Origin of the sequence: Pseudalkalibacillus sp. R45, from assembly GCF_052246725.1 — a bacterium.
Classification (GTDB): domain Bacteria; phylum Bacillota; class Bacilli; order Bacillales; family Fictibacillaceae; genus Pseudalkalibacillus.
In genome coordinates, this window is the sequence record NZ_JBQQCL010000005.1 from 1 (window position 1) to 115,343 (window position 115,343).

Consider the following 115,343-nt stretch of genomic DNA (forward strand, 5'->3'; position numbering starts at 1 on the left):
CTTTAGTAAGCTATGAGGAATTAGAAAGCCGAGTTGAAGAATATATCCACTGGTACAATCATGAACGTTCAAAAGAAAAATTGGATGGACTGAGTCCAGTCGAATACCGAACTCAATCCATCCAATCAGCTGCATAATAAAAACTCTAACTTTTAGGGGTAACCACCTTCCGAGACTGGAATCACTTGCGGTTTTGATTTTACGGCTAGCTTTTTTGAAGTTGAATGGAATCAGCTGTTTTTTTCAGATAAGAAAGGCAGATGGAAAGTTATCATCGTCCCTTCCCCAAGTTTACTGTCAATATGGAAGGTCCCGCCGTGATCTTCGATGATCTTTTTACACAAAGGGATCCCTATTCCATTTCCTTTTTCTTTTGTCGTAAAGAACGGTTTTCCGAGTTGTTCCAACACAGCTTGCTCCATGCCGGGTCCTTGATCTTTGAATGTGATTTCATAATGATTATTTCTTCCTTTTCCATAGAGCTGGATCAGTCGATTGTTTTGTTGGTTGGTATAAGCTTCGATCGAATTTCGAAGCAGGTTTAAAACAACCTGCTTGATCATTGATTCATTAACCATTATATATCCATCAACCTCTTCCACATCCCATTCAAAAACAAGATTATGTAATAAGCATTCTGATTGGATGATGTGGATCAAAGATTTGATTATTAGATCTGGTCTTTGCTTTTGCTTCTGCATCTTACGTCTTGAGACAGACAGAAAATCCTCGATAATTTCGTTCATTCGGGATAGTTCCGACAATACTGTATCATAGTATTTGGTGAAATCCTTTGTCACAGCCGATAATTGTATGAATCCTTGTATAACAGACAATGGATTGCGCAATTCATGAGCCACGCCTGCTGCCAGGTGGGATACAGATTCCATCTGTTTTTTGTACATCAGAAGATTTTCAAACCGCTGTTGATGTGAACGATCATATAGAACGAACCGGATGCTCTCATCGGAATCAAAATACATCCCTTTTACTTGATAAAGACAATCGTCTTCATAATAGAAGCGTTCATTGACGATCTTTGTACTCCTTATTTCCCTGGTCATCTGGAGCATTTGAGATAAAAGAGGATGCTTTTGATCCAGTTGGAACAGATTTTTTCCGATCAGCTGATTGACTGAATCTAAATCAACGAATAATTTCATCCGTTCGTTACAGCAATCAATTTCATTTGTAGCAGTGATGGTCAAAATTCCAATTTCGAGCTCGCGGAACATGAATTTACGGAACTCGTGTTCTTTTTCGTACATTTCTTTGTAATCCATTTCATGGTGCTTTTCCGTTGTGCCAGGATTATCAAGAAACCTGCCGAGAAGTACAATTTCATCATCGACCATTTTTCCAAGATACTTGATTTTCATCTTCTCCTCATCTAAATAATGATCAAAAACCCCTTCAGAGGCATTCTTGGAGGTGAGCTTTTCAATAAACTTGAAAACAGCAGGCTGATCTTCTTTCAGGAACAGGTCATAGAAATTTGTATGTGTATCGCTCAGAATAGACTCTTGAGCAATGCTGTTCGATTCAATAATCGAACCATTGGGCTTGATTAGTAAGTATATATCGTCCGTAAGATCATTCATAATATGTTGAAAGGCTGCAAAAGTGTTGTCAGAATGACAATATTGCATAGCACGCCCCCGATTATAATTGACATAGTATATTTATTATACTAAAGATACCTTCCAATACCTAGTGCAACAACCAATAAATCCCTAGACATATATCGGCAAAAATCAACATTTTCACATTGAATATTCACCCCTACATACAAGCACACAACTTCTGCCCACCTCATACATTATGCAAAGAGGAGGGGAACGGGGGATGAATCCTTTTCTACAACAAATGATCAACCATAAACTGAACAATCTGTCTGCTGAGGAATTGACTGCATTAGCATCACAATACAACATCCAATTGACTGACACACAAGCAGTCCAGATCATCCGTATTCTGAGAAAAGAGAAGATTGATGTGGCAGATCTTCAGCAAAGGGATCGAATCATCAGACAAATAGAGGCTGTCGTTGGTCCACATACTGCTCAGACCGTAAAGGTTATGTTTCAATCGATCGTCCGATGAAAATGCAAGAAAAAGCTGACTCCTTTGTCTCTGACAAATTCCGACCTTATATAGGTTAGGTTTAACAGATACACTCTTCAGAGTCAGCTTTTATTTTATTTCTCTATTTTAATTCAATGACTTTGTAATACTTTATTGTTGATTTTCACAGGTCGTTGAGCTGGACATCACTTCTATGTCTTGACCTACTTTTGCAAGCCTCCTCACTTGTACAGGATGTACTGACTTCGACGTTCACCATAGGACGTGGTGGTATTTAGTCGAAGTTCATTATTATACTCGCAGATCCTTAATTCGCTGTGGGGTTTCGCTTGGCTCGCTTTTCCTGCAGGAGTGTCGTAAATTTCGCTTCAATCAAACCTAGTCAGAAATCAACAGTATTATTTAACAAAGTCAATTCAGTAAAAGAAATTCACCTTTATGCTTGGACGATTTTTTCAAGTAATTGTGTATCATACTTTTTCCCGCGCAGCATCTCGATTTCGAACTTATATGGAGGTTTCTTGTTTTTCTTGTCTCCATTGACAGGTACATAAGGTGTTTCAAGGATCTTCGGAATTTCCTCAAGCTGAGGATGGTGTATAACGTAATTCAATGTATCGAATCCGATCTTTCCAAAGCCTATATTTTCATGACGGTCTTTACCTGCCCCGCACTCGTTTTTACTATCATTGATGTGAAGGACTTTGATTCGATCAAGTCCGATAATTTTATCAAACTCATTCAATACACCATCAAAATCATTTATGAGATCGTACCCTGCATCATGGGTATGGCATGTATCAAAACACACTGAGAGCTTGTCGTTGTGAGTTACGCCATCAATGATCGCTGCCAATTCTTCAAACGTTCTCCCACATTCAGAGCCCTTTCCTGCCATCGTTTCTAATGCGATCTGGACATTCTGTTCAGGAGATATGACTTCGTTCAACCCTTCGATGATTTTTTGAATACCTGCTTCCGTGCCTGCACCGACATGCGCCCCAGGGTGCAATACAATCTGTTTAGCACCAATCGCTTCTGTCCGTTCAATTTCGGATCGCAAGAAATCTACTCCCAGCTGAAAGGTTTGTGGTTTCGTCGTATTCCCGATATTGATGATATAAGGGGCGTGTACGACGATTTCCTCTATTCCGTTTTCCTTCATATGTGCAACGCCATTCTCGATATTCAGTTCTTCAATTGCTTTACGACGTGTGTTTTGAGGTGCTCCAGTATAAATCATGAATGTGTTCCCACCATAGGAGATAGCCTCTTCACTTGCACCCAACAACATTTTCTTCCCGCTCATTGAAACATGTGATCCTAATTTAAGCATGCATTGCTCCCCCTCTATTTCTTTCTTTTTCGGTTGAATTGCTTCTTTTTTTCTTGAAATTTCTTTTTATAACCTGGTTTGACCTTCTTAGGCTTGGGCATTAAGAATTCGTTTGGATCTTTAGATTTCTTTTTTGGCCGGGAACGCTGTACGTTCACTGTTACCCAATCCTCGTCCTTAAGATCCTTGTGTTCGAAGGTAATACCTTTTTTCTCGAGCTTCTCGAGTTTTTCGATTTCATCTCGTTCATATAAAACAGCAGCTATACCGCTCATACCTGCACGACCCGTACGTCCAGATCGATGGATGTAATAGTCGAGATCGGTCGGGATTTGATGATGGATAATATGGCTAACTCCCTTTACATCGATTCCTCTAGCCGCTAAATCAGTTGCGACCAAATACTGACACTCCGCATTCGCAACGCGTTTCATAACATGCTTACGTGTCCGTGGAGGAAGGTCTCCGTGTAGCCTATCTACATTCAAACCTTCTTGTATCATTGCATCTGCCACTTCATCAGCATCTTTTTTCGTATTCGCAAACACGATCGCTAAATAAGGATTGAATTTTTTCGCAATCTCAATTGTCAGTTGAATACGATCACGATGTCTTACAGGGACTGCAATATGTTCAATTTCTGCCGGAGACGTTTCCTCGGGCTTTACATGAACATGCTTCGGGTTGTTCATATATTTACGTAATAATGGATTCAGATTTTCAGGGATTGTTGCTGAAAATACCATCATCTGCAACTCATGCGCCATACGTGAAGCAATCTGATCGACGTCTTCAATGAATCCCATATCAAGCATTTGATCAGCTTCATCTACGACGAGCATATCCGCATTGAAAATGGATATCCCTTCTTCGACAACGAGATCTTTTATACGTCCAGGTGTACCTACAATCACATGTGGTTCATTTTTCAATTGATCAACCATACGCTTCCGGTCTGTTCCACCCACCACAGTTTTTACAACAATGGATGAATCTTCAACTAGTGTCACTGCTTCATTATATACTTGTCTCGCTAGTTCTCTTGTTGGGGCTGTAATCACGGCTTGGACCTTTTGAACCTCAGGATTGATTTTTTCCAAGATAGGCAGCAAAAAGGCAAGTGTCTTTCCAGAGCCAGTCTGTGACTGACCGATTACATCATTCCCTTTGATAATGCTTGGAATAAGCCGTTCCTGTATCTCAGTCGGACGTTCGAAGTTCTGTTTACTAAGTGCCTCAAATAAAAACGGTTTTAATTTGAATCGTTGTTCAAACACATTATTTTTCATATCGTTTATCACCTTCAGATGTATTTCCCACTTTAAGTATTATAGAGGATACAGAGAAAAATCTCCATGTTTTTGGGGATATACCCATTCTTTTGTTGGATGGACACCAATCATTCATTTTTCGCATATCTTGTTTATCAGAATAACCACTTTTCTGTAAAGTTATCGAGAGTAGGAGAAAGGAGCATCTTAATGTACCGTATGCCTCCCGGATTTGGACCCTATGGGATTGGGCCAATGTCGCCATTCGGACAAATGATGCCATTCAGAGGGGGATTTCCCGCTGCACGATCAGCCGGGTTTTTGACTCGGTTTCTTTCACCCAATCCAGGCGGTGGACTCAATCTCGTAAGTATGGTTGAAAACGCACAAAAAGTAATGAAAATGGCTGATACTGTCAGACCATTCATACAGCAGTATGGTCCAATGGTGAAGAACATACCATCTATGCTGGAGCTATTGAAAGAATACCAAAGTTATTCTTCCAATTCTGACTCAACAGAAGAAGAGAAAGAAGATAAAAAAGATAAAATGAAAAATGCCGATGACAAAAATAAAAAATCGTCCGCTAGTAAGAAAAAAACATCTACCACTACTGGTAAAAAGAAAGCTGCAAGCACGGGTAAAAAGAAAACGTCAACAAGCAGTGGAAAAAAGAAAACGTCAGAAAGTAGTGGAAAGAAAGCTCCGACGAAGCCACTGAAGAAAAAATCCATTCCGAATGTGAAGCATGTTAAGCCAGCGCCTCAAGCACTTAAACGCGATTCGGTTCCAAAACTGTATATTTAGACGATATATATTTGTCAACGGTATCGGTCCTCCTTTATAATAAAGCGAGAAGTGCTTGTTATTAAAGGAGGACCTTTTTATATGAAGGTAATCAAAGTCTCACCTCGCGGATATTGTTATGGAGTTGTCGATGCAATGGTCATCGCCAGACAAGCTGCAAGTGACCCTGAAATACCTAGACCAATCTATATCCTGGGTATGATTGTTCATAATAAACATGTCACCGATGCTTTTGAAGAAGAAGGCATCATTACTTTGGATGGTCCAAACCGTCTTGAAATACTGAAACAAGTAAATGAAGGGACTGTTATTTTCACAGCTCATGGTGTCTCACCTGAGGTCCGAAGGATTGCGCGTGAAAAAGGTCTTCATACAATAGATGCGACTTGCCCGGATGTGACAGTCACTCACGATCTGATTAAAGAAAAGAAAGAAGAAGGCTATCATGTCGCTTATATCGGGAAAAAAGGGCATCCTGAACCCGAAGGAGCTATGGGAATCGCACCTGATATCGTCCATTTGATCGAAAATGAAGACGATGTTGTAAATCTCGATACCAAAGCAGATAAAATATTAATTACGAATCAGACCACCATGAGTCAATGGGATGTCCAACATCTTATTGAACAGATCCAGAAAAAATATCCACAAGCCGAAGTGCATGAAGAAATTTGCAAGGCGACCCAGGTGCGTCAAGAAGCCGTTGCTGTTCAAGCAGTTGAGGCTGATCTGTTACTTGTCGTTGGAGACCCGCGCAGTAACAACTCAAATCGCCTCGCCCAGGTTTCATGGGAAATTGCAGGCACTCCTTCACACAGGATTGCAGATGTCACAGAAATTAAGCTCGAGTGGTTGGAAAACGTCGAAACGGTTGCTGTTACAGCAGGAGCTTCTACACCGACGCCTATCACGAAAGAAGTCATCATGTTTCTTGATCAATATGACCCTGAGGATGAGTCTACCTGGAATAGAGAACGGAAAGTAAAATCCAGCAAAATCCTGCCGAAGGTGAAAGCAGCAAAAAAATAACACATCAGGGCTGTCCCACGAATGTTTTGGGACAGCCCCTACTTTTGTATGCTTTTAGTCTTTGTTGAGAGGTTTTTAGACTTATATCGGAGTTTTTAGACTTACACCTGAAATTCTAGACTTATTACCAATTCTTTAGACATACATTAAGATTTTTAGACATACATGGGCTCAAAAACAACGGTTCAATGACTATTCTATGGATTAGTCTTTAACCTGGGATTTTTCGGGAGGTTTTGCCGCTCCAAAACGGTAAAAAAATCTTAATTTTTGCGCTTAATTAGCTAATTATTTCTACAATTTGGTTTCAACGCAACAAAATTATCTGCTCAAGAAAATTACGCTGGCGCTAGATAAACTTGAATGGATCGGTATGTTCTTTGCTTCGATAGACTTCGGTTCCAAGATTCTTTTCGGCCAGCCAGCGGTCCAAAATGTCGGCCACCCCGTCAATCATCACTTTTTCGATATTGTGTCCGGGGTCGATGATCGCCATGCCCTCCATCCATGCATCGTGTGCATAATGATACTTGATGTCCCCGGTGATGAATACATCAGCACCTTTAAACATCGCATTGCTTATAAAGTCATTGCCTTCTCCACCGGATACAGCAATTTTGTTCACTTGCTTTTGAAGATCCCCGACTACACGTACACCGTCCAAATTGAATATTTCTTTAAGCTTTTCGGCAAGTTCTCCAACTGTCAGGGAATCTTTCGGCTTTCCAATTCGTCCAATCCCGAGTGATTCACCCTGGTTCTCAAGTGGAAGAAGGTCATATGCCACTTCTTCATATGGATGGGATTTTCGTAATGCTGCCAATACTTCCTTTTCAATACTTGCTGGGTAGAGTGTCTCGATTTTTACCTCATCTACGAATTCCATTTTGCCTTGTTCACCGATATGTGGATTGGTTCCCTCTTGCGGTAAAAAGGTCCCCTTCCCTGGTGTATTAAATGTACAGTGGCTGTAGTTTCCGATAAAACCTGCTCCTGCCTTACCTAATGCGTCTCTCACGTTATCTAAATTCGTTTCTGGTACAAATACGACTAGCTTTTTCAGCTTATCTTCCAGCGTCTCCACTAGTACCTCAGTATCTGTCATACCAATTGCATCCGCAAGCAAATCATTGACACCACCCTTTGCCACATCAAGATTGGTATGAGCGGCATAAACAGTTATGTCATGCTTCATCAGCTTTTGAATCGTGCGCCCGTATGAAGTATCAGGATCGATCCTCTTTAATGGCTTGAAGATGAGCGGATGATGAGCAATAATCAAATCAACATTTTCACGGATTGCTTCATCGATAACAGGTTCAATGACATCCAGCGTAACCATGATTTTTTTCACGCGTTTTTGCAAGGAACCGACATGAAGGCCGATCGGATCACCTTCCATTGCCATCCATTTAGGTGCAAGTTTGTCAATCCTTTGTATGATTTCTTGGGCGTGTGCATGTTCTTTACTCACTTTATCGCCTCCGTTACTGCATTGATTTTCTGTTTTAAAAGCTCTTTGCGTTCACGGATTTCTTCGGTAGGTAGAGCTTTTTCCAGTTGAATAAGTATTCTCTCCCAGTTCTCCTTTTCCCGTTTCCACTTCTTTTCGAACGTACTATTGCATTCATTCATTAAAAATGGACCTAACAATCTTTCCGTATCATTAAAAGTAATCGGTACGTCGGTCGGTTCTGCTACGAGGATTTCATAAATCTTTTCATCCTCTTCAAGAATCGATTCTTCAACCAGCTTCCAATTATTTTTTTCGAACCAGTCACGTATGAAACGAGCCCCCATATTCGGTTGAAGAATAAGACGTTCAACACCCTGAAGCCGTTCTTTTCCTCGTTCTAAAATGTTGCTGATCAATTGGCCGCCCATACCAGCGATCACTACGGCTGAAACCTCATGAGGGTCAATCACTTCTAAGCCATCACCCAATCTTACCTCGATTTTTCCCTCTAAACCGAGTGCCTTCACTTGATTATAGGCTGAGCGGAATGGTCCTTCGTTCACTTCTCCTGCGATTGCTTTGCTGATAATACCTTTTTGCACTGCAAAACAAGGCAGGAAAGCATGATCAGAGCCGATATCAGCAAGTATAGATCCCCTTGGTATGTATGTTGTCACTTTTTCTAATCGGTTTGAAATGGTTATCATATATTTTCACCTATTCTATTGAAATACAGTCCTACTATAGCCTTTTTGTTCGTATCAATCAAATACGATTAATAAGGGCTCTTTTAGTAAAGCTGTTTTCGCAAACTTTCTTGCTCTTTAAAGTCGTTGATTTCCGCTTCAGGTGCTCGCTTTCCGCGGGCGATCCGCAAGCCTCCTCCCCGTAGGGTCTCACCTGTCCCGCTGATCCCGCTGGAGTCTCGTATATTTCCACTGCTTACAGGTTTGACCTCTATTTCAAATTATTAAATTCATAAGCAACAAACTATTAAAAACAACCTTAATAAAAAAGGCGACCCTTAATGTTTGTACGCCAAACATTCACATAGAGTCAACCTTTACAGATGATCTTACTATTCTTTTTTCTCTTCGCCTTTTCCGCCTTCTTTGCCGCCATTGACCAAGAACTCAGCGACTGCCTTGGCTTCTTCAGCACTCAGAGACTGAGCTGGCATTTGGCCTTTACCATTCTGGATGATATCAGCGATCTCTTCTGGTTTATACTTAGAACCGACATCTGTAAGAGCTGGTCCCATACCACCTTCAAGATTTTGACCATGGCAGGATGTACAGGTTTGTTGTACAATTTGTTCTGGTTTCACTTCTTCTCCGCCGCCAGCTGCCTTTTCTTTCGCTTCGTTGACGCCTACAGCAGATAAAACAATCATAATAGCAATGCCGAAAACAGCAGTAATGGCGAATGGAATCAATGGATTTCTTTTCATCTCTTATCCTCCTTTTGATGCAGGTTGATACTGTTGTTAGTGTTTCCTACCTATGTAATAGTAAACAAGCCATTTACTATTTTACTTTAAAATTCATAGGAAGGAAAGTCTTAACTGGAGAGACGAGACATTTGTCATGATTTGGACACGATTCACCCGCCTATAACTGCTGATCTTGATGAATATTAAACGGTTTTCACAGATTTATCTCTTAATTCCTCTGCCATTTTTCGCAGTTTATATTTTTGTATTTTCCCTGAAGCGGTCATCGGATATTCATCTACGAAAAAGATATATTCAGGAATCTTATAGTGTGCGATTTTCCCTTCACAATAAGAGCGGATCTCTTTTTCTGTTACGCCTTTTCCTTCTTTCACTTTCACACACGCCGTAACCTTTTCCCCATACTTTTCATCCGGAATCCCGATCACTTGGACATCGATGATCGCAGGATTAGTATACAAAAACTCCTCAATTTCACGTGGATAAATGTTTTCTCCGCCACGGATGATCATATCTTTCAATCTCCCTGTGATCTTCACATAACCATCCTCATCCATCGTAGCAAGGTCTCCTGTATGAAGCCATCCATCTGAATCAATGGCCTGTGCTGTCGCCTCAGGCATATTGTAATAACCTTTCATCACAAGATATCCTCTTGTACAGAGCTCCCCTTGATTACCAGTCGGAACTTGTTCTCCCGTAGCTGGATCAACAATCTTGACTTCTACAATCGGATGTTTCTTCCCGACTGTTTCGACCCGTCTTTCAATTGGATCATCTGTCCGTGTTTGCGTGATGACAGGGGAAGATTCTGTCTGACCATAAGCGATTGTGATTTCATCCATTCCCATCAGATTGATGACTTTCTTCATAACCTCTATTGGACATGGAGAGCCTGCCATGATTCCAGTTCTTAGCGTTGACAGATCATAGTCATCAAAACTATCAAAATTCAATTCTGCAATGAACATTGTTGGTACTCCGTGTAACCCTGTGCATTTTTCTTTTTCAACAGTCTGTAAAACAAGTTCGGGATCAAATTGTACGATAGGAACCATAGTGGCGCCAACGGATACACAGGCAAGGACACCGAGTACACAGCCGAAACAATGGAAAAACGGCACCGGGATACATAGTCTGTCCTTTTCTGATAGATTCATTGCGTTTGCTACCTGGTAGCCGTTATTGACAATGTTATGGTGTGTCAGCATGACGCCCTTCGGAAAACCTGTAGTACCGCTTGTATACTGCATGTTAATAACATCATGCGGGTCTAGTTCACTTTCGCGCTTCATCAATTCTTCATCCGAAGTAGAAGCAGCCATTTTCAAAAAGCTTTTCCAGGAAAGTAATCCGTCTGTTTCTTGCTCTTCCATGAAAACAAGTTGTTTTAACTTAGGGAGATCATTGGATTTAACCCTTCCGTTATTACCTGTCGTACCGACAATTGAGTGCACAATTTCAACATAAGATGTGTCTCGGAACATGTCCATCATGAATAGGGTCGTCGTATCTGATTGTTTCAACAAATATTCCAATTCACTCTTTTGGTAATTGGTATTGACTGTAACAAGTACAGCCCCCATCCGTGCTGAGCCGAATTGAAGCAATAACCACTCGAAACGGTTCGTCGACCATGCAGCAATATGATCCCCTTTATTGACCCCTAATGCCATCAAGGCTTTCGCAACTTGTCCAGTCAATTCATAGAATTCTTCATATGTATGTCGGATCCCCTCTTTACTGTAGACCACCGCATCATGCCCTGGTAACCGCTCTGCTTTTTCCTTCAATAATTGACCAATCGTCTGATTCAAATACATCCCAGCACCTCCATGTTTTTAAAGTGTGAATAATCATAATTATCTGACTTTTAAAAAGGAAGGCTGACCCTCTCATTCAAGATTCAGTCCCATGATTGGAAACACTTGATCTTAAAAGGGTCACCCTAAAATAATATAAGCAGGAATCAACAGCCTAATTCTCTGGCTATGACCATACGTTGAACCTCAGAAGTACCTTCTCCGATTTCAAGAAGTCTTCCATCGCGATAAAATCTTTCAACATGATAATCTTTCATGTATCCATAACCGCCGTGGATCTGGATTGCCTGTGTACATACTTCCATACAGATCTCAGATGCGTAAAGCTTTGCCATTGAAGCTTCTTTCGCGAACTTACGGCCTTGATCTTTCAACCATGCAGCTTTATAGACCATCGTCCTTGCCAATTCAATTTTCATCGCCATATCAGCAAGCTTGAATTGAGTAGCCTGGAATTTTGACAATGTCTTGCCGAATTGCTTTCTTTCTTGAGCATAAGCTAGTGCTTTTTCATATGCAGCTTGGGCTATTCCCACTCCCATAGCACCAATTCCAATTCTTCCGCCATCAAGTGTCATCAGGAATTGTCTGAATCCGTTTCCTCTCTGTCCTAGCATATTCTCTTCAGGTACACGGATATCTTCCATGATCAATTCTGTTGTATTTGAAGAATTCAGACCTAACTTTTCATAATTATCGATGACTTTGAAACCAGGTGATTCAGTGCTAGCGATGAAAGCGGTAATTTCCTTTTCCTCGTCCTTGCGATCAGTTATTGCTGTCAATGCTAAATTTTTCGCATAGCTTGCATTTGTAATGAAGCATTTGCTTCCGTTGATGACCCACTCGTCTCCTTCTTGAACCGCAGTCGTTTCAGTTCCGCCTGCATCTGAGCCGGCGTTCGGTTCAGTGAGACCAAAAGCACCAAGGGATTCTCCAGTACATATTGGGGTAAGGTATTTCTTTTTCTGTTCTTCAGTACCGAACATGTGTAATGGCGCGCCACCTAATGAAATATGGGCAGAATATGTAATCCCTGCCGAGCCGCATGCCCTGCTCAATTCTTCGACTACAATAGCGAAACTGACAGTATCAGCGCCACCACCGCCATATTCTTCAGGGAATGGAAGACCCATCATACCTAAGTCTCCTAGTTTTTTAAAGATCTCAACAGGGAATCTTTTCTCTTTATCACGCTGCTCTGCTCCAGGTGCCACTTCCTCCTCAGCAAATTCCCTGATCATTTTGTAAATCATTTTCTGTTCATCTGTTAAATTGAAGTTCATTTACTCCACTCCTGACTGTTTCGATTGTATTCTCTTTGTATACGCTTACATCAATTATACTTATAAATACAGTAATTTTTCAACAGTTAAAAAAAGTCCGAAAATAGTGTAAAATAGAAAACGTATATACCAAAAATTTCCGAACAAGGTTTGCAAATGGAGTTGAAAATAAGTAAAATAAAGGACAAAGAAGAGATAATTGTTTATTATAGCGAAATTCACTCCTTTTCCACAGACGAACTACAGGAGAGACAGGGAATATCGTTTAAAGATTCACTAAACAAAGAAATCAATAAAAAAACGAACCATCTCATTTGCGAGATGATCCGTTCATTATCGAAGTCTTATTCTAAAAAGTCTTTCAATCGTTTACTTCTGCTAGGATGACGAAGCTTACGCAATGCTTTCGCTTCTATTTGACGGATTCGTTCACGTGTAACACCAAATACTTTACCAACTTCTTCAAGTGTTCTCGTACGTCCATCATCTAAACCGAAGCGGAGGCGCAAGACGTTTTCTTCCCGGTCTGTCAAGGTATCTAAAACGTCTTCTAGCTGCTCTTTCAATAATTCGTATGCAGCTGCATCCGAAGGAGCAAGAGCATCCTGGTCTTCAATGAAATCACCAAGGTGTGAGTCATCTTCTTCACCGATTGGTGTCTCAAGTGATACTGGTTCTTGAGCAATTTTCAAGATTTCCCTGACTTTATCAGGGGTAAGCTCCATTTCTTTCCCGATTTCTTCTGGGGTAGGCTCACGTCCGATGTCCTGTAAGAGTTGTCGTTGTACCCGGATCAGCTTGTTGATCGTTTCGACCATATGGACAGGAATACGGATAGTACGCGCCTGGTCTGCAATAGCACGGGTAATCGCTTGACGAATCCACCAAGTAGCATATGTGCTGAATTTATAACCTTTACGATAGTCGAACTTTTCAACGGCTTTGATCAAGCCCATGTTCCCTTCTTGGATCAAGTCCAAGAACAACATTCCTCGTCCTACATATCGTTTTGCAATACTTACGACGAGTCGAAGGTTCGCTTCTGCTAATCGGCGCTTCGCTTCTTCATCACCTTGTTCGATCCGTTGCGCTAGACTGATTTCATCATCTGCAGATAATAGATCCACACGACCGATTTCTTTCAGATACATCCTGACCGGGTCGTTTATTTTCACTCCAGGAGGTACGCTTAAATCATTCAAGTCGAACTCGTCATCCCCGCTTTTCACTACCTCTTGAATATTTGGGTCATCGCCGTCCTCTTCATCCACTATCTCAATACCTTGATCACCCAAATACTCATAGAAAACATCCATTTGGTCTGAATCCTGCTCAAATGGGGCGAGTTTATTGGTTACTTCATTGTAAGTGAGGACGCCTCTTTTCTTACCGAGTTCAACTAATTGTTCCTTTACTTGATCGATGGTTAATTCACCCTCCGCTTCTTGGCGATTAGGTTTCTCAGCCATACGATCCCCTCCTTCCATACTTCTAACTTCTGTTATTGACTTTCAAAGCTCTTTTCAGCTCGACGATTTCCATCGCGATTTGTGCAGCTTCAACCATGTTCTGTTCACGTTCTGCACGTTTCTTGTCTTTTTCTTTCTCTTGTATCTGAATTAATTTAGGATATTTTTTAATTTGATTAACATAATCATATAATTCCTGATCCGATATATCCTCATTAATTGTAAGCATCGCCAATTCAGTAACGACTTGCTTCAGGCGTTGATCATCGACTCTCTCTAAGAATAAGCCGATATCTGGTGAGTGACCCTCTGCGTAAAATGCGTATAAATAAGCAGCAATTGCACTATATTCCTCAATGTTAAATGCGCCACCCAGTAGTTCTTCAACTTTCTCAGCAAGACTTACATCCTTCAGCATATGCGCCAACAATATTCTTTCCGCATTATGGAAAGCAGGTAATAGTCGTGAGGATTGCCCGATATATTTCTTATGGTTATTCTCCCTATTTCGACCATCATTATCCTTTTTCCTTTTAATACTTAAAAATGCTTGATACTGTTGTTGCTTCACTGCGTCTAAAGAAAGGTTGAATTCTTCGGCAATTTGCCGTAAATAGTGATCTCTTTCAACAGCTTTAGGAAGTTTTGCAATTTCATGTAGTATCTCTTCGATATACCTCATGCGTTCTCCTTCATCTTGGAGATTTTTTCCTCTACGCATGAACTGCATTTTGAATGCCATTACAGTTAAACTTGCCCCTATTACATCCTGTTTAAAACGATCTCCACCGTGTTTCTGGATATAGTCATCAGGGTCTAAACCTTGAGGCATTTGTGCAATCTTCACATTGCAATTCTCTTTTTCCAGAAGTTCTGTAGCACGGAATGCTGCTGTTATCCCCGCATTGTCAGAGTCATAACAGATGATGACTGTCGAGACATTCCGACTTAACAATTTCGCCTGGTCTTGTGTCAAGGATGTTCCTAATGTTGCCACACCATTGGTAATATCAGCTTTCCATGCAGCAATGACATCTACATAGCCCTCGAACAAAATCACTTTATCCTCTTTCCGCATAGCTGGACGAGCTAGATGATACCCATACAAAATCTTTCCTTTATTAAAGATTTTCGTTTCTGGACTGTTCAAGTATTTCGGTTCTCCATCACCGAGTATCCTGCCCCCAAAAGCGATGTTCTTCCCCTGGGTATCCCAGATTGGGAACATGATCCGGTCTCTGAACCGATCGAAAAATTTCCCATCGAATTCTCGCTTTCCTACTAGTCCTGCTTCCTGCATCATAGGAAGCGAGTAATTCCTTTTCTGCAAGAAAGAGCTTACGAATTCCCAGGAGTCAGGGGCATAACCAATTTGGAAGTGTTCGATCATTTCGTCGGTAAAGCCTCGATTATACAAGTACTCTTTTGCTTTTTGCCCGTAATCGGTATTTGTTAAACAATGGTGATAAAGACGAGCAATTAAGCTGTGACCATCCTTCATGATTTCTTTTTCTTTGCTGACTTTGTCGTTTTGATTGAAGGAAGATAACTCCGGTAATTCAATACCAACCCGGTCTGCGAGGTTTTTGACAGTTTCAATGAAAGTGAAACCTTCTACCTCCATCAAAAATGAGAAGACGTTTCCTCCTTTACCACAGCCAAAGCACCTGAAGATCTGTTTATCGCCTGAGACAGAAAATGAAGGTGTGTTTTCGTTATGGAACGGACAAAGACCAAAGTAGTTGCGTCCTTGTTTTTTAAGTTGAACATACTCACCAACAACATCGAGGATGTCATTCGACTTTTGTATTTGTTCGATTGTTTCTTCAGGAATCCGAGATCCCATGCTATCACCATTCTTTACTGTTCTGTCCTTGTTTAAAACAAGAAAAACAAGAAGTGTTTCATTTAATACCTTCAGAAAAGATTTTTGTAAAGTTCTTACTGAACCTTTGAGCATCTTCTTCTGTAAATGGGGGCGGGCCCTTTGTCCGGTGTCCCGAGCGTCTCAGTTTACTTGAGTAATAGCGAGATTGTAATAAAGAGGGCATTTCATCCTCTGTAAAACGTTTACCGCGAGGTGATATGACATTAACACCTTTAGAAACCAATAAACTCGCAAGGCCATGGTCCTGTGTGATGACAACATTCCCTTCTATAGAATGATTGACGATATACATGTCCACAGATTCTGGTTCTGAATCTACCATGATCCATTCGGCACTGCGATGTTGATCTGTAGCATGACTGTAAGAGGCAATAAAAAAAACCTTGTACTCATAGAAATTCGAGATTTCAAGGATTGCCTTCTTTATTTGATTCGGACAAGCATCAGCATCAACCAACACATTTCGAGTTTTCTTCATGTACTTGTATTTCTACATCCTCTCAAGAATTCCTGCCAACAGGTCAATGTTTTATATTTCAGAATATTGTCGAATTCTGCTTTTATAGTATAACCAAAATATGGTTTTTTCATAACTTGTGCAAAATCCACACAATAGAGTATTATAACGCATTTTCCTTTTGTTGACTATCATAAAGATTTCTTTATCCTTACATTTCGACAAAAAATGCACATACCCTTTTTTATTTCGAAATTCTTTCATCTTATTCCTGAAAATCTGATTCTATATTCCGTGTGTTATCTAATACCGTAATACCATTCGTCTTCCAATTAAAAAAAGAAGGGGCTGACAGACTACTTTTTGTCAACCCCTTCAATCTATTTAAATTCTTTGGCTCTTTTCTAAAAGATTGTTGCTTTTGAATCATTTTTAAAACTCACCTTGTGCAAGTTGATTGGAGAGCAAGGTGCGAGGCCCCTCGAAAATGAAAATCGCATTTTCTTCGTGCGATGTAACGCTGCCGAAGCTTTCCTTGTCCTGCGGGATCAGCGTGCCTACTACCTGAATAATCCCCTCGCAAGGCATGCGACGAGGAAGCTCGCTTCGACAGGACTTCTTGTAGACGCAGGAGCACAAATGCTTCCTTGAAAAGGAGACTCCTGAGGTCGCAAGGCGACGAGTGGGCTCACCGCACGCCCCGCGGAAAGCGAGCATTCTGGAGCGGAAATCAACAACTTTTAAAGAAAACTTGGCGAGACCATGCCTTTTGTAGGTCGAGCCTTAGTTGCCCTTATACTGAAGAAAGTATTTTATACTTTCTTTAAGTGCAAGAGCAACAAAGTTTGCGAAAACAGCCTTTTCTTTTATAGTTATTCCTTATCGGTTCTTGTTTTTATGGATATTAAGAATGTAGTTTGCCGTTTCCTCTACTGCTTTGTTTGAAACCTCCACGACTCTACAGCCAAGCCGATCGACGACCTTATCAAAGTACTCCAGTTCATCTTTAATGCGATTCATGTTGGCGTAATTTGCGTGATCATCCAATCCGAGAGCTTTCAAACGTTCTCTGCGGATATCGTTCAATTTTTCAGGACTGATACGAAGCCCATAGCATTTTGAAGTCGATACCTTGAATAACTCTTCAGGTGGTTCTACTTCTGGGACAATCGGTACGTTCGCGACTTTGAATCGTTTTAATGCTAAGTATTGGGAAAGGGGTGTTTTAGAGGTTCTCGATACGCCAACTAAAACGATGTCCGCCTTCAATATCCCTCTTGGATCTCTCCCATCATCATACTTGACCGCAAATTCGATTGCTTCGACTTTTCTGAAATATTCTTCATCAAGCTTATGGACAAGTCCAGGTTCATTACGAGGGCTTTTTTGAAAAACCGTTGCCATCCGATTGATCATTGGCCCTACAATATCGATTGCAGCTACACCTTCACTAGCCGCGAGTTCTACTAAATAGTCTTTAATTTCAGGCACAACGAGGGTGAATCCGATGATTGCCTGATTATCTTTTGCTAATGCAACAACCTCTCTTACAGTTTGTTCATCCTCAACATATGGAAAGCGTCTGATTTCAATATTGGTCGAGTTGAACTGACTCGCCGCTGCTTTGACAACTAATTCAGCGGTTTCCCCTACTGAATCTGACACGACATACACGATTGGTCGTTCTATTTTGTCTGACATTGGTACCTCCTTTATCGACACTAATGTAATTCTTATAAAATTGCATCACTTGAGAAATCTACTAATGCTTTCGTTATGTTCGTTTTGGTAATCCGCCCGATCACTTCATACGCATCTTCCCCTGAAGTATCCTTAATAACAGGTACAGCATCGATTTGTTTATCGATCAATTTTTCCGCTACTTCGATCAATAAATCTTCTTTTGTACACATTGTTATATTCGGCATTCGAGTCATTATGATATTGACAGGAATTGAGGTCAATTCTTGATTCCCCATACTTGCCCGCAAGAGATCTTTACGAGATAAAACTCCTGCTAATCTTGACTCTTTATTGACCACGAAAAGTGTACCTACATCTTCTAAAAACATGGTACAAATAGCATCATACACATTCGCTGACTCCTGGACGACTACTGGAAGTGATAAGTACTCCTTTACTTTGATTTGCCGAATCTTCTCGGTTAATAGCTGTGCACTTGTTTTTCCAGTATAAAAATAACCGACACGGGGTCGTGCGTCCAAATAACCTGACATTGTCAAAATGGCAAGATCCGGGCGAAGCGTAGCTCTTGTCAAATCTAATTTATCTGCAATTTGTTCTCCTGTTATCGGACCTAAATCTTTTACGATTTCTACAATGCGTTCTTGTCTATCATTCAGTTCGATTGGTAACACCACCTTACTGCCCAGTATATGCTATACTCTTTTGGATACATTATATCCTATTTAGAATGGAAATAGGAAGTATTTCCGAATAAAGATAACCTAAATACATCAATAGTAAAGCATAATAAGAAAAGATACTGGTTTCTCGAGTTAGACAAAAGAAAAGCGGTTTTAAATCAACACCCTTTAACAGAGCCAATGGAAAAAGAAGACCAAGGTCATAAGGTCTTCTTCCATATGCGTAAAACTCTGTATCAAAGTCTATCCTTAAAGCACTAACTGATTGAAATCAGCAAATGAAAGAATCACTTTTGATAAGTTTTTCATTTGCGCTTGGCGGTTTTCTCTGATCGCCTCATTATCTGCGTTAACCATCGTATTATCAAAGTACCGATCGATAACTTCAGGCAATTGCATCAAACGATTATAAAATCCATCGACATCCTCTGGTTGTTGTAAATCCTCGCTTTGCTTTTTACAACTTATATAGAGGTCATATAATGCCTTTTCTTCTTCATTTTCGAATAATGCTGAGTCAATATTACTCAATGATTCATCCAGATTTTTAGAGATATTGAGTACGCGAGTTAACGAGACATTCGCATCTTTGAATGTTTCCTGTTTCAGATTTACACCTAGAATCTCTGCTCTTTTGATCAGTAAATCTACTCGACCTAATCTACCTGTCAAGACTGCATCGATTACATCGTATCGAACACCTTGATCCTGGAGAATCGTTTTTAAGCGGATATTGAAAAATTCGATCAACTGATTAAAAACTACTTGACGATCATTTTTCAATAATTGTTTTTCCTCATTTACATCTAAAGCAGCATTCAAGAGTTGTTCAAGCTCAACCGGCCATCCCTTCTGAATCATGATTTGCAATATACCAGCCGCTTGTCTTCTCAGTGCATAAGGATCCTGAGAACCCGTCGGAATGATACCGATACCGAAACAGCCGACGATCGTATCCAATTTATCTGAGATACTCAAAACGGAGCCAACGACCGTTCCCGGTAGTGAATCTCCTGCAAATCGAGGTTGATAATGTTCGTTCACTGCTGCAGCGATAATCTCATCTTCTCCGAATAGTTTTGCGTATTTTTCCCCCATGACGCCCTGCAGTTCTGGAAACTCATAAACCATCTGGGTGACCAGATCAAATTTACAGATAGAAGCAGCACGCTGGATGAATTTTTCCGACTCATTATCCAACTGGAGCAAACCGCTTGTAGAAGAAGCGTGGATCTTGATGCGTTCAACTTTATCCGCGATCGTCCCTAACTCTTCATGAAACACAATGGATTCAAGTTTCGCCAGGTAATGATCGATTGACTTTCGTTTATCTTCGTTGTGGAAGAATTGAGCATCCTTCAAGCGCGCACGCAAGACCTTTTCATTCCCTTTGACGACATTTGCAAGGTGATTATGATCACCATTTCGAACCGTTACGAAATATGGTTGAAGCTCTCCATCATTGTTCTGTACAGGAAAATAACGTTGGTGCTCCTTCATCGAAGTAATCAGCACTTCAGATGGAAGCTCCAGAAACTCATCATCGAATTTCCCATGTAAAGCAGTCGGGTACTCGACAAGATTGTTCACTTCCTCCAACAATCCATCGTCGATTGGAATCTTCCATCCTTCTTCCTCCTGGATGTTTTCCAATTGATGTTGGATTGCTTCTTTCCGTTCTTTCGGATCAGCAATGACAAATTGCCCTAGAAGATCAGTAGGATATTGTTCAGGTGACTCTATTTGAATCTCTTCACCAAGGAAGCGATGACCATACGTTTTACGATCTGCTTGCACCCCAGCAACCTCTAATCTCGGTATCTCACTACCGAATAAGAACAGAAGCCATTTGATCGGGCGGACGAATTTAAATTCTTGATCCCCCCACCTCATATTTTTCGGAAAATGAAGGTTTTGGATCACTTTATCCAATTGAGGTAATAGATCCATGGTAGATATACCAGTTGTGTACTTATTCGCAAATACATATTCAGTATTCTTCACTTCCTTAAAGAAGAGGTTCTCAGGATCTACTCCCTGTCCTCTAGCAAAGCCCAATGCAGCCTTCGACCAGTTTCCATTTTCATCAAGAGCGATTTTCTTCGCTGGACCTCTAAGTTCTTCTTCTTGGTCCTCTTGCTTCTCTGCAACATCAGTTATTTTAACAGCGAGTCGCCTAGGTGTGGAGTATGGCAGTACTTCTCCGAATGGAATCCGGTTTTCCGTAAGCCAACCTGCAACTTTATCAGAAAGCTGGTACATAGCATCTGTTACAAACCGTGCAGGCATTTCCTCTAAACCGATTTCTAATAAGAGATCCTGTTTACTCATCGACTTTCGCCCCCTTCAGCATCGGAAACCCTAATTGTTCTCTTTGCTCATAATAAGCTTTGGCACATTTCCTTGCTAGATTTCTGACACGTCCGATATATCCCGTTCGTTCCGTAACAGAAATCGCTCCTTTTGCGTCAAGTTGATTGAAGACATGGGAACATTTCAATACATAATCATAGCCCGGGAATACCAGCCGATCTTCAATTGCCCGTTTCGCCTCTTTTTCATAGACATTGAAAAGGTTGAACATCATCTCTGTATCTGATACTTCAAACGTATATTTTGAGTGTTCGTATTCAGATTGATAATAAAGATCGTGATACGTAATTCCTGAATGCCACTCTAAATCGAATACATTTTCTTTGTCCTGTATGTAAGAAGCAAGACGCTCGATCCCATAAGTGATTTCAGCGGATACAGGTTTTGCTTCTAAACCACCTACTTGCTGAAAATAAGTGAATTGTGTAATTTCCATGCCATCAAGCCACACTTCCCAACCTAATCCAGAGGCTGACAAAGTCGGTGCTTCCCAGTTATCTTCCACAAAGCGGATGTCATGTTCTGTTGGGTCGATCCCGATTTCCTTAAGGCTTTCCAAATATAGTTCCTGGATGTTATCAGGTGATGGCTTCATGACTACTTGAAATTGATGATGTTGGTAAAGACGGTTCGGGTTTTCTCCATAGCGGCCGTCGACAGGTCGTCTTGATGGCTCAACATAAGCCACGTTCCATGGCTCAGGTCCAATGCTTCGTAAAAATGTCATCGGATTCATCGTTCCTGCACCTTTTTCCACATCATACGCTTGCATGACGAAACATCCCTGTTCTGCCCAGTAACGCTGCAGTGTGAGAATCATATCTTGTAAATTCATAACGCACCTCCACGTTCAATGTTTTGTTTTTTCTTTTCGAACTGACACAGGTAAAGAGTACAATGAAAAAACTCTCATCCCTATGTCTGGTTCGACATAGGGACGAGAGTATACCCGCGGTTCCACCCTATTTGGGGTTGAGTCCCTAACCGACTGACTTCATACTTACGATCATCTACTGGATGATTCAAGTGTGAAGTGTCGGAATAATTCATCAGCCCCCGCTTTATTAAAATGCTCCAGAGCGCCCTTCCTTACCTCTCAATCTCTAGCTTTCACCATCCTAGAGTCGCTTGGAATTGAAGTAATAAGTACTCCTCTCCTTCAACGCATCAATTTAAATTTTGTTGAAAGTATCATAATCGTTTTTGATAAGTTTGTCAAATCTTATTCAAATTTTTGTAATTGATCGAGAAAACGTTTTGATTTCAGTCGGACTCCTGTATATTCATCGATGTATGTAGTCAACACTTTGTTCAATGTCCTTTTCGTTTCCTCTTTTACAGAAACATTTCCTAACCTCGATAGATCAATATGGTAAATAAGGTTTAAAAGCTTTGCAGTCTGCGGTGTCAGGACAAGCGCATTTGGATCGGAATGCCTGCACTGATTACAAAGGAACCCTCCTTCACCAATCGAAAAAGAAAAGATTCCTTCTCTTCGACCACAAAGAACACACCGATCGACCTGGGGACTTACACCCGAAAGCCGAAGCATTTTCATTTCGAAGATCGCTTTCAAAATATCCTGGTCAACACCCTCATCCAAATAAGTCAGAGATAGCTTCAAAAACTCGAACAAAGCGGGTGAGGCTTCGTTGTCCTCAGTCGTTTTATCCAAAAGTTCTACCATATAGGCTGCATACGCTGTTTTAAAAATATCCTGTTTAATCCCCCGGAACGTATTGATGGTCTCTCCTTGGCTCAAGCTTCCTAGTCCACTTCCTTTTTGTATAAGAAAGTGTGCGTGAGTGAATAACTGGGAAACAGAAGAGAGGCGACTTTTCGTCTTTTTCGCCCCTCTTGCCATCATCCCCATTTTGCCAAAATCCTTTGTATAAACGGTTACTACTTTGTTGGATTCTCCGTAATCCGACGTCCGGATCACGATTGCTTCTGATTTGATCAACATCACCATCACCGCCTGCTATCAATGTGATGCAATCAAAGTTCTGTATCTAAATAATCGCCTTTCCTTTCTTCAATTTCCAACAGGTCAGATGATCGTTCGTTTTCACTCTCTAGTTCTTTTAACAAGAGATACGTATCGATATTACCTGTCTCGCAAAACAGTTTCCAGGTAAAGTCCCTCATGGAATATCTCCACCTTTCGAAAGAAAATAAGCAATCCTTATCATTAGAGTGACCTTGATTACAAATTTCATGTTATGGAATTTTTGACAATTTCACTTTACACATTTGGCTCTAATTTATTTAGTGATGAACGTGAATCTACTCCCGCAGGCGATCTGCAGGAGACGTCCCGATTAATCAGTATGTGTCCTCACTGAATCCGAGATCTCTCAAATTGAACGGACGGTTCCGCCAATCCTTCTGTACTTTCACCCACAGTTCCAAATAAACTTTTGAACCTAAGAGGTGCTCGATATCTTGACGGGCAAGCGAACCGATTTTCTTCAGCATACCGCCTTGTTTTCCAATCAATATCCCTTTTTGTGAAGAGCGTTCAACAACGATCGTTGCAGTGATATCGACCATATTCCCACTCTCCCGGGGTATCATCTCATCAATAACAACCGCTACGGAATGAGGTACTTCTTCGTGTGTAAGATGCAACACTTTTTCACGAATCAGTTCAGCGACAACAAAACGTTCTGGATGATCTGTCACCTGATCCTCAGGATAATATTGCGGACCTTCTTCAAGATATTTAGTGATCTGTTCCATCAACGTGTTGACATTGTTGCCATTCAAGGCTGAAATAGGTACAATTTCCGCAAAATCCAGCTTTTCACGATATTGCTCGATGATCGGCAACAACTCATCAGGATGCACTTTATCAATCTTATTGATCACTAAGAAAATAGGACTTTTGACATTTTGCAGTCGATCAAGGATAAACTGATCCCCACGACCATAACCTTCTTCGGCATTGATCAAAAACAAGATGATGTCAACTTCATTCAATGTCTCTTGCGCAATTTTTGTCATGAAGTCCCCAAGTTTATGTTTCGGTTTATGAATCCCAGGTGTATCGATGAAAACCACCTGTTCTTCATTTGTTGTATAGACACCATGGATTTTGTTTCGAGTTGTCTGAGGCTTGTCACTCATGATGGCGATTTTTTGTCCAAGTACATGGTTCAATAGCGTCGATTTACCAACATTCGGACGTCCAATGATGGAAACGAATCCTGATTTGAATCCTTCTCTACTCATTTAAATCCTCCGGTGAGAAAGCGCCGGGCAGTAATTCACTGACTTTCAGTTCTTGGGTGTCGCCTTTTAGATTAGTCAGATAAACAGGCATGGTAGGTGCACATAGCTCTGAGATCACTTGTCTGCATGCTCCACAAGGTGGAACTGGACGTTTGGTATCTGCGACGACTGCCAGAGCCTGGAACGTCTTGTCCCCTTCCGAGTATGCCTTGAACAAGGCTGTCCGTTCAGCACAATTACATAGACTGTAGGCAGCGTTTTCAATGTTAGCTCCACGATAAACCTTACCATCCTCAGTCAACAAGGCTGCTCCGACCTGGAATTTAGAATATGGTGTATATGCATACTTCCTAGCTTCAATTGCTTCTTGTATCAATTCATCTTTTGTCAAGTATATTCACCTCTATAAAACGATTTCAATTATTGGTCCAGCAAACAGAAGGAATCCTATTATAACAGCAATGATACTGAAAATAAAGACTGAACCAGCAGCAAAGTCCTTAGCTTTTTTAGCGACTGGATGATATTCCTCTGTAAGCAGGTCAACGACTCGTTCAATTGACGAATTCATCAATTCCAGTCCCATCACGATTCCAATCGTAAGCAAGAGGATCGACCATTTCACAATTGAAAAACCTAGCAAGAAAGCTAAAATAATGGTAAAAACAGCAAAAACACAATGGATGCGAAAATTACGTTCCTCTCGCCAGCCCTGTAATACTCCTTCAAATGCAAAGCGAAAACTTCTCGCAACCTCTTTAATCATGATCGTTTCAATCCATAAGAATCGAGTATGTCGTCTTGTCTCGCTAACATTTTCTTTTCATCTTCATCGTCCATATGATCATACCCTAATAAATGCAGGAATCCATGCACTGCGAGAAAACCAACCTCACGCATGAAGGAATGACCATATTCTTCAGCTTGTTCCGTCGCTTTTTCAATTGAAATCATGATATCTCCAAGCAAGATCGGATGATCGTCCTCAAGAATCTTCATTTCACCCTCGACTTCATCCTCTAGGGCAAAGGATATGACATCAGTTGGCCTGTCGATCCCTCTATACTCAGAATTGATCTCTTGGATACGTTCATTCGTCACAAACGTCACAGAGAGTTCTGTTCCTTGTTTGATCGACTCTTCCTTAGCAGCATGCTGAAGCAGAGTTTCTACTTCACTTATCAAGGATTCATCCAATTGTTCGGTTTCATCATATAAATCTATGGATAACATTATGCTTGGCTCACTTTCTTTTTATGAATTTCCTCAGGATATTCAATACGGGAATGGAACATACCATTCAACGTTTCACAAATGCTGATCGTAACGGTTTCGAGTTCCTTCAATGTAATCGAACATTCGTTGAACTGTCCATCCTCCAAACGTTCGGCAACGATTTTCCGTACTAATGATTCTATCTTAGTCGGTGTAGGCTTTGCAATAGAGCGGACAGCAGCCTCTACCGAATCTGAGATCGAGACGATTGCAATTTCTTTCGTTTGCGGTTTCGGCCCCGGATAACGGAAGTCGGATTCTGTGACCTGTTTATCCGATTGCTGCATCGCTTTATGGTGAAAATATTTCAATAATGTGGTTCCATGATGCTGCTCTGCGATATCAATAATCTCAGTCGGGAGATTATATTCCCTCAGCATTTCTGCTCCATCGTACGGATGCGCGATGATAATTGTTTTACTGAGCTGTGGTGATATCTTATCGTGTGGATTTTCAATATTCATCTGGTTCTCGATGAAGAAGTGAGGACGCTTCGTCTTTCCAAGATCATGGTAGTAAGATCCCACTCTTGCCAGAAGACCATTTGCACCGATCGCTTCACATGCAGCCTCAGATAAATTGGCGACAACGACACTATGATGATACGTTCCTGGTGTTTCCATGAGCAATTTCCTAAGTAACGGATGGTTCGGATTAGAAAGTTCAATCAGCTTCATGGAAGTCAAAATACCGAAACCTGCTTCAAAGAATGGCAAAAGCCCTAGTGTCAAAACAGCGGATATGAACCCCGAGAATAAGGCATAACCAACCTGCCAGGAGATATCGGTCAGTTCAAATTGGCCGTTCGTTAATGCTAAAATGAGCAATACGACAATCGAATTGATGACAGACACAAAGAATCCGGCTTTCAGAATTTTAGATTTGACGTTCCTTTTTCCAAGGAAAAGGATACCTGAAAGTGAGCTGATAAGGACATAGGTTCCTATCGTGAAATTGAATGGACTTGCCGTATTTTCGTTAAAAATTAAACTTCCACAAATCGCGAAAACGATACTTGAAATGATCGCACTCTGTTCATCGATCAACATTTTGATCATCATCGTTCCAAAAGCGACTGGTACGATGAATGCTACACTGGGATAATAGATACTGAGCAAGCTGGTAATTTTCATCAATATAAGCGTGATCGAAAACAATAACACATAAATGATCAATTTGATGTTTTCTTTTTTCTTTTCACCGATCAGATCACGGAGGTAATAGATCAAGAAGGCGGTCATTAAGAGGACCAATAATCCAAGGCCGATATATGGATATGGAGAAAAGTCCTCTTTTAATAAGCCGACAATCTCCAGCTTATAGAGAGCATCACTGGTTATACGGCTTCCTTTTTTAACTATGATCTCTCCTTCGCGGATGAAGACTGGCTCTACATTCGCTATCGCCTCTTCACGCAATCGCTTGGTCTCTTCTGCATCAAACGTATAAGTAGACGTAACCGCACTTGCTGTTATCTCGCTTAAAGCTGGTTTAACACTGTCAGATACGAACGCATTTTCAATAAAAGGTTCAACTTCCTTCTTCTTTTCATTGATCTGCTCAACGGTGATTTTATCCTTCATGATCGTTTTTATCGTCGAGATCGCAACATCTTTAGCCATTGAAACCTCAGCTTTAGAAGCATTCAGAAAAGTGATCAATGAATCATCTTTAATGTCTTTGGAAATGAATTCAGGAAGGTTGTTGCGAATTAAATTGATGTTTTGTTTGGTTGTAGTGATTTTGTCAACATCTGTTTCAGGTGTATCTTCCTCTTTTTTAGGATCTGAATTATCGTTTTCATTAGAATCTTCTGCTTGAATCTCCTGGATCTGAGTGAACAATTTTTCAATATAAACGACTTGATCAAGGACAACATTTTCCTTCTCCACATATTCATCTGGAACAGAGGCAGCTGCTTCTGCTTCTTTAGCATTCGTTTCCCTTTGGTTTTGAATACGGTAAGGGGATTGAATATCATCTTCAGCAATCGAATTCAAACTGACATCCAGCTTTTCAGGAATGACGTTGCTTATCATCGTAACCACCATCACAAAAGCGAGCGTCAAATATAGAAGGAATCGGCTTATTTTACTATTTTCGATTTGATTCCATTTTGTTTTCAGTTCATTAATTACCTTGGGAGACATTCAATCCCACTCCTTTTATGGTGGCGCCCTGGTTTGTCAGATAAAATTGTTTATTTATTTCCTTACAATGAATCTCCTGTTAATGTCACCATTAAAATTTATCATATCTTTATTAAAGGTTCTTTTAGTAAATGTTGTTGGTTTTCGCAATTCTATTGGAATGGTGTGGAAATATACTCGCTTTCCGCAGGAGTCTCATATTATTTTCACTGCTTCCGGATTTCATCAATTTCTATATCAAATGATAACCGCTCATTAGCAACGCACTAACAAGGACCATTCTCTCATGTTATTATTTTATCACGTATTTCGACCCATAGGGACAAGGTTAAGAAAATTTTGTAAAAGAAGACATACTTCAAATACCTTTTTTGCATGTAAAAAGTTTCAAAAACAACTTCATATTTGAGCACCCGCGGTAAGGGAGTAGTTTTTTTACAAAGCGAAAAAGAAAAAGGCAATTTTCTAAAAGATTGTTGCTTTTGATTCATTTTAAAAAACTCACCTTGTGCAAGTTGATTGGAGAGCAAGGTGCGAGACTCCTCGAAAATGAAAATCGCATTTTCTTCGTGCGATGTAACGCTGTCGAAGCTTTCCTTGTCCTGCGGGATCAGCGTGCCTACTACCTGAATAATCTCCTCGCAAGGCATGCGACGAGGAAGCTCGCTTCGACAGGACTTTCTTGTAGACACAGGAGCACAAATGCTTCCTTGAAAAGGAGACTCCTGAGGCCGCTAGGCGACGAGTGGGCTCACCGCCCCCCTCGGAAAGCGAGCATCCTGAAGCGGAAATCAACGACTTTTAAAGAAAACTTGGTGAGACCAAGCCTTTTGTAGGTCGAGCCTTAGTTGCCCTTATACTGAAGAAAGTATTTTATACTTTCTTTAAGTGCAAGAGCAATAAAGTTTGCGAATTCAGCCAAGAAAAAAAGACCATCCCACCCTTCCAGTCAGTTACTCGATTTTTAAAATGAGAGGTTCTGACTTGAAGCGGGATTGGTCTTAATCATGATCTTCGACTTCATAAGCATTTATGATTTTTTGTACAAGAGGATGCCGCACTACATCGGAATGTTGCATATGCATAATCTTGATTCCTTGAATGTCTTTGAATATTTTCTGTGCTTTTCGAAGACCTGATTCTTTTCCACGTGGCAAATCGATTTGGGTAATGTCCCCGGTTATGATCATTTTGGATCCGAAACCAAGTCTCGTCAAAAACATTTTCATTTGTTCTGGAGTGGTGTTCTGGGCTTCATCAAGTATGACGAATGCCTCGTCCAACGTACGCCCTCTCATGTATGCCAGAGGGGCAATTTCAATCGTTCCACGCTCAATAAGTCTTTCCGTATGTTCCACTCCGAAAAGATCATGTAGTGCATCATATAAAGGTCTGAGGTATGGATCAACTTTTTCCTTCAAATCCCCCGGCAGAAATCCAAGACTTTCTCCTGCTTCCACTGCAGGACGAGTCAGGATGATTCTTTTAACCTTACCTTCTTTCAGAGCTTTAACCGCCATGACGACAGCTAAAAATGTCTTTCCGGTACCTGCTGGACCGATTCCAAAGACGAGATCATTCTTTTTGATCGCATTGATGTAATGGCGTTGACCAAGTGTTTTTGAACGAATCGGTCTACCTTTGATATTCGTAGTGATTTCTTCTTCAAATAATTGATCAAGTTCTTCGAGTATGCCTTCATTCGATAGCTGTACGGCATAGATGACATCACGGTCGGTGATAGTGACACCTTTACGGATTAATGACAGAAGGGCGTTAAGGACGTCTTCAACCAGTTGGGCTGTTTCCTCCTCGCCAGTTACAGCAACTCCGCCACCACGCGTGACGATTTCTACGTCCAACGTCTGTTCAAGTGTTTTCAGGTGTGAATCATTCGGACCGAATAAGGCAATGCCTTCTGAAGGATTGTCTATTTGTAAACTCTTTATATTTAAGTGTTCTGACAATATGGCTCAATCTCCTCCAATTATTGGTTGTTCACTTACAATATTTTCGATGACTTTATAGTACATCGATACTTTTACTTTACCATTGTCGATTGTATGGTGCAAAATTTTTCCGCTTTTTATTTTTGCTTCATCATCCAACTTGCTTTTCAGATCTTCACCAGCCATTTCTTGCGCTTTTTCAATGGCTTCCTTCTCCGTATATTTACGAACGACATGTTCTGATTCCTGTACATCTTTTCTTAGATATGAAATCGGTAATTCCCACATGAACATTCGGAACGTCTTTTCTTCCTCCAATTCTTCATAATGCTCATAGGTGATATCGCTGAATCCCCATATCGGAATCTTTTTACCAAATACACTCAAGTAATGTTTGTGTATATTGTTTCCTGTGTAGGTTTCGAAGCTCGACTCCAATGGCAGCATCACATCTACACGATACCAAACCTCACCGAACACTTTGCCTTTGGCAGCAACGGTGCGTGTGTTTTTATCTTTTCCAATATACCCTGAAACTAATAATTCTCCTTTTTGGACCAATTGATTTCTTTCCACTTTCGGTTGACCTTGCTCGATGAACATATCTGTAATGAATGCTTTCTTTTTAGCGACCAGGTTTTGTGGCCCAGTCACTTCCACCTTTTCAGGCAATTCTTTTTGCACGACTTTAAACTTGAAGGTCGTCCCGTCCAATGTGACCCCAACCCACGTAACCTCGTCCATTTTTTCGGTAACAAAATATTGGACTTCACGGGGGTCCGGTAATCGGAATAAAAGCTTTCCTTTCTTGATTCCTAGCTCATCAACAACTTTTCGGAGGTGGTGTTCGGTTTGGGGATCGGCACCGCTCACTTCGATTTTCCAAACCATATTTGATAACAGGAAGACAATTACGAAAAAGGAAAGCAGCCCTATAATGAACCCGCCTCTCGATATCATCCATTTAACGATGAATGGTGCGCCCTGTTTCCGAACAACTGTAAATCTGCATCCGGTTTCCCTTAAAGCTTTCCTTATGTGAAGAGCATCGTCTGTAAACATATGAAGCTCCAGCTGTGATTCATTCCGCCGTCTAATATCCCAAAGGTGAATATTATGATTCAAACAATAATTGAGGAAGGTTTCTGCCTGTTCTCCTTCAATTTTTACGATAACAGTCCCTTTGAGGTACTTTGTCCAAAATTTTTTCATGGATCCTCCCCCTATTGGTTTTAAGAAATGTTTATGTAACGCACATCAAGAATTTTACCCTCTACTAAAATTTCCTCAGGAAGGATCGTTTTCAAGACAAAATCCTCACCTGTAATCAAGACCTCCCCTTGTTGAAGATTAAGTCGGAGTTCTTCATTAGTGAATTTCTTAACTCCCTTATGGTTTTCAATATATATGTGCAAATGTCCGATCATCGTGATCCTGGGCAGGTCCATGACGACATCAGCTGGTAATTCCAAAGAACGGGTCATCCACTTTTTCACTTTCTGTTTCAAACGCGCCATAAACGAACCCCCTCTCATCTCATTTTTATGAATGAAAAGCAATAACTATCACCGTTATCCATACTTTCACCATTATATTTTTCATATTCTAATTCATTCAGGAAAGATTACATCCGATTCGGTCTGGGGAAAACGACCAAGGACAGGACCTAAAAATGATTTCTCTCTACATTGAGATCCTGTTCAAGTGAAGAGGATTACGGATCGCTGCGGAGGGAGTGAATTTAGTAAAAAGTCAATTTATGGAATAAAAGATCAAAAAAACCATGTACACATATTGCGCACATGGTTTTATCGTTTTTATCGTTGTCTTAAGCGAGCCGTTACAGAATGCGGTTTTCTGGAACGGGGCGGGCCAAGTACCTCTGACCAAATGACACCCTGAGCAACATTGTCGGGGTTGGGCAGAACTTGATTTTGAGTAAGCTTCGGTCTTGTCTTAGGTTTTTCTCGAGGGAGTCTCGATTCTCTCGGCGTATAGTCTCGGGTTAATTGTTCTTCAACCGATTTCCCTATTTCTTCCCGCTTTGTTTGATATAACTCTTGTAAATCTGTAGAAAGCTTTTCACCACGTTCTTTCCACTGGCGTTCTGATCTACTCCGCTCCTCAACACGAGCAGGTCTTGTTTCAACTGGATGAGGTTGTTGTTGCTTTTGTTGTGGTCTACGTTTAGGCTGTTGCTGTTCATTTTGTTTTTCGATTTGACGCTTGAAGAAGCTTAGAATACCACCAATGACCAAAATCACAAAGAAGATGTTTTGCATCAGCAGTTCAAGGATTGCTTCGAACACTATCTAGAGCCTCCTCTAGGATTGCCATCTTCATCTTTATTAGGGTCAGTCGCTTTACCGATCGATCCTCTCATATCAGTATCCGCTTTTACGTTATTATAGTTCATGTAATCCATGACCCCGATATTTCCTGAACGTAATGCTTCAGCCATCGCCATCGGAACTTCGGCTTCAGCTTCCACAACTTTCGCACGCATTTCCTCAACACGCGCTTTCATTTCTTGTTCTTGTGCTACTGCCATTGCACGGCGTTCTTCCGCTTTCGCTTGAGCGATATTCTTATCTGCTTCAGCTTGCTCGGTTTGTAATTCTGCCCCAATGTTTTTACCGATATCAACGTCGGCAATATCAATCGATAGGATTTCGAACGCTGTACCAGCATCAAGACCTTTTGTAAGTACTGTTTGAGAAATCAAATCTGGATTCTCAAGGACTTTTTTATGATTATCCGATGAACCGATCGTTGATACGATCCCTTCACCTACACGGGCGATGACAGTGTCTTCACCTGCACCACCGACAAGACGCTCGATGTTTGCGCGTACTGTGATTCTAGCTTTCGCTTTCACTTCGATACCGTCCATCGCCACACCAGCGATAAAAGGTGTCTCGATTACTTTTGGATTGACACTCATTTGAACAGCTTCTAAAACGTCACGTCCAGCAAGATCGATCGCAGCACAGCGTTCGAAGCTCAATTCAATGTTTGCTCTGTGAGCCGCGATCAGTGCATTTACGACCCGGTCTACATTACCACCTGCTAAGTAGTGACTTTCCAACTGGTTCGTACTGAGTTCAAGGCCAGCTTTTACGGCCTTGATCAACGGATTGATGACGCGGGAAGGAATGACACGTCTCAAACGCATTCCGATCAGTGTGAAAATACTTACTCTTACGCCTGCAGCAAGTGCGGAGATCCACAGGGCTACAGGTACGAACGTGAATAATACAGCCAGAGCGATGACGACTGCCCCGATTAAAATGACCATGGTTAAAATATTTGTATCCATTTAGTTAGTTACCCCCTTGGTTTTCTACTTCTTTAATTTCTCTAACGATGATCCGAGAACCTTCCGTTTTTATGATTTTTATTGGACGATTTATTCCAATGTAACTGCCTTCGGTGACGACATCATAACGATCGTCTCCGATGATTGCTGTACCTGATGGACGTAATGGTGTCATCGTCGTCCCGGTCAAACCGATCAACTCACTCTTTGTAACATTAGAAATGTATCCTCTGTCATTGGATGTAGAGTCAAAAAGTATGATTTTCTTTAATGGACCATTATATCCAAAATATTTTAAGAATAGGATTGAAACAATGATAGTAGCGACTAAAGCAATCAGGATCGACAGCAAGATATTTCCGAGAGATCCCCCAGCAAGAACGATACCCACTAAGACAGCGATGATTCCGCCAACCCCTAGGATCCCACCTGGCACGAACACTTCAGCAATGATCAAGCCAATCCCTAATACAAACAAGATGAGAGATTCCCAGCCTGCGAGTCCAGCGATCATATGGCCAAAGAAGAATAAAAGTAGGGCACCGAGACCGAATGCTCCTGGAATACCAAAGCCTGGTGAATAAAGTTCAAGCACCAGTCCGATACTCCCTATCGATAGCAAAATAGGAACGACAACTGGATGTGTCACGTAACGTGCGATTGTTTCCGCGAAGGATACTTCAATCTCTTTGATTTCAGCATCGGGTACTTCGAGATAGCTCAAAAGTTCATTGCGATTATTGACAATCGCTTCTGCATAACCGACTTTTTTCGCTTGTGTCGCATTCAATGTCAGAAATTCACCTTTAGTTACGCCCAATTCCTCAATCTCAACATCAGGATCTGCCATCGCTTTAGCATAGATTGGGTCACGATCGTTCAACTCTGCGGAAGCCTCCATTGTGGCGATCCAAGCTGATTCAGCTTTTTTTCCCGCTGCATTACCCTGGGAATCGATGACTCCAGCTGCTCCCATCGTTGTCGAGGGTTTCATCACGATCTGATCTGCATTCAAAGCAATGTACGCCCCTGCAGATAAAGCGTGTTTCGTGACATATGCTATGATCGGCACCTCAGATTCCCTCATGATTTTTGCAATGTTGCCAGCTGCATCGACCAGTCCACCTGGTGTATCCAACTCAAACACCAAGTAATCAGCATTGTTTTCTTCAGCGGTTTTGACAGAACGTTTTATAAATGATTCCAAACCTCTTTCAACCGCATCCTGAACTGGTGCAACATAAACGACCGCTTTCCCGTCTTCAGCTTGTGAAGGATTTATTTGTACGAGAATCATCGGCAATAAGATCAACAGCATATAGAAAGCGATTTTCATATTTCTTTTAAACAGTTTCATAAAACCCACCCCCTTTACTATCTACACTTTCTACGTATAATAATACAGTTAGGTTTCACATTTTTGAAAGGAAATATTTTTGTGAGATCAAACAATGAGGATATGAGTGAATGTTTTCCAGATCGTCCGGAGATTTGTCTAGAAAATCCTAAACCATCTCCCACTAATAAGCGTAAAAAAACGCCTCGCACATGCAAGACGTTTTCAGCTCATTTATTATGATAAGTTCTGTTGTACTAAACGGTTCACAAGACCACCATCTGCCTTGCCTTTCACTTTAGGCATGATGGCTCCCATCACTTTTCCCATATCCTGTTTGGAAGTTGCTCCTACTTGCTCAATCGTTTCTTTCACAATTTGGTTGACTTCTTCTTCGGATAATTGTTCAGGGAGATACTCGTTGAGTATTGCAATCTCTTGACGTAAATTTTCGACTAAGTCTTCACGACCAGCCTTCTTGAATTCCTGGAGGGAGTCTTTCCGTTGTTTAACTTCACGAGAAAGAACCGTTAATTCCTCTTCTTCATTCAATTCGTGTCCTAACTTGATCGACTCGTTCTGAAGAGAAGACTTCACCATACGAATGACCGTCAGTCGTTGTTTTTCTTTGTTTTTCATCGCTTGTTTCATATCTTGATTCAAACGGTCAAGAAGACTCAATTAGAACACCCTCTCTTAGTACTTACGCTTACGAGCTGCTTCAGACTTCTTCTTACGCTTTACGCTCGGCTTTTCGTAATGCTTACGCTTACGTACCTCAGCCAATGTTCCTTCTTTAGAAACGTTGCGCTTAAAACGACGAAGTGCATCTTCTATAGATTCGTTCTTACGAACACTTGTTCTAATAGACATATATTTCCCTCCCTCCAAGCTCCTTCAAAAAAATAGAAAAAGGAGCGAAAAACCATATCTTTAAACATTATAATATATGCCTATTTTTTTCGTCAACTTTATTTCCTTTATTCGTGTAATTATTTCGTCATGTCCAAAACACCTCGTCCATAAAATAGACTAGGTGGTGAAGATCAGATGACACAGATAATCTCATTATTCGCAGTTTTTTTGACGATATTCATTTTCGGAATGACTGTGATGCGTCTAGGATTGAATACTGCTTCTCAAGAAAAATTCAAAGACTTGCTTCTTCGTTATACAGACAAGACCTGGAAAGGCTTTTTATTAGGTGCGGTGCTTACTGCTGTCGTACAAAGCAGTTCTGCTGTCATGGTGATCGTCATCGGTCTTGTGGCGGCTGGCCTCATGAGCTTCCGTCAATCGATCGGTATCATACTCGGAGCAAATATCGGGACAACCGTATCTACTGAAATCATAACACTTGAACTTAATCAGATGATCCTACCGTTTCTGATCATCGGGTTCATAATGATTCTTTATCCAAATAAATGGTCGTTTTGCTCCGGGTCAGCCCTATTCGGTTTAGGATGCATGTTTGTAGCAATGAACGGTTTTGAAGCCCTAGCAGGTCCAATAACTGAACTCTCATGGGTGCAGCATTTCCTTCAAAGGACAAATGAACATATTTTATTCGGATTAGGTTTGGGAACGACCATGACAGCAGTCATCCAATCCAGTACAGCCACTACTGCCATCATCATGTCACTTATGCACGAAAACATCCTTTCCTTGACATCAGGTATTGCAATCATGCTAGGTGCTAATGTTGGTACTTGTGTTACGGCAGTGATTGCATCCATTGGAACGACACGTGAAGCGAAGCTCGTCGCTTTTGCCCACATTTGGATCAATATCATCGGCGTGTTCCTCTTTCTTCCGTTTTTAAAACTCTTTTCTGAGTTCGTCATTTTGTTGACCCATCTGCCAGACGTGCAAATTGCGCATGCAAGTGTGTTGTTCAATGTCATTTCATCATTATTGCTGCTGCCATGTGCGGGATTACTTGCTGCATTAATTACGAAGCTTCATGGAGAAAGAGCAATAAAGTTCTAAAATCAAGAGGTTTACATTTTTCATCAAAAATTAGAGGACATCAGAGACCTTATTTGCCTAATACCATTGACTTAAAGTCCATTTTTACACGAATAGCAGAACAGTTGTCCTCTAATTTCAACAGATCGTCCACCTTTACGAAAAACTGTTCAATCCAATAAAGACTTCCGTTCCCGCAGGAGTGTTGTAAATTTTCGTTTGAAATCAACAGAGCAGATTAACAAATCTTATCTAAACAAGAAGCTGTCCTATGAAATGTGTCAGACACATTTGGACAGCTCCTTTTTCATTAATAATCCAATTGTGAAGTTTCTCCTTTAACGATAGCAATTCCTGAGCTTGCACCGATTCGTGTTGCTCCAGCATCGATCATTTCTTTTGCGGATTCTGGTCCTCTAACTCCACCGCTCGCTTTCACACCGATTTCTGGTCCTACGACCTTACGCATCAATGCCACGTCTTCCGGAGTTGCTCCACCTGTTGAAAAACCAGTAGATGTTTTTACGAAATCCGCTCCAGCTTTCACTGATAGTTCACATGCCTGTTTCTTTTCCTCGTCAGTGAGTAAGCATGTTTCAATAATCACTTTCGTAAGGGCTTTCCCTTTCGCAGCATCTACGACTGCTTTGATATCTTTTTCCACTAAATCGTAGTTTTTGCTTTTGAGTGCACCGATATTGATGACCATATCCACTTCTGTCGCTCCATTTTCAATCGCATTTTTCGTTTCGAACGATTTTGTTTCAGGAGTCGATGCACCTAATGGGAAACCGATTACTGTACATACTTTCACGTCTGTATCTTTCAGGATTTCATATGCTGTTTCAACCCATGTTGGATTTACACAAACTGACGCAAATGAATATTCTTTTGCTTCTTCAGCAAGTTTTACAATGTCTTCTTTTTTCAACTCCGGTTTTAATGCTGTGTGGTCGATCATTTTTGCAATGTTCATACTCGCATCTCCTCTGTAGTCATTAAATTTTGCCGTTTTTAGTCTAGAGTGTTGTTTTCAACAACATGTCTTAACTTTTAAATCTTGTTGTTTTTTAAGCCGACGCTGTTGTCTGCTCTGAATCCATGACTCTGACAAATTGTCCTTCGTTCACAGGGTATCCCGCTTTCGTAATCTTTACACGAACGAGTTTACCAATCATGTCTTCAGTTGCAGGAATACTGACTTTCATATAATTCGCTGTATAGCCGATGTACATATCCTCGTCTGGATGCTCTTTATCAAGTTCCTCCGGGATGATGTCAAGGACTTCTCCTTCATATTGAGAGGCATATTCCTTTGCTAATTGATTCGAAAGTTCAATCAATCGATGGACACGGTCATTTTTCACATCCTCAGGAACTTGATCTTCCATATTGGCTGCAGGTGTTCCTGTTCTGCGGCTGAACGGGAATACATGAAGTTCAGAAAACTTGTGATCTTTAATAAAATTATACGTTTCCATGAACTCTTCTTCAGTTTCCCCAGGGAAGCCAACGATCACATCTGAGGTTATCGCAAGGCCTGGTAACGCTTTTTTCAGCTTGTTCAATCGATCCGCAAACATTTCCATACTGTACTTTCTTCTCATACGTTTAAGTACCGCATCAGATCCAGATTGCAATGGTATGTGCAAATGAGGGACAACGATATCGGAACGATCCAATACGTCGATCACCTCATCGGTTACCTGGCTCGCCTCAATAGAAGAAATCCGTAGACGCTTCAAGCCTTTTACCTGTTCATCGATATCAGATAAAAGCTGTGCGAAATTATAATCTTTCATGTCCTCGCCATAGCCAGCTGTATGGATTCCTGTAAGGACGATTTCTTGATAGCCTGCATCCACAAGCTGCTGGGCTTGTTCGATAACATGCTCTGGTTTTCTTGAGCGTAAAAGCCCCCGCGCCCAAGGAATGATACAGAAGGTACAGAAATTGTTGCAACCTTCTTGGATCTTTAATGAAGCACGTGTACGATCGGTGAATGCGGGTACTTCAAGCTCTTCATAGACCCGTGCTTTCATAATGTTCCCTACTCCATTGATCGGCTGGCGTTCACGTTTATATTGTTCAATGTATTCGAGCATCTTCACTCTGTCTTGCGTGCCGACGACGACGTCAACACCAGGAATCGCCATGACCTCGGCGGGTGAGGTCTGCGCGTAACATCCCGTTACACAAATGACGGCATCTGGATTTTTACGGATGGCACGGCGAATTACCTGACGACTTTTTTTATCCCCAGTATTCGTTACGGTACAAGTGTTGATGACATACACATCCGCACGCTTTTCGAAATCTGTACGCTCATAATCTTGACTCTTGAATAACTGCCAGATCGCTTCAGTTTCGTAATGATTTACTTTACATCCTAATGTATGAAACGCTACAGAAGGCATTTATGGTCACCTCAATAATTCTAATTGATAGGAAATAGCAGCGAGCACATATAATGAAGCAGTCTCGGTCCGCAGAATACGCGGTCCAAAACCACAGGCAATAAACCCCGCATCATGAAGATGTTCGACTTCTTCTGCTGTCAAACCACCTTCCGGCCCTATGACAATGATGATACTCTCATTTCCAATATCCGCTCTGCTAAGAAGCTTAGCCAGTCGGGACGTCTCGTTTTGTTTCGCTTGTTCTTCATATGCAACGATTTTCATCGTATACGATTCACTTTGAGAAATCAATTCCTTGAAGGAAACCGGCTCGATACATTCAGGCATTTTGTTTCGATGCGATTGTTCAGCGGCTTCTTTAATAATCTTTTGTAGTCGATCTGTTTTCTTCTTAGACTTTTTCGCATCCCATTTCACAATCGACCTAGTTGCTTGAAAAGGAATGAATCGCTCAGCACCAAGTTCGGTACCTTTCTGGACAATCATCTCTAGTTTATCATGCTTTGGCAGACCTTGCGCAATTGTTACAGAAATCGGCAGTTCTGTTTCGTGTTCTATCCACTCGGCTACCGAAAGTTCCACAGATGAATCTGTCAATTCAAGAATCGTACACCTGGCAACACGACCTTGATTGTCGCTGCAAATCACTTGATTACCAGGAGACATGCGCATAACTTTCGAGATATGCTTCACATCTTCCCCTTTAATCGAAACCAACGTATCAGTCATCTGATCAGGCTGGACAAAGTACCGTTGCATTATCGTGTCCTCTGAATTTCTTTCTGTGAAGGTTTTCTCGTAATGAAGGCGACCCAGTCTTCCATAAGTAACGTTTCATCTATAATGAAACCATGTTCAAGAAGTGCTCGTTTTACTTCATCCTTTTTTCCTTTAATGATCCCAGAAACAATGAACTTCCCATCAGGTTTAAGTAATTTGAAAGCATCCTCATCAAAACGGAGGATGATTTCCGCTAATATGTTCGCTACAATCATGTCATATTGGCCGCTGACGTTGTCCAGGAGGTTGTTTTGACGTACTGTAATCTGATCCTGGGTTTTATTTAACTTGATGTTCAATCGAGCACTTTTCACTGCGATTTCATCTAAATCCAATGCAGTTACATGCTTTGCTCCGAGTTTCGCTGCAGCAATACTTAGAACGCCTGATCCTGTTCCGACATCAATCACTTCTTCCTCAGGTTTCAGCGTTTTCTCGATTGCTTGGATACACATGACGGTCGTAGGGTGAGTCCCTGTACCAAAAGCCATTCCTGGATCAAGTTCTACAATTAGTTCATCCGTACTCACTTTTTCATACTCTTCCCATGTTGGTATGATCGTGATTCGTTCAGAAATTTTCACAGGCTTATAATATTTTTTCCAAGCTGTCGCCCATTCTTCCTCATGGACTTCACTGATCGTGATTTTATTGTGGCCAAGATCGATGTTATGAAGCAGCAGTCCATTGATGGCCTCTTTTATCTCTTCGACCGTCTCACCTAAAAAGCTGTTAACTGGCAAATAAGCTTTTACGACCACACCTTCATCAGGGTAATCGTCCGGATTCAGCTGGTAGATCTCTCCCATTGAGGTATCCCACACTTTCACCAAGTCTTGCGGGTCTTCAATTACAACTCCACTAGCTCCAGATTCGTGCAGGATATTCGAAATCGGTTCAATTGCTTCCTGTGTTGTAAGAATGCTGATTTCAGACCATTTCATGAGATCTACCATCTTCCTTTCATTTTTCATTCATCAGGATCGTCCGGTTACTTTATTTCATTGTTATTCGCCTTTAAAAGCTCTTTTTACTTTACTGAACAAATTGTCATGCTGTTCATCTACTGTTTCTCCATTGATATCAGCAAACTCACGAAGAAGTTGTTTTTGTCGTTCGTTCAGATTTTTCGGTGTAACCACTTTCACTTTAACATGCTGGTCTCCTTGACCGTACCCGCGAACGTTCTGAACACCTTTTCCGCGAAGACGGAAGCTCGTTCCTGATTGGGTCCCCGCTGGGATTTTAAGCTTCACTTTGCCATGTAGTGTCGGAACTTCAATCTCATCGCCTAGTGTAACTTGAGAAAATGTAAGTGGCATATCGATGAATATATCATCTCCATCACGCTTATAAAGCTCATGTGGAGATACACGCACTACCACATATAAATCTCCAGGAGGTCCGGCATTCTCCCCAGCTTCTCCTTTTCCAGCTACACGGATCTGTTGACCGTGATCGATACCTGCTGGAATTTTCACATGGATTTTCTTTTGCTTGCGCACCTTGCCTTTTCCAGCACAAGTATGACACTTATCTTTGATGAATTTGCCAGTTCCGTTACAGTGGTGGCATACCCTGCGGTTTACAACACGGCCGAATGGTGTATTCTGTTCAATATTCAACTGACCGCTGCCGCCGCAATGAGAACATGTTTCTGGTTTTGTTCCAGGTTTCGCTCCAGATCCGAAGCATGTATCACATTCTTCTTCCTTAGGGATTTGAATATCTGTCTCTTTACCAAAAACAGCTTCTTCGAATTTAAGAGTCATCGTATATTGCAAATCTGCACCTTGACGCGGAGCATTCGGATTTCTACGTCCGCCACCGCCGCCAAAGAACATATCGAAAATATCACCGAAACCTCCAAAGTCTGCTCCACCAGCACCAAATCCCTGGTTAGGATCTGAGTGTCCGAACTGATCATAGTGGGCTTTCTTCTGAGAATCACTCAAAACATCATATGCTTCCTTGACTTCCTTGAATTTCTCCTCAGCATCCGATTCTTTATTAACATCCGGATGAAATTTTCTAGCGAGTTTTCGATAAGCTTTTTTTATTTCATCAGTCGAAGCGTTCTTGTCAACGCCTAGGACTTCATAGTAATCACGCTTACTCAACACTCTCACTCCCGGTTCTTTTACATAACGATTATCATATCATTATAATCTACAATTCTGCAACATGTTGCCATTAAATTGTCCCAGCATAGAAAAAGTCAAAGCCTTGAAGACTGACTTTGACTTTTCCTTATTGTGGTTACTTCTTCTCGTTATCGTCGTTTACTTCCTCATAATCAGCATCCACTACATCATCATCTTGTGCGTTTTGATTTTCTCCGCCTTCTTGTGCAGCTTGAGCCTGTTGAGCAGCTTGTTCGTAAAGTTTAGTTGATAGCTCTTGAACAATCTGTTGTAACTCTTCTTTTGCTGTACGGATTTCTTCAAGGTCGTCACCTTCTAGAGCTTTTTTCACTTTATCTTTCGCTTCATTTGCTTTTGTCACATCAGCTTCGTCGACGTTACCTTCAAGATCTTTCAAAGTCTTTTCAGTTGTGAATACAAGCTGATCTGCTTCATTACGAAGATCAACCTCTTCACGACGCTTCTTATCAGCTTCTGCATTTTCTTCAGCGTCTTTGACCATCTTTTCGATATCTTCTTCTGAAAGTCCTGAAGAAGAAGTGATTGTGATGGATTGTTCTTTATTTGTTCCAAGATCCTTCGCTTTAACATTTACAATACCGTTCGCATCGATATCAAAAGATACTTCGATTTGTGGTACCCCACGTGGTGCTGGTGGGATGTCAGTCAATTGGAAACGGCCCAGAGTCTTGTTGTCTGCAGCCATTTCACGCTCCCCTTGGAGGACGTGGATATCGACAGACGGTTGATTGTCAGCTGCTGTTGAGAACACCTGAGACTTACTCGTAGGGATTGTCGTGTTACGCTCGATAAGCTTCGTGTTCACGCCACCCATTGTTTCGATTCCAAGAGAAAGTGGTGTTACATCTAATAAGACGACATTTTTGACGTCCCCTGTAAGGACACCTGCCTGGATTGCTGCACCAAGTGCAACAACTTCATCCGGGTTGACACCTTTATGCGGGTCTTTTCCAGTGACTTTCTTGATTGCTTCTTGAACAGCAGGGATCCGAGTTGAGCCGCCAACAAGGACGACCTTGTCAATCTCAGATGGTGTAAGCCCTGCATCCTTGATCGCTTGACGTGTCGGCCCCATAGTACGTTCAACTAATTGAGAAGTCATTTCATCGAACTTGGCACGTGATAAGTTCACTTCCAAGTGTTTTGGACCAGATGAATCAGCCGTAATGAATGGTAACGAAATTTGCGTTTGCGTTACACCAGAAAGGTCCTTCTTCGCTTTCTCTGCAGCATCCTTCAAACGTTGAAGAGCCATTTTATCCTGAGAAAGATCAATTCCATTCTCTTTTTTGAATTCACTAACGAGATAGTCGATGATTGCTTGGTCAAAATCATCTCCACCTAGTTCGTTATCGCCAGATGTTGCTTTAACTTCGAAGAACCCGTCTCCTAGTTCAAGCAAGGACACGTCGAATGTTCCTCCACCTAGGTCGTATACAAGAATTGTTTGATCATTTTCTTTTTCAAGCCCATATGCTAGCGCAGCTGCTGTAGGTTCGTTGATGATACGTTCAACTTCCAAACCTGCAACTTTTCCAGCGTCTTTCGTTGCTTGGCGCTGAGAATCATTAAAGTAAGCCGGCACTGTGATGACAGCATTTGTAACTTTTTCACCAAGGTATGCCTCAGCGTCAGCTTTAAGCTTTTGAAGGATGATTGCTGAGACTTCCTGTGGTGTGTATTCTTTTCCTTCAGCTTCTACTTTATATTCAGTACCCATGTGACGCTTGATAGAAATAATCGTATTCGGATTTGTAACTGCTTGACGTTTTGCGACTTCTCCGACTAGACGCTCCCCATCTTTGAATGCGACGACAGATGGTGTCGTGCGGTTTCCTTCTGGGTTCGGGATAACTGTTGCTTCCCCACCCTCCATTACAGCAACACAAGAGTTTGTTGTACCTAAGTCAATACCAATTACTTTGCTCATGAAAATTCCTCCTATATTTAATATGTAGCGTTTGTAGTTCATTCTAAAAGTGTAATTTGTTCACTAAGCGAAATACATTCTCTTTCCTTGGGCGATTCGTAAGCTTCCTCACTTGCACTAGGATGTGTGTGGTACCGTGAGTTCTTGCCTGACTCGCTTTCCCGCAAGAGTCTCGTGAACACTACATTGATAACTATTACTTAAAAAGTGTTGATTACTTTGAATTCACTTTCACCATTGCAGGACGTACAACACGGTCTTTCAATTTGTAGCCCTTTTGAAGGACCTCTACGATCGTATTGTCTTCGTAATCATCTTCCTGCACTTGCATGACAGCCTGGTGCTGATGCGGATCAAACACCTCTCCTGCTCCAGGCACTTCCTCAACACCTTCATTCTTTAATACCTCAATCAACTGATTATAAACCATCTTCATTCCTTGATGTAAAGAATCAGCTTGTTCAACATCAGTTTGTACGTTCAAGGCACGTTCGAAGTTATCGATGACTGGAAGCAACCCTTCTACTATTCCTTGTGCTCTATATTTCGCAGCCGCTTCTTTTTCTTCTCGCGTACGGCGGCGGAAATTATCATAATCAGCTTGCACTCGGACCATACGATTTTTTATTTCTTCGAGTTCCCTTTCAAATTCAGTCACTCGGTTATCTTCTTCAGCTTCAAGCTCAATCGTGTTATCGGCAGACTGCTCTACCGTTTCTTCATCTCGACTTTCCTCTTTCGATTCTTCGATAGATTCTTCATTATCTTGAATACCTTGCTGTTTGTTTTCTTCCACTACACTCACCTCCCTGACCTGATCAATGATCTAATCATCAATCTTTAATTCCGTTAAAAAAACATACTGAAGAATGGGAGATAAAGAGTTCTCCCACCCTTTAAATGCTTTGAATAAGTTTTCGTCCTTATAAAGGTATTACCACAATCAGTTTGAATAATACCGTTGCGTAAGTACTCTCGTCAAATCTTTTGAAAGCAAATCAAGCAAACCGATTACACGTGGGTATTCCATTCGGGTTGGTCCCAGGATGGCAAGAGTACCCATATGCTGACCGCCTATAGAATAACTTGCCGTGATCAGACTGCAATTCTTCATCTCCTGGATGGTGTTTTCAGCTCCAATTTTGACATTGATCTTATCCGTATTTCCTTGATGTAGAAGCTGATGGATCAAATCTTGCTTCTCGATCGCATTATAAAGAGCTTTCACTTTTTCAACATCCTGGAATTCAGGCTGATTGAGAATGTTCGTTTTACCGCCATAATAAATTTTATCGGATTTCTCGTTTTTGAAAAGCTGTGCAAGGAAATCAAGTGTCTTCTCATAATTTTGAAGATGTGTTTTCAATAAACCTTGAACTTCCTGTTGCAACTTCATCTTCAGATGCGAAAATGGGACGCCTTTCAATCGTTCATTTAAAATGTTGACCGTCCGCTCAAGATCAGATGCATCCATTTCATCCGGCAATTCGACCGTATATTTTTCTACGTGACCAGTATCGGTAATTAATACAAATATCGCAGTACCTTTAGAAATAGGGACGATCTGCAAATGCTTCAGCTTTGTTTCATAAACTTCAGGTCCTAATATGATGGATGTATAGTTGGTGATTTCAGAGAGTAGATTCGCTGAATGTTCAATCAACATCTCTAGTTCCAGCATCTTTTCATGGAACAAAGAGTGAATCCGCTTCATATCCTTGTTTCGCATTTCTACAGGTGACAACAAATTATCTACATAGAAACGATACCCTTTTTCAGAAGGGATCCGCCCTGAAGAACTGTGTGTCTTCTCGATGAAACCCAAATCTTCAAGATCAGCAAGCTCATTTCGAATCGTTGCAGAACTGAACGAGATGTCCTGCCGCTTAGAGATACTCCTTGATCCAAGAGGCTCAGCATTCTGTATATATTCATCAATAAGTATCTGGAGAATTAACAGCTGACGATCCGTTAACATCGAGTCTCATCCCCTTTGTTAGCACTCGTTCTGTTTGAGTGCTAATTCTAATTTATAAATTACCAAAAGAGAAAATACTTTGTCAATATTTATATTACACCAATAAATTCTTGAAAAACTTCATTGCCGAGAAAAAGTCCTCTGTTCGTGAGGCGAATACTTTTTCTGTCATTGATCAGGAGCCCCTCTGCAGTCAATTTATCAATCTGTTCAGAAAAAACTTCCTCAATTTCAAGGTTATATTTTTCATAAAAGCGAGCTTTATTGACCCCATCCATCTTACGGAGACCAAGAAAAACCTCTTCTTCCATACGGTCTTTCATTTCTAGTCTAGTCACGATTCTTTGGGGTAATACCCCTTCATTGATTTTACGTATATAATGCGGCAACGGTTTGACATTTTCGTAGCGGATATCATTCACATACCCATGGGCCCCAGCACCGATCCCGTAGTAGCGTTCGTTCTTCCAATACATCTGGTTATGCCTGCTTTCATATCCTGGTTTTGCAAAATTGCTGATTTCATATTGGGCGAAACCGTTTTGTTTCAATGTATCGATCAGGTATTCGAACATATCCGATTCTTGTTCTTCCCCAGGGAGCGACAGCTGTCCCTTCTTATCACGGATTCCAAAGACCGTCTGTTTTTCTACTTGAAGAGAATAAGCAGAAACATGCGGCACATTCAATTGAAGTGCAAGACTTACAGATTCCTTGAACATTTCAAGTGTCTGGCCCGGTAATCCGAACATCAAATCGATCGAGATGTTTTTAAATCCTATCGTCTGAGCCTCATTGATCATCCTCGCAACATCGTTCCTTCGATGATTCCGGTTGAGTGCTGTAAGGAGCGAATCCTGGAATGCTTGCACACCGATACTGAGCCGATTGACTCCCGCTTCTTTTAAAATTTGCAGTTTTTGTCTTTCGGTCACTGACGGATTAGCTTCCACCGTGAATTCCGTATCGACACCCGGCTTAAGATTAATGTTTACGATGTCGAGCATCCGTTCTAGCTGCACATAATCAAGAGCCGTCGGGGTCCCTCCGCCGATATAAATCGTTCCGAGCGGTTCTGCTGGATACTCCTTCAACATTTTTTCGATTTCACGTTCCATGGCGTCCAAATAATCATCAACCGGTTGTCCTTCTATCAAAAATTTATTGAAATCACAATAATGGCAGATTTGTTCACAGAACGGTATATGGATATAAGCAGCTTTTACCATCTTCATCACACTCTCAAATTAATAAAGAAAACTTGGCAAAGCCAAGCCTTAGGCGAAGGCTGAGCCTTAGTTGCACTTACATTGGAGAAAGTATTCTTATACTTTCTTTAAATGAAATGAAGGACTGGCGGTCGGCCAGTCCTTACCAGCATATTATCAATCGTCAGAATCCATACGTAGTACGGACATGAAAGCTTCTTGTGGAACTTCGACATTCCCGACGGTTTTCATCCGTTTCTTACCTTCTTTTTGCTTCTCCAACAGCTTACGTTTACGGGAGATGTCCCCCCCGTAACATTTGGCAAGTACGTTTTTACGTAATGCACGGATATTTGTCCTTGCGACGATTTTTTGCCCGATCGCTGCCTGGACAGGGATTTCAAATTGGTGTCGAGGTATTAGTTCTTTTAATTTTTCAACGACAACTTTTCCGCGTTCGTAAGCAAAGTCCCGGTGCACGATGACAGAGAGCGCATCAATTTTCTCACCATTTAAGAGTATATCCATCTTCACAAGTCTGGATTGTCTGTAACCGATCAATTCATAATCAAGAGAGGCGTAACCTTTGGTGCTTGATTTCAATTGATCGAAGAAATCGTATACGATCTCCGATAATGGAATTTCATAAATGACATTGACGCGGATATCATCCAAGTATTCCATCGTAATGAAGTTTCCACGTTTCTTCTGGCAGATCTCCATGACTGCACCAACATAATCGTTCGGCGTCATGATCGATGCCTTTACATACGGCTCTTCCACTTTTTCAATCGATTGTGCATCAGGCATATTTGACGGATTATCGACAATCAATTCTTCTCCATTAGTAAGATGGACATTGTAGATAACGCTTGGTGCAGTCGTAATCAAATCAATTCCGAATTCACGTTCAATACGCTCCTGGATGATTTCCATATGAAGCAGCCCAAGAAAACCACAACGGAAACCAAAGCCTAATGCTTGTGAGGTTTCTGCCTCGTATTGAAGAGATGAATCATTTAACTCTAACCGCTCTAATGCTTCTCGAAGGTCATTATAATTATTCGAGTCAACTGGATATAAACCACAGAACACCATCGGGTTCATTTTCCGGTAACCAGGGAGTGGTGTATCCGCTCCGCCTTTCGCTGATGTGATCGTATCTCCGACGCGGGTATCACCGACATTCTTAATCGATGCTGTTAGAAAACCGACATCCCCGACAGTCAATTCATCTTTCATTACTGGCTTCGGTGTGAATACGCCTAATTCGTTGACTTCGAATTCTTTACCAGTAGCCATCATTTTGATCTTCTGACCCACCTTGACGGTACCTTCTGTAATTCGAATATAAGCGACGACTCCACGGTAGCTGTCATAAAGCGAATCGAAGATCAACGCTTTAAGCGGCGCTTCCGGATCTCCTTGTGGTGCAGGCACTTTTTCAACAATCTGCTCAAGGATATCTTCAATCCCAATGCCGTTTTTTGCTGATGCCAATACAGCATCAGAGGCATCCAGTCCAATGACATCCTCAACCTCTTTCCGTACGCGCTCTGGTTCTGCACTCGGTAAATCGATTTTATTGATGACAGGCAAAATTTCAAGATCATTCTCAAGTGCCAGATAAACATTGGCTAAAGTCTGTGCTTCGATTCCTTGAGCAGCATCGACAATCAACAAAGCACCTTCACAAGCAGCTAAGCTTCGCGAAACTTCATATGTAAAATCGACGTGTCCAGGCGTATCAATAAGGTGGAAAATGTATTCTTCTCCATCTTTTGCTTTGTATGTCAATTGAACAGCATTCAATTTGATTGTAATCCCACGTTCACGTTCCAGATCCATGGCATCAAGCATTTGTTCTTTCATTTCACGGTGCGTCAGAGCACTGGTTTGTTCAAGAATCCGGTCTGCCAACGTGGATTTCCCATGGTCGATATGGGCAATAATCGAGAAGTTACGGATTCTCGATTGGCGTTCTACTTTTTTATCTTTACTCATTCTCTTCACTCCTAAGGTCGTACAACTAAGCTAGCATTGATTATAGCAATAGCATTCTCTTTATTCAATTGTTTCTGTATATATCTGCATGTGACCAGTGTTGTGAGACTTCTGATTTATATAAGATTCGCTCCCTTTCCGCGGGCAAACGAAAAGCGGAAACGACCCGATTCGTCACTCAGGTCACTGGAAAATGGACGAGGAGGCTCGAATCAAACAACTCAGGAAGTTTGAAGTGATCCAAGTCATTTCCTGCAAATACTTACTTCTGCACTCTCCCTCGCTTAAACCAAGTTACACGAACCCGTTAACGGACACAGGAGACCTTATTTGACCAAAATAATGGAATTATACAAACTTAACGGACACCAGAGACCTTATTTTGCAAATATCATAGGAATTCAGCTGCTTTGTTCACAAATAGCGGCTCTGGTGTCCGTTAAAATTCAGAAACAGCGATTTTGTTCACAAATAACGGCTCTGGTGTCCGTTAGCTGAATACATGGCTGCTTGGACACGCTCTTCCCGAAGGAGTATCGCGAAATTCGAAAAATCAAGAAAAGGCTTATACGCGCCTTTATTTTAATTTTAAAGACTCTTTTCTAAAAGATTGTTGCTTTTGAGTCATTTTAAAAACTCACCTTGTGCAAGTTGATTGGAGAGCAAGGTGCGAGACTCCTCGAAAATGAAAATCGCATTTTCTTCGTGCGTTGAAACCCTGCCGAAGCTTTCCTTGTCCTGCGGGATCAGTGGGACAGGTGAGACCATTCAATGTCGCTAGGCGACGAGGGGGCTCACCGCACGCCCCGCGGAAAGTGAGCATCCTGGAGCGGAAATCAACGACTTTTAAAGAAAATTTGGCGAGACCAAGCCTTTTGTAGGTCGAGCCTTAGTTGCCCTTATACTGAAGAAAGTATTTTATACTTTCTTTAAGTGCAAGAACAACTAGTTTGCGAAAACAGCCTTTAAAAAAAAGCCAAATAAAAAAGAAGGATCTGCCCTATCGTATCGTGATGAACAGATACGATATGAGCCCATCCTTCTTCAAATTCAAGTAAACAGAAAGTGTAGGATCTTGTCCAGTATTGTGCCGACTACCGTCATGATGACTGTTAGGATTTCACTGATCAATGAGGAAACCATTTTTCCTAACTTGGAAAACAAATTGAACGCTTCTACTTCTTCAAGCTTTTTTTGTTTTTCTTTTATGTCATGGTTCGTAATTTGCGAACCCAGAACTTCCGCTTCAATATCGCCGCTATCATTGACTTTCCATTCTAATGCGCTGTTACCCTCCGAGCCCTTCATCTTGTCCATTTGAACTCCGACCTGTTGCATTCCGATCAGTATACCGAACAAAAGGACGGATATCAGTATGAAACTCTTCATCATGAACCGGACCATCTGACTTCCTCCTACTGAATCCATTGTAAAATCAGTGTTGGTACAAGCCTATGCAAGCTATTGTACCCTTAGAACTCAATGTGTATAGGATCCGCTGTTTTGTTGATCGACCTGACCATGCAGTGCTGCATTCAAACCGCCAGATATCACATTCGCCATATCTTCAATGAAAACATCCACTTCTTTAGGTGTAACCATCAGGTTGTGTCCTAAAGGCGCTAAGACTTCCTTGATCAATTGTCTTTTTTGCGTGTCTTCAAGTGTTCCGATCATTCCTAGAAATGCCTGCCGGTTTTCTTCATCCGGCATATCCTCATCCGATAGATTTTTACGCTCGCCGAATGTCATTCCTGCTGGTGTCAGTGCTTTTGATGGATCATCTTTTTCACGCATCTCACGACCGAAATGCTTTAAAATGTAATCAATCGTGTCACTTGTGATCGTGACCGCATCAACAACTGTAGGAACACCGATTGCGATGACCGGAATCCCTAATGTTTCCAGGCTCAATTCTTTACGCTTATTTCCCACACCTGAACCTGGATGGATGCCAGTATCCGAGATTTGAATCGTCGTATTTACCCGTTCTACTGCCCTGGATGCTAAGGAATCAATTGCAATCACGAAATCAGGTTTAGATTTTTCAATGACACCGATGATGATATCACTCGTTTCGATTCCAGTTGTCCCCATGACCCCGGGGGAAAGAGCACTGACTGGACGGAAGCCTTCCTCTACGTTTTCTGGTGCCAATTCAAACAAGTGTTTCGTGACAAGAAGGTTATTTGTCGTACGAGGTCCGAGAGCATCTGGTGTGACATTCAGATTTCCTAAACCGACTACAAGACAGCTTGCCTCTTTCGGAATCTGAAGCTCCTGAAGGAAATTAGCGAATTCATGGGCAAAGACATCCTGAACCCGCTGCTGTAAAGCAGAATCCTTCTGTCGGATACCTTGCATTTCCATCGTCAAATAAATACCTGGTTTTTTTCCAGTCGCTTTTTGTCCAGCTTCTTCTATTTCAACCCTTGTGAGTTTAATCCCATCCATTTCACGTTCTTTGACGATGACGCCATCGATCGTGTGCTTCGATTCTTCTTCCTGTTCTTTTGTGATCATCTCATTGGATTCAATCGCCAAATCGGTTCTGACGTTATATAATTCTAGATCTTTATCCATTGGCACGCTCACCCCTGATTATTGTTAGCATTATCAAATAGGATAGCCTTCTTCCACTTTTTTCATTCTTTCGATTCGGATTTCCCTGTAAAAAAAGAGCAGTCAACTGATTATCTTTGTACAAAAGAGATTGCAATTATACGAACGGTTTGATAGAATATCTTGTGTTGTATTTTCCGCAATTTCGGTTGCATTCAAGGAGGTGAACGGAATTGGCAAATATTAAATCTGCTATTAAACGTGTTAAAACAAACGATAAGCGTCGTGCACACAATGCAGCGATGAAATCATCCATGCGTACTGCTATCAAGAACTTTGAAACGAAAGTAGCTAACAACGATGCTGAAGGTGCTAAAGATGCATTCTTGGTTGCAACCAAAAAGCTTGATAAAGCCGCTGGTAAAGGAATCCTTCACAAGAACGCTGCAGCTAGACAGAAATCTCGTCTTGCAAAGCAATTGAACGGCGTTAGCGCTTAATTCATATGTGAATGAAATACTGGAATCTGAAACGACCTACCTAACAGGTCGTTTTTTATTTCTGTCATAACCAATTATTGATTTTTGTGAAAAATCCACTCCGAAAACCCTCACTTGCACTCAGATATGTTGTTTTCCGTAGCAAGAACTTTTCCCAAACAATTATTAGTGGACACCAAAGACCTTATTCGCCTAAAACCAGAGAAAATCAGTGTCGTTTTACCAAAATAAGGGAATGTATGTCCTCTAATTTTTGAAATCAACACTTTTTGGCACAGATAGCGGAACAGTTGTCCTCTAATTTCAACAGCTCCTCCGCTTACGAAAACGTGTTAAGTCCTCAGCTTGTCGTGAACCTAATAGTAGTATGCTTTTTAAAACAAAAAACTGACTCCTCTATCACGAGAGGAGTCAGTTTACTGCTAACTTAATTCGTTTGTGGCTGCCGGGCGAGGCTGGTCAAGAAAAGCTCCAGTGTCAGCGTTTTGTCCCTTTGGCCGGTTTTCATCTCAAAATCAGCATCGGCTGCTTTCATCAATAATGCTTTCAGCTCATCCTCCTGAAAAGAAGCACTTTGTTTTGCAGCAATTTTAACTGCATATGGGTGTAACGACAGAGTTGATGCAATATTCTTTTCCGTATGACCTTGTGCCCGTAATTGTTTGACCTGGAGAATAATGCGGAACTGTCTTGATAGCAAAGCCATCAATTTGATCGGTTCTTCATTCTGTTTCAATAGGTCATAGCAGATTCGTAAAGCTGAATCAATCCTGCGGTTCGCTACATGCTCGACCATCGTGAACACGTTGCTTTCGAGAGAACGCGAAATCAATTCATCGACGGTTTGAGGATCGATCTGCTCCCCTTCGCCAACATAGAGAGCCATCTTTTTGACTTCACTGATGAGCAATGCCAAATTTTCACCTTGAAGTTGGATCAGCCTTTCTGCAGCCTCGTTTGATATTGTGACATTGGCTTCTTTTGCTGCGTGTTCAATCCAATCCTTTTGCAGACGGACATTCATTTTATCTGCTACAATCACTTCCGCTTGCTTTTTCAACGTCTTGACGATCTTTTTCCGTTCATCCAACTTTTCATATGGTGCGACAAAAATGACAATCGCTTGCTCGGAAGGATCTTTGAGATACGATTCCAGTCGCTTCAAATCATGTTCCACTTTACTTTTGGTTTTTGCACCTGTCAGAAAATATGGATTCTGTATGATGACAACCCGGCGTTCACCCATGAATGGAAGGGTTTCTGCATCTTCAATCGCAGTGTCAATTGATTGCTCTTCCATATCGAAAGCAGATAGGTTGAAATCAGCAGTTGCTTCCTCCAAAACGGCATGTACAATCATTTTTTGAGTATATTCCAATATGTATTTTTCTTTTCCGTATAATAAATAAAGTGAAGAGTAGGTTTCATTCTTCAGCTTCTTATTCAAATCCTTTATAGACAATTTCATCACCCCACTATAATATCTTAAGCATATATGATAAAATTGCCAAGGTACAGGGTAAAGGAGGTCCGACCCCTAAAGTCAAACCTCCATTTATATAAACGTTAGCGGTCAAGACCCGGGAAGCTTCACCACTAACGATAAAACTCTTCCCCGTAAGCTTATTGTTATGTTATCCTATGCAGGGTGAAAGTATAGGTGTCAACTCTTAGCAATATGGGCAAGATTTTAGGTGTTTAATGAATGACATGAATCGCATAAGTTTCACTTAATCGTAAAAAATAGATATATGGATTTTTTGCGATAGATACCGTATACTTGAGTTGAAACAGGAGGGTTGCGGAAATGAATGACTTTGAAAAAGATGTACAGGCAAAAACCAATGATGTAGTTGATTCTGGACTTGGTTTTCTCTATTCGTTCTTGTTCTTCACCGTCATTTTCTTTACGGCAGTGATCATTAAAGCTGTTGCGTTATAAAGAAACCCGAAATTCGTTGGGTACATATACGTTTTTTAGAAAAGCGAGAGGGGATTTTTCCTTTCGCTTTTTTTATTTTCAGATTGTAAAACGTTATTGTTGATTTTTTCAAAATTCACTACCTATCCGCGGGCGTCCGCAAGCCTCCTCACTTGCACAGGACGTGGTGGTTGTTAGTCGAAGATCCTTTTATAAACTGTAGGGTCTTGCCTGGCTTGCTATTCCCGCAGGAGTGTCATGCATTTCGGTAAAATCAAACTTAGCAAAAATCAACAGTATTTTTTAACAATACTATTGGAAAGGATTGTTGATTTTCCCTTTTCATCTTATGGGGAAACGGTTTTTATACGTGTTTGATCGGGTGAAATAATTACCATAATGGCCCCATGTTCATCGGTTCGAAAAATATCAATATTGTGATTCTCCAACCTTTCGATGACTGACGACGAGGGGTGATTATATCGGTTATTTGTACCCACAGAAATAAAGGAAGCTTTCGGATTTATTCTGTTAATAAAAGGTTGTGATGTAGATGTATCACTCCCGTGGTGAGCAACCTTCACGTAATCCACCTCCAACGTTGGATAGTCCTTTATAATCTTCTCCTCAATTTTGTGATTAATATCTCCTGTAAATAAAAATCTATTATCATGAATATCCGCATACATAACCAGTGACCTATTGTTACGGCTATCACGTGTTTGACCAGAATTCAAAGTCTGGAATGAAGATGAGCCGATCTTCCATGAAACATTCTCCCCTAACAATTGAATGGGTACCCCAAGCCCTTTTAAGAACGCCAATTCTGAAGCCTCTAGATGATTTGATTTCCCATACACTACCTTCTCTACCCTCACTTTTTCCATCAATCCCTCTGTACCGCCAATATGATCGAAATCTCCATGCGAAAGAATCAATGCATCGACCTTCCGTATTCCACGTGCTTTTAAAAAATGCGCAACAATATCCTCTCCTGTATCGAACTCATTGCTTCTTTCCATCCATTTTTCCTGATTGAAATGGATGCTTCCCCCGGTGTCGATCACATAGACTGCTTTTCTGAACTGTAATTCAATGACGATTGCATCCCCTTGACCGACATCAAGAAAAGTCACATAGGCATTTGCATTCATTTTTGGATGAACAAATTGGGCACCTATCAGCAACAAGATACAGATAAAAGGTAAAAGCAATCGCTTAGCATTTAATTCCCATGACACCAACAGGTAGTAAAATGATATCACCATTCCAAAAAGAAGGATCGCATTTGGTCTTCCGAGGGTCATGAGCCCAAGCGGAAGGTTGTCCACCCATTGCAACACAAGATGAAGACACTTGAAACTAAAGCTTAGAAAAGTACTCGGAACCTCCCACACGGGAAATGGGATCAAAAGGAACATGGAAAAAGTAAGTAAGATACACGGGAGAAGAACGATGGTCATGAATGGGATGAAAATCATGTTCAGAGGAAGGGACCAAATGGAAAACTCAAAAAAGTTCCATAAGACAATCGGCAAGGAAGCTAATTGCGCGATGAAGGACCCGTAAAGTAGCTGTTTGTATGGTGGAAGATCACGTAAAATCGTTTTGCTTGATAAAATGAGCGAAGTGGTAATTAGAAAGGAGAGCTGAAAACCAATCGAATAAACCAATGTTGGTTTAAATAGCAACAGTCCGAGCAGGATCATACACAATTGATTTAAAGTCGTCATTTTGATGCGCAGCAACAAGATAAGACACACCACGGCGGCCATCAACCCTGCCCGTATGACAGACGGGGCTCCTCCAGTCAGTAAAATAATAAAGGGGATGGATATCAGTAAGAACCACAAGGCTGTTTCTTTCACGACACCTGCACGAATGAGGAGAAAATAGAGAAGACCTAGAATCGTACCTACGTGTAAACCCGAAACCGCTAGAAGATGAATCAACCCGAGGCTTTGATAACGTTCTTGTAAATCTTCCTCAATTCCGTTCCGATCGCCAAATACCAGGGTATTCATCATCCCTCGCAGATCATCCGGGAATTCCTCATTAATCATTGCGATACGATCTTGACGAAAACGATATAAAGCAGTAAGAATACCTTCTCCTGTTACACACTCTGTTATAGAAAGCTTCGTTGTGTTAAAAATCCAGTGGATGTTGAACGTGTTTTTAAGATAGGTACGATAATTGAATCCGTAGAAGTTCCCGTTTGCATCCGGTAATTCCAATTCTCCTGAAAAACTGCAAACATCTCCGTAATATAGGTTTTTGAGTTCATCCTGTTCTTTTTCTGTTTGTATTTTATGCTTGACGAGAATCTTTTCTTTATTAGGAAGTTTTAAGCGGAAAGTGATACGATTTCCATCGATATTCGGAGTGGAAATGATTGTGCCTGTGATGGATGTTTGATCTGGAGGCAGTTGTGTTGCATGGAGATTATTATAAAAAGAGGTATAGAGGATGAAAAAGAGATAGATAAGTGTTATCGCTAAACAGGTAAGGAAAGATAACCGTTTCCGATAGAAGTTGAAAATGAGGTAACTAATAAGGAAAGCACACAGCCACCACCGGGTTGTAGTCGTGAGAATCCCGAGGATGGCTGTTATGGCAATAAATTGAAGCTTCATGTTTCAAGAATGTCCATCACGTTCGTATAGTAGTGCAAACTTTTCATTCAGATGATCCAAAGCTTTCTCGTCATCCAGATGTTTTGAAAGTTGTTCAAGTAATTCTGCAGTGAAATCCCTTTTGGCACGAGAGGTCAGCTCATACTGGTCTTGCAATTCCACAAGTTCTGTTTCGACACCGGATTGTTCGAATAAGTCGATCGCGTATGGATGATTTTTATAATCAGCAGCATAGTAAACTTTCTGGATACCGCTTTGGATGATTGCCTTACAACATTGAAGACACGGAAAATGTGTCACATATATCTCAGCACCTTCTGTCGGTACACCGAACTTGGCACATTGGAGAAGTGCATTCATTTCAGCGTGAATCGTACGGACACAATGCCCATCAATCACATAACATCCTTCATCCCTGCAATGGACACCACCGGAGATTGAACCGTTATAACCTCCTGCTATGATCCGTTTATCTCTTACAATCGTTGCTCCAACAGCTAATCTTTCACATGTACTCCGTAATGCGAGCAACGAACTTTGTGCCATGAAATATTGGTTCCATGAAATACGACCCAAAATCGAAAGCCCCCTTCCCTTGTTCCTTTAAGTTTATCGATAGATTGTCCACTGTGCAATCTTATTTCGAAGCTGTAATATATTCTTTCAGTTGTTCAAACGTTTTTTGTCCTATCCCTGGCACATTCATCAAATCTTCGATTGATGCAAATCCTCCATTCTCCTCCCGATACGAAATGATCGCTCCTGCCTTCGACGGACCTATTCCTGGTATTGTTTCTAATTCTGATGATTCTGCATGGTTGATATCAATCTTTCCATCTTCTTTTTCCGTTAAAGCAACAGGAGGAGCTGTTTCTCCAATTGCAGCCACATAGATGACCATTTCATCAACGAGTATTTGTGCTAGATTGATACTATTTTGGTCAGCATCTTCACTAAATCCACCAGCTAGCTGAACCGCATCATTCACCCGCTGTCCAGATTTCATTTCAAAAATACCTGGTGCCCGTACAGCCCCTTTAACATCAACGATTATACGATTTTCAACTCTCGCTTCTGTTTCCTGATTTTTCAATTGTCCAGGTAAAGCTCTCTTCTCTTCCTCTTTTTCAAATGATGACGGTATTCCTGAGACATCAGGCCCTGTCGTAACTCCTCGATACATCCAGAAGAAGCCACCGATAAGGAATATGATCACTAAAATTAAAATACGTTCCCGCTTTGAAAAGGAATCCCAATTCAAAACAATCACCTCATTCCATTCATTGATCCTTTAGATCCTACTGCGGTTTGTTTTTATTCATAATTGGTGTCAGTGGCACATACATTTGAAGATAGAAGACGGTCAAGAGGAGGGTTTATATATGAAAGTGGGCGTTATAGGGACAGGGAACATGGGAACAATATTGATCTCTGCTTTTATGGAATCGTTAGCTGTTAGGCCGTCCGATTTAATGATCATCAATCGAACTGCTCGAAAAGCAGAAGCATTGAAACTACAATATCCTGGCCTGAATGTCGGTAAAACGAACAGTGAAGTCGCTTCTTTTGCGGATATACTCTTCATCTGCGTTAAACCACTTGAGTATTATGCATTGATAGAAAAGATCGCACCATGCTTAACCAACGAAAAGCTGATCGTCTCGATTACAAGTCCGATTTCTGTTGAACAATTAGAAGAAGTAAGTCCATGTTCTGTTGCAAGGGTGATTCCAAGTATCACGAACCGAGCATTTTCAGGGGCATCTCTAGTCACATATGGAAAACGGTGTTCACCTGCCCAAAAGAAAAATCTAAAAAATTTGATGAGCAAAATTTCTTCTCCAATTGAAATTGATCAATCGATTACGAGAGTGGCTTCAGATTTATCAAGTTGTGGTCCTGCTTTCTTCAGTTACTTGCTTCAGGCCTATATCGAAAGTGCTGTAGAAGAGACGGAGATTTCCAAGGAGGAAGCAACTCTACTTGTGAGCGAGATGATCGTCGGGATGGGTAAATTGTTAGAAAAGGAAATTTATACATTGCCTACCTTGCTGCAAAAAGTATGTGTCAAAGGCGGTGTTACCGGAGAGGCATTAAAAGTGTTTGATGCGGAACTTGGTCCTCTTTTCAACAATGTCATCAAGAGAACTCATGCAAAATACGAAGAAGACTGCGAAGCCGTGGAACAACAATTTACAAAGCAATATTAGGATTAAGGTATGTTTCGACACAAATGGCCTTTTTCCTTTTTTTACTTTGAATCTCGTTGATGGGAATTGTAGCTCGTTTTTCCCACTGGAGTATGGTGAATTTCACTTATCCACAAAAAACCCGAATGAATGACTTTTTCCAATGGTCATTTTTCGGGTTTTAAATTACCTACTCTTTTAACAATTATAAAAAAGGTCTACCCCTTTTTTCTTGCAACAAAAAACAGACGCTCTGATGTATCATTCGGTGGGTGATCTGTAAAATCCCCTGTAACAGTGAGAAGTTCAAACCCTGCTTCATCAAGTAATGATTGATATGTTTCTAAGGAATAGGTTCGTTGGTAGTGACTCTCATCATACCTTTTGTATACATCATTTCCAGTATGTACGAAGAAGGATAAATCATGATGGATGCTTCCTTCTTCTTCACCAGGATGACATTCCCAAATATAGCTGATTTCTTCATCATTCAACGTGAATATATGGTCAGAAAAAACTGTTTCTATCTTGTATAATGTATGCACATCGAATAAGAGCAGACCTTCAACCTTTAATGATTTGGAAATGGATTGGAACGCTGTTTTCACATCGTTTGGTGTACGAAGATAGTTGAGCGAATCACAAAAAATCAGCGCAACGTCTTGCTCTTTGAATCCTTCAAGATCTCTCATGTCCTGTTGATAGAAAGGGATTTGCAAACCTTTATGTTCAGTCTTTTCCCTTGCAACAGTCAACATTTCTTCTGAGAGATCGATGCCTTGTACGTTATAACCTTTCTCCGACAAGCGAATCGATATCTCGCCTGTTCCACACCCGATATCAAGTAAAGAGCTTGCAGGACCCTCGCAGTAAACGTCAATCGCCTTGTTGACGAAACTGACCCACATATCGTAAGGTGCATCCTCCATCAACCGATCATATAACCCTGCAAAATGTTGATAGCTCATGATTTCACTCCATTATGTCAGCATAGATTCAATGTTCAACGTTGGTGCATCGCCCCATAATTTCTCGAGGTTGTAATACATGCGATCATCCTTATGGAAGATGTGGACGATGACATCACCAAGATCGATGAGGACCCATCGTGATTGATCCAATCCTTCCAAACGTTTGACAGGGTATTCGTTTTCTTGGGCTCGATTTTTTACTTCACGGGCAATCGCTTCGACTTGTTTTTCAGAGTTTCCATGGCATATCATGAAGTAATCAGCCACAAGTGAAATCCCTTGCACGTCCAAGACGACTATGTTTTCAGCTCTCTTATCATCAAGAGCTCGTACGGATAATTCAACCAATTCATTTGCTGTCATTCATTTTTTCCTCCTTGTTGACGAACGATATCGTTATAAGTGTGTAGCGTTTCAGGGAAAACGAGTTGATTTCTTTTCATAAGAAATGTGATGGTGTTCATTAGAGACTGCTTCACAGCTTCATTTAAGTCCTCTTTAGCTGCTTCTCTGACATCCTCTACCCCGGGAAAATGTCTTCCTGGTTCAATATAATCTGCTAGAAAAATTATCTTTTCTAACATGGACATCCCGACTCTGCCGGAAGTATGACTACTTATCGCCTGAAGGATTTCCTCGTCCTCCATCCCCGCTTCTTTTTCGACTAGATAAGCACCAACAGGAGCATGCCACAGTTCTGAACCATAACGTAACAGATCTTCTCCAAGATTCTGTTCTTGAATGATTGTTTTCATCTCTTCCTTTGGACGAAACTTGGCATAATCATGGAATATCGCAGCCATCATTGCTTTTTCCGAATCGGCACCGAATCTCTCAGCTAATTCAACCGATGTATCCATGACACCGATCGTATGCTGGTATCGGTGCTCCGTGAGTTGTTCTTTCACAATTTTCAGCGCTTCATCCTTCGTCATATAACTGGTTCACCTCAATGTAATCCTTGACTGCTTCAGTAACATAATACTTTGTGTTTTTCTTTTGTCGGAAACGTTTCCTTAACATTGTAGAAGAAATACCGATCAGAGGGGTTTCAATAGCAATGATGCTATCAAGATAGGAACTCTTGAACGCATGTCCCGGCCGTTCGATGCCGATGAAGGTAACGATTTCCATCAATTCATCGATCCTTTCCCAGGTATGCAATGCCGCTACACTATCTCCTCCAATGATGAAATAGAATTCAAAATCAGGATGCTTCATCTTCAACTCTTTCATCGTATCGACTGTAAAAGACGGACCTTCCCGTTCAAACTCGATAAGAGAAAGTTCAAATTCTTCCACTTCCCCGATCATTTTCTCCACCATTTTCACGCGATCATTTCCAGACGAGACGCCATCGACTTTTTTATGTGGCGGTGATGCGCTGGGCATGAACCATATCTTGTCCAGGTTACATTGCTCAAGCGCCTCCTGTGCCATGATCAGATGACCAATATGAGGTGGATCAAAGGTACCTCCTAGAATGCCAACTTTATTCTTTTTCATTGGATCAGGATGGCAACTCGATCGTTTTTTTCTCTTTCGATTCTTTATATAAAACGATGGTATTGCCGATCACCTGGACAAGCTCGGCTCCAGTTTTTTCCGTTAAAGTTTCAGCTACTGTGTCCTTATCTTCTTCGCAATTTTGCAGTACACTGACTTTAATCAACTCCCGAGCTTCAAGTGCGTCATTGATTTGTGAATACATATTTTCATTTGTGCCGCCTTTTCCAACCTGAAAAATCGGATCCAGGTGATGTGCTTTCGACCGCAAAAACCGCTTTTGTTTTCCTGTTAACATGTTCATTTCCCTCCAAGCTTTTGTTCGACAGTCCGCTTCATCAAACTTAGGTCAGGCTTTCTCCCCGTCCAAAGTTCAAATGAAAGTGCTGCTTGATGTATGAACATCGGCACGCCATTTTGGACCGTACATCCTTTTTCCAGTCCTGCTTTCAAAAACTTCGTCATCAACGGGTTATAGATGATATCAACTAAGACTGTATGTGATTCCAGATTATTCAAGGAAATTGGTGTTTCGTTGATATTTTGGACCATTCCGATCGGTGTCGTGTTGATAGCAATATCATATCGATCTAGTCTCGCTGCCGCTTCCTCTAATGGAAGTGCTTGTCCATTATCCCCTTCAAGAAGTTCGACGGCTTTTTCTACGGTTCTGTTTGTGATTGTCACCTGTTCGATTCCATTCAAAAGAAATGCCTTTACAATAGCACGGGCAGCTCCCCCAGCGCCAATCACAAGAATATTGGATTCCTTCAAATTTAGGGGATGAATCTCAAGCAAGGACTGATAAAATCCAGGACCATCTGTATTGTAACCTTTCAGTTTAGATCCTTCCACAATGACAGTATTCACAGCTCCTATGGCCTCAGCGAAAGGGTCGATTTCATCCAGAAGGTTGATGATATCCAACTTATGTGGAATGGTCACATTGAAGCCCTTGCAACCGGCTTCGATAAGTGCCTTTACCTTTTGCTCCAGGTCGTCTTTTCGGACATGGACTGCCTCGTATTCGGCATCGATTCCCATTTGTTCGAAGCATGCATTATGGATATCCGGGGACATCGATTGCATAATCGGGTCACCGATCACAGCATACTTAGATAAGTGCTTGTCGTACATAGACACCCACTCCCTTAGGAGCATAAGCAGCTATTCTTGCAGGAGCAGAGGTTACTGTAATCCAACCAAGTCCTGAAAACACGATATCCACCTTATCCTCTTTTATGGAAAATTCATGCTTTGCTAGTGGTGGCAATTGGTCCACCTCATCTGAATCAGGCGGGCTCAGCAGTTCACCTGCCTGTTTTTCATAAAGGTCTGAAGCCTTTTCGAGCTTGGTCCGATGAATCGGCAGTTCGTTAGACAAGTAACATATGAACGACTGCTTCGGTCCAGACTCGAAGTCAAAACGTGCAAGACCGCCCATGAATAAGGTTTGCCCGTCATTTAACTGGTAAACCTTAGGCTTAATTTCTTTTTTCGGTGTGATTTTTTTAAGATCCTTCTTATTAATATAGTGTGCAATCTGATGGTGATTAATAATCCCCGGGGTATCGTAAAGTGAACTCTTCTCATCTAAAGGAATTTCTATGAGATCAAGCGTCGTTCCGGGATAATGTGATGTCGTAATTAATGTTGTAGTCTCTTCACTGAATTCTTTGATCAATTGATTGATGAACGTGGACTTACCTACATTCGTTGCGCCGACTATGTACACATCTTTATCATTCCGGTATTCTTCTATTGTCGCTGCAACTTCTTTTACCCTCATACCTTTTTCAGCACTCATCAATTCGACATCGATTACTTTTACACCTAATTGTTTAGCTTCATACTTCATCCAATTCTTTATTTTATTCGGTTTGACTGATTTAGGCAGTAGGTCAAGCTTATTGCCTATAAGCAGAATCGGATTCTTTCCGACAAAACGGTGGATACCTGTCAACCAGCTTCCACTGAAATCAAAAATGTCAACAATCTTCACAATCAATGCATCTTGTGAACCGATTCCTGACAAGATTTTACGGTAGTCATCGTCTGTAAGTGATACATCTTGTATTTCATTATAATGCTTCAAACGGAAACAGCGCTGGCAAATCACTTGCTCTCTTTCCAATGCTGATGGAGGAGCATACCCTAACTCTTTTTTATTTTCCGTTTGGATGGCCACTCCACAGCCCTCACAATATATCGAATTACCCAAAGATCATTCCTCCCAATTAATTAACCCTTTACGTTTCATCCACTGCAAAACATGGCGTTCCATATAACGATTGAGCTTTGTTGCGAGTCCATCACTTTTTGCAACAGGAACGACAAGGATGGTATATAACCCAAGCCTGTTTCCTCCTAAGACATCTGTGAAAATCTGATCTCCTACGACAACCACTTCATTATGCTGCAGTTTCATATTTTTCGCTGCTCGTTTGAAAGCTTTGGTCATCGGTTTACGAGCTCTGAAAATAAACGGGATATTCAAAGGATAAGAAAAACTCCTAACCCGATCCTCATTATTATTTGAAACGATGGTCACTTGTAAACCTTTATCCTTCAACATCGCAAACCATTTGATCAATTCAGGGGTAGCTTCAGGACGGTCCCATTCGACCAATGTATTATCAAGGTCAGTAATGATTCCTTTGATTCCTCTTTCTAATAACTCATTCGCATCTATATCATAAATAGAAGGAACATGTTCATTAGGCAATAATTGTTTAAACACTACCAATACACCTCATATCCAATTCTTCTTCAATCCAACCTTTATTGTATCAATAATTTACCCATCGACAATGTTTTTTCACCATTTCTTGTAGACAGATTCATTTTGAAAAACGTGTCTATTTTAAAATTAATAGACAGAGGAAAACCCTCTATCCTATTCCTAGCAACTAACTTCTAAAACACAAGATAAACTCCTCAAAACAAAAAAACAAAAACTTTTCGACAAATTTCGATTTATTCAGAATTTGTGGATAACTTTACTCACAATATACACATTGAAAATTAACCAATCATTTACTTTATGAACATTTTACCCACAAGTTATCCACTTCGTTTTGTGGATAAGAGAACGATTGTTCCTCATTCCATTTCATGGTAAGCTAGGTTTACATCATAACATAAAAGTTTATGCAAGCTTCGAATTCAATATGACTTATAAAATCTTTTATGACGAGCCTCAACGCTTTCCTCTATGTTGATCATATTCGAACTTATACTTTCATTAAAAACAGAACTTTCAAAAGAACGATCCTACTAATTTCTAATGAGTCTGGAGGTGCGAAGCCCCTTTTCGGCTGTGCTTATGGAAAATCTATCTGATGAGCTCTTGATTGAATCCTATCACAAAGCGAGAGAGTTGAAACTGAGCCACGATTTCATCACTTTGATCAAAAAAGAGATTGACCGCCGGCATTTGACTACTAACTTAATTTCTACGCACTTATAACCCAACCAACATTTTTTGTTGGTTCTTTTTTTTGCATTCTCTCTGTTAAATGACTTTGTCGATTTTCAAGCAAAATTCACGACACTCCTGCGGTAAAAGCGAGCCAGGTAAAACCCCACAGCGAGGAACTCGTGAGGAGGCACGCGGAAAGGGAGTGAATTTCGCAGAAATCAAAAAGCCTGTGCATTAACAACTATTAAAGTTCAAAACTTAGGTGATAATAGAATAAGATAAATCGTCAGTAGATTGTAACATCGCTGAATTTTTAAGGTCATTTGACGTTAAAATTGTTGATAATCCATAGTTATTGTGATTACAATGGGAATGGTACAGTACATATCTGATACGGAAATCTTGATAGGAGGATCTTTTTTATGTTGCAATATGCAGTCCTTGCTCCGTTCCTTACGGCATTTTTTGTGCCGTTTTTCTTTCGATACATACGGGCAATTCACACAGGATGGTTAATCCTCCCAATTCCTTTTGGGATCTTTGCGTATTTTTTATCACAAATTACTACAATTGCAGAAGGTCAAAACGTTTTTTCGCTTATACAATGGGTGCCTTCGCTGGGAATGAACTTCAGTTTTTATTTAGATGGACTTAGTTTACTCTTTTCATTATTAATAAGCGGAATAGGAACTCTTGTAGTTTTGTATTCCATTTTTTATTTGAATAAAAACGAAAAGTTGCATAATTTTTATGTTTTCTTGTTTATTTTCATGGGCGCAATGCTTGGTGTCGTTCTTTCCGATAACGTTTATGCGTTATATCTGTTCTGGGAGTTGACAAGTTTATCTTCCTTCCTCTTGATCGGGTATTGGTATGAACGGCAAGCTTCCCGTTATGGTGCGCTGAAATCGATGGTCATCACTGTATTAGGCGGCCTGGCCATGCTCGGAGGGCTCATCCTCCTTACCATCGTTACGGAAACGACAAGTATACGAGAGATGATTGCTGCTAGTGATATCGTACTAGAGAGCCCATATTTTACAGGTATATTAGTATTGATTCTATTAGGTGCATTCACGAAATCAGCACAATTCCCTTTCCATATCTGGCTTCCAGATGCGATGGAAGCACCGACTCCAGTCAGTGCCTTCCTTCACTCTGCAACGATGGTAAAAGCAGGGATCTATCTGACTGCACGCCTTTTCTTATTATTCGGCGGTACAGATATCTTTTTCGTTTTAGTAACAGGCTTTGGTTTATTGACGCTCTGTTGGGGATCATACATGGCTGTCCGACAAACGGATTTAAAAGCGATTCTCGCGTTTTCCACGATCAGTCAGCTTGGAATGATCATGACAATGCTGGGCTTCGGTACAAAAGCGGCTGTTTTCGCGGCTGTTTTCCATATTTTCAACCATGCAACTTTTAAAGGAAGTTTGTTCATGGTTGCTGGAATTGTCGATCATGAAACAGGAACGCGTGACATCAGAAAACTCGGCGGCTTAATGACATTGATGCCGATATCGGCGACATTAGCATTTTTCGGTGCCTTTTCTATGGCCGGTTTTCCCTTACCGATTTTCAATGGATTCTTAAGTAAGGAAATGTTCTTCCAAACGTCCCTGGATTTGGATACGACATCACCCCTTGTCGCTAGTATTGCACCATTTGTCCCGGTCCTTGCCGTATTAGGAAGTATTTTCACTTTCGTCTATTCAATGTACTTTTTCTTCCATACGTTTACGGGGAAAACACGTGGCGAATTGAAGATCAAACCACACGAGGCACCAATAGGCATGTTAATATCGCCTATCGTGCTAGTCATGTTTGTAGTAGTGGTCGGATTACTACCGAATTTGATCAACGGTCCTATTTTAACACCTGCTACTGCAGCGATATTCGGGGAAATTCCGGAAAAACATATCGTTTTTTGGCACGGTTGGAAGTCGTTACCCCTTTACATGTCACTGATCGTAGTCGCATTAGGAGTCATCCTTTATTTGACAAGAGCGAAATGGCAGGCTGTCTACAAGTGGATACCTGGGGTGTTGAGTGCTAATAAAGCCTATGATTCCATTTATAATATGAAATTCCGTATTTCTGAAAAAACAACTCGTACTTATATGACCGGATCAATCAGACATTATGTGTTATACATTCTTATTTTCATAGTTGGAGCAGTTGGTGTAACCCTGTTCGTGACAGACGGATTCGCAATTGAAACAGCCGACTTAGCACCTATTTCTTGGCCTGAAATCGTGGTCGGTCTTGTTATGGCGGTTGCTGCATTTGCGACGATTGTGATGAAAAATCGTATTGCAGCAATTCTCGTTCTTGGTGTGGTAGGTTATGGATTATCCTTACTTTTCGTGTTCTTCAGAGCACCTGACCTTGCTTTGACACAATTGATTGTCGAAACGGTGACGGTCGCATTATTTCTACTTTGCTTTTACCACTTGCCGAAGCTTGATACGGAAAAAACAAAACCGGGAGCCAAAACGGTTAATATCATCATTTCAGCATCCGTTGGTGTGCTAGTGGCTTTGATTGCGATCGCATCACATAGTTCAAAGAGCTTTGAAACGATTGCACACTATTTCATTAAAGAATCGCACCATCTTGGCGGTGGAAATAACGTAGTAAATGTAATTCTTGTAGACATGCGTGGACTGGATACGTTGTTTGAAATCACAGTTCTGGGTATAGCTGCTTTAGGGATCTATGCAATGATCCGACTCCGCGACAAGGAGGAGATCGATTAATCATGGAAATCATCATGTCGATCCTGGCTGGCATTCTTTTTTCAGCTGGGGTCTATCTATTACTTCAAAGACAACTACTGAAAATCATATTCGGTACAGCAATATTATCTCATGGCGCTCATTTACTCATCTTGACGATGGGAAAGCTTAACAGAGGCGCGCCTCCTATTCTGGAAGAAGGGATCGACACATATACGGATCCTCTTCCACAGGCTCTGATTTTGACTTCGATTGTCATTAGCTTTGGTGTAACGTCATTTTTACTCGTGTTGGCCTATCGAGCCTATAAAACCAATAAAACAGACAACATGGAGCAATTAAGGGGATCTGATCATGACTAATCTAATCATTTTACCAATTTTGATACCACTCATCGCAGGCACCATGTTCGTCTTTTTCAGAAAAATGCTGCCTCTGGTCCGTGCAGGAACACAAATTGCCACGCTTATCAATCTGGCAGTCACAGCATATGCCACTTATCATGTTATGCAACATGGTACCCTTGTTCTTGAAACTGGTGGATGGATCGCCCCCTACGGAATCATTCTCGTAGGTGATGGGCTATCGTTATCACTGATCCTGACTACGAATGTAGTTGCAGTAGCTGCTGCATTCTACGCACCATTTTCATTAGATAAGGGGCGTGAAGAATTTTATTTTTACTCGTTCTTCCTTATGCTCATTGGAGGGGTCAGCGGCGCATTCTTGACAGGAGACATTTTCAACCTCTTTGTCTTTTTTGAAGTATTGTTAATGGCTTCATATGGGTTGGTCGTTCTTGGGGGCACAAGACAACAGCTTCGCGAATCAATCAAATATGTACTGTTAAATCTTTTTTCTTCGATCTTATTTGTCACGACTGTAGCATTCCTGTATTCAGTTACTGGAACAGTCAACATGGCTCAGTTATCGGAACGTGTCGGGCACGTCAATCAATCGGGCATCTTGACAACAATCGGGCTTCTATTCTTTATCGTTTTTGCGACGAAAGGCGCATTGTTCCCATTATATTTCTGGATGCCGCATTCATACACAAAGCCACCAGCAGTCATATCTGCCTTGTTTGGTGCGTTATTGACCAAGGTAGGGGTTTATTCGATCATTCGAGTTTTTACATTGATCTTTAATGGAAATATCGACTATACCCATACATTTTTCATCGTTTTAGCAGGTTTCACGTTGATTTTCGGTGTTGCAGGAGCTTTATCTACACATAATATCAAACTGATCATAGCGTACAACATCATCCCTGCTGTCGGTTTCATGATCATGGGAGTTGGTGTTTTCAGCGATGTATCTCTTTCTGGATCTGTTTATTACTTAATTCATGACATGGTCATTAAAGCTGCGTTGTTTTTGTTGGTGGGAGCAGTTGCCATCGTAGCTGGTACCTCCGATATTCGAAAGATCAGCGGTTTGATCAAAGACTACCCGTACCTCGGGTGGATGTTCTTCATTGCTGCGGTTGTATTAGCAGGTTTACCTCCATTCAGCGGATTCATCGGTAAATTACAATTGTTGCAAGGTGCATTTGAAAATGGCCATTATGTGATTGCAATCATTGCGTTGATTACTAGTTTATTGATTCTAGTCTCGGTCATGCGGATCTTCATTCTTGGTTTTTGGGGAGAGGGTATGGAATTACCCCAAGAAAGACGCTCGATCACACCACTGTATTTTCCAATTTCCTTTTTATTGATCTTTTCGGTTGTACTAGGAGTTGGAGCAGAATGGTTTTTACCACATATCCAACAAATCGGCGTTGATTTGACAGAGCCTTCTGTATATATCGACGCAGTCTTAAAGGAGTAGTTCGATATGGCATTTCAACTAATAATCAACCTTGCAATCGGTCTGATTTGGATGTTTTTGATGGAATCCTATACCTTTGTTACATTTTTGATTGGATTCACCATCGGGATTTTCCTGCTGTTTTTGTTAAACCGTTTTATACCGGATACCTTTTATATGAGATATGTGATTGCAATTTGGAAGCTTATCCTTTTATTTGCAAAGGAACTCCTAATTGCAAATATCGATGTATTGAAAATGGTTTATAAACCAAAAATGGATATGCAACCTGGAATAATCGCACTCCCGATCGATTTAAAAACCAATTGGGAAATCACGCTACTGGCCAACCTCATTACTTTGACACCCGGGACACTGTCTGTAGATGTATCCGCAGATAACAAATTCCTGTACATCCACGCAATGGATTTGCCCGATGTCGATGAAACGATCAATCAGATCAAAGGCACGTTTGAGAAAGCCATAAAGGATGTGACACGATGAGCTCATTACTACACAATGTCGTCTGGCTATGTATGGTCATCAATTCGATATCTATCATCATGCTCCTCTATCGTGCCATCAAAGGGCCTTCCAATCCAGATAGAGCTGTAGCCATCGATACGATTGGAGTCAACCTGATTTCTATGACTGGCTTGGTTGCAATTCAATTGAGCACAATCAGACTGAATGATGTAATATTATTGATTGGAATTTTGACATTCATCGCAACGGTGGCAATTGCGAAATTCTTAGAAAAGGGTGTTATCATTGATCGAAGTCGTGATTAGTGTCCTTGTCTTACTCGGTACATTTTTCGTTTTCTCGAGTTCGCTTGGAATCCTAAGATTTCCTGATGTTTATTCTAGACTTCATGCGGCAACCAAAAGTGCAACACTTGGAGTATCTGGTGTCTTGATAGCAGCATTCATCTTCTTCATCGTTGAGGAAAGTATGGTCAGTGGAAAGTTGATTCTTGGTATCCTTTTCGTATTGATGACTGCTCCTGTAGCTGGCCACATGATTTCAAGGGCAGCCTATCGTACAGGTGTACCACTTTCTGAACGAACGATTAAAGACGAATTACAGAAAAAATATAACGATGAATCTTCATGAAACTAATGGAAAGCTGGCAGTCAAATAATCTGCCAGCTTCTATTTTTTTATAAATGGGTGTTTGCAAAACATTAGGCGATGATTAACAGCGGATAAAGTGCGGGAAAATAACTAACGTATGGAATTCATTTTTGAATTAAGCTCCTGTGCAAGTAAGCTGAGGAACCTTTCCTCTCGCATTTGGTGTAAAATGTAACCTTTGGCCGGATTCTGTTCAAAAGTGGCCGGATTATTCCTCAAACTGGCCGGATTTTGTATGATTCCCGCCGGATTACGTGTGATCGGCCCTGGAAATGGGCTGAATTTGCATATCGTTAATAAGCAAATGTGAACGTTTTTGGATATAATCATGTGAAATGTTAAGCAATTGTTAAATAAGACTTTCTTATTATGAGGTTGTGGCATATAATAGTTTTAAAAACTCAGGAGAAATTGGATTTTTCATTTTCATGAAAAACCAATAAGGAGTGACTTTATAATGTACTTTTTGGAACGGGTTGACCATACACTTAAACGAATGAAGAGTCAAACTGCCAATGCAATGACTTTGTTGAACCTGACATTAGGTGCAATTGCAATCGTTTGTATTCTGAAAGGTCAATTGGAATTGAGCTTCTGGTTCATCTTCCTGTGCGCTTTGTTTGACCGGTTTGATGGAATGATTGCGAGGAAGCTGCAAATAGAATCAGAGTTTGGTAAACAACTTGATTCATTGTGTGACTTGATTTCTTTCGGAGTCGCTCCGGCGTTTTTGATCTACCAAGCCGTACTACATGAATTCGGTATTCCAGGCATCGTCTTTATCATTATATTTATCATATGTGGTGCGATTCGTTTGGCCAGATTCAACATTACTGAATTTGATGGCCACTTCCGGGGTCTTCCGATCACAGCTGCCGGATGTATCATAGCCCTATCTTTTTTGACAGTGAACATGTTTCCAAATTACATTTTCATGTTCCTTGTCCTTATATTTTCCTTTTTAATGATCAGCAATGTAAGTGTGAAAAAACGATAGCACATAAAGAAAACTTGGCTCAGCCAAGCCTTTGGCGCAGGCTGCGCCTTAGTTGCGCTTATACTGAAGAAAGTATTTTTATACTTTCTTTAAGTACAAAAAAGGGATTGACCCAATGGGTCAATCCCTTTTTGATATTCTTATTTCGTCAGTTTCAAGAACTCTTCTACATCTTGTATTGCGAGTTGAATCGCATTGTTCCAGAAGTTCGGCTTTGTCAAATCTTCTCCAAGATGTTTCTCTGCTAAATCTTCTACCGACATTGTTCCAGTATCTTGAAGCAAGGCGATATACTTATCCTCAAATGCAGCCCCTTGCTCTCTTGCAATTGCATAAATACCTGCACTGAACATATATCCGAATGTGTATGGGAAGTTATAGAATGGTACATCCGTTATATAGAAATGTAACTTGGAAGCCCAGAAATACGGATGATACTCTCCTAATGCATCACAGTAAGCTTCTCTTTGTGCTTCCTCCATCAATCCCTTCAATCTAGGAACGGACACGAGTCCCTTTTCTCTTTCACTGTAAAAACGTGTCTCAAACAGGTAGCGCGCATGGATATTCATGAAGAATGCCACTGAACGTTGGATCTTATCCTCAAGGAGAACGATACGCTCCTCTTCTGTCTTCGCTGCTTCGACTGCTGCATCTGACACAAGCATCTCCGCATATGTGGAAGCCGTTTCTGCCACGTTCATTGCGTAATTCTGATTCAAATATGGAAGCTCATCCATAACATGCTGATGATAGGCATGCCCAAGCTCATGTGCTAGTGTCGAGACATTGCTTGCTGTCCCTGAGAATGTCATGAAGATTCGTGTTTCTTTAGCATTCGGAAAACTGGTACAGAACCCGCCTGGACGTTTTCCAGTACGATCTTCTGCTTCGATCCAAGCTTTTTCAAATGCTTTACGTGAAAACTCGCTCATTTTAGGATTGTACCGATTGAATTGCTCAATGATGAAATTAGCCGATTCATCATAGGAAACCTTCGTATCCGCTTTGCCTACTGGTGCATCCACATCAGTCCAGCCTAGCTGTTCAAGGCCAAGCATTTCTGCCTTTCGATCTAAATATTTCACAAAAGTGTTTTTGTGCTGTTCGATGACTTTCCACATCATGTCCAGTGTCTCTTGCCTCATGCGATTGATCTTAAGCGGCTCTTTCAGGACTGAATCCCACTTACGGTGTTGGTACGTGTTCAATCTGAACCCTGCAAGATGATTCAATGCTTCTGAACAAAAATCTTCTTGTTCTTCCCACGCCTTTTCATAGGCTGCAAAAGCTCGATGACGGATTTCTGGGTTCTGGCTGGATAGTTTATTATCCAATTGACCGACAGATAACTCTTTTTTCTCTCCATCTTCTTCAAATGGAATGCTCATCTTACCGACAACAAGATCATAAAGGTTGGACCATGCATGATAGCCATCAACCGCCAGGTCGTTGATGAGCGATTCCTGTTCAAAACCAAGTTTCTCTAATGCATTTTTTCGACGTTCACTCAATACAAACGTATATGAGTATAGATCATCATATTGCAGAAGCGTTTTCAATTCATTCTCAGTCAATTGAGTCAGTTTCACATCGAACTGTGTCCATAATGAATGATATTTCGCCCCGATCTGATCCAGCTTCCCTCGGATGGCGACTGCTTCTTTATCCTTTACATCCTGTGCAACCAGGCATCCAACAAACGCACCACTCTCATGAAGACGAGAAGATAGACGACTCATTTCTTCGACTACTTTTGCAAGGTCTTCATGATTTTGCGGATTGCAATCCTCGATTGTGCCTTTGGCTTGTACGATCTGTTCCTCAATGGATTGTATGTATGCCTTTAATTCTTGAGATGAACTACCACCTGGAAAAATATTTTCTAAATTCCACTTTTGGGGTAACTGTGTTAATTTCATAGACATCCTCCCTACAAAATATGTAATACCTTTATTATAAAGAAGATTGGGAAAATAAAAAAGAGAATGCATTCGACATAATTGTTCCCCTTTTCAGTGAGAGGAGATTTCTGCGGAATTTACCCCAGGTTTACTTCGGACAAGAAAGCAAGCAAAAAGCGTAAAGCTGTCCGAACATGTTTGCCACTGTCTTCCTTAAGAGTCCGGTTCGCCCCGGACACCCTTGCATTGTCTAGCGGCGACAACGACCTTCACCGCTTTGGACTCGAACCCTATAGCGTGTGCACATGCCGGGCACACCAATCTTAAAAAACAGACACTCGCGGTGTCTGTTTTTTAATCAAAGGCACATGCATACATGAAGTAGACAAGCATCAGGATCAAGGATACATTGAAAATGATTTCCATACGTTCAACCTCACCCCTCTTCTGCCATTGTATTATGTATATTTCCACAAACCCCTGCTGATTAACCTTCTTTTCCAATCCTTTTCTTCACAGGTATTAATATTAGACTTTCCTTTTTAAAATCACATAAAGTTCTTCGTAAGTATGTACATAATTATCCATACCTTCTATCGCATCATTTTGGAAACTGCATGTGGCAATTCCGAGCTCTTTTGCGGGGAGCAAATCCAATTCTCTATCTCCGACGACGAGATCAATCGAGTAATCTTGCAATATGTGTTTATAGGCTGCAGGGTCTGGTTTTCTCGGAAATTCATCCTCATAACCGATGATTTTCGTAAAATACCTTGTTAGCCCGTGGTGTCCCATTACGCTTTCCACGACTTGCTTCGAGTTGTGCGTGACAATGAAATTATGGTCCGCAAGCTCTAATACTTTCTCCAAATCTTCAAAAGGGATGAATTCTGATGGTTCAAGTTCATCCTCCAGAGCACGGAATTCCTCTTTCAATTTTTCGGAAAATCCATAATGCTCAAATGCATGGGTGAAAGAGACTTTCATATGGCTTAAGATTTCTTCTTCCTCGGTATCATTTCCAAGCACTTGTTTGAACAGTTTCACAAAAAGACGATAGCTATCAACAAGCGTTCCATCAAAATCCCATAGTATATTCATAAATTTTAAATCCCTCCTTATTCAAATCACTCCTATTCATTATTGTAATACGAAATTAGCCTCTAATACAAAAGTCCCCAATTATCTATTTTGTTTGAATTATCAAATAACTCCATTGACCTTGTTCCTGAATCCTGATAGGTTATTAATATATTCAAATACTATATGGTGGAATAACTGACCATCTAATCCGACTTTACTGATGCAAAGTAAAGCGATCCATTAGATGCAAAAGCCAGTTATATGTACAGGGGTAAGTATGTCTATTTACCTGTGCTGTTCATATTGCTGGCTTTTTTAATCAACTGAAAAATACATAGAAAAGAACGAAGGAGGCAGCGTTTTTTTTTGGAAAATGCAGATTTGATTTTCTTAAATGGGAAGGTGCTTACGATGGATGACGACTCTCCTTCAGCTGATGCTGTAACGGTGAAAGATGGAGTCATACAATACGTGGGGGCTCATCCAAGTGCTTTGTCATTCGTAAATGAAGATACCGAAGTCATTGACTTAGACGGTAAAACCTTAATGCCTGGTTTCATCGAGAGTCATATTCACCCTGCCATTTTTGGATTGACGTTATTAGAAGTGGATTGCAAACCGATTACCACTCCGTCCATCCCCCATCTTTTAAAGAAAGTTTCCGCTCAAGCTGCCAAAACCCCAAAAGGTGAATGGATCAAAGGCTGGGGGTGGGATGATAGCAAACTAGCTGAAAAACGAAATCCGACTCGTTTGGAACTAGATGAAATCGCACCTGATCATCCTGTTTTATTAAAAAGAGCATGTGCACACATGGTAGTAGTTAATACAAAAGCTCTTGAAATAAGCGGAATAACTGAAGATACCCCAAATCCCCCTGGTGGTAACATTGAGCAGGACGAGAATGGAAGATTGACTGGGTTATTGCAAGAAAAAGCTCAAGGGCTGCTGGCTGACCCGAAGTATGAGCTGTCGGATATGATCAAAGGGATGAAACTTGCCCAAGAGCATTTCGCACAATTAGGGATTACAACGGTGCATGATATGTCAACTCAAACATTAGATCTCCAACTCTATCAGTATCTATTAGAAAAGGATGCGCTCAAAGTGAGAGTACGTCCATGGATTTGGGCAATCGATCAGAATGGCTTTGATGGATCGATGGAAGAAGTCCTTAAAGTGGGATTAAGAAGTGGTTTTGGAAACAACATGTTGAAAATCCAGGGCTTGAAATTCATGTTGGATGGAAGTGTCGGCGGCAAGACTGCAGCCGTTACTGAACCATTCTTAGGAACGAAGGAGACCGGCATTCTCTATAACGACACCGATGAAATATTCCCATTAATGAAAGAAGGGATTGAATCAGGATTACGGATTGCCATTCATGCTATTGGAGATCGCGCGATTGAAGTGGCTCTCAGTGCCTTTGAGAAGATCAATGAAACCAATGAAGTCGTTGGTATGCGGAACCGAATTGAGCATTGTGCCTTACCAACCCGGAATCACCTTTCGCGTATGAATAAGCTCGAATTGATTGCCGCTTCATCCGTCGGTTTTCTCTTCCATATCGGTGACAATTATTTAAATAAACTAGGAAAAGAACGGATGAAGGATTTATTCCCGCATAAATCTTTCAAGGAATTTGGAATTATCGCTCCAGGTAACTCAGATTTGCCAGTTACAGATGTAAATCCATGGATGGGTATTTACGGAGCAGTGACAAGGAAATCATCCAGCGGACAGGTACTTGATGAATCACAAAACATATCCATATGGGATGCATTAAAAGCTTATACGGCTGATGCAGCCTACAGTTCATTTGAAGAGGAAACCATCGGAGTCATCAAGCCAAAAGCAAAAGCGGATCTCATGGTCATTTCAGATGATCCGCTGCAGGTAGTTGTAGAAAAACTGAAAGATATAAAAGTTGAAAAAACATTTCTTGAAGGAAGAATGATTCACGAATCTACTCATTATGAAGTTCTGGAAAGGAGAATGTGATGTTTAGTGAACAGCAGCAATTGATTCTTATTTCGGTAGTGGCAGTATACTTTCTCTTTCTATTTGGTTTATCCCTATTTATCAATCGGAAAATCAAAACGTATGATGATTACAATGTAGCAAGCCGTTCTGTCTCACTGGTTCCCCTTATCCTCACTTTTGTCGGAACAGCGATTGGCGGCTCAATCTTACTTGGATATATGACTAATGGCTACCGCTTTGGCATGGGACAGCAGTGGCTGGCTATAGGTTTTACCTTGACATCGATTGTCATGGCGATCTTTTTATTGAAGCGGATCCGATTAATTGGTGAAAAATACAATATGGTTACACTCGGTGACTTTACCGCTCTTCGATATGGAAAAGGTGCAAGAATACCCACAGTCATCTGTATCATGGTCGCTTATTGTGCAATAACAGGAATGCAATTCGTTTCAATCGCTACGATTTTGAATTTGACGATTGGAATGAGCATGACGGTTGGAATCTTGATCAGCTGGGTTCTTTTAACTTTGAAAACCTATTTCGGGGGACTGAAGTCTGTCATTTGGCAAGATGCTTTTCACGGGACGATTCAAACGGTAGGGATTTTCATTCTTTTTGCCGTAATTTTGTTTACGATGGGTGATTGGAACAGTATTTCAGAAAGGGCAACGAATACGGAAAACGGAAATATGTTGAGTATTTTCAATATCTCCACTTCCGAGTTTTTGGTCTATATGTTGACAATCGGCGCTTATCAATTCATTAGACAAGATCTCTGGCAGCGTTTTTGGGCTGCTAAGGATATAAAGACTGCACAATCAGGCTACTGGGCAGCCATCGTACTTGGATTCATTACTGCTGCAATTGTAGTCGCGATTGGTGTTTTCACGAAATTCGGTTTATTGATGACAGATATTGATCCTGCACTGATTTATTATGAGGTGGTTGGTGCTGTATTGCCGTTTCCAATGGTGATCGTGATGTTGCTTGCTCTGTTAGCAACTGTCATATCCTGTGCAGACTCTTTCTTCGTCGCAGCTTCATCCTCAATAGTCAACGATATTATCAAACCGAGGATGGGCGATATCGATAATCGGAAAATGCTGCTTTATAGCCGCTTATCAGTAGCGATCGTATCCGGTGTAGCTCTTTTGTTAGCACTCTATATCCCACAGTTGATTACTTTATGGATCACAGGATCAGCGATGCTCGTGTCAGGGTTGCTGGCTCCAGTGCTGTTCGGATTGTTTTGGAAACGGACAACCCAAACGGCAGGCATTATATCGATGTGGTCAGGATTAATCGTGGCTGTCATCTGGCAGATAGCCGGACATCCGTTTGGACTACACCCCGTTTTCATTGGGCTGCCAGTGTCCTTATTGGCAATCTTATCTGTTACGTTGCTTTCATCTAAAGAGCAAGAATGCATCATGTATGAAGACTTAAAGAAAATCGGTTGACAACGTGAATCAATCCCAGCTATCGTTTGGAGGATGGCTGGGATTTTCTATGAAATATATATTCATTTTAAATGTTTTATTGTAACATGGGGTAAAAGGGGAGGCGTTCAACATGAGAAGAATGTTTGTTTTCGGATTATTGTTTATTCTTTCAATGTCATCAGCCTTCATCACCCCTTTTCAACAAATCGATCAACTGACACTGATGCCTGATGAGGAAAATGTCCTCTCGACGTACGGATATCTGGTTTCGGCTGAAAGTGTCACCTTAACACCCTCCACTATCAATTCGAAAGGTTCTTCTAAACCACTCTTCAACCTTCAGTCTTTATTTGTTGAAGAACCATTAGAATGTGTTCCTTTTGACTTCACAAGTGGATCTCATCGCTTATCTGATGCTACCAGCTTCATTTATGCAATCATGTATCACTCGAATTATCTCTCCTGAAAAACTGTCGAGTTTCCAAAGCATAACGAGAGACTCTTTCTGTTTTTAAATCAGACAGAGTGATTTTGTGTTGGAAAAATAGTTTATCCATCCATACGGAGGGATTAAAGGAGAGATAAAAATGAAAAATAATAAAGATTCTTTTGAAGGTATTGTAATCATTTCATCAATCATCATCGTGTTTTTCGGTGTGATGATCATCACCGGGAAAGTGACAGGGAATGTTTGGCTCGCCTCTTTCCCTGAAGTTTCATGGAATAATCTAATTGCGAAAGAAGCGTTGAAGGATTTGTTTGATTTTTAACCATAAGTGTAGGTAAAGCCTTGACGTTTTATCTCTACATTGAAAATAGAAGAACTACTAAATAACGGGGAGACCAAGCCGGTCCCCCTGTATTCGTTCATGTAGTATTCCCATAAAGCCTGATAAGTCGTTTCGTATGGATGACAATGACTTTCGCGACTGCATATGTTGGAATCGCGAGAATCAACCCCAATAAACCGCCTATTGCGCTTGCGACAAGTAATAACAAGATGATCGTCAATGGGTGGACATCCAATCGTTTCCCCATAACTTGTGGTGATATCAGGTTACTTTCAATCTGCTGAATGACAATTACGCCAAGGATGACATATAAAGCCGTCATTGGTGATTGGATCAACCCAACGATAACGCCTGGTGCAGTACCAATGATAGGACCGATGAACGGTACAACATTCAATACGAGTGCAATCAACGCAAGGATCAACGCATAATCCAAACCGATAATAAGATACCAGATATACACGAAGGTCCCGATAAACACACTTACGATCAACTGTCCTTGTATAAATCCGCTCAACGCTTCATCCATATCCCTTAAAATCTTCAACCCTTCATCACGATGTTTTTCAGGTAAAAAGCGAAGAATCGAACCAGGGAGCTTGTCTCCATCTTTAAGCATATAGAAAAGGACGAACGGAAGCAGGATGATCACAATGATTATGTTCGTCAGTATATTCAAGAATGAAAGGATATGATTGCTGATAGACGATGATATATTTCCAATGGAACCGGATATTCGTTCTGTAAGATTCCCCTCTTTGACCATTTCACTGCCTAGAAACCGAGAGACTGCAGGATGTTGTTTCCAATCCTCCATTTTCTCCTTGAAGTCTTCTGCCAATTCAGGAGCACCGTCCACTAACCCTTTCACTTGCTCTTGTAAAACAGGACCAAATGTCCAGAAAACACCTGTGGCAACCCCTGCAAAAGCAAGATAAACGATCAAAATCGCCAGTACTTTAGGGATCTTCAATTTTCGTATCCACTTGACCACTGGACGGAATAAATAGAAAAACACACCCGAAACGACAATTGGAAAGAATAACGTTGTGATCAGGATTCCGATCGGTTTGAATAGAAAGGATATTTCCGTCCCGATCCAAATGATGATGAACAATAATAATACCCATATGAGTGCGCGAAACAGTTTAGAATGTAACACCCCTCCAACCTCCTCTCTGTTTCTCACTCAATACCCTTTAAGAAGGAACTTCTAACTTCCAAATCTCACATACTGTTTCCGATGTTCATTCATCTTCTAATCTGTTATCAATTACGGCACTACTTTTAGAATACACCCTTAAATACCAGTCTAATTTTGAATAAATAAGATAAATTAAATTAATTTATTTATAATCATTTATAATTCAGTGTTATCCATTACTTTTATCCACAAAAAGAATTTGTTATAATAATAATCAGATTTCTATAGAGGAGCGGTCCTGATGGAAGACAAATACCCTGAGATTATGACGGTTTCCCAGGTTGCGGAATATTTACAAATCAGTGAAGTAACTACTTATAAACTAGTCCAGGAAAAGAAAATACCCGGGTTCAAGATCGGGCGTCATTGGCGAGTTAAAAAAGAAGACCTTTCTATTTTTATAGAGAAATTGAAGAACGGTGAAAAAATATAATCAAAGCGGTGACTCATAATTGTTGGAAAATACAGGTGAACGCATTATCCCAGATGAATTAAAGCCTACAAGTGGGCTTTTTTTAGAACATATTGCAAGATATTATTTTTCACTTCCCTATGTGAAAGGAAGAGTTTTGGATATTGCTTGTGGTTCAGGTTACGGTAGTCATTTTGTTGCAAAAACGAAGAAAAAATCGATATCAGAACTTGTAGCGGTGGATAATGCTCCTGCAGTGATTGATTATGCAGCTAAGCGATACAATCATCCCCTAATCGAGTATCGTGTTGAAGATGCACTCAATTCGAAACTTATTAAGAAGATCGGAATGTTTGATACAATTCTTAGTTTTGAAACGATTGAACATGTACCTGATGATCGGAAATTTCTCAAAATCCTATTTGAATTATTGAACCCTGGCGGTATGTTAGTCTTATCTACTCCTTTCGGTCACGGAAGGAATGAACCTTGTGGATCTCCATTTCATTATTTTCAATTAACCACACAAGAATTCGAAGAACTCTTCACCCAATATTCCTTTTCTGAGGTTGAAATTTATCATCAAAGAGGCGTTACGATTGAACCACCACGAAAAGAAGTGAAATATACCCTTGGAGTAGCTGTGTGTAAAAAAGATGTTGAACAGACGTAATCCAGTTTTAAGGATAGGCTCTTTTCTAAAAGATTGTTGCTTTTGGGTCATTTTTGTAAAGAACCATCTTGTGCAAGTTGATTGGAGAGCAAGGTGCGAGACTCCTCGAAAATGAAAATCGCATTTTCTTCGTGCGATGTAACGCTGCCGAAGCTTTCCTTGTCCTGCGGGATCAGCGTGCCTACTACCTGAATAATCTCCTCGCAAGGCATGCGACGAGGAAGCTCGCTTCGACAGGACTTTCTTGTAGACGCAGGAGCACAAATGCTTCCTTGAAAAGGAGACTCCTGAGGTCGCAAGGCGACGAGTGGGCTCACCGCACGCCCCGCGGAAAGCGAGCATACTGGTGCGGAAATCAATGACTTTTAAAGAAAACTCGGCGAGACCAAGCCTTTTGTAGGTCGAGCCTTAGCTGCCCTTATACTGAAGAAAGTATTTTATACTTTCTTTAAGTGCAAAAGCAAGAAAGTTTGCGCAAACAGCCTAAGGATAAAAAGAAAAAAATCAAATCTTAGATAATTAGTCATGGAGGATTCTTATGAAAGCTACCCCACCTATTAAATTGTTCGCCCTTGGCGGTCTGGGCGAAATCGGAAAAAACATGTATGGTCTACAATATGAGAATGAAATGATTTTGGTTGATTGCGGAATCAAGTTTCCAGATGAAGAACTACGAGGTATCGACTATGTCATTCCTGATTTCTCATATCTAGAAAAAAATAAAGATCTAATAAAAGGTGTATTCATTACCCATGGACATGAGGATCATATAGGATCAATTCCCTTTTTATTAAAACGTCTGAATGTGCCAATCTATGCTGGAAAATTATCAATAGGCTTCATCAAAGATAAACTTGAAGAACATCGTCTTTTGCGTGGTGCAAAATTGAAAACGGTTGATGAGAATTCATTTGTAGAATTCGATCATTTTTCAGTCCGTTTCATGCGAACGAGCCATAGTATCCCTGATTCATTAGCGGTATGTATAAATACCCCATTTGGGAACATCGTCCATACAGGTGATTTCAAATTTGATCTAACACCAGGAGGCGCATCTTATGATATCGGTAAGATCGCTGAAATCGGCAATGAAGGTGTTTTTTGTTTAATGTCAGATAGTACGAACAGTGAAATTCCTGGTTTCTCTTTGTCCGAATCAGCCGTCAAAGAAACCTTATTTGATATTGTTGAGCAAATTGAGGGACGCATCATTTTTGCCACATTCGCATCGAATATCTATCGTCTGCAGCAAGCGATAGAGGCTTCCATAGCTTTTGATCGTAAGGTAGCGGTGTTTGGCCGAAGCATGGAACGGTCGATTCGGATCGGGCGTGAATTAGGTTATATTAAAGCGCCTGAAGATACATTCATTTCAGGTAATGAGATCAACCGATATCCATCTAGTAAAATCACAATCTTATGTACAGGGAGTCAAGGAGAACCTATGGCTGCCTTAGGAAGGATAGCAAAAGGCTTACACCGTCAGATCCAAGTCATACCAGGAGATACGGTTATCTTTTCTTCCTCTCCTATTCCAGGTAATATTAAACAGGTTTATAAATTGATTGATCAATTGGAACGAATCGGAGCTGATGTCATACATAATAAAATGAGTGACATCCATACCTCTGGCCACGGAACCCAGGAGGAACAGAAATTGATGATTCGTTTATTGAAACCAAAATATTTTGTTCCGATCCACGGGGAATACCGGATGCTTGTCAACCATGTTAAGTTGGCAGTTGATTGTGGGGTCGAACCCGAAAATACGTTTGTTTTAGATAATGGCGATATTTTGGCATTGAATGATGATGGAGGTCGAATGTCGGGCTCCTTCCCTGCTAATCCAGTCTATGTGGATGGAACCGGTATTGGAGATATTGGAAATATCGTTCTCAGAGATCGTCGTCTCCTTTCCCTCTGTGGAACAGTCGTCGTCACCATCACGATTGATTCAAAGAATGCAACCTTGTTGTCTGGGCCTGCACTTGTCTCCCGGGGATTCGTTTTCATGAGAGAATCCGGAGAGCTGTTAAGTGAAGCCGAAAGACTTGTTGAAAAGGAAGTTAATGCAATGCTCGCAGAAGGGATCACGAAGTGGTCTGATCTGAAGAAAAAGATTTCCGACCTCCTCACTTCCTACTTTTTTGAAGAAACGAAACGGAATCCGATGATCCTCCCTGTCATCATGGAAGTATAATCTTAGTAATGGAAAGGCATTTATTATGATGAAACAACCACAGCTAGAAGAAGAAATCAACAAAAGGAAAACATTTGCAATCATTTCGCATCCAGATGCAGGTAAAACAACCCTGACTGAAAAAATATTGTTCTTAAGCGGGGCAATCCGTTCTGCAGGTACAGTCAAGTCGCGTAAATCAGGCAAGTATGCTACTTCCGACTGGATGGAAATGGAGAAGCAGCGTGGCATTTCAATCACTTCTAGTGTCATGCAGTTCACGTATAACGATTATAAAATCAACATTCTTGATACCCCTGGCCATCAGGATTTCAGTGAAGATACGTACCGTACTTTGATGGCGGTCGATAGTGTAGTTATGATCATCGATGCCGCCAAAGGTGTAGAGGCTCAGACGAAAAAGCTCTTCAAGGTTTGCAGCGATCGAGGCATTCCAATCTTTACATTCATCAATAAAATGGACCGACAAGGCCGAGACCCATTTGAATTGCTTGAGGATATTGAGGAAGTCCTTGGGATTCAATCGTTTCCGATGAACTGGCCAATCGGGATGGGGAACTCTTTCCAGGGCGTCTATGACCGCATTGTACACAAAATACATGTCTATGATGAACAGCGAGAACATCATTCCTTTAAGTTAGAGAATGATGATTTTAGCGGTAATGAAATAAAACAATTAGTGCAACCTGAACAACTATCGGAATTGCAAGATACCATTTCCTTGTTGGATGAAGCCGGTGACTCTATAGACATGGAGTCGATCAAACAAGGCAAACAGACACCTGTGTTCTTTGGAAGTGCGATCTCGACGTTCGGTATCCCTGCTTTCATGGAGCATTTTCTTGAACTTGCACCAGCACCACAAGGTCGGGAAAGTGATGAAGGATATATAGAACCATCTGATGAGGATTTTTCTGGATTCATTTTTAAGATTCAAGCGAACATGAATCCTGCCCATCGAGATCGTATTGCGTTCATGAGAATATGCTCAGGTAAATTCAACAAAGGGATGGAAGCGTGGAACAATCGAACAAACAAGTCAGTCAAATTGGCACAAGGCCAACAGTTTTTTGCTGCATCAAGAGGAAATATCGATGAAGCTTATCCAGGAGATATCGTCGGGTTGTATGATCCAGGGTTATATCAAATTGGAGACACACTTTGCGGACAGAAAAATACGTATTCTTATGGTAAACTACCTCAGTTTCCGCCGGAGCATTTTGCGAAAGTCCGTGCAAAGAATGCCATGAAACAGAAACACTTCTATAAAGGTGTCGCTCAATTGGCTGAGGAAGGTGCTGTACAGGTTTATAAAACTGCAAAAATGGAAGAAACGATTCTTGGGGTTGTCGGCGTCCTGCAATTCGAAGTTTTCGAACAACGGCTGAAATCGGAATATGGGGTGGATCTAGACATCCAACATCTTCCTCATACATGTGCTAGGTGGGTTTCAGAAGATAAGAACTTGAAGCTGGACAGTACGAATTATCTTGTTCACGATGCATTAGGAAAACCATTGATCATTTTCGAGAGTGACTTCGCCTTGAGATGGTTCAAAGATAAAAATCCTAATATAGAACTACAATTATAATGGAGAAGCAAACACATTAATACCTTGCATTTAAAACAGCTCCGGAAACGTCCACCAGAGCTGTTTTCCTCTACCAATCATCCGTATTTCCTTTTTTCTCTGAATAATATTGGGACAGTTTCATGATCATTGCACCCATCCGTTGTTTTTCGGGTTGGAGGACGTTTTCTACCCCTTCTTCATGTAATGCTTCAGCTGTTATCTTGCCCACGGCTGCAGCCATCACTTTGTCTTTAAACATAGTTTTAATTTGAGATAAATATTGAGTTTCTCGTGCATAGTCGAAAAGAAAACGGACCTGTAGTGCTGTTGTGAAACACACCGCATCTATTTTCCCTTTATTAATTTCCCCACATAAACTTTTTAATACTTTAGAATCAGGAGGGAGATGTTTATACGGGAGAATTTGGGAGTAAACTGCTCCTCTTCCCTCTAAAAATCGTATAAGTTTTGGTGCAGTATCACCATGGAGTTGGATCGTCACTCTCTGGTCATTAAATTCAAACTCCTCAAGGGTACTCATAAGCCCTTGGGTTGTTCCGTCGTCATCAACAGCAAGCGGAGCAATACCCATTTTTTTTAATACTGAACGAGCTTTATATCCCCTGGCAGCTACTTTCGCTTTTTGGATTGTAGTAATAAAACTTTCAAGTATACCCAAATTTTCAGCAATCTTTAATAGTGTTTCCACCCCTACACCAGTTGTAAAAACGATCCAATCAACACCTTCGTTTACGATTCGTATAATCTCTGGTCCAACCTCTTTCTCATCCAAAATTACCGTACCTTGAGCTGGTCTTACTATGGGGATTCCTCCCTGTTTCTCTACTAAAGCACACATTTCTTCAGTCCTTCTTGATCCCGAAAGAACGATACGCTTTCCCTCGAGTCCTTTTGTAATTGCGATCACTCCTATCCATTTTGTTAGAATAAATGGTAACACATGTTTATATGTTTTTCTTTTTCAGATGCATATTACCCATTCAAGAAGTTATATGTTTTTACGTTCATCCTATGTACACCTACAACTTAATTGAATCCACATGATAAAAACAGCCCAGGCATCGATTGCCCTGGGCTGTTTTCTTCTACCCTTTCTCCTTGTCGTTCCTTTGTCTGTAGAATTCATGAAACAACTTCATCAGGGCACGTTTTTCGATCCGAGAGACGTAGCTTCTTGAGATTCCCAGGTCTTTTGCGATCTCTCGTTGGGTCCGTTCTTTTTCTAGATCGAGTCCAAAACGGCCGACGATGACTTCCTTTTCACGATCATCGAGGATATGGATATGTTCGTAAATCTGTTTCTTTTCCATCTTCAGTTGAATGGTATCGACAATGTCATCAAGATCGGCTTTGAGGACATCGATCAGTGTGATTTCATTACCCTCTTTATCCGTTCCGATCGGGTCATGTAAGGAGACGTCCTTCTTTGTCTTTTTAATCGCCCTCAAGTGCATGAGGATTTCATTTTCTATACAACGGGCAGCATAGGTTGCGAGTTTCGTCCCTTTCCCCCTTGAGTAACTCTCGATCGCTTTGATCAAACCGATTGTACCGATGGAGATCAAATCCTCTGTGTCTTCCCCTGTATTCTCGAATTTCTTACAAATATGTGCGACAAGTCTCAAGTTATGTTCGATCAAGCGATTCCGGGCTTCTTCATTCCCTTCCGCCATTTCTTTCAAGTATCTGGTTTCTTCTTTCGGTGACAATGGTTGTGGAAACGCATTGTTCTTCACATAAGATACGAAGAACATGACTTCTTTGAAAAAATAAGCCAGTGCTGCGATGATGCTTGACACATCCTCACCTCCATAGGCAGCTATCACACATACTTAATCCTATGTTAGGCTGGGCTTGGTTGTGTCTGTACCAAATTAGTTTCATTTTCTTTCCTTAAACTAGATGACTCTTTTGAGGGAAAACATAAAATCATTGACCAGGCGTCAGATGACTAGTATGAATACCATGTTATTTTTAATCTTGTTTGGGTAATCCTGGTGGATAGTAATAAGGTGGGACTTTTAACCATCCTCTTTTTCTCAATAATGTTTTAGTGGTAGCTCCAAACGTTAGCATTTCTGTATAAAATTCTGTCCATATCAAGGCTACATCTGTTCTGATTGTTTGTGAATTGGCGATTGCACACTCTGTGGCAGCAGTAACAATTTTTAAAGATACCCCATTTGCAATCTCATCATCTGTAAGTTTTGTGCCAAGTGGAACTTCATTTGAATCAGATATAGGCTTTTTTGGTTGTGTAAGTGGAAGAGGGATCCCCTCTTTCTCCATAAAATTTGACAGCTTTTGAGACTGACTTTCACAGAGCTTTTTAGCGTCTATTAATAAGTTTTTCACTTCATTATCTGTAGTTGTATTAAGAGCTATTTCTTCATATCTAATTGCTTCATTTATTACCGTTAAGTATGTCCATATACCCATCACTTCTCCAACATGTAGAGGGTTTTTAGGTTCATTATCAACTAATGTTTTTAAAGTATTCCAAACAGCTTCAAAAGGGTTAGGCATTTTTTATCTCCTCACTTTTTAACTTAATTTTAATTTTTCCAAACAAAAAAATAAAATTCATATCCTTTAACCGTGTAGGTATTCGCCCTTATTAAATGAAAGTCAACTTTAGGGCTTTCTCTATAAGTTGAGATGGATAGGAGTGTGGTCATAAACCTTAAGTGGAAGCGTTACGGGTAAAGAAAGAGAAAAGTCGGGAAATTTATTACAGCTATGTAAAATTAAAAATACCAAAAGCAAAGCTCTAACATCTTTTAAAGTTCTTTTGCTAAAACATGAATTAACTGCTATCTATCCCCCGCCTCAGCATCCGTTTGGAACATTTCTTGAAACAAACGTAATTGATTGCTATTAAAAGAACATTTCTAACTCAATAATCGAATTAAAAATAGGATGGGAACGAAAAAAGCTCACAGTATCCAAAATCTCATAATTAGAAAGTTAATGGTTATATTTCAAGAAGAAAAACCGAATGAGGAAACCTGTAATCAATCCAGGGATCACAAAAAGTATCGGTAACCAAACTGGTCCCAATAACGCCCCAAAAAAAGTTAACTTAGAGGAATAGATCAGACCAACTGTCACCCAATAGGCACAAAAGACAAAGGGGAAATAAGAATATGGTCTTTTTCCTCCTCCAGCATCTTTAAACGCATCCCACATTGCAAAGAAATACAAGCATGGATAAAACATCAGCCACCCATATTCAGCCTGTTCGATTGCTTGTTCGATTTCACCGTGGAAACTTAAAACAATGATTTCGTTAAAGTTGGATTGGACGTTAATCATAAATTCCAATGTAATGAAAAGTAATCCTTTGAGAAACTTACCGTTTAAAATCTGGCCAAAACCCGGTAACGCAATACTCCACAGTATTTTTTCATACTTATTATTTCGACTCATATCACCCGTCCAAGTTGGAAAAATTTTAAAAGTTCGTTTTACGTTAACAACTTACATTTCTATTCTTTAATTAAATGATTATAATCAGGAGAATGCGGTGGCACTTCAAGCCATCTTTTCTCAATCATAATGTTTGCCCCATCTTCGGCATAAAGCGAAATTTCTGCCAAAAGCCGAGCATATTTCAACCCAACATCCTTTCTCGGACTTGCTCCCATTGCAGCTCCATATTTTGCAATACTCCCCGCTGCCATAGTGGTCACAAGGAACATCATTAATCTATCCGAGAATGGAGGAATCTTAGAATTGGATACGGCGGAATCCCATAACATAGGGGCTGGTAGATCTTCCTGAGTTAAAATTTGTTTTAAAACTTTGACCTGCTTACAGGCAATTTCATTTCCCCTTAAAAAATATCGTTTTACTTTTTCACTCTTTGCAACTTGAGCAAACCCCAGCAACGTTTCTCTAGCAAGTAGGTTCGTTTCGTTTGTTAAGAACAAATGGGACATTTCAATAACCGTCAACGGGCGTTGCTTTCCTGCTAGATTTCCTAAAAAGCTTTGAAGTGTCACGAACTCGGCTTGATCAGGTACGGGAATATAAGGGGGGCGGATATATAGACCTTTCTCCAACAGTACTTCCTTTATCTCTACTTGCAATTGTACGGCATCATTAAGGAGCCTTTCATGGAAAGCTAAAAGGTCATACCTGCTGCTAAGTCCAATGGCCAACGTATCTGCAGACATTTGAGCAACCGTCACATCTTTCAAGTTTTGAATACAGTAAATATCAGAAAATAAACGAGGGGCATCTATGTTTACATCTTCCTTTGAAAATCCAGTTGGAACCGGAAAGTTTTCTTTTTCGAATAAATCAGACATATAGGCAAGATATTCTTTTGTAGATTGAATTCCGGAATCAATGATCATACAGAAATCACGATCTTCGACGGTTGCGGAAAAATACTTCAATACACACAGCCTTGCAGTATCCTTAACATATTGGCTCCATAAACTAGCCATTTCTGCAGAACTTAAACGGGTTTCATGATGATACTTTTCCATTTTAATTACCCCTTTACCTTACTAATTGATTCCGATCAGGAGCATGAGGAGGCTTTTCCAACCAACCGTGGTCAATCATGATGTTAGCTCCGTCTTCAGCATACAGTGAGATTTCCATTAGTAGTCTCGAATATTTCAATCCAATGTCTTTCCTCGGACTGATCGCAATGGATGTCCCATAATTTCCAACGCCCGCTGCTATCATGGCAGTTACGTGATACATGATCAATTTATCTGAAAAGGTCGGGATGGTTGAGTCAGTTACGGCATAGTCCCAACTCATGGCAGCTGGAGAATGATCACCGAGTAAGATTTGACTGAAAATGTTGACATGTTTTTCTGCTATCTGTTTCCCACGTATCAGAAATTCTTTCACTTTCTTCCGTTTGGCAACTTGGGCAAATGCGATCATCAATTGTTTTCCAACGACATTCGATTCAGTATTCAAAAACAAATGAGACATTTCAATGGTTGTCAATGGTCGTTGGTTTCCCCAAAGTTTCCCTAAAAAGTTTTGTTTAGAAACAAAGTCAACCTCATCTGGTGTTGAGATATAAGGCGGACGGACGTAAACCCCTTTATCCATCATCACTTCCTTGGTCGCTTTATGTAATTTTACCGCATCAGCAAGGACACTTTTATGAAAAGAAACAATGTCAGAGCGTGCCCCCAATCCGATTGCAAGAGTACTTGCTGCCATGCCTAGGATCGACATATTCTTCAGGTAAGATAGAAAGAAAAGATCAGAAAACAAACGAGGGGCTTCTAAATTGACATCTTTTTTTGAAAACCCGATAGGAGTGGGGAAATTTTCTTGTTCAAAAAGATTTTGAAGTATTTCTATATGATTTTTACATGAAGAGAAAGCCAGCTCAAGTACAGTGCGAATCTGGCTGTCCTCAACGGTCATTAAAAAATGCGCCAGGACACTTCTTGCAGCAGTATCATTTACATACTGCCCCCATACCCCTGCCATCTCAGCAGATGTTAATTGTGGATTATGATCCTTGTTCATAAAAATCACTCCTTTCATGCTGTGAATGCAGACACTTCTTATAATTTTCCAATCTTCTAAAATTATTACATATTTTTTAAATATGCAGAGCATGTAACATATGAAGGGGTTCCCAGCGATTGCTTATTATCAATTGGATTCGATGCAAAGTGGAAAAAATTCAAAAAAGGAAGATACAAAATCGTATCTTTTTTGGGAAAATGGATACTGTTAACCCTCCAAACCGTTTGATTGAAATTGAAAAAAGAAGGGTCACCCCCTCCTTTCTTTTAGACTAAAAAAAGACACTATAATGGCTCAAATTTCTAATCAAAGTAAACAATTAAAAAGCCGTACGCTTCTAAATTCTAATAGAGTTCACTGCCGATTTTTTTCTTTAAGTAACTGTTGCTCTTAACTGGTTTTTCTTTATATAGGCTAATACTTCCTCTTTACTTAATCCCTGCAATTTTGCTTCTAAAATCAACTTCACCCATTCCTCATCAAGCTTTCCTTCTTTCTTGACCATTTCCCCTTTCCTCCTTAAGAAATAGCTTTCATTGATCTGACATTCCAAAATATCTGAATTCCTCTAGGGCCAATTCTCCTTTTGTTATCCCTCAATCGCAGTCACTAAAAAAGATATCACGCTACCTATTTTCCGCATAGTAACTAAAGTTATAAATTTTCAAATTTTTACAGATAAACATACTCCTTTTTGAAGGATTTCAGAGGTGTAATCTTCAATATGTATATAGTAGGAAAGGTGAACTCAGGGGGTAGGGCTTAATGAAGGGGAAACTAGGAATATATATACCAGTCAGATTCAATACCATGTTAAACAGGGTCTTAATGAACAAAATCACATATATAACAGCTCCATCAGGGTATGGTAAAACAACTCTGGTAAATCATTGGAGCCAGCTATCTACGAGCCCGTTCATATGGATGGAAATGACAGAGTCCTTCAGTGATACAAAAGCTTTGGTTACTCATTTAAATCAAGTTACCAATCAATTACGTAGTAATGACAACGTCATTGTAGTGGATCATATACACCGGTTGAAACATCCTGACGCAATAACTGAACTGAAAAACTGGATGTTACAGGCACCTCCTGACATTAATTTAATTTTATTATCACGTCATGCCATTCCTTCGATGAAGTATGAGTCTGATCTACAACACCAAATGTTGCAAATTGACACAAATGAAATGAAATTCACGTATGATGAAACTAATATTTGGATGTCAGAGCAATCTACTTTTGAATTAACAGAAGATCAAATAATGGACCTATATGAAATAACAGACGGCTGCCCTGCATTACTTCAACTAGCCTACCAACATCTTCATCAAAGTGATGGCCCTATGATTGATCGTAAAGGTAGAGTAGCACCATTGTTGGAGGAGTATGTACAAAAGAAATGGTTAAGCAAACTTACCGAAGAAACTCTACAACACTTGCGCCCATTAGGTACACCTCCCTATTTCTCATTTGAATTCGCAAGAAAATTAGTAGAAACAGACATTGAAACGCTATTTCATGACCTTGAGCATTATTTGCTTATCAAAAAAAATCTAGTCAAGAACCGTTGGCTGTATCGATTTCATCCACTCATACGTGCAATCATAAACGAAAGAATCACTTTTTATGGAAATGTAGAGGAATTGGCAGTGAAAACGGCTTTTTTTCTAGAAAGCGAAGGGTTGCTTAGAGAAGCTGTTGAAGCGGCAATTCGTGGGGATAATCCTAAGTTAGCGCTAAAGTACATAAAAAAATTCGCCCCGGAAGCCCTTTTGTGTCAGGATTTTCAAACTTTAAATGACTGGCTTGGACAGCTCAATACTGAGCAATTTTCTTTGGATAAGGAAATAAAATCACTTCAGGATTGGATCTTGAACTTGATGAATTCTTCCAATGATAAAGGTATGAATAAAATTTTGCATTCGGAGAAGGATCAATGGACCCCATTCATATCATTAAATCAGGGAAGTATCCCATTCATCTCCAGCCCTTTTGGATATACGGGTGATATCAATAAGGTTTTAGATAAATATCAAGCTTCCTCCTCACAAGGTAGAGAACTAGCCTTTTCACCATTCCGTCAATTAGCTTTAGCAGAAGCGTATTACGAACTAAACGACATAAACGCAGCAAGACGAAGTTCAGATCAAGTATGGCAGCTAGCAAAAAATACGAATGATCTCCCAGGACTTTCCATACCCACATTATGGGTAGATCTGCTTTGTCATCAAGCAGAAGGAAAAGATAAGAAAGTCCACTATATTGTTGAAGAAATCTACTACCGCTCCCTGCAAACTACTACTCCAGTATGGAGAAGAATAGGGAAAGCCTCAAAAACTTACGTCCTTCTTCGGGAAGGTTATCTTGATGATGCTGAAGACTGGGTTGCGGAACAACAAGAATTCTTGCACATCAATTGGAACAAGTGGACATGTTTTGAATACTTTATTTTAGCCCGAGCTTTACTTACATTCCAAGAGGTGGAGGAAGCTAGTTATTTGTTAAGTCGCATGATAACGTCGGCCACATACGAAATGAACCATGGAATCAAACTGAAACGGAAGATTCTTCAAACCATAGCGGCAATCAAATTGGAACACCTTTCAGAAGCACATGCCTATTTGGAGGATGCCTTGGAAATCGGCTATCAATATGGCTATAAGAGGGCGTTTCTCGATGAAGACCCTACTTTATTCTCTATCTTCCCTGATATTAAAAAAGAACTTCCTGATCATTTACAACGATATGCCAATCATTTATTACAGATAGTCAATAGAGAGGAGTTGAAAGAAGTCAGGGGTAATCCTAAGATGAAAGAAGCATTGACTATTCGTGAAATTGAAATCCTCAAGTACATTCAAAACGGATTGTCGAATCAAGCGATTGGTAAGCAAATGTATATTACAGAAGGTACCGTAAAAGGCCATCTCAATCGAATATTCAAGAAATTGAACGTCAGAAATAGAGTACAAGCTGTTAAAACGGCTGAAAAGCAATTACTTGTATGATTTGATTGAGCATTTATTTGAGAACAAATATATGTCAACTAACATAATAAGTTTTCCTTGTTCAAACTCAAGACCTTATCCGGTTCAGTCCAGATAAGGTCTTTTAGATATTCATCATCTTTATCCTTAAAGGAATTAGAAAAGAATGTTTTCGTACATGAATAGTGCCTGTCACCAAATTGAATTTACACTTCTACAACATCTTTCTGCTGATAGACTTCGTTTTCGAATTCTCCTGTGGCTTTGCTTGTAAGGATTCCAGATGTCATTGCTCCGCTGACGTTTACAGCTGTACGGCCCATGTCAATTAGAGGCTCAACTGAGATTAACAGTCCAACGATCGCAATCGGAAGATCCATGACCGATAGTACGATGAGAGCTGCAAAGGTTGCTCCTCCCCCGACCCCTGCAACACCAAATGAACTGATGGCCACTACGATAATCAGAGGGATGATGAATGATGGACTGAGAGGATTAATACCCACTGCTGGAGCTACCATAACGGCTAACATTGCCGGATAAACACCAGCACATCCATTCTGTCCTATTGATAGTCCAAAGGAACCTGCAAAGTTTGCAATCCCTTCCGAAACACCAAAATCCTTTGTTTGTGACTTGATTGTCATCGGCAGTGTTCCTGCACTTGTACGGGACGTGAAGGCAAACGTCAAAGTTGGCAGCCCTTTTTTCACATAATTCACAGGGTTTAGTTTTGCGAATGATAACAACAGTAAATGCATGATAAACACCAAAATCAATGCCACATAAGAAGCCACAACAAACGTGCCTAATTGCATGATCGCATCATAATTACTTGTAGCCGCAACTTTTGCAATGATTGCCAGGATACCATATGGTGTTAGACGGAGAATTAACGTTACCACCCTCATGATAACACTGTATAGACTATCGATGATCTTCCCAAAAAATTCAGCATGCTCAGGATCTTTTCGTTTTACACCAAGGTAACCAATCCCGACAATTCCAGCAAAAATTACAACTGCAATTGTTGATGTTGCACGAGCACCTGTCAGATCTAGAAATGGATTGCTTGGAATTAACTCCAGGATTTGTTGAGGAAGCGTCATATTTTCTACAGTCCCAACCCGTCCCTGTAATTGCTCATTCCGAGCGTTCTCTGCTTCACCAGCAGTCAACTCTACGCCATCGAGTCCAAATCCTAACGTGGAACCAATTCCAATTGCTGCCGAAATAGCAGTCGTTCCAAGAAGTAATCCAATCACAAGGAAACTGATTTTCCCGATATTCTTAGTCAACTTTAATTTCGTAAACGCTCCGACAATTGAAATGAATATCAGCGGCATTACAATCATCTGCAGAAGTTTTACATAACCGCTGCCGACAATGCTAAACCAATCAATTGTCCCGACTGTAACTTCATGCCCAGTTCCATAGATTACGTGAATGATATAACCGAAAACAATACCTAAACCTAATCCTGTGAATACGCGTTTCGAAAAAGAGACCTGCTTCTTTTGCATGAAGAATAAACCAAGCATAAGCAATAATAATACCGCTACGTTCACGAAGATAAGAAATGTGTTCATCTTTATCCTCCTTTTGTTTGTTAATCTATTTTACGAAATTTTTATACGTGTATTCCTTAACTTTCCTTTCACTTAATAACAATCATTTTACATTCTCATATTTTCTTAAGTTTTATCGACAAATGGTACTTTTCTGCATGCAATTTAAACAAAGAAATTTTGTTCATTTATGGGGCATTTTTCCTATAATAAGATGATTAATTAGGGTTATTTTGCTAATTTTTCAAAAATTTATAGAGTTGTTTCTTTTTTTAATTTATAATTTAATCCAACCAATTTATTTAGGAGGTCGAAATATTGAAAAAAAAGATTATTGTTCCTGTTGCCCTGTCATCAGCGTTATTGTTGGGTTCTATCCATATGAACAGCGTGTTTGCGAAGTATGATGATTCGAGTTTGGTAAGTAGTGTACAAGCTCAAAAGGAATGGAATGAAAAGGCTAATGTTCCTATCTTCGTAAAGGAACGGTTTGCAGAGAAATTCTCAGCAAGCAACACTTCCAATGCATTAAATTATCTTAAGAAAAATGAAGGTAAAACCGGAATTAAAAGTCCGGATAAAAATTTGAAGGTAAAATATGTTCAAAAAGACGAATTGGGTATGACGCACGTTCGTTTTAACCAAACGAAAAATGGAGTTCCTATAGAAGGATCTGAAATCATTGTTCATTTTAATAAGGATAATGAAGTGGTAGCCGTAAACGGAAGGGTTAATCAAACTGTTGTCGATGATGCAGTCCACACGACACCTTCTGTTAGTGAAGAAGAGGCCCTTCAAGTTGCTCTATCCTCTGTAAATGCTCCAGAAGAGTTTACATACGAACCGACTATTGATCTTGTTGTATATCCCTTCGAAGCGGAGAATCATACCGCTTATAAAGCGAATATTAACTTCATGGGAGATGAGCCTGGTAACTGGTTTGTGTATGTAGATGCAAATACTGGGAAAGTCATCGATCAGTATAATGGCTTAATGCATGCTGACGAAATGAAAACTCAAAAGGGATTCGGATTAGGAGTCCACGGCGATCACAGGGAATTACACATTTCTCAAGAAAGGGAAGAGAAATCCGGGACTCAGTTTGCATTAGCGGATTACTCTCATGCAAATCTCGGAGGTATTTTTACATACGATGCTAAAAATGACTGGAGTTCCAGTAATGATACACTCTATAGTGGGAACGATGCTGCATTTATCGACGATTATGATCGAGCTGCTGTCGATGCCCATTATAATTCTGAAGAGGTGTATAAGTATTATATAAATGAGCATGACCGCAATTCCCTTGATGGTGAAGGAATGGAAATCATTTCTAAGGTTCACTTTGGCAATAATTATAATAACGCATTTTGGAATGGAGCTTATATGACATATGGAGATGGTGACGGTGAGTTCTTTATTTCACTATCAGCTGGTCTTGACGTAGCAGCTCACGAAATGACTCATGGTGTCATCTCACATTCAGCAAATTTGCAGTACCGATTTCAATCCGGCGCACTGAACGAATCGTTTGCTGACATCTTTGGTGCACTCGTCGATGATAGTGATTGGGAAATTGGCGAAGATATTATGGCGCCGGCTGCTATAGCTGAAGGTGTAACGAGATTGCGCAGCTTAAGTGATCCGAACAGTGTTGTAGTCAGCAACGAGCAAAGAGCGGCTTATGGAAGCGGAGTCTATCCGGCCCATATGGATGAGTATTATGACATGCCACGTTCTGTTGATAATGGTGGTGTTCATGTTAACTCCTCAATTATGAACCATGCCGCATACTTGATCGGTCAAGAAATTGGTAGAGAAAAACTAGGAAAAATATTCTATCGTGCACTGACAGTTTATTTAACACCAACTTCTCAATTTAGCGACGCACGTACAGCCGTCGTTCAATCGGCAACAGATATTTATGGTGAGGGCAGTGAGGAAGAGGCAGCAGTTCAATCTGGATTTGATGCGGTGGGAATTTACTAAAAGTTTAAAATACAATTGGATGGAATTTTACAACAGACTTTAACAGGCCTTTCCGAGAATTAAACCTCTTGGGGAGGCTTTCTCATGGTAACGGCACAATATGGTGAATTGCCACAGATTCGCCAGTAGAATATTTGAAAGTAATCCACACAAGCTTGCCGGCAGGGTGGATTACTTTTTTCGTTTCGATCAAATTAATCAGCAGTGGATAAGCAGAATCATACACATAGCTGTAGCTATGTACGAAGTGGTAGATTACATTATTTTCTCTTTTGCTCATCTCTCTGATGTTCTTGATTAAAAGGACTATCCATTTCCCATTCATGCATCTCTAATTTTCTTGCTCCTTTGAGGATATATGGATCATTTTCTGCTAAGTTCATCGCTTCTTCCAGTGATAGGGCCATGTATATAATCAATCCACCCGTTCCATCTGAAAAACGGCCTTTTGCAAAAATCCTCCCTTTCTTCACTTGTTCTTCAAGATACTCCAAATGTTGTGGACGATATTGAGCACTTTTTTCCTGATCTTTCATAGGTAAGACTACAGCTAGATATTTCATTGTTCCTCCTCATAAGCATACTAGAAGATTTTTTATTTGGGGGTTGGTGAATTTTATCCAAAGAACATGTTATAAAGCTCACTTCCGCCTAAGTAAACGTACAGTAAAATAATCAGTCCAAAAATGATATTACTAACTTTACTATTTTGATAGATACTGCTAACCTGTTCCGAATTTAACAAATACAGTAGAACGGCAGCAAGGACAGGCATGAAAATTGACCCTAGTACTCCATACATAAGCACAATTGCAACTGGTTGTTCAAATAAGAGCAAGAACATTGGCGGGAATGTAATCCATATAAGATAAGCGCGATATGCTGGATCTTTTTCAGTAATTGAATCATTTGTGAGTGAGGTTTTCTTTCCTTTTTTTCTTAATACTCTTATAAAATCGGCAAATAAATATGAAATACCGTGCCAGGGACCAAGAATGGAGGTGAAAACAGCTCCCCATACCCCTATTAATAAAGCCCAGCGTGCAACACTTCCAAACCTCTCCTCATAAGCGTCGGCAAGACCAACAAGACCCTCGTTCCCATTAATCGTTGTCCCTGATCCAAACAATAATTCTGCAGCAATGATCATCATGGCTATGGCGAACAACCCTGTAATTGTATATGCAACTGTTGAATCGATTTTCATAGTAGGTACCCATTCTTTACCTCTCCACCCTTTTGCATTAAGCCAATATGAGTAGCTTGTAATGGTAATAGAGCCACCTACTCCGCCTAAAATTCCTAAAATTTGAAAGAATGATCCTTCCGGTACCGAAGGAGCTATACTATAGTCAACACTGCCAGAATTAGCGATAATAATAATTGCAGAACCAATGATTGTAATGAACATGATTCCTATCAATACCATCATGAAACGTTCTAATAACTGGTACCTTCCAAACCATACCAATAGGAAACCAGCTACACCTGAACTAATAGCCCAAAGTGAAAAAGGTGTTCCAGGAAACATAGCCGTCATGATTAGTGCAAATGTACCTGTTATTGCAGCACCGTATATGATTCCAAATATTATCGTATAGGCTCCTAAATAGGTAGTTGCCCACCATCCCAATGAGTGCCATCCTTCTAAAATCGTTTTTCCTGAAGCTAAATACCAACGCCCGATACCCTCGGTTAAGAAAAATTTGATTAAGGCACCAGCAATGATAACCCATAACAACGTCAAACCGAAATTAGCGCCTGCAATCGTTGCCATAACAAAATCGCCTGCTCCTACACCAGTAGCAGCAACTACAATGCCGGGGCCTATCAACTTCAATTTTGATCTGGTGGTAGTTGGTGCAGTCACTGAATACGATTCATCATAATTCTTTTCGATTTTCTGTTCCATTGCTTCACACTCCTTTTTTGAAAAACCTGAGTTAATTTGTACCTTCAATGATTTCCTGAAAGTCTGTAACCTTAAGTCTTAAAGCACCATTTTTGTTCATAATTTTCTGATAATAATCCATTCGACTTCTTTCAACAAATCCCTCTGCTACAAAGGTTTTAAAAATAGCAGAGGAAGCGTGACCATAGTAATGATTAATCTAAATAAAGTTACAAACCGAAAGAATGATTTATTGAATATTCATAAATCCCCGGACTACAAAGTTTTTGTAGAGTATACGAGCGGTCCCGGCTAACTAAGTATATTAAAAAAGCAAGCGGTGGCGATCCCCGCTTGCTTTTTCGATTACATCATATTAATATATTGTGCTGATTTATCATGGGCAGCATCCATCAAAGACTGGACGCGTGCATTGTGTTCGATCATATGTGTATCAGTCTCATGATTCCGTACTTTTTTAATGATCGTTAAAATAAATAATTGAAATGGCATCATTTCGTATCCCTCCTATCCTTGCGAAATTCCTTTCAGGTCGTATCTTTCTCCGTAACTATCCAATCAAGAAAAACCTTGCTTCTTATCATTGTCTTCAACCTCCTTATTTTTTTACATCATGGAAATGTAATAGAACGCTTTCTCACGCATTTGCTCATACAAATCTTCATTATGCTTCTTTTTGTTGAATTCTTCATATGTCATTTCAAATTTCAATGTTTTTTGTACGATTGTCAATAAAAATAAATGGATCGGCATCATAGCGGATTCCCTCCTTTCTATGATTTACTTCAGGGTCACACCCCGCTTGAGCCAATAATTTCTTTCTGCTTTTTCATTCCACATTCCATTCAGCCTCCTTTCATTTACTCCATCAAAAAACACCACAGGAATAACTCCCTGTGGCGCAATGACATTTAGACATTCTTCTCCCGTCTAAAGGCATAGAAAAGCCACAGGCAGTCGTCGACCTGTGGCGTTATTAACGTGTTTGAATAACGGTTAAATTACGCTTGTTTCACCGGTCGAACTATTTGACTATTCAATTGAGTCGCTTTTCCAGTTACGTATAAAATCATTTTGTTCGACCTCCTTTGGTAATTTTTAACCTGCAGAGTAAATTATATCCACTTTGTTGCAAAAAGTAAACCTCTTTTTTTATATTTATTTGATTTTTTAAAAAAATGGGTTTTTCCACTGCATCAACACCCCATAATTCCCCGATTCAGGATCGTCCAAATAATTTGGCATAAGCTTTACAGGTGTACGACCAGCTTTCATCAAAAACGATACGACAGGGTCTTTGGATTCGCCCCGGATGACCCGATCTAAATAAACTTGTGGATCCATTTGATCTTTCACTTTATCAAAACCAGGCATACGACTTCCACCAAGTACGGATTCAAGCTTTAATTCAACAACAAGATGATAGAGTGCTTGCATAAGCAATTTTCCTAAGCCTGTTTTCCGGTACCTAGGGCGGACACTGATATCAACAACATATAATGCATTTCCTGTCGGGGCGTGTGTACCAATTGAGCCGTTATCCGTTATCTCTTCCCAGGTATGAGCCTCACCATGATTATTCACGATTAACGTTGTGATTGATCCGGCAAGTTCACCATCTACTTCAGCACAAATCGCACCGTCCGGAAAAAGTCGAACATGGTTTTCGAGCTGCTCCTTCGTCCACCAAAGATCAGAAGGGAACGGCGGCGGAAAGCATTCCTTTTGGATATCTATGAGCTGTTCGAAGTCAGAATCAGTGTAATTACGGATTGTTGTTTTAAATGGTTTGTCATTCTGGAAAAGATACTGAGTGAAAAACATAGGCGGTTGTGTCTCCTTTTTACGTATTTACCTCTTTTATTTAGTTTTTCAAGTTTGAAATCCTGCTATTTGAATGATTTTCATCTTCTTTTCGGCGTTTGCATTACAAAAAAAAACGCCGGCAGTGCCAATAACTACAAAAATTCGTGATTTTTTTCAAAAACTTGATTTTAACTACAAAAACAAAGAATTAACGACAAAAATGCCTCCATAAACTACAAAAATAAAAAAGAAAGGACAGTCGTTGTCCTTTCCGTATCTATGATTTTTCGTTCAGTTGTTTCTTCCATTGCGAAATTTTACGATAAAATACTAATGCGATTCCAATTGAGAGATAGCTTGTCCCCAATAAGATGAGTTGGTGCAAGGTTTGTTTACCTTCAAAAGGAATAATGCTTCCAATATATAAAAATACACTCAACGATAGGAGTACAAAGCTGAAACGTTTGAAATCTGCAATTTTATCTTTCGTGTCTTTGACCATTTCCTTTGACAATACTCCCACCCCTTTACTGCTATCATCGTAACATGCTTCAGATCGTAGAGTAAGAGATTATCAGACAATTCCTGAAGTTACCAGATTATCAGTATGGATTCCGTGGTATATGTATTCGTTTGGTTTATCGCTACTCATAAAGCAAGAAGGACCCACCGGCATCGATTCCAATTGCCATAAGCGGACCCTTCAATTTTTCAACTGAACTGGTGCAAATCGCTCAGCTTTCTAACGCTTGTTTAAGGTCTTCGATCAAGTCTTCTGCATCTTCAATTCCGACTGATATCCGTAACAACCCATCAGTGATTCCAAGTTCATCACGACGGTCCTTCGGAATGGACGCATGTGTCATTCGTGCAGGAGCAGAAATCAAGCTTTCAACCGCTCCAAGACTTTCTGCAAGTGTGAAGTATCGCGTTTTGCCCAAGACCTGGTCAGCCCTTTCCTGGCTACCAACATCAAACGAGATCATGCCGCCGAAACCGCCTGCCTGGCGTTTCGATAATTCATGTCCTGGATGTGACGGTAAACCAGGATAGAAGATTTTTTCTACAGCAGGATGCTTCTCCAGGAATTCCGCAATTTTCTTCGTATTGCTCTCGGTCGCTTCCATACGGAGACCGAGTGTTTTGATCCCCCGAATCAACAGCCATGAATCCTGTGGTCCGAGTACTGCTCCAGCAGAGTTCTGGATGAAGTGCAGCTCTTCAGCTAATTCTTTTGAGTTCACTACAGCAAGACCTGCGACAACATCACTATGTCCGCCGATATATTTCGTCGCACTGTGCAAAACGATATCTGCACCGTGATTAATTGGTGTCTGCCAGTATGGGGTGTTGAATGTATTATCGACAATCAGTAACAGGCCATGCTTTTTTGCAATCTTGGAAGCTCCAGCAATATCCGTCACTTTCAACAATGGATTTGTCGGCGTTTCAACATATACAGCTTTCGTATTGTCTTTTATCGCCGCTTCGATATTATCAAGGTTGCTCGTGTCTACGAATGTCGATTCCAAACCAAGACGGTTCAACACCTTCGAAACAAGACGATATGTTCCACCATAGACGTCATCGGTAAAAACAACATGGTCTCCAGTATTGAACATCATCATGATCGAATTAATCGCAGCCATTCCTGAGCCGAATGCGAATCCAGCTTCCCCTTCTTCTAAATCCTTGATCAATTCTTCTAATGCATAACGCGTCGGGTTTCCTGTACGTGAGTATTCGTATCCTTTGAAGTTCCCGACACTTTCCTGTTTATACGTACTCACCTGATAAATCGGAGTGGAAACGGCACCTGTATGCTCGTCACCGAAAATACCAGCATGGATCATTTTCGTTTTCGGCTTCATTTATATGCCTCCTTGGTAAATCTTTTTACTTAAGTAACGCTCACTGCTGTCTGGAAAGACAGTAACGATATTACTGCCAGGCTTTGCTTGTTCGGCTTCGATCATTGCTGCATGTAAAACAGCTCCAGATGAACTTCCGACAAGGAGTCCTTCCTTCAAGGCTAACTCTTTTACCCGGTTAAAAGCCTCCACATCTTCAATTGTATGGATTGCATCGAAATAACTTGTATCCATATAATCCGGGAGGAATTCCATGCCGATTCCTTCAGCCTTGTGCGGCCCCGGCTCCCCTCCGTTCAAGATCGATCCCTCTGGTTCAACAATGACCGTTTTGATGTCTTTGCGTTGTTCTTTCAAATATCGGGCTGTGCCCATGAAAGTACCACCAGTTCCTGCTCCAGCGAGGAATACGTCGACTTTTCCATCAAGCGCTTCCCAGATCTCAGGCCCTAGTGTTTTATAATACGTATTCGGGTTTGCTGGATTTGCAAATTGAGCAGGATAGTAGGCGTTCTCGATTTCCTTTTCAAGCTCCTTCGCCTTTTCGATTGCACCACGCATTCCCTTTTCAGTTTCTGTATTGACAATCTTGGCACCCAACGCCCGCATTAATTCCTGCTTTTCAACACTGAATTTTTCAGGAACGACGAATATCACTTCGATTCCCTTGTTCACAGCCGCCAGGGCGAGGCCGATACCAGTATTTCCGGCAGTAGGCTCGATCACCGTCCCGCCTTGCTTGAGTTTTCCGCTGATGAAAGCTTCCTCAAGTAGTTCTTTTCCAAGTCGATCTTTGATGCTTCCACCTGGATTGTAAAGCTCAAGTTTAGCGAAAAGCCGTACACCGTTGGGAAGATTGAAATTGGCGATCTCCACCAGCGGCGTATGACCAATCAGCTCTTGAACGTTTTTAAAATACCTCATGCATGTTATTCCTCTCCAAATACATCTTTCCATTCACTGCGTTTTTCTAGCATCTCCGTGGCGATTTCCTTTGCCCCTTCGAGGCTGTGGTTTGCAGCCCATCCACATTGCACCTCGTTACATGCTGGAACTTCATCGGCATTTAGGACATCATTCAATGTCTTTTCAAGAACATCCATAATCTCCTCTTGATCTGAATGGTTCAATACAGAAAGGTAGAAGCCAGTCTGACAGCCCATCGGTCCGATATCGATGACACGATCATGATGGTTACGGATATTTTCCGCCATCAAATGTTCAAGGGAATGAAGTCCTGGCATATCCATATGTGCTTTGTTCGGTTGCTTGAAACGGATATCATACTTTGAAATCTCGTCACCATGTTGACCTTTCGTAACTCCTACGAGACGGACATACGGTGCACGTACTTTCGTATGATCGAGATTGAAACTTTCCACATTCATTTTTTTAGCCATGTTTCTTCAGCTCCTTTACCATTTTAAGAATCAAATCTGCGGAATTTTTCGCCGCTACTTTCAAAAATTGATCGAATGACATCGGTGCATCTTTACCCGCGATATCCGATAAAGAACGAATCACGACAAACGGGACTTTGAATTGATGACAAACCTGCGCGATTGCAGCAGCTTCCATTTCAGCTGCAAATAATTCAGGGAACTTTCCGCGGATGTCTTTTACCCGTGATGCATCGTTCATGAATGAATCACCGGATGCAATCAACCCTTTGACGATCTGCATCTCAGTAACATCCTTTGCACTTTCTTCTGCAATTTCCACAAGCAAAGGATCAGGCATATAAAAAGCAGGCAATTGCGGGACTTGGCCGTACTCATAACCGAATGCCGTAACGTCTACATCATGGTGTCGTATTTCCGTTGAAATGACTACGTCCCCCACATTCAAGTCAGGATTGAATCCCCCTGCAGAGCCCGTGTTGATCACATAATCAGGTTTATATAACTGATTCAATAACGTTGTTGCAATCGCTGCGTTCACTTTACCGATCCCTGACTTCAGCAAAATGATATCTTGATCGTTTAGTTTCCCTATAAAGAAGGTACACCCTGCAATCATTTCCGTTTTACAATCCTCAATCAATTCTTGCATTAAAATAACTTCTTCGTCCATTGCTCCGATAATAGCGACTTTCATATTCACATTCCTTTACAAATCTTTTTTTACAGCATGAATCAACCACACATACCTATTCAGTCGTTCAAAGCTAACTTCAAAGCCATTATTTTGGAAAATCTCTGATAGAACGCCAATTGTAGTGTAGTATTCCGTCTGCAGATCATGAAGCAAGTTCTTGTAACCCTGGCTCTTTACCCGATCATGAATTTCTTTTTTCGCTTCATCATGTTCAAATACAGTGTCTGCAAATACAATTTTACCATTGTTACCAAGAAGGTTTCCATAATTACGAATAGCATGTGCTTTTTCATCGTCGGTTAAATGATGAAACGCATACGTACTTACAATGGTGTCAATGTTTTCATCGAACTTAGGAAATGATAGAAAATCACCGTCGACGACTTTTAAGTTTGGAAAACGTTCTTCCGTTTTCTCTCGCATGCCAGGTGAAGGCTCCACCCCTACCACATCCAGTTTTTTATTGATTAAGACGTTCGTCAAATTCCCAGTTCCTACACCGAACTCAAGAACGGTTCCTGATGATTCACTGGCCACTCGTTCAAGAATCTCTTCATATCGTTCAAAAACTTCATGATATTCGTTATCTTTGCTTGAGACAGTCTCATCGTAAGATTCTGCCCATTGGTTAAAGAGATCGATAAACTCTCTACCCACCCTGTCCACACTCCTAAATTTTAAAATTTATTATTCCTATCAATATAGTATGATTTAATTTTATTATGGCTACAACATATCATAATCGAGAGAATCTGGCAATATTGAAAACGTGTTAACACCCGGTATTGTACGAGTTTCGTCTATCCATATGTGACCCCTTCATGGTAAAATTTTATTCGGTATAGGATGATTTGGATCATATCCCCTGTAGACAAAGTAATATTTTAGGAGTGTGAGAAAATGGAGCTTCATCTTGATTTTATCGAAGACAAAGTAGAGTTTTTCGAAGCAGGTGAACTTTCAAAGCTGGAAGTGGCAGTTCAAGAAAAAATTGAACAAAACCAGGCCTTATTACTTCGGGTCCATCATGTTTCACATCAGGTGAACATCGATCCCTCAAGTGGAAAACGTATCTATTCAGCAATTGTGCATTTCAGATACAAAGGCTGAACGAGAAAAAGGAGTCGTATTGATCGGCTCCTTTTTTTCTACGTCTCAAGCCTTAATTTTAAATCATTCTTGAGTGCGTTGTTCCTATTCTGAAAGTATCATAATCTAAATACAACAAAGTAAAGTCAAAGCGAAAGTGGGTAACCATTATGAAAATGTTTTTTGCAATCTTAATCATCCTGATCGGGGGATATCTCCTCTTTACTGAAGCGAAACCGACCTGGTCTTTATTTGGAAGTGGCAAGGATCTCTCTGAAGAGGTGAAGGGTGCAGACCGGATCAATATTGATGTTTCCGGCATGAATACGGAGATCATTCCTGAGAAACGAAGCAATCTGAGAGTAGAGTTAAATGGTAAAGGCGATGTAGATTTCAATCGCCGCGGTGATGACATAAAAGTAAAAGCAAGAAAAGGATGGTTGAATTGGTTTGGCTTCGATCGAACCAAGCTGACCATACACATACCGGAGGATTACGATCAAGAACTTGAACTGCATAATGGATCGGGTAATTTAACCTTTTATGGTCCATCAGACCGAATGAAATTGACATCCTTAAAGGTCGATATAAGTTCTGGAAACCTCAAGCTTAAAAATATTCATGCAAAGAAGTTCACCCATGATGCATCGTCAGGGAATGTAGATGTAAATAATCTGAAGACAGACGAAGGGATATTCGATATCAGTTCCGGGAATGTGAAAATCAAGAACTATACGGGTGCATTGTCTGCCGATTTATCTTCAGGTAAATTAGACGTTCAGATGGATGAACTGATTGGAGACATTGATGTTGAGATAAGTTCCGGATCAGCCGAATTAGACCTTCCAAAAGATGCTGGATTCAAGTTGAAAGGAAAAGTGAGCAGCGGACATATCGATTGTGATATCCCATTGGAAAATGAAATTTCTGACCAGAAAAGAATAGAAGGGACTCATGGCTCTGGAGATCACCGTGTCGATCTCTCCGTATCCAGTGGCCATATCAAAATTCAGTAAAAATCAAAGGCTCTTTTCTAAAAGATTGTTGCTTTTGAGTCATTTTTAAAAACTCACCTTGTGGAAGTTGATTAGAGAGCAAGGTGCGAGACTCCTCGAAAATGAAAATCACATTTTCTTCGTGCGATGTAACGCTGCCGAAGCTTTCATTGTCCTGCGGGATCAACGTGCCTACTACCTGAATAATCTCCTCGCAAGGCATGCGACGAGGAAGCTCACTTCGACAGGACTTTCTTGTAGACGCAGGAGCACAAATGCTTCCTTGAAAAGGAGACTCCTGAGGTCGCAAGGCGACGAGTGGGCTCACCGCACGCCCCGCGGAAAGCGAGCATCCTGGAGCGGAAATCAACGCCTTTTAAAGAAAACTTGGCGAGACCAAGCCTTGTGTAGGTCGAGCCTTAGTTGCCCTTATACTGAAGAAAGTTTTTTACACTTTCTTTAAGTGCAAGATCAACAACGTTTGCGAAAATAGCCAAATCAAAAAACTGCACTGTTTAAAGTGACAAGCAAAAATGATTGGAGTGTTTAAATGAACGAAAGTAAAGTAAACATCACTAATTTGATTCATCCGCAGCCACAACATCGACGTCATTTAGTATTGACGGGATATGCTGTATTCATTTGGTCAATAGCCTATATGTTGCCCCATCTTTATTGGGCTTTAGGTGGCACAATCGGTATGTCATTGTTGAAGGAATCTGTAGCAGAAGCAGCTTTTTGGGAAATGATAAACTGGGTAGCAACAGGATTCCTTACAGCTGCAGGATTCGTAGGTATTGCATTTATCTATCTTAGGAAACAAAAAGTCATTAGCTGGTTGCTGCTCGGAATAGCCTTATTTGGATGTTCGATAGCGACTTCCCATGGCATTTATGGGATCTTCTACCGGATCTTTCAAATAACAGGTGTTGTCGAGCTGGAATCTGGATCGTTTAATTTTAATGAGCATTCTTTTGTAGTGTGGGATCTTTTGTTATTCGAACCGTGGTTTATGATTGAGGGAATTTTATTTGTCATCCTTGGTTGGTTTTACATTAACAAGCCCCGAAACAGACGGATCTGGTTAATGCTCTGTACAGTTGGAATCATCTTCGGTTTAGTTTCAGGCCTGTTAGGTGTACGGTTTGCATAAAGGAAATGGAGCAATACCTTTAATACTCTGTAATGATGGAAAAAATGACCCGAAAGGATTTACTCATCCTCCGGGTCATTTTCGTTCTATATTTCTTATTGATTAGCTGCACCTGGAACACGTTCGACAGACGTTGGCTTCCAACCTTCACCGTCTACCCATTCAAGCATGACAACATAAGGATTGTCTTTATTTTCGGCTTTACTAACAATACCCTTAGCTGTCGTTGCAGATCCACCGTTTCCGATCCACCAGTACTCGATTTCATCAGGTGATAGTCCTGTTGCATATTGCAGCGCTTTTTCTTTTTCCTTCCAATCAGTAGTACCTTTTTCGAAGCTTGATTGATGTGAGTCTTTTTGGACAGTACCAACTGGCTCCCATTGACCCTCAGGTCCTGCAGTTTCATCAGAATAGGTCTTATATCCATCACTATCTTCACTGCTACCTTCAGATGCCTCTTCTTCCTCTTTCTTTACAGATGTATCATCTTCTTCCTTAGATTCGCTGTCCGTGTTCGTTTCATTTTCCTTACTTTCTTCATCGGCAGCTTGTTCATTGGAAGAATCATTATTGCTCGATTCATCTGAGTTCTCATCTGTATCAGGTACAGATGCTGTATTATCTTGATTCTGTTGTTTTTCAGTTGCGGATTCATCGTCACCTAAAAGCATACTTGCTCCTACGGCAAGGATCCCAATGAAGACAACACCGATTAATATATTCAATATAAGTGTTTGCTTTTTACTTTTTTGTGTGCGTTCATATCTTGAGTTTGTTGAAAAATTATCTCTCATGGTCTCCCCTCCAATTCTACATATTATTCTACCACTCTACATTGTTTCGATGAAGGATTATTTTTTGTACCGTACAAGAAAATATTGTATAATTAATAGTGTGAATATTTGTAATTTTTAAACTAGTTTTGTCGTTAAAAAGGATTTTCTCTATTACATGGCTAATAGTAATGATAAGGAGGGGTGATGTGTATGCAGTTTACAACTTTTCATTCAGAAGAATGGAATCTAAAAACGTTTCATACCATTGGCTATCAAAAAGACACGCAAACGTTACATGTCTGTTTACATGATGGTTCGACTCTAGAAGTGTTCGATGTTTCTGAACAGAGGCTCTTTGAATTCATCCTGGCGCCTTACAAAGAACAGCATCTTCAGGACCACTTGCTCCCCAACCACGAAGTGAAAGTCGTACAACCAAAAGCCTAATATACACTCTCTCAGTCTGGTTGTTGTTGTTGTGCTTCATACAACTGTTGAACAATCTGCGCAAATGTTTTATTCGTAGCAGTTTCTGTTTCTGCTGCATCCAGGTCAACAACGACCAGCGCATATTTTGGATCGTCAGCAGGAAAGTAACCCGCAAACCACTTATTGTACCCTTTCTGACCCTTTTCTCCTTTTTCAGCAGTACCTGATTTTCCAGCTACAGCCCAAGGCAATTGACTGAAAGTACCATGTCCAGTTCCATTTGGATCAACGACAACTCCTTTCAATAATTTTTGAAGCTCTTTGATCGTATAACGAGATAAACTATCACCAGGTATTTCTTTCTCCTTAAAATCAGCAAGTGTCGTTCCGTTCTTATATAAAACAGAATGGGCTGCGCGCACTTGTTTTTTTGTGCCTCCTCGTGCAATCGTCGTCATCATATTCGCCACCGAAAGTGGAGAAACACGTACATTCAACTGACCGATAGCCGTTTGGGCAATTGCACGGGAAACATGTTTATCCTGTCCATCATTCCATATCATGCTTGATTGTTCACCTGGATAGTGCTTCAAACCTTCAAAATGAAACACATCTCCTGTCCATCCTGAAAATGCAGTGAGTCCTAATTTAGCGGCATATTCATCAGTGATATCTTTGTCATTTTCCATCATTTCGTTAAGTAAGGTCGCAAAGGTATTGTTACAACTCTGATAAAAGCTTTCTTTAAAGGTTAAATTACCTAAATCACGTTGCTCCTGCCCCTCATTATACGTGTTTTTACTGCAATCAAAGACACGATCAGGGTCAGTCGATAGATGATCTTCTTCGATAGCGGCAGCCGCTGTGACAATTTTAAAAACAGAACCGGGGAAATGTGTCTCTAGCATTTTATTTGCTGTGCCTTCAGCTAAAGGATTAGAATGTGGGGGCAATGGACGGCTGGCCATCGCAAGTACATCGCTTGAATCCACATCCAATAGAACGGCACCACCCTTTGTAATCTTGAATTGATCAATTGCGTCTTCTACGATGCGTTGAGCTTTTGGATCCAAAGTCGTCCGTAGAGTTACCGGATAGAACGGGTTAGACGGTGCTGTATATTTGACATCAAAACCGAAAAGCGGCCTTCCGGACTGTTCAACATGATAAATAAGCTTCGATTCTCCTTCTGAAATCAAAAAAGGATCGAAAGCTGCCTGTATACCGTTGACCCCTGTTTTGGTTGATATACTTATCAGACCTTTATCAATACGTTCAGGGTATTTTTCGCGTAACATCCCAGGGTTTTCACGTACAGAACCTATGAAATGACTTGCAAAGGTGTTCTCTTCATTTATTGAGAGCATTTGGCCGAATGCACCCTGAATCATCAGATCGTTTACTTGTTCAACTGTTTCACGTGTGATGTCTTCATTTTTGATTACAAGGGGATCTTTCCTGCCCTCCAACTTATTCTTCAATTCAAACGTCGAACGGCTGACAAGCGGAGATAATTTCTTAAGGGCTTCCTCATCTTCTTTTAAAAACGGAAAAAGGATGACAGAAGGTTCATGCACTTCCGCCAGGAGTTCGCCATAGCGGTCCTGCATCTTCCCTCTCCCATCATCTAAAGCAATTGAGTGTATACGTTGTTTGACACTTTCTTCAATCAAATTTACTTGGTGCTTTGAAAACGATCGTGTATCGACCAATTGGATATGTGCTAGTCTGCCGATAAGCACGGCCAATACGATACTGAATACGATTAATACATAATAAAGCCGTTTCGGATTATTCATGTGATCCCCACCTCATCAACATTCTCGCCCGAAACAGCTTTTTTAAAACAATACTCTGTTATTCTTGGTACAATACTATAGACAAAAGATAGAATGAATTATTTTTCCATTATCATCTCTTTTTGTAATAAATGCTCCTTTACCTTTTCAAAAATAGCAAAAGAATTTACTTTCTCATTGTTCCATAACATGATGACGTTAAGTTTCTCATCTGGATATTGCCAGATTTCTGAACGAAATCCAGGTGTTCCCCCACCGATGAGTCTGAAATTTGGTCCCAGGAACCAACCATATCCATATTTCAAATTTGGATCCCAACTGGTAGTTATATATGAAGTAAACATTTTTTCGTAGGATGACTCAGATAATATCTTTTTTCTGAACAGCGCATCACACCATTTATTCAAATCCCGAACAGTTGAATAAAGCTCACCTGGTGCATCAATTATACTTAATTTGTCATAGTCTGCATTTATCAATTTTCCGTTTTCGATAGAATGACCTAGCGCTCGCTTTGGATTAATCAGTTTAGGGTTGTCTATACCTGAATCGTTCATTTTAAGAGGTGTGAAGAAAAGCTCATTAAGTAAATCTTCAAAAGTCATACCCGATACACTTTCCATGATGTAACCCATCAGGATGAAGCCTGTACTATTGTAACTCCATTTTTTCCCGGGCTCGAATAATTGCTCCTGACCTGCCAAACATGCAAGAAAATCTCCTTCTTCAACCTGGAGTTTATACATTTCATAACGAAGATTTGGAACAGCATAAATATCATGTAATCCTGAAGTATGGTTGAGAAGATGATGGAGAGTAATCTTGGGGTGGAGCTTTTTCAATTCTTTTATGTATGTCTTAGGAGCATCATATAAATTCAGTAATCCTTCTTCCTCCAGCTTTAATGCAGCAGCAGCGATGAACATTTTGGTCTCAGAGGCGATATGGAATTTAGTTTCGAGTGTATTAGGTACATCTAGTTGTATACTGGCTTTACCATAGGCTTTTTCGAAAATCACATTATGATCTTTTGAGACTAAGATTGCCCCACTTAAATAATGCTCTTTCTCATAATTCCTCAGAGTTTCTCCAATTGCTTCCATGATTTCCTCCTTAAACAAATAGCTGAAAATGAAAATGCAAAAAACCCGTTCATCCTTTTCGACAAACGGGTTCATCCATCTATTTAGCCTACTTCTACGATGCGTACGTTCATTTCCCCGCCAGGTGTCTGGACAGCTACTTCATCACCGACAGTACGGCCCATTAGGCTTTTAGCCATAGGGGAGTCATTAGAAATCTTACCTTCGAACGGATCTGCTTCAGCGCTTCCGACGATCGTGTAGGATTCCTCTTCTCCATCTGGTAATTCGATGAATTTCACTGATTTACCGATGGATACAACATGCGGATTCTGATCCTGCTCTTCGATGATTTCGGCATTACGGATCATCTTTTCAAGCTGTTGGATACGAGCTTCTACGAATGCCTGCTCATCTTTCGCAGCATCATACTCAGAGTTCTCAGATAGATCTCCGAAGCTTCTAGCAACCTTGATACGTTCAACGACTTCTTTACGTTTTTCCGTTTTCAAGTGTTCCAGTTCGTTTTCGAGTTTCTGTTTACCCTCTTCAGTCATATAGTGTTTCTTTTCTTCTGCCATTATCCTTCACTCCTCTAAAACCTTCTCGTTACCGACTAGTATATGCATTGGTACTAAAGACGTATTAATAAAAAATGTAAGCGTACACATTGTACACTACTTGAAATATAAGATATTCATCTCATATTGAAAACAGAGGTGATCGTACCCCCTGTTATGATTTCAATATTTCTTTAGTTTCTAAAATCGTATTGATTTTCGTCACCATCAGGTCGATCGCCACTCGGTTTTGGCCGCCCTCAGGAATAATGATATCAGCATATCGTTTCGTCGGTTCAATGAATTGATTATGCATCGGACGAACAACTGTGGTGTATTGATCGATTACGGAGTCGATGGTACGTCCACGTTCATTGATATCACGAAGGAGACGTCTTATGATCCGGACGTCTGCATCAGTATCAACGAATAATTTGATATCCATCAGATCACGCAACCGTTCGTCCTCTAAAATAAGAATACCTTCTAATATGATAACATCTTTTGGTTCAATTGGAATTATTTTATCACTTCTTGTGTGTGCTGTATAGTCATAAACCGGTTTTTCAATGGACTCTTTGTTTCTGAGCTTTTCGATATGTTCAATCAACAAATCATTATCGAATGCGAGAGGATGATCATAATTCGTTTCTAGTCTCTCATCCATCGATTTTTCGGATTGGTCCTTATAGTATGCATCCTGTTCAAGAATTAAAATCGATTGATCGGCAAACTGCCGGAAGATTTCTTTCGCTACTGTCGTTTTTCCGGAACCAGAACCTCCGGCGACACCAATTACAACTGGTTTCTTACCCATGTTTCCTTCCCCTTTATTCCTTTACTTTATCTTTCAAAATACTAATAGCCATTCCGTCACCAACAGGAAGTATCGTTGTATCGAACCTGGTTTGTCCAATCAAAAATTCATTGTAATTCCGAATCTTATCCGTCAGCTTCCGAAATCTTCTTGTCTCGATTTCTTCGTTCCCTTTAGCTACGAATCCTCTGAACAAGACATTATCACTAACAATTACTCCGCCTGGTACGAGCATGTTTTCAAATTCCTGAAAGAAACGCTGGTACTGCCCTTTTGCAGCATCTATGAAAATGAAATCATAAGGTCCTTCTTCTTCAATCTCTGAAATTTTCTCAAGCGCATCTCCTTCAATTACGTGAATTGAATCTTGTAATCCGAGTTTTGAAATATTGGCAATTGCTTGATTAAAACGCTCTGAATCACGTTCGATGGATACAACACGACTCTCTGGAGCGGCCTGTACCATCCGGATTGCGGAATATCCAATTGCAGTTCCGATTTCCAAAATACGCTTCGGTTTGTGGAGACGAATAATTTGTAACAGAGCTTCCATTCCTATCAGATCCATAATCGGGACATTTTCTACCCGTGCATCTTCTTCCATCTGTAAGATTTCTTGCTGTCTATCTGGGATCAAACCTTCAATATAATGTTTCAACTCGTCTGAAATCATGTGGAAGCCTCCTCTTAACCCGGTCTATTTTAACATAAGAAAAGAGGGAATGCGAGTCTATCTCATCCCCTCTGGTTTCCAATATTATTCTTTGTCTTTATTTGCAAGGTCACGCCACTCTTGGATATATTTTTCTTTGATCTGATTATGCTCATCCAAAGTTTTCGCATATAGGACTTCCCCGTTCGGGCGTGCGAAGAAATAATAATTCGCGTTCGGCTCTGGATTCACTGCAGCATCGATGGCTGATTCCCCAGGGGCCGAGATCGGTCCGATCGGTAAACCAGACTCATGATAGGTATTATACGGTGATTCGATTTCTGTGTCCTTATACGTTACTGTAATTTTCGACTGTTGCTGAGCGTAGGTGACCGTCACATCAGATTGGAGAGGCATCCCTTTTTGAAGACGGTTATAAAATACACCCGAAACTTTGAATCGATCTTCCTTTACTTTCGCCTCTTCTTCGATGATGGAAGCTAATGTCAGTATTTCATGAGTCGTATAGCTTGATTCTTGTATTCCTGCGTTATATTTCGTCACCACTGTGCTCATCTTTTTAACCATCGATTCAATAATGGATTCTAAACTTGGATCTTTCACGTAAAATTCATAGGTTGCCGGAAAAAGATAGCCTTCGAGTGGCCAGATCACTTTTTCACCCAAGATTTTTTCATCCAATAGCGGATATTTTGCAATCAATGATTCAATGAATTTCTTATCTTTCATTTTTTCCTGAACTTCTTCTTCTGTGTAATCCGTTTGTTCGGAAATCTTGGATACTACTTCATTGATGCGAAGTCCTTCTGGAATACGGACAGTCATTTCAGCCTCTTTATATACTTTACCGTCTTTCAGAGAATTGATGATGTCTTTCATCTCCATAGATTGGGTAAGCTCATAATTTCCTGCTTGGAAATCATCTTCATTTTTATATTTGACATAGTACTTGAATACGAGTGCGCTTTTGATGACACCGCTCTCTTCTAATTTTTTCGCTATTGTACCGGATGACGTGCCAATTGGTATTTCCACTTCTATCGGTTCTTTATTGGAAGCATCAACTGGCTCAAATGCGCCTTTAATATATACGTAGCCACCAATTCCCAGGCCTACGATCGAAAAAACCAGGAGTGTAAGTACGATAAATACAACTCGTCTTACAATCTTTGCTTCCTGATTACGGCGCATAATCGTTTCATGATCTAGATTTGGTTGAAGCACCGAAATATCCCCCCTCTAATACATCTGTTCCATTATACTATAATTCAGTATTAATTCGGCTTAAATTCGTCAATTTTTTTAGATTTTGTCAAATTCAGGATACGAATTGCTTTTAAGTTCTATTTTTGTAAAAGAAGGGCTATTATTTTGAAATGTTGATTTCGTCAGCTATTCACCTCCAGCCTTAGAGAGCCTCCTCACTCGTTGCTCGCTGTTTTGGCTGGATGGCATTTTCTGTTGGAATGTCGCAAATATCGCTTCAATCAACGTGAGCAAAAATAAAAAACTTGGCAACTAGCCTTAGGTGTAAGCTTAATCTAGTTGAACTTTAGGCTGTGTATTATTATTGCTTATCTTTGAATGAAGGGAAACATGCTGTCCAATAAGTGTCTGAGTCTCTCAGCAATTAACAACATTTTAAGAAAAACGTATTTTGAAACAAAATAATGTGTAGTGAGGTCTGATATTTTCCTTTTT

The 115,343-nt window shown here is 40.6% G+C and carries 118 protein-coding genes; 30 read left to right on the forward strand and 88 right to left on the reverse strand.

What is annotated here, in order from left to right; genetic code table 11:
* Positions 1 to 137 (forward strand): IS3 family transposase (locus ACTWQL_RS10740; RefSeq protein WP_443142669.1); only part of this gene is annotated, 137 nt, incomplete at its 5' end.
* A 93-nt stretch (positions 138 to 230) separates the two neighbouring features.
* On the opposite strand, the gene ACTWQL_RS10745 is transcribed toward ACTWQL_RS10740, so the two are convergent.
* Complete coding sequence (locus ACTWQL_RS10745) at positions 231 to 1,649, reverse strand: two-component system sensor histidine kinase NtrB (RefSeq protein ID WP_443142444.1); 1,419 nt, start codon at positions 1,647 to 1,649, stop codon at positions 231 to 233.
* 196 nt (positions 1,650 to 1,845) lie between these two features.
* Between ACTWQL_RS10745 and ACTWQL_RS10750 the strand changes: the two genes are divergently transcribed.
* A complete protein-coding gene (locus ACTWQL_RS10750; RefSeq protein WP_443142445.1) occupies positions 1,846 to 2,103 on the forward strand; it encodes a DUF2624 domain-containing protein in 258 nt (85 codons plus the stop codon).
* Positions 2,104 to 2,521: 418 nt separating this feature from the next.
* Here ACTWQL_RS10750 and ACTWQL_RS10755 read toward each other — a convergent pair whose 3' ends face one another.
* Positions 2,522 to 3,421: a deoxyribonuclease IV gene (locus ACTWQL_RS10755; RefSeq protein ID WP_443142446.1), complete on the reverse strand. Its 900-nt coding sequence runs from the start codon at positions 3,419 to 3,421 to the stop codon at positions 2,522 to 2,524.
* A gap of 14 nt (positions 3,422 to 3,435) precedes the next feature.
* Positions 3,436 to 4,710, reverse strand: a complete 1,275-nt coding sequence (locus ACTWQL_RS10760) for a DEAD/DEAH box helicase (RefSeq protein ID WP_443142447.1) — start codon at positions 4,708 to 4,710, stop codon at positions 3,436 to 3,438.
* 192 nt (positions 4,711 to 4,902) lie between these two features.
* On the opposite strand from ACTWQL_RS10760, the gene vrrA reads away from it, so the two are divergent.
* On the forward strand, positions 4,903 to 5,499 hold the full coding sequence (gene vrrA, locus ACTWQL_RS10765; RefSeq protein WP_443142448.1) for a VrrA/YqfQ family protein: 597 nt from the start codon (positions 4,903 to 4,905) through the stop codon (positions 5,497 to 5,499).
* An 81-nt stretch (positions 5,500 to 5,580) separates the two neighbouring features.
* Positions 5,581 to 6,528 (forward strand): 4-hydroxy-3-methylbut-2-enyl diphosphate reductase, encoded by a 948-nt coding sequence (locus ACTWQL_RS10770; protein WP_443142449.1) that lies wholly within the window; start codon positions 5,581 to 5,583, stop codon positions 6,526 to 6,528.
* A gap of 349 nt (positions 6,529 to 6,877) precedes the next feature.
* On the opposite strand, the gene ACTWQL_RS10775 is transcribed toward ACTWQL_RS10770, so the two are convergent.
* From ACTWQL_RS10775 to rpsU, 29 genes are all read right to left on the reverse strand, one after another.
* The gene (locus tag ACTWQL_RS10775) at positions 6,878 to 8,002 is read right to left on the reverse strand and encodes a Nif3-like dinuclear metal center hexameric protein (RefSeq protein ID WP_443142450.1); all 1,125 of its coding nucleotides are present in this window, start codon (positions 8,000 to 8,002) and stop codon (positions 6,878 to 6,880) included.
* The gene (locus ACTWQL_RS10780) at positions 7,999 to 8,691 is read right to left on the reverse strand and encodes a tRNA (adenine(22)-N(1))-methyltransferase (RefSeq protein ID WP_443142451.1); all 693 of its coding nucleotides are present in this window, start codon (positions 8,689 to 8,691) and stop codon (positions 7,999 to 8,001) included. Before ACTWQL_RS10780 ends, ACTWQL_RS10775 begins: the two co-directional genes overlap by 4 nt.
* A 371-nt stretch (positions 8,692 to 9,062) precedes the next feature.
* Positions 9,063 to 9,434, reverse strand: coding sequence for a cytochrome c550 (gene cccA / locus ACTWQL_RS10785; protein ID WP_443142452.1), 372 nt, complete (start codon positions 9,432 to 9,434; stop codon positions 9,063 to 9,065).
* 185 nt (positions 9,435 to 9,619) lie between these two features.
* On the reverse strand, positions 9,620 to 11,260 hold the full coding sequence (locus tag ACTWQL_RS10790; protein WP_443142453.1) for an AMP-binding protein: 1,641 nt from the start codon (positions 11,258 to 11,260) through the stop codon (positions 9,620 to 9,622).
* 146 nt (positions 11,261 to 11,406) lie between these two features.
* The gene (locus tag ACTWQL_RS10795) at positions 11,407 to 12,546 is read right to left on the reverse strand and encodes an acyl-CoA dehydrogenase family protein (protein ID WP_443142454.1); all 1,140 of its coding nucleotides are present in this window, start codon (positions 12,544 to 12,546) and stop codon (positions 11,407 to 11,409) included.
* A 344-nt stretch (positions 12,547 to 12,890) separates the two neighbouring features.
* A complete protein-coding gene (gene rpoD / locus ACTWQL_RS10800; RefSeq protein ID WP_443142455.1) occupies positions 12,891 to 14,015 on the reverse strand; it encodes an RNA polymerase sigma factor RpoD in 1,125 nt (374 codons plus the stop codon).
* Positions 14,016 to 14,037: 22 nt separating this feature from the next.
* Positions 14,038 to 15,861: a DNA primase gene (dnaG, locus tag ACTWQL_RS10805; RefSeq protein WP_443142456.1), complete on the reverse strand. Its 1,824-nt coding sequence runs from the start codon at positions 15,859 to 15,861 to the stop codon at positions 14,038 to 14,040.
* 58 nt (positions 15,862 to 15,919) lie between these two features.
* Positions 15,920 to 16,381 carry a YaiI/YqxD family protein gene (locus tag ACTWQL_RS10810; protein WP_221565634.1) on the reverse strand — a complete coding sequence of 154 codons (462 nt, stop codon included), beginning with the start codon at positions 16,379 to 16,381 and terminating at the stop codon, positions 15,920 to 15,922.
* A 411-nt stretch (positions 16,382 to 16,792) separates the two neighbouring features.
* Positions 16,793 to 16,948 (reverse strand): hypothetical protein, encoded by a 156-nt coding sequence (locus ACTWQL_RS10815; RefSeq protein ID WP_443142457.1) that lies wholly within the window; start codon positions 16,946 to 16,948, stop codon positions 16,793 to 16,795.
* A gap of 291 nt (positions 16,949 to 17,239) precedes the next feature.
* Positions 17,240 to 18,061, reverse strand: a complete 822-nt coding sequence (locus ACTWQL_RS10820; RefSeq protein ID WP_443142458.1) for a pyruvate, water dikinase regulatory protein — start codon at positions 18,059 to 18,061, stop codon at positions 17,240 to 17,242.
* 32 nt (positions 18,062 to 18,093) lie between these two features.
* The gene (locus ACTWQL_RS10825; protein WP_443142459.1) at positions 18,094 to 18,741 is read right to left on the reverse strand and encodes a helix-turn-helix transcriptional regulator; all 648 of its coding nucleotides are present in this window, start codon (positions 18,739 to 18,741) and stop codon (positions 18,094 to 18,096) included.
* Positions 18,742 to 18,996: 255 nt separating this feature from the next.
* Positions 18,997 to 21,078: a glycine--tRNA ligase subunit beta gene (gene glyS / locus ACTWQL_RS10830; RefSeq protein ID WP_443142460.1), complete on the reverse strand. Its 2,082-nt coding sequence runs from the start codon at positions 21,076 to 21,078 to the stop codon at positions 18,997 to 18,999.
* Positions 21,071 to 21,955 (reverse strand): glycine--tRNA ligase subunit alpha, encoded by an 885-nt coding sequence (gene glyQ / locus ACTWQL_RS10835; protein ID WP_443142461.1) that lies wholly within the window; start codon positions 21,953 to 21,955, stop codon positions 21,071 to 21,073. The genes glyS and glyQ overlap by 8 nt, the downstream gene beginning before the upstream one ends.
* A 387-nt stretch (positions 21,956 to 22,342) precedes the next feature.
* Positions 22,343 to 23,086: a DNA repair protein RecO gene (recO, locus tag ACTWQL_RS10840; RefSeq protein ID WP_443142462.1), complete on the reverse strand. Its 744-nt coding sequence runs from the start codon at positions 23,084 to 23,086 to the stop codon at positions 22,343 to 22,345.
* 32 nt (positions 23,087 to 23,118) lie between these two features.
* Positions 23,119 to 23,268, reverse strand: coding sequence for a YqzL family protein (locus ACTWQL_RS10845; protein WP_443142463.1), 150 nt, complete (start codon positions 23,266 to 23,268; stop codon positions 23,119 to 23,121).
* 177 nt (positions 23,269 to 23,445) lie between these two features.
* The gene (gene era / locus ACTWQL_RS10850) at positions 23,446 to 24,354 is read right to left on the reverse strand and encodes a GTPase Era (protein WP_443142464.1); all 909 of its coding nucleotides are present in this window, start codon (positions 24,352 to 24,354) and stop codon (positions 23,446 to 23,448) included.
* On the reverse strand, positions 24,347 to 24,745 hold the full coding sequence (locus ACTWQL_RS10855) for a cytidine deaminase (RefSeq protein WP_443142465.1): 399 nt from the start codon (positions 24,743 to 24,745) through the stop codon (positions 24,347 to 24,349). The genes era and ACTWQL_RS10855 overlap by 8 nt, the downstream gene beginning before the upstream one ends.
* A gap of 12 nt (positions 24,746 to 24,757) precedes the next feature.
* On the reverse strand, positions 24,758 to 25,120 hold the full coding sequence (locus ACTWQL_RS10860; RefSeq protein ID WP_443142466.1) for a diacylglycerol kinase family protein: 363 nt from the start codon (positions 25,118 to 25,120) through the stop codon (positions 24,758 to 24,760).
* Positions 25,117 to 25,590: an rRNA maturation RNase YbeY gene (ybeY, locus tag ACTWQL_RS10865; RefSeq protein WP_443142670.1), complete on the reverse strand. Its 474-nt coding sequence runs from the start codon at positions 25,588 to 25,590 to the stop codon at positions 25,117 to 25,119. Before ybeY ends, ACTWQL_RS10860 begins: the two co-directional genes overlap by 4 nt.
* Positions 25,587 to 27,779: an HD family phosphohydrolase gene (locus ACTWQL_RS10870; RefSeq protein WP_443142467.1), complete on the reverse strand. Its 2,193-nt coding sequence runs from the start codon at positions 27,777 to 27,779 to the stop codon at positions 25,587 to 25,589. Before ACTWQL_RS10870 ends, ybeY begins: the two co-directional genes overlap by 4 nt.
* 284 nt (positions 27,780 to 28,063) lie before the next feature.
* On the reverse strand, positions 28,064 to 28,429 hold the full coding sequence (locus ACTWQL_RS10875) for a hypothetical protein (RefSeq protein ID WP_443142468.1): 366 nt from the start codon (positions 28,427 to 28,429) through the stop codon (positions 28,064 to 28,066).
* Positions 28,430 to 28,780: 351 nt separating this feature from the next.
* Entirely contained in the window at positions 28,781 to 29,746 is a 966-nt protein-coding gene (locus tag ACTWQL_RS10880; protein WP_443142469.1) for a PhoH family protein, read from the reverse strand.
* 6 nt (positions 29,747 to 29,752) lie between these two features.
* Positions 29,753 to 30,940, reverse strand: a complete 1,188-nt coding sequence (gene yqfD, locus ACTWQL_RS10885) for a sporulation protein YqfD (protein ID WP_443142470.1) — start codon at positions 30,938 to 30,940, stop codon at positions 29,753 to 29,755.
* A gap of 20 nt (positions 30,941 to 30,960) precedes the next feature.
* Complete coding sequence (gene yqfC / locus ACTWQL_RS10890; RefSeq protein ID WP_443142471.1) at positions 30,961 to 31,245, reverse strand: sporulation protein YqfC; 285 nt, start codon at positions 31,243 to 31,245, stop codon at positions 30,961 to 30,963.
* 300 nt (positions 31,246 to 31,545) lie between these two features.
* The gene (locus ACTWQL_RS10895) at positions 31,546 to 32,037 is read right to left on the reverse strand and encodes a hypothetical protein (RefSeq protein ID WP_443142472.1); all 492 of its coding nucleotides are present in this window, start codon (positions 32,035 to 32,037) and stop codon (positions 31,546 to 31,548) included.
* Positions 32,037 to 33,047 carry a flotillin-like protein FloA gene (floA, locus tag ACTWQL_RS10900; protein WP_443142473.1) on the reverse strand — a complete coding sequence of 337 codons (1,011 nt, stop codon included), beginning with the start codon at positions 33,045 to 33,047 and terminating at the stop codon, positions 32,037 to 32,039. Before floA ends, ACTWQL_RS10895 begins: the two co-directional genes overlap by 1 nt.
* A 4-nt stretch (positions 33,048 to 33,051) precedes the next feature.
* Positions 33,052 to 34,404 (reverse strand): NfeD family protein, encoded by a 1,353-nt coding sequence (locus ACTWQL_RS10905; RefSeq protein WP_443142474.1) that lies wholly within the window; start codon positions 34,402 to 34,404, stop codon positions 33,052 to 33,054.
* 216 nt (positions 34,405 to 34,620) lie between these two features.
* Complete coding sequence (locus ACTWQL_RS10910) at positions 34,621 to 35,064, reverse strand: GatB/YqeY domain-containing protein (RefSeq protein ID WP_443142475.1); 444 nt, start codon at positions 35,062 to 35,064, stop codon at positions 34,621 to 34,623.
* Positions 35,065 to 35,079: 15 nt separating this feature from the next.
* On the reverse strand, positions 35,080 to 35,256 hold the full coding sequence (rpsU, locus tag ACTWQL_RS10915) for a 30S ribosomal protein S21 (protein WP_221565661.1): 177 nt from the start codon (positions 35,254 to 35,256) through the stop codon (positions 35,080 to 35,082).
* Between the two features lie 177 nt (positions 35,257 to 35,433).
* On the opposite strand from rpsU, the gene ACTWQL_RS10920 reads away from it, so the two are divergent.
* Positions 35,434 to 36,372, forward strand: coding sequence for a Na/Pi symporter (locus ACTWQL_RS10920; protein WP_443142476.1), 939 nt, complete (start codon positions 35,434 to 35,436; stop codon positions 36,370 to 36,372).
* A gap of 289 nt (positions 36,373 to 36,661) precedes the next feature.
* Here the strand turns inward: ACTWQL_RS10920 and deoC are convergent, their stop codons facing one another.
* From deoC to gpr, 13 genes are all read right to left on the reverse strand, one after another.
* On the reverse strand, positions 36,662 to 37,327 hold the full coding sequence (gene deoC, locus ACTWQL_RS10925) for a deoxyribose-phosphate aldolase (RefSeq protein ID WP_443142477.1): 666 nt from the start codon (positions 37,325 to 37,327) through the stop codon (positions 36,662 to 36,664).
* 94 nt (positions 37,328 to 37,421) lie between these two features.
* Entirely contained in the window at positions 37,422 to 38,768 is a 1,347-nt protein-coding gene (mtaB, locus tag ACTWQL_RS10930) for a tRNA (N(6)-L-threonylcarbamoyladenosine(37)-C(2))-methylthiotransferase MtaB (RefSeq protein WP_443142478.1), read from the reverse strand.
* Between the two features lie 6 nt (positions 38,769 to 38,774).
* Positions 38,775 to 39,530 (reverse strand): 16S rRNA (uracil(1498)-N(3))-methyltransferase, encoded by a 756-nt coding sequence (locus tag ACTWQL_RS10935; protein ID WP_443142479.1) that lies wholly within the window; start codon positions 39,528 to 39,530, stop codon positions 38,775 to 38,777.
* Positions 39,530 to 40,495 (reverse strand): 50S ribosomal protein L11 methyltransferase, encoded by a 966-nt coding sequence (gene prmA / locus ACTWQL_RS10940; RefSeq protein WP_443142480.1) that lies wholly within the window; start codon positions 40,493 to 40,495, stop codon positions 39,530 to 39,532. The genes ACTWQL_RS10935 and prmA overlap by 1 nt, the downstream gene beginning before the upstream one ends.
* 63 nt (positions 40,496 to 40,558) lie before the next feature.
* Positions 40,559 to 41,671, reverse strand: a complete 1,113-nt coding sequence (gene dnaJ / locus ACTWQL_RS10945; protein WP_443142481.1) for a molecular chaperone DnaJ — start codon at positions 41,669 to 41,671, stop codon at positions 40,559 to 40,561.
* A 139-nt stretch (positions 41,672 to 41,810) separates the two neighbouring features.
* The gene (dnaK, locus tag ACTWQL_RS10950) at positions 41,811 to 43,646 is read right to left on the reverse strand and encodes a molecular chaperone DnaK (protein WP_443142482.1); all 1,836 of its coding nucleotides are present in this window, start codon (positions 43,644 to 43,646) and stop codon (positions 41,811 to 41,813) included.
* 214 nt (positions 43,647 to 43,860) lie between these two features.
* Entirely contained in the window at positions 43,861 to 44,442 is a 582-nt protein-coding gene (gene grpE, locus ACTWQL_RS10955; RefSeq protein ID WP_443142483.1) for a nucleotide exchange factor GrpE, read from the reverse strand.
* A gap of 147 nt (positions 44,443 to 44,589) precedes the next feature.
* A complete protein-coding gene (hrcA, locus tag ACTWQL_RS10960) occupies positions 44,590 to 45,624 on the reverse strand; it encodes a heat-inducible transcriptional repressor HrcA (RefSeq protein WP_443142484.1) in 1,035 nt (344 codons plus the stop codon).
* A gap of 89 nt (positions 45,625 to 45,713) precedes the next feature.
* Positions 45,714 to 46,853, reverse strand: coding sequence for a radical SAM family heme chaperone HemW (gene hemW, locus ACTWQL_RS10965; protein WP_443142671.1), 1,140 nt, complete (start codon positions 46,851 to 46,853; stop codon positions 45,714 to 45,716).
* 156 nt (positions 46,854 to 47,009) lie between these two features.
* Entirely contained in the window at positions 47,010 to 48,836 is a 1,827-nt protein-coding gene (gene lepA, locus ACTWQL_RS10970) for a translation elongation factor 4 (RefSeq protein ID WP_443142485.1), read from the reverse strand.
* A 624-nt stretch (positions 48,837 to 49,460) separates the two neighbouring features.
* Entirely contained in the window at positions 49,461 to 49,604 is a 144-nt protein-coding gene (locus ACTWQL_RS10975; RefSeq protein ID WP_443142486.1) for a hypothetical protein, read from the reverse strand.
* Positions 49,605 to 49,886: 282 nt separating this feature from the next.
* Positions 49,887 to 50,240, reverse strand: a complete 354-nt coding sequence (locus tag ACTWQL_RS10980; protein WP_443142487.1) for a DUF3679 domain-containing protein — start codon at positions 50,238 to 50,240, stop codon at positions 49,887 to 49,889.
* A 75-nt stretch (positions 50,241 to 50,315) separates the two neighbouring features.
* Positions 50,316 to 51,419 carry a GPR endopeptidase gene (gpr, locus tag ACTWQL_RS10985; protein ID WP_443142488.1) on the reverse strand — a complete coding sequence of 368 codons (1,104 nt, stop codon included), beginning with the start codon at positions 51,417 to 51,419 and terminating at the stop codon, positions 50,316 to 50,318.
* A gap of 212 nt (positions 51,420 to 51,631) precedes the next feature.
* On the opposite strand from gpr, the gene rpsT reads away from it, so the two are divergent.
* A complete protein-coding gene (gene rpsT, locus ACTWQL_RS10990; RefSeq protein WP_443142489.1) occupies positions 51,632 to 51,898 on the forward strand; it encodes a 30S ribosomal protein S20 in 267 nt (88 codons plus the stop codon).
* Positions 51,899 to 52,325: 427 nt separating this feature from the next.
* On the opposite strand, the gene holA is transcribed toward rpsT, so the two are convergent.
* Positions 52,326 to 53,360: a DNA polymerase III subunit delta gene (gene holA / locus ACTWQL_RS10995; protein ID WP_443142490.1), complete on the reverse strand. Its 1,035-nt coding sequence runs from the start codon at positions 53,358 to 53,360 to the stop codon at positions 52,326 to 52,328.
* A 345-nt stretch (positions 53,361 to 53,705) separates the two neighbouring features.
* On the opposite strand from holA, the gene ACTWQL_RS11000 reads away from it, so the two are divergent.
* Complete coding sequence (locus tag ACTWQL_RS11000) at positions 53,706 to 53,840, forward strand: YqzM family protein (protein WP_221565692.1); 135 nt, start codon at positions 53,706 to 53,708, stop codon at positions 53,838 to 53,840.
* Positions 53,841 to 54,166: 326 nt separating this feature from the next.
* Here the strand turns inward: ACTWQL_RS11000 and ACTWQL_RS11005 are convergent, their stop codons facing one another.
* The 3 genes from ACTWQL_RS11005 to ACTWQL_RS11015 form a co-directional block, all read right to left on the reverse strand.
* On the reverse strand, positions 54,167 to 56,455 hold the full coding sequence (locus ACTWQL_RS11005; protein WP_443142491.1) for a DNA internalization-related competence protein ComEC/Rec2: 2,289 nt from the start codon (positions 56,453 to 56,455) through the stop codon (positions 54,167 to 54,169).
* Positions 56,456 to 56,458: 3 nt separating this feature from the next.
* Complete coding sequence (locus tag ACTWQL_RS11010; RefSeq protein ID WP_443142492.1) at positions 56,459 to 57,031, reverse strand: ComE operon protein 2; 573 nt, start codon at positions 57,029 to 57,031, stop codon at positions 56,459 to 56,461.
* 61 nt (positions 57,032 to 57,092) lie between these two features.
* Positions 57,093 to 57,638: a helix-hairpin-helix domain-containing protein gene (locus ACTWQL_RS11015; protein ID WP_443142493.1), complete on the reverse strand. Its 546-nt coding sequence runs from the start codon at positions 57,636 to 57,638 to the stop codon at positions 57,093 to 57,095.
* Between the two features lie 199 nt (positions 57,639 to 57,837).
* On the opposite strand from ACTWQL_RS11015, the gene comER reads away from it, so the two are divergent.
* Positions 57,838 to 58,665, forward strand: coding sequence for a late competence protein ComER (comER, locus tag ACTWQL_RS11020; RefSeq protein ID WP_443142494.1), 828 nt, complete (start codon positions 57,838 to 57,840; stop codon positions 58,663 to 58,665).
* A 197-nt stretch (positions 58,666 to 58,862) separates the two neighbouring features.
* On the opposite strand, the gene ACTWQL_RS11025 is transcribed toward comER, so the two are convergent.
* From ACTWQL_RS11025 to ACTWQL_RS11060, 8 genes are read right to left on the reverse strand one after another with little or no spacing between them, the layout of a single operon-like run.
* The gene (locus ACTWQL_RS11025; RefSeq protein WP_443142495.1) at positions 58,863 to 59,612 is read right to left on the reverse strand and encodes a class I SAM-dependent DNA methyltransferase; all 750 of its coding nucleotides are present in this window, start codon (positions 59,610 to 59,612) and stop codon (positions 58,863 to 58,865) included.
* 12 nt (positions 59,613 to 59,624) lie between these two features.
* Positions 59,625 to 59,978: a ribosome silencing factor gene (gene rsfS / locus ACTWQL_RS11030; protein WP_443142496.1), complete on the reverse strand. Its 354-nt coding sequence runs from the start codon at positions 59,976 to 59,978 to the stop codon at positions 59,625 to 59,627.
* The gene (yqeK, locus tag ACTWQL_RS11035) at positions 59,975 to 60,550 is read right to left on the reverse strand and encodes a bis(5'-nucleosyl)-tetraphosphatase (symmetrical) YqeK (protein ID WP_443142497.1); all 576 of its coding nucleotides are present in this window, start codon (positions 60,548 to 60,550) and stop codon (positions 59,975 to 59,977) included. The genes rsfS and yqeK overlap by 4 nt, the downstream gene beginning before the upstream one ends.
* Positions 60,537 to 61,121, reverse strand: coding sequence for a nicotinate-nucleotide adenylyltransferase (locus tag ACTWQL_RS11040; protein ID WP_443142498.1), 585 nt, complete (start codon positions 61,119 to 61,121; stop codon positions 60,537 to 60,539). Before ACTWQL_RS11040 ends, yqeK begins: the two co-directional genes overlap by 14 nt.
* Positions 61,122 to 61,125: 4 nt before the next feature.
* Positions 61,126 to 61,419 (reverse strand): ribosome assembly RNA-binding protein YhbY, encoded by a 294-nt coding sequence (gene yhbY / locus ACTWQL_RS11045; RefSeq protein ID WP_221565710.1) that lies wholly within the window; start codon positions 61,417 to 61,419, stop codon positions 61,126 to 61,128.
* Positions 61,420 to 61,421: 2 nt separating this feature from the next.
* The gene (gene aroE / locus ACTWQL_RS11050) at positions 61,422 to 62,258 is read right to left on the reverse strand and encodes a shikimate dehydrogenase (protein WP_443142499.1); all 837 of its coding nucleotides are present in this window, start codon (positions 62,256 to 62,258) and stop codon (positions 61,422 to 61,424) included.
* Positions 62,236 to 63,342 (reverse strand): ribosome biogenesis GTPase YqeH, encoded by a 1,107-nt coding sequence (gene yqeH / locus ACTWQL_RS11055; RefSeq protein ID WP_443142500.1) that lies wholly within the window; start codon positions 63,340 to 63,342, stop codon positions 62,236 to 62,238. The genes aroE and yqeH overlap by 23 nt, the downstream gene beginning before the upstream one ends.
* A 3-nt stretch (positions 63,343 to 63,345) precedes the next feature.
* Entirely contained in the window at positions 63,346 to 63,861 is a 516-nt protein-coding gene (locus tag ACTWQL_RS11060) for a YqeG family HAD IIIA-type phosphatase (RefSeq protein WP_443142501.1), read from the reverse strand.
* 585 nt (positions 63,862 to 64,446) lie between these two features.
* Between ACTWQL_RS11060 and ACTWQL_RS11065 the strand changes: the two genes are divergently transcribed.
* From ACTWQL_RS11065 to pssA, 8 genes are all read left to right on the forward strand, one after another.
* Entirely contained in the window at positions 64,447 to 64,590 is a 144-nt protein-coding gene (locus ACTWQL_RS11065; RefSeq protein WP_443142502.1) for a sporulation histidine kinase inhibitor Sda, read from the forward strand.
* Between the two features lie 374 nt (positions 64,591 to 64,964).
* Entirely contained in the window at positions 64,965 to 67,304 is a 2,340-nt protein-coding gene (locus ACTWQL_RS11070; protein ID WP_443142503.1) for a Na+/H+ antiporter subunit A, read from the forward strand.
* Positions 67,305 to 67,306: 2 nt separating this feature from the next.
* Complete coding sequence (locus tag ACTWQL_RS11075; protein WP_443142504.1) at positions 67,307 to 67,645, forward strand: Na(+)/H(+) antiporter subunit C; 339 nt, start codon at positions 67,307 to 67,309, stop codon at positions 67,643 to 67,645.
* Positions 67,638 to 69,116 carry a Na+/H+ antiporter subunit D gene (locus ACTWQL_RS11080; RefSeq protein WP_443142505.1) on the forward strand — a complete coding sequence of 493 codons (1,479 nt, stop codon included), beginning with the start codon at positions 67,638 to 67,640 and terminating at the stop codon, positions 69,114 to 69,116. Before ACTWQL_RS11075 ends, ACTWQL_RS11080 begins: the two co-directional genes overlap by 8 nt.
* Before the next feature lie 6 nt (positions 69,117 to 69,122).
* Positions 69,123 to 69,599, forward strand: coding sequence for a Na+/H+ antiporter subunit E (locus tag ACTWQL_RS11085; protein WP_443142506.1), 477 nt, complete (start codon positions 69,123 to 69,125; stop codon positions 69,597 to 69,599).
* Complete coding sequence (locus ACTWQL_RS11090; RefSeq protein ID WP_443142507.1) at positions 69,596 to 69,886, forward strand: Na(+)/H(+) antiporter subunit F1; 291 nt, start codon at positions 69,596 to 69,598, stop codon at positions 69,884 to 69,886. The genes ACTWQL_RS11085 and ACTWQL_RS11090 overlap by 4 nt, the downstream gene beginning before the upstream one ends.
* Positions 69,858 to 70,211 (forward strand): monovalent cation/H(+) antiporter subunit G, encoded by a 354-nt coding sequence (gene mnhG / locus ACTWQL_RS11095; RefSeq protein ID WP_443142508.1) that lies wholly within the window; start codon positions 69,858 to 69,860, stop codon positions 70,209 to 70,211. The genes ACTWQL_RS11090 and mnhG overlap by 29 nt, the downstream gene beginning before the upstream one ends.
* Before the next feature lie 478 nt (positions 70,212 to 70,689).
* Positions 70,690 to 71,229: a CDP-diacylglycerol--serine O-phosphatidyltransferase gene (gene pssA, locus ACTWQL_RS11100; protein ID WP_443142509.1), complete on the forward strand. Its 540-nt coding sequence runs from the start codon at positions 70,690 to 70,692 to the stop codon at positions 71,227 to 71,229.
* Positions 71,230 to 71,369: 140 nt separating this feature from the next.
* Here the strand turns inward: pssA and ACTWQL_RS11105 are convergent, their stop codons facing one another.
* On the reverse strand, positions 71,370 to 73,151 hold the full coding sequence (locus ACTWQL_RS11105; RefSeq protein ID WP_443142510.1) for a M3 family oligoendopeptidase: 1,782 nt from the start codon (positions 73,149 to 73,151) through the stop codon (positions 71,370 to 71,372).
* A 510-nt stretch (positions 73,152 to 73,661) separates the two neighbouring features.
* Positions 73,662 to 74,234, reverse strand: a complete 573-nt coding sequence (locus tag ACTWQL_RS11110; RefSeq protein ID WP_443142511.1) for an HAD-IA family hydrolase — start codon at positions 74,232 to 74,234, stop codon at positions 73,662 to 73,664.
* Positions 74,235 to 74,582: 348 nt separating this feature from the next.
* Here ACTWQL_RS11110 and ACTWQL_RS11115 point away from each other — a divergent pair, with 348 nt between their 5' ends.
* From ACTWQL_RS11115 to ACTWQL_RS11130, 4 genes are all read left to right on the forward strand, one after another.
* Positions 74,583 to 76,217, forward strand: a complete 1,635-nt coding sequence (locus ACTWQL_RS11115) for an amidohydrolase (RefSeq protein ID WP_443142512.1) — start codon at positions 74,583 to 74,585, stop codon at positions 76,215 to 76,217.
* A complete protein-coding gene (locus ACTWQL_RS11120) occupies positions 76,217 to 77,662 on the forward strand; it encodes a sodium:solute symporter family protein (RefSeq protein WP_443142513.1) in 1,446 nt (481 codons plus the stop codon). The genes ACTWQL_RS11115 and ACTWQL_RS11120 overlap by 1 nt, the downstream gene beginning before the upstream one ends.
* Positions 77,663 to 77,774: 112 nt before the next feature.
* Positions 77,775 to 78,110 carry a hypothetical protein gene (locus ACTWQL_RS11125; protein WP_443142514.1) on the forward strand — a complete coding sequence of 112 codons (336 nt, stop codon included), beginning with the start codon at positions 77,775 to 77,777 and terminating at the stop codon, positions 78,108 to 78,110.
* A gap of 121 nt (positions 78,111 to 78,231) precedes the next feature.
* Positions 78,232 to 78,414 (forward strand): hypothetical protein, encoded by a 183-nt coding sequence (locus ACTWQL_RS11130; protein ID WP_443142515.1) that lies wholly within the window; start codon positions 78,232 to 78,234, stop codon positions 78,412 to 78,414.
* A gap of 97 nt (positions 78,415 to 78,511) precedes the next feature.
* On the opposite strand, the gene ACTWQL_RS11135 is transcribed toward ACTWQL_RS11130, so the two are convergent.
* Positions 78,512 to 79,597 carry an AI-2E family transporter gene (locus ACTWQL_RS11135; RefSeq protein WP_443142516.1) on the reverse strand — a complete coding sequence of 362 codons (1,086 nt, stop codon included), beginning with the start codon at positions 79,595 to 79,597 and terminating at the stop codon, positions 78,512 to 78,514.
* Between the two features lie 283 nt (positions 79,598 to 79,880).
* Between ACTWQL_RS11135 and ACTWQL_RS11140 the strand changes: the two genes are divergently transcribed.
* The gene (locus ACTWQL_RS11140; protein ID WP_443142517.1) at positions 79,881 to 80,072 is read left to right on the forward strand and encodes a helix-turn-helix domain-containing protein; all 192 of its coding nucleotides are present in this window, start codon (positions 79,881 to 79,883) and stop codon (positions 80,070 to 80,072) included.
* Between the two features lie 19 nt (positions 80,073 to 80,091).
* A complete protein-coding gene (locus tag ACTWQL_RS11145) occupies positions 80,092 to 80,724 on the forward strand; it encodes a class I SAM-dependent methyltransferase (RefSeq protein WP_443142518.1) in 633 nt (210 codons plus the stop codon).
* Positions 80,725 to 80,771: 47 nt separating this feature from the next.
* Here the strand turns inward: ACTWQL_RS11145 and ACTWQL_RS11150 are convergent, their stop codons facing one another.
* Positions 80,772 to 80,936 (reverse strand): hypothetical protein, encoded by a 165-nt coding sequence (locus ACTWQL_RS11150; protein ID WP_443142519.1) that lies wholly within the window; start codon positions 80,934 to 80,936, stop codon positions 80,772 to 80,774.
* 326 nt (positions 80,937 to 81,262) lie between these two features.
* Between ACTWQL_RS11150 and rnjA the strand changes: the two genes are divergently transcribed.
* On the forward strand, positions 81,263 to 82,924 hold the full coding sequence (rnjA, locus tag ACTWQL_RS11155; protein ID WP_443142520.1) for a ribonuclease J1: 1,662 nt from the start codon (positions 81,263 to 81,265) through the stop codon (positions 82,922 to 82,924).
* Between the two features lie 28 nt (positions 82,925 to 82,952).
* Positions 82,953 to 84,515, forward strand: coding sequence for a peptide chain release factor 3 (locus ACTWQL_RS11160; protein WP_443142672.1), 1,563 nt, complete (start codon positions 82,953 to 82,955; stop codon positions 84,513 to 84,515).
* A 70-nt stretch (positions 84,516 to 84,585) separates the two neighbouring features.
* Here the strand turns inward: ACTWQL_RS11160 and ACTWQL_RS11165 are convergent, their stop codons facing one another.
* The 7 genes from ACTWQL_RS11165 to ACTWQL_RS11195 all read right to left on the reverse strand — a co-directional run bounded on the left by ACTWQL_RS11165 (position 84,586) and on the right by ACTWQL_RS11195 (position 90,537).
* On the reverse strand, positions 84,586 to 85,416 hold the full coding sequence (locus ACTWQL_RS11165; protein ID WP_443142673.1) for a uroporphyrinogen-III synthase: 831 nt from the start codon (positions 85,414 to 85,416) through the stop codon (positions 84,586 to 84,588).
* A gap of 187 nt (positions 85,417 to 85,603) precedes the next feature.
* Positions 85,604 to 86,317 (reverse strand): RNA polymerase sporulation sigma factor SigK, encoded by a 714-nt coding sequence (sigK, locus tag ACTWQL_RS11170; protein WP_443142521.1) that lies wholly within the window; start codon positions 86,315 to 86,317, stop codon positions 85,604 to 85,606.
* 175 nt (positions 86,318 to 86,492) lie between these two features.
* On the reverse strand, positions 86,493 to 87,044 hold the full coding sequence (locus ACTWQL_RS11175; protein WP_443142522.1) for a DUF3231 family protein: 552 nt from the start codon (positions 87,042 to 87,044) through the stop codon (positions 86,493 to 86,495).
* Positions 87,045 to 87,485: 441 nt separating this feature from the next.
* The gene (locus ACTWQL_RS11180) at positions 87,486 to 87,947 is read right to left on the reverse strand and encodes a hypothetical protein (protein WP_443142523.1); all 462 of its coding nucleotides are present in this window, start codon (positions 87,945 to 87,947) and stop codon (positions 87,486 to 87,488) included.
* 59 nt (positions 87,948 to 88,006) lie between these two features.
* On the reverse strand, positions 88,007 to 89,014 hold the full coding sequence (locus ACTWQL_RS11185) for a DUF3231 family protein (protein ID WP_443142524.1): 1,008 nt from the start codon (positions 89,012 to 89,014) through the stop codon (positions 88,007 to 88,009).
* A gap of 13 nt (positions 89,015 to 89,027) precedes the next feature.
* Complete coding sequence (locus ACTWQL_RS11190; RefSeq protein ID WP_443142525.1) at positions 89,028 to 90,029, reverse strand: DUF3231 family protein; 1,002 nt, start codon at positions 90,027 to 90,029, stop codon at positions 89,028 to 89,030.
* A 376-nt stretch (positions 90,030 to 90,405) separates the two neighbouring features.
* A complete protein-coding gene (locus ACTWQL_RS11195) occupies positions 90,406 to 90,537 on the reverse strand; it encodes an anti-repressor SinI family protein (protein WP_443142526.1) in 132 nt (43 codons plus the stop codon).
* Between the two features lie 260 nt (positions 90,538 to 90,797).
* Here ACTWQL_RS11195 and ACTWQL_RS11200 point away from each other — a divergent pair, with 260 nt between their 5' ends.
* A complete protein-coding gene (locus ACTWQL_RS11200) occupies positions 90,798 to 93,044 on the forward strand; it encodes a LuxR C-terminal-related transcriptional regulator (RefSeq protein ID WP_443142527.1) in 2,247 nt (748 codons plus the stop codon).
* Positions 93,045 to 93,229: 185 nt separating this feature from the next.
* On the opposite strand, the gene ACTWQL_RS11205 is transcribed toward ACTWQL_RS11200, so the two are convergent.
* The gene (locus ACTWQL_RS11205; RefSeq protein WP_443142528.1) at positions 93,230 to 94,612 is read right to left on the reverse strand and encodes an L-cystine transporter; all 1,383 of its coding nucleotides are present in this window, start codon (positions 94,610 to 94,612) and stop codon (positions 93,230 to 93,232) included.
* Between the two features lie 297 nt (positions 94,613 to 94,909).
* Between ACTWQL_RS11205 and ACTWQL_RS11210 the strand changes: the two genes are divergently transcribed.
* Positions 94,910 to 96,580 carry a M4 family metallopeptidase gene (locus tag ACTWQL_RS11210; protein ID WP_443142529.1) on the forward strand — a complete coding sequence of 557 codons (1,671 nt, stop codon included), beginning with the start codon at positions 94,910 to 94,912 and terminating at the stop codon, positions 96,578 to 96,580.
* 260 nt (positions 96,581 to 96,840) lie between these two features.
* Here the strand turns inward: ACTWQL_RS11210 and ACTWQL_RS11215 are convergent, their stop codons facing one another.
* From ACTWQL_RS11215 to ACTWQL_RS11265, 11 genes are all read right to left on the reverse strand, one after another.
* Positions 96,841 to 97,143, reverse strand: coding sequence for a YciI family protein (locus ACTWQL_RS11215; protein WP_443142530.1), 303 nt, complete (start codon positions 97,141 to 97,143; stop codon positions 96,841 to 96,843).
* A 53-nt stretch (positions 97,144 to 97,196) separates the two neighbouring features.
* The gene (locus tag ACTWQL_RS11220; protein ID WP_443142531.1) at positions 97,197 to 98,492 is read right to left on the reverse strand and encodes an Nramp family divalent metal transporter; all 1,296 of its coding nucleotides are present in this window, start codon (positions 98,490 to 98,492) and stop codon (positions 97,197 to 97,199) included.
* Between the two features lie 345 nt (positions 98,493 to 98,837).
* Positions 98,838 to 98,987 carry a hypothetical protein gene (locus tag ACTWQL_RS11225; RefSeq protein WP_443142532.1) on the reverse strand — a complete coding sequence of 50 codons (150 nt, stop codon included), beginning with the start codon at positions 98,985 to 98,987 and terminating at the stop codon, positions 98,838 to 98,840.
* Between the two features lie 111 nt (positions 98,988 to 99,098).
* Entirely contained in the window at positions 99,099 to 99,248 is a 150-nt protein-coding gene (locus ACTWQL_RS11230; RefSeq protein WP_443142533.1) for a hypothetical protein, read from the reverse strand.
* Positions 99,249 to 99,662: 414 nt separating this feature from the next.
* Positions 99,663 to 100,316 carry a GNAT family N-acetyltransferase gene (locus tag ACTWQL_RS11235; RefSeq protein WP_443142534.1) on the reverse strand — a complete coding sequence of 218 codons (654 nt, stop codon included), beginning with the start codon at positions 100,314 to 100,316 and terminating at the stop codon, positions 99,663 to 99,665.
* A gap of 259 nt (positions 100,317 to 100,575) precedes the next feature.
* Positions 100,576 to 100,812 carry a YrhC family protein gene (locus ACTWQL_RS11240; RefSeq protein WP_443142535.1) on the reverse strand — a complete coding sequence of 79 codons (237 nt, stop codon included), beginning with the start codon at positions 100,810 to 100,812 and terminating at the stop codon, positions 100,576 to 100,578.
* 220 nt (positions 100,813 to 101,032) lie between these two features.
* Positions 101,033 to 102,169 carry a bifunctional cystathionine gamma-lyase/homocysteine desulfhydrase gene (locus ACTWQL_RS11245; protein ID WP_443142536.1) on the reverse strand — a complete coding sequence of 379 codons (1,137 nt, stop codon included), beginning with the start codon at positions 102,167 to 102,169 and terminating at the stop codon, positions 101,033 to 101,035.
* Entirely contained in the window at positions 102,170 to 103,093 is a 924-nt protein-coding gene (locus ACTWQL_RS11250; protein ID WP_443142537.1) for a PLP-dependent cysteine synthase family protein, read from the reverse strand.
* A gap of 5 nt (positions 103,094 to 103,098) precedes the next feature.
* Positions 103,099 to 103,569 (reverse strand): S-ribosylhomocysteine lyase, encoded by a 471-nt coding sequence (locus tag ACTWQL_RS11255; protein WP_443142538.1) that lies wholly within the window; start codon positions 103,567 to 103,569, stop codon positions 103,099 to 103,101.
* Positions 103,562 to 104,266, reverse strand: a complete 705-nt coding sequence (mtnN, locus tag ACTWQL_RS11260; RefSeq protein ID WP_443142539.1) for a 5'-methylthioadenosine/S-adenosylhomocysteine nucleosidase — start codon at positions 104,264 to 104,266, stop codon at positions 103,562 to 103,564. Before mtnN ends, ACTWQL_RS11255 begins: the two co-directional genes overlap by 8 nt.
* Before the next feature lie 12 nt (positions 104,267 to 104,278).
* On the reverse strand, positions 104,279 to 104,923 hold the full coding sequence (locus ACTWQL_RS11265; RefSeq protein ID WP_443142540.1) for a class I SAM-dependent DNA methyltransferase: 645 nt from the start codon (positions 104,921 to 104,923) through the stop codon (positions 104,279 to 104,281).
* Between the two features lie 243 nt (positions 104,924 to 105,166).
* On the opposite strand from ACTWQL_RS11265, the gene ACTWQL_RS11270 reads away from it, so the two are divergent.
* Positions 105,167 to 105,376, forward strand: coding sequence for a DUF2536 family protein (locus tag ACTWQL_RS11270; protein ID WP_443142541.1), 210 nt, complete (start codon positions 105,167 to 105,169; stop codon positions 105,374 to 105,376).
* A gap of 149 nt (positions 105,377 to 105,525) precedes the next feature.
* Positions 105,526 to 106,371 (forward strand): LiaG family protein, encoded by an 846-nt coding sequence (liaG, locus tag ACTWQL_RS11275; RefSeq protein ID WP_443142542.1) that lies wholly within the window; start codon positions 105,526 to 105,528, stop codon positions 106,369 to 106,371.
* Here the strand turns inward: liaG and ACTWQL_RS11280 are convergent.
* Positions 106,358 to 106,573, reverse strand: a complete 216-nt coding sequence (locus ACTWQL_RS11280; protein ID WP_443142543.1) for a hypothetical protein — start codon at positions 106,571 to 106,573, stop codon at positions 106,358 to 106,360. The genes liaG and ACTWQL_RS11280 overlap by 14 nt on opposite strands.
* Before the next feature lie 327 nt (positions 106,574 to 106,900).
* Between ACTWQL_RS11280 and ACTWQL_RS11285 the strand changes: the two genes are divergently transcribed.
* Positions 106,901 to 107,503: a DUF3995 domain-containing protein gene (locus ACTWQL_RS11285; protein WP_443142544.1), complete on the forward strand. Its 603-nt coding sequence runs from the start codon at positions 106,901 to 106,903 to the stop codon at positions 107,501 to 107,503.
* A 95-nt stretch (positions 107,504 to 107,598) separates the two neighbouring features.
* Here the strand turns inward: ACTWQL_RS11285 and ACTWQL_RS11290 are convergent, their stop codons facing one another.
* Positions 107,599 to 108,300 (reverse strand): DUF1510 family protein, encoded by a 702-nt coding sequence (locus ACTWQL_RS11290; RefSeq protein ID WP_443142545.1) that lies wholly within the window; start codon positions 108,298 to 108,300, stop codon positions 107,599 to 107,601.
* Between the two features lie 192 nt (positions 108,301 to 108,492).
* On the opposite strand from ACTWQL_RS11290, the gene ACTWQL_RS11295 reads away from it, so the two are divergent.
* Positions 108,493 to 108,729, forward strand: a complete 237-nt coding sequence (locus ACTWQL_RS11295) for a KTSC domain-containing protein (protein ID WP_221566106.1) — start codon at positions 108,493 to 108,495, stop codon at positions 108,727 to 108,729.
* Positions 108,730 to 108,740: 11 nt separating this feature from the next.
* On the opposite strand, the gene ACTWQL_RS11300 is transcribed toward ACTWQL_RS11295, so the two are convergent.
* From ACTWQL_RS11300 to mltG, 6 genes are all read right to left on the reverse strand, one after another.
* The gene (locus ACTWQL_RS11300) at positions 108,741 to 110,510 is read right to left on the reverse strand and encodes a peptidoglycan D,D-transpeptidase FtsI family protein (RefSeq protein ID WP_443142546.1); all 1,770 of its coding nucleotides are present in this window, start codon (positions 110,508 to 110,510) and stop codon (positions 108,741 to 108,743) included.
* 98 nt (positions 110,511 to 110,608) lie between these two features.
* Complete coding sequence (locus tag ACTWQL_RS11305; protein WP_443142547.1) at positions 110,609 to 111,613, reverse strand: serine hydrolase domain-containing protein; 1,005 nt, start codon at positions 111,611 to 111,613, stop codon at positions 110,609 to 110,611.
* An 83-nt stretch (positions 111,614 to 111,696) separates the two neighbouring features.
* Positions 111,697 to 112,173 carry a transcription elongation factor GreA gene (gene greA / locus ACTWQL_RS11310; RefSeq protein WP_443142548.1) on the reverse strand — a complete coding sequence of 159 codons (477 nt, stop codon included), beginning with the start codon at positions 112,171 to 112,173 and terminating at the stop codon, positions 111,697 to 111,699.
* Positions 112,174 to 112,327: 154 nt separating this feature from the next.
* Positions 112,328 to 112,969 carry a uridine kinase gene (gene udk / locus ACTWQL_RS11315; RefSeq protein ID WP_221566114.1) on the reverse strand — a complete coding sequence of 214 codons (642 nt, stop codon included), beginning with the start codon at positions 112,967 to 112,969 and terminating at the stop codon, positions 112,328 to 112,330.
* A gap of 13 nt (positions 112,970 to 112,982) precedes the next feature.
* Positions 112,983 to 113,642: an O-methyltransferase gene (locus ACTWQL_RS11320; protein ID WP_443142549.1), complete on the reverse strand. Its 660-nt coding sequence runs from the start codon at positions 113,640 to 113,642 to the stop codon at positions 112,983 to 112,985.
* A gap of 84 nt (positions 113,643 to 113,726) precedes the next feature.
* Complete coding sequence (gene mltG / locus ACTWQL_RS11325) at positions 113,727 to 114,866, reverse strand: endolytic transglycosylase MltG (protein WP_443142550.1); 1,140 nt, start codon at positions 114,864 to 114,866, stop codon at positions 113,727 to 113,729.
* Between the last annotated feature and the right edge of the window lie 477 nt (positions 114,867 to 115,343).

What these genes read in the sequence shown, in the direction of transcription:
- ACTWQL_RS10755 (WP_443142446.1), bottom strand. Translation starts at nt 3,421, where the DNA reads ATGCTTAAATTAGGATCACATGTTTCAATGAGCGGGAAGAAAATGTTG.
- lepA (WP_443142485.1), bottom strand. Translation starts at nt 48,836, where the DNA reads ATGAGTAAAGATAAAAAAGTAGAACGCCAATCGAGAATCCGTAACTTC.
- ACTWQL_RS11250 (WP_443142537.1), bottom strand. Translation starts at nt 103,093, where the DNA reads ATGAGGTATTTTAAAAACGTTCAAGAGCTGATTGGTCATACGCCGCTG.
- ACTWQL_RS10935 (WP_443142479.1), bottom strand. Translation starts at nt 39,530, where the DNA reads ATGCAACGGTACTTTGTCCAGCCTGATCAGATGACTGATACGTTGGTT.
- rpsU (WP_221565661.1), bottom strand. Translation starts at nt 35,256, where the DNA reads ATGTCTATTAGAACAAGTGTTCGTAAGAACGAATCTATAGAAGATGCA.
- ACTWQL_RS11320 (WP_443142549.1), bottom strand. Translation starts at nt 113,642, where the DNA reads ATGATTTCAGACGAGTTGAAACATTATATTGAAGGTTTGATCCCAGAT.
- ACTWQL_RS10860 (WP_443142466.1), bottom strand. Translation starts at nt 25,120, where the DNA reads ATGATTAAAGAGGTTGCGAGAAGTTTTCGCTTTGCATTTGAAGGAGTA.
- ACTWQL_RS10870 (WP_443142467.1), bottom strand. Translation starts at nt 27,779, where the DNA reads ATGTCTCCCAAGGTAATTAATGAACTGAAAACAAAATGGAATCAAATC.
- liaG (WP_443142542.1), top strand. Translation starts at nt 105,526, where the DNA reads ATGAAAATGTTTTTTGCAATCTTAATCATCCTGATCGGGGGATATCTC.
- ACTWQL_RS11255 (WP_443142538.1), bottom strand. Translation starts at nt 103,569, where the DNA reads ATGGCTAAAAAAATGAATGTGGAAAGTTTCAATCTCGATCATACGAAA.
- ACTWQL_RS10770 (WP_443142449.1), top strand. Translation starts at nt 5,581, where the DNA reads ATGAAGGTAATCAAAGTCTCACCTCGCGGATATTGTTATGGAGTTGTC.
- ACTWQL_RS11150 (WP_443142519.1), bottom strand. Translation starts at nt 80,936, where the DNA reads ATGCCTTGCGAGGAGATTATTCAGGTAGTAGGCACGCTGATCCCGCAG.
- ACTWQL_RS11205 (WP_443142528.1), bottom strand. Translation starts at nt 94,612, where the DNA reads ATGAACACATTTCTTATCTTCGTGAACGTAGCGGTATTATTATTGCTT.
- ACTWQL_RS11000 (WP_221565692.1), top strand. Translation starts at nt 53,706, where the DNA reads ATGAATGACTTTGAAAAAGATGTACAGGCAAAAACCAATGATGTAGTT.
- glyQ (WP_443142461.1), bottom strand. Translation starts at nt 21,955, where the DNA reads ATGAATTTACAAGATATGATTCTCACACTGCAGCGTTACTGGGCAGAA.
- ACTWQL_RS11200 (WP_443142527.1), top strand. Translation starts at nt 90,798, where the DNA reads ATGAAGGGGAAACTAGGAATATATATACCAGTCAGATTCAATACCATG.
- ACTWQL_RS11280 (WP_443142543.1), bottom strand. Translation starts at nt 106,573, where the DNA reads ATGCCTTGCGAGGAGATTATTCAGGTAGTAGGCACGTTGATCCCGCAG.
- ACTWQL_RS10760 (WP_443142447.1), bottom strand. Translation starts at nt 4,710, where the DNA reads ATGAAAAATAATGTGTTTGAACAACGATTCAAATTAAAACCGTTTTTA.
- recO (WP_443142462.1), bottom strand. Translation starts at nt 23,086, where the DNA reads ATGTTGATCAAATCAGAAGCAATCGTGATCCGGACGTCGGATTACGGA.
- yqeK (WP_443142497.1), bottom strand. Translation starts at nt 60,550, where the DNA reads ATGACGAAGGATGAAGCGCTGAAAATTGTGAAAGAACAACTCACGGAG.
- ACTWQL_RS10820 (WP_443142458.1), bottom strand. Translation starts at nt 18,061, where the DNA reads ATGTCAGACAAAATAGAACGACCAATCGTGTATGTCGTGTCAGATTCA.
- floA (WP_443142473.1), bottom strand. Translation starts at nt 33,047, where the DNA reads ATGGATACAAATATTTTAACCATGGTCATTTTAATCGGGGCAGTCGTC.
- ACTWQL_RS11065 (WP_443142502.1), top strand. Translation starts at nt 64,447, where the DNA reads ATGGAAAATCTATCTGATGAGCTCTTGATTGAATCCTATCACAAAGCG.
- ACTWQL_RS11185 (WP_443142524.1), bottom strand. Translation starts at nt 89,014, where the DNA reads ATGGAAAAGTATCATCATGAAACCCGTTTAAGTTCTGCAGAAATGGCT.
- rnjA (WP_443142520.1), top strand. Translation starts at nt 81,263, where the DNA reads ATGAAAGCTACCCCACCTATTAAATTGTTCGCCCTTGGCGGTCTGGGC.
- ACTWQL_RS11235 (WP_443142534.1), bottom strand. Translation starts at nt 100,316, where the DNA reads ATGTTTTTCACTCAGTATCTTTTCCAGAATGACAAACCATTTAAAACA.
- ACTWQL_RS10745 (WP_443142444.1), bottom strand. Translation starts at nt 1,649, where the DNA reads ATGCAATATTGTCATTCTGACAACACTTTTGCAGCCTTTCAACATATT.
- ACTWQL_RS11175 (WP_443142522.1), bottom strand. Translation starts at nt 87,044, where the DNA reads ATGCCTAACCCTTTTGAAGCTGTTTGGAATACTTTAAAAACATTAGTT.
- rpoD (WP_443142455.1), bottom strand. Translation starts at nt 14,015, where the DNA reads ATGGCTGAGAAACCTAATCGCCAAGAAGCGGAGGGTGAATTAACCATC.
- ACTWQL_RS11305 (WP_443142547.1), bottom strand. Translation starts at nt 111,613, where the DNA reads ATGGAAGCAATTGGAGAAACTCTGAGGAATTATGAGAAAGAGCATTAT.
- ACTWQL_RS11215 (WP_443142530.1), bottom strand. Translation starts at nt 97,143, where the DNA reads ATGAAATATCTAGCTGTAGTCTTACCTATGAAAGATCAGGAAAAAAGT.
- ACTWQL_RS11025 (WP_443142495.1), bottom strand. Translation starts at nt 59,612, where the DNA reads ATGAGCTATCAACATTTTGCAGGGTTATATGATCGGTTGATGGAGGAT.
- hemW (WP_443142671.1), bottom strand. Translation starts at nt 46,853, where the DNA reads ATGGTAAAAGCTGCTTATATCCATATACCGTTCTGTGAACAAATCTGC.
- ACTWQL_RS10815 (WP_443142457.1), bottom strand. Translation starts at nt 16,948, where the DNA reads ATGCCTTGCGAGGGGATTATTCAGGTAGTAGGCACGCTGATCCCGCAG.
- ACTWQL_RS11090 (WP_443142507.1), top strand. Translation starts at nt 69,596, where the DNA reads ATGAGCTCATTACTACACAATGTCGTCTGGCTATGTATGGTCATCAAT.
- prmA (WP_443142480.1), bottom strand. Translation starts at nt 40,495, where the DNA reads ATGAAATGGTCTGAAATCAGCATTCTTACAACACAGGAAGCAATTGAA.
- ACTWQL_RS10780 (WP_443142451.1), bottom strand. Translation starts at nt 8,691, where the DNA reads ATGATAACCATTTCAAACCGATTAGAAAAAGTGACAACATACATACCA.
- ACTWQL_RS11300 (WP_443142546.1), bottom strand. Translation starts at nt 110,510, where the DNA reads ATGAATAATCCGAAACGGCTTTATTATGTATTAATCGTATTCAGTATC.
- pssA (WP_443142509.1), top strand. Translation starts at nt 70,690, where the DNA reads ATGTACTTTTTGGAACGGGTTGACCATACACTTAAACGAATGAAGAGT.
- ACTWQL_RS11120 (WP_443142513.1), top strand. Translation starts at nt 76,217, where the DNA reads ATGTTTAGTGAACAGCAGCAATTGATTCTTATTTCGGTAGTGGCAGTA.
- udk (WP_221566114.1), bottom strand. Translation starts at nt 112,969, where the DNA reads ATGGGTAAGAAACCAGTTGTAATTGGTGTCGCCGGAGGTTCTGGTTCC.
- ACTWQL_RS10975 (WP_443142486.1), bottom strand. Translation starts at nt 49,604, where the DNA reads ATGGTCTCACCTGTCCCACTGATCCCGCAGGACAAGGAAAGCTTCGGC.
- ACTWQL_RS10750 (WP_443142445.1), top strand. Translation starts at nt 1,846, where the DNA reads ATGAATCCTTTTCTACAACAAATGATCAACCATAAACTGAACAATCTG.
- ACTWQL_RS11085 (WP_443142506.1), top strand. Translation starts at nt 69,123, where the DNA reads ATGGCATTTCAACTAATAATCAACCTTGCAATCGGTCTGATTTGGATG.
- ACTWQL_RS11245 (WP_443142536.1), bottom strand. Translation starts at nt 102,169, where the DNA reads ATGAAGCCGAAAACGAAAATGATCCATGCTGGTATTTTCGGTGACGAG.
- rsfS (WP_443142496.1), bottom strand. Translation starts at nt 59,978, where the DNA reads ATGACAGCAAATGAATTGGTTGAATTATCCGTACGAGCTCTTGATGAT.
- mtnN (WP_443142539.1), bottom strand. Translation starts at nt 104,266, where the DNA reads ATGAAAGTCGCTATTATCGGAGCAATGGACGAAGAAGTTATTTTAATG.
- ACTWQL_RS10845 (WP_443142463.1), bottom strand. Translation starts at nt 23,268, where the DNA reads ATGAGGGACTTTACCTGGAAACTGTTTTGCGAGACAGGTAATATCGAT.
- ACTWQL_RS10980 (WP_443142487.1), bottom strand. Translation starts at nt 50,240, where the DNA reads ATGGTCCGGTTCATGATGAAGAGTTTCATACTGATATCCGTCCTTTTG.
- ACTWQL_RS11270 (WP_443142541.1), top strand. Translation starts at nt 105,167, where the DNA reads ATGGAGCTTCATCTTGATTTTATCGAAGACAAAGTAGAGTTTTTCGAA.
- ACTWQL_RS11290 (WP_443142545.1), bottom strand. Translation starts at nt 108,300, where the DNA reads ATGAGAGATAATTTTTCAACAAACTCAAGATATGAACGCACACAAAAA.
- deoC (WP_443142477.1), bottom strand. Translation starts at nt 37,327, where the DNA reads ATGAACATTGCAAAAATGATCGACCACACAGCATTAAAACCGGAGTTG.
- era (WP_443142464.1), bottom strand. Translation starts at nt 24,354, where the DNA reads ATGAGTAGAGAAGGATTCAAATCAGGATTCGTTTCCATCATTGGACGT.
- cccA (WP_443142452.1), bottom strand. Translation starts at nt 9,434, where the DNA reads ATGAAAAGAAATCCATTGATTCCATTCGCCATTACTGCTGTTTTCGGC.
- ACTWQL_RS11075 (WP_443142504.1), top strand. Translation starts at nt 67,307, where the DNA reads ATGGAAATCATCATGTCGATCCTGGCTGGCATTCTTTTTTCAGCTGGG.
- ACTWQL_RS11070 (WP_443142503.1), top strand. Translation starts at nt 64,965, where the DNA reads ATGTTGCAATATGCAGTCCTTGCTCCGTTCCTTACGGCATTTTTTGTG.
- comER (WP_443142494.1), top strand. Translation starts at nt 57,838, where the DNA reads ATGAAAGTGGGCGTTATAGGGACAGGGAACATGGGAACAATATTGATC.
- yqfD (WP_443142470.1), bottom strand. Translation starts at nt 30,940, where the DNA reads ATGAAAAAATTTTGGACAAAGTACCTCAAAGGGACTGTTATCGTAAAA.
- greA (WP_443142548.1), bottom strand. Translation starts at nt 112,173, where the DNA reads ATGGCAGAAGAAAAGAAACACTATATGACTGAAGAGGGTAAACAGAAA.
- vrrA (WP_443142448.1), top strand. Translation starts at nt 4,903, where the DNA reads ATGTACCGTATGCCTCCCGGATTTGGACCCTATGGGATTGGGCCAATG.
- yqfC (WP_443142471.1), bottom strand. Translation starts at nt 31,245, where the DNA reads ATGGCGCGTTTGAAACAGAAAGTGAAAAAGTGGATGACCCGTTCTTTG.
- ACTWQL_RS11160 (WP_443142672.1), top strand. Translation starts at nt 82,953, where the DNA reads ATGAAACAACCACAGCTAGAAGAAGAAATCAACAAAAGGAAAACATTT.
- ACTWQL_RS11295 (WP_221566106.1), top strand. Translation starts at nt 108,493, where the DNA reads ATGCAGTTTACAACTTTTCATTCAGAAGAATGGAATCTAAAAACGTTT.
- ACTWQL_RS11015 (WP_443142493.1), bottom strand. Translation starts at nt 57,638, where the DNA reads ATGTATCGAGGAGTTACGACAGGGCCTGATGTCTCAGGAATACCGTCA.
- ACTWQL_RS10790 (WP_443142453.1), bottom strand. Translation starts at nt 11,260, where the DNA reads ATGTATTTGAATCAGACGATTGGTCAATTATTGAAGGAAAAAGCAGAG.
- ACTWQL_RS11080 (WP_443142505.1), top strand. Translation starts at nt 67,638, where the DNA reads ATGACTAATCTAATCATTTTACCAATTTTGATACCACTCATCGCAGGC.
- ACTWQL_RS11180 (WP_443142523.1), bottom strand. Translation starts at nt 87,947, where the DNA reads ATGAGTCGAAATAATAAGTATGAAAAAATACTGTGGAGTATTGCGTTA.
- ACTWQL_RS11225 (WP_443142532.1), bottom strand. Translation starts at nt 98,987, where the DNA reads ATGATGCCATTTCAATTATTTATTTTAACGATCATTAAAAAAGTACGG.
- ACTWQL_RS10905 (WP_443142474.1), bottom strand. Translation starts at nt 34,404, where the DNA reads ATGAAACTGTTTAAAAGAAATATGAAAATCGCTTTCTATATGCTGTTG.
- aroE (WP_443142499.1), bottom strand. Translation starts at nt 62,258, where the DNA reads ATGTACGACAAGCACTTATCTAAGTATGCTGTGATCGGTGACCCGATT.
- ACTWQL_RS11125 (WP_443142514.1), top strand. Translation starts at nt 77,775, where the DNA reads ATGAGAAGAATGTTTGTTTTCGGATTATTGTTTATTCTTTCAATGTCA.
- dnaK (WP_443142482.1), bottom strand. Translation starts at nt 43,646, where the DNA reads ATGAGCAAAGTAATTGGTATTGACTTAGGTACAACAAACTCTTGTGTT.
- ACTWQL_RS11040 (WP_443142498.1), bottom strand. Translation starts at nt 61,121, where the DNA reads ATGAAAAAGAATAAAGTTGGCATTCTAGGAGGTACCTTTGATCCACCT.
- ACTWQL_RS11190 (WP_443142525.1), bottom strand. Translation starts at nt 90,029, where the DNA reads ATGAACAAGGATCATAATCCACAATTAACATCTGCTGAGATGGCAGGG.
- ACTWQL_RS11220 (WP_443142531.1), bottom strand. Translation starts at nt 98,492, where the DNA reads ATGGAACAGAAAATCGAAAAGAATTATGATGAATCGTATTCAGTGACT.
- ACTWQL_RS10875 (WP_443142468.1), bottom strand. Translation starts at nt 28,429, where the DNA reads ATGCCTTGCGAGGAGATTATTCAGGTAGTAGGCACGCTGATCCCGCAG.
- ACTWQL_RS11005 (WP_443142491.1), bottom strand. Translation starts at nt 56,455, where the DNA reads ATGAAGCTTCAATTTATTGCCATAACAGCCATCCTCGGGATTCTCACG.
- dnaG (WP_443142456.1), bottom strand. Translation starts at nt 15,861, where the DNA reads ATGGGATCTCGGATTCCTGAAGAAACAATCGAACAAATACAAAAGTCG.
- ACTWQL_RS11140 (WP_443142517.1), top strand. Translation starts at nt 79,881, where the DNA reads ATGGAAGACAAATACCCTGAGATTATGACGGTTTCCCAGGTTGCGGAA.
- yhbY (WP_221565710.1), bottom strand. Translation starts at nt 61,419, where the DNA reads ATGTTAACAGGAAAACAAAAGCGGTTTTTGCGGTCGAAAGCACATCAC.
- ACTWQL_RS11130 (WP_443142515.1), top strand. Translation starts at nt 78,232, where the DNA reads ATGAAAAATAATAAAGATTCTTTTGAAGGTATTGTAATCATTTCATCA.
- mtaB (WP_443142478.1), bottom strand. Translation starts at nt 38,768, where the DNA reads ATGCCTTCTGTAGCGTTTCATACATTAGGATGTAAAGTAAATCATTAC.
- ACTWQL_RS10810 (WP_221565634.1), bottom strand. Translation starts at nt 16,381, where the DNA reads ATGAAGAAAACTCGAAATGTGTTGGTTGATGCTGATGCTTGTCCGAAT.
- hrcA (WP_443142484.1), bottom strand. Translation starts at nt 45,624, where the DNA reads ATGTTAACGGATCGTCAGCTGTTAATTCTCCAGATACTTATTGATGAA.
- ACTWQL_RS11110 (WP_443142511.1), bottom strand. Translation starts at nt 74,234, where the DNA reads ATGAATATACTATGGGATTTTGATGGAACGCTTGTTGATAGCTATCGT.
- gpr (WP_443142488.1), bottom strand. Translation starts at nt 51,419, where the DNA reads ATGGATAAAGATCTAGAATTATATAACGTCAGAACCGATTTGGCGATT.
- glyS (WP_443142460.1), bottom strand. Translation starts at nt 21,078, where the DNA reads ATGAGTAAACAGGATCTCTTATTAGAAATCGGTTTAGAGGAAATGCCT.
- ACTWQL_RS11195 (WP_443142526.1), bottom strand. Translation starts at nt 90,537, where the DNA reads ATGGTCAAGAAAGAAGGAAAGCTTGATGAGGAATGGGTGAAGTTGATT.
- ACTWQL_RS10795 (WP_443142454.1), bottom strand. Translation starts at nt 12,546, where the DNA reads ATGAACTTCAATTTAACAGATGAACAGAAAATGATTTACAAAATGATC.
- ACTWQL_RS11285 (WP_443142544.1), top strand. Translation starts at nt 106,901, where the DNA reads ATGAACGAAAGTAAAGTAAACATCACTAATTTGATTCATCCGCAGCCA.
- ACTWQL_RS11105 (WP_443142510.1), bottom strand. Translation starts at nt 73,151, where the DNA reads ATGAAATTAACACAGTTACCCCAAAAGTGGAATTTAGAAAATATTTTT.
- ACTWQL_RS11230 (WP_443142533.1), bottom strand. Translation starts at nt 99,248, where the DNA reads ATGATGCCGATCCATTTATTTTTATTGACAATCGTACAAAAAACATTG.
- ACTWQL_RS10920 (WP_443142476.1), top strand. Translation starts at nt 35,434, where the DNA reads ATGACACAGATAATCTCATTATTCGCAGTTTTTTTGACGATATTCATT.